Annotated in this window: 100 protein-coding genes (1 of these 100 running past the window's edge); 56 read left to right on the top strand and 44 right to left on the bottom strand. The window is 60.7% G+C overall.

Going from position 1 to position 111224, the window contains the following annotated elements:
- The 4 genes in view from ACELLULO517_RS14395 to mdcA are tightly spaced (at most 9 nt apart) and all read right to left on the bottom strand, a layout consistent with a single transcriptional unit that may run on beyond the window.
- A protein-coding gene (locus tag ACELLULO517_RS14395; protein ID WP_227308103.1) for a biotin-independent malonate decarboxylase subunit gamma crosses the window boundary here: on the bottom strand, positions 1–289 show its 5' portion. Its footprint begins 428 nt before the window's first position; the window shows 289 of its 717 coding nt (coding positions 1–289); its start codon is at positions 287–289; its stop codon lies beyond the left edge, outside the window.
- The gene (locus ACELLULO517_RS14400) at positions 276–1178 is read right to left on the bottom strand and encodes a biotin-independent malonate decarboxylase subunit beta (protein ID WP_227308104.1); all 903 of its coding nucleotides are present in this window, start codon (positions 1176–1178) and stop codon (positions 276–278) included. The genes ACELLULO517_RS14395 and ACELLULO517_RS14400 overlap by 14 nt, the downstream gene beginning before the upstream one ends.
- Positions 1175–1489 (bottom strand): malonate decarboxylase acyl carrier protein, encoded by a 315-nt coding sequence (gene mdcC / locus ACELLULO517_RS14405; protein WP_227308105.1) that lies wholly within the window; start codon positions 1487–1489, stop codon positions 1175–1177. Before mdcC ends, ACELLULO517_RS14400 begins: the two co-directional genes overlap by 4 nt.
- 9 nt (positions 1490–1498) lie before the next feature.
- Positions 1499–3145: a malonate decarboxylase subunit alpha gene (gene mdcA / locus ACELLULO517_RS14410; protein ID WP_227308106.1), complete on the bottom strand. Its 1647-nt coding sequence runs from the start codon at positions 3143–3145 to the stop codon at positions 1499–1501.
- A gap of 128 nt (positions 3146–3273) precedes the next feature.
- Here mdcA and ACELLULO517_RS14415 point away from each other — a divergent pair, with 128 nt between their 5' ends.
- Both ACELLULO517_RS14415 and ACELLULO517_RS14420 read left to right on the top strand, forming a co-directional pair.
- Complete coding sequence (locus tag ACELLULO517_RS14415) at positions 3274–3960, top strand: GntR family transcriptional regulator (RefSeq protein ID WP_227308107.1); 687 nt, start codon at positions 3274–3276, stop codon at positions 3958–3960.
- Positions 3961–4223: 263 nt separating this feature from the next.
- Positions 4224–5435: an ROK family transcriptional regulator gene (locus tag ACELLULO517_RS14420; protein ID WP_227308108.1), complete on the top strand. Its 1212-nt coding sequence runs from the start codon at positions 4224–4226 to the stop codon at positions 5433–5435.
- Here ACELLULO517_RS14420 and ACELLULO517_RS14425 read toward each other — a convergent pair.
- From ACELLULO517_RS14425 to ACELLULO517_RS14455, 7 genes are all read right to left on the bottom strand, one after another.
- Entirely contained in the window at positions 5419–6156 is a 738-nt protein-coding gene (locus ACELLULO517_RS14425) for an ATP-binding cassette domain-containing protein (protein WP_227308109.1), read from the bottom strand. The two genes, ACELLULO517_RS14420 and ACELLULO517_RS14425, sit on opposite strands and share 17 nt — an antisense overlap.
- Before the next feature lie 12 nt (positions 6157–6168).
- A complete protein-coding gene (locus tag ACELLULO517_RS14430; protein WP_227308110.1) occupies positions 6169–7365 on the bottom strand; it encodes an alanine racemase in 1197 nt (398 codons plus the stop codon).
- Between the two features lie 10 nt (positions 7366–7375).
- The gene (locus ACELLULO517_RS14435; protein WP_227308111.1) at positions 7376–8359 is read right to left on the bottom strand and encodes an ABC transporter permease; all 984 of its coding nucleotides are present in this window, start codon (positions 8357–8359) and stop codon (positions 7376–7378) included.
- Between the two features lie 10 nt (positions 8360–8369).
- Positions 8370–9446, bottom strand: a complete 1077-nt coding sequence (locus tag ACELLULO517_RS14440) for a substrate-binding domain-containing protein (RefSeq protein ID WP_227308112.1) — start codon at positions 9444–9446, stop codon at positions 8370–8372.
- A gap of 34 nt (positions 9447–9480) precedes the next feature.
- Positions 9481–10728, bottom strand: coding sequence for a M20 family metallopeptidase (locus ACELLULO517_RS14445; RefSeq protein WP_227308113.1), 1248 nt, complete (start codon positions 10726–10728; stop codon positions 9481–9483).
- A gap of 69 nt (positions 10729–10797) precedes the next feature.
- On the bottom strand, positions 10798–12213 hold the full coding sequence (locus ACELLULO517_RS14450; protein WP_227308114.1) for an APC family permease: 1416 nt from the start codon (positions 12211–12213) through the stop codon (positions 10798–10800).
- Positions 12214–12464: 251 nt separating this feature from the next.
- Positions 12465–13379 carry a helix-turn-helix transcriptional regulator gene (locus ACELLULO517_RS14455; protein ID WP_227308115.1) on the bottom strand — a complete coding sequence of 305 codons (915 nt, stop codon included), beginning with the start codon at positions 13377–13379 and terminating at the stop codon, positions 12465–12467.
- A gap of 113 nt (positions 13380–13492) precedes the next feature.
- Between ACELLULO517_RS14455 and melA the strand changes: the two genes are divergently transcribed.
- The 4 genes from melA (at position 13493) to ACELLULO517_RS14475 (ending at position 18193) form a co-directional block, all read left to right on the top strand.
- On the top strand, positions 13493–14989 hold the full coding sequence (gene melA / locus ACELLULO517_RS14460) for an alpha-glucosidase/alpha-galactosidase (RefSeq protein WP_227308116.1): 1497 nt from the start codon (positions 13493–13495) through the stop codon (positions 14987–14989).
- Between the two features lie 94 nt (positions 14990–15083).
- Complete coding sequence (locus tag ACELLULO517_RS14465; RefSeq protein ID WP_227308117.1) at positions 15084–16352, top strand: ABC transporter substrate-binding protein; 1269 nt, start codon at positions 15084–15086, stop codon at positions 16350–16352.
- A gap of 7 nt (positions 16353–16359) precedes the next feature.
- Positions 16360–17346, top strand: a complete 987-nt coding sequence (locus ACELLULO517_RS14470; RefSeq protein ID WP_227308118.1) for a carbohydrate ABC transporter permease — start codon at positions 16360–16362, stop codon at positions 17344–17346.
- A 1-nt stretch (position 17347) separates the two neighbouring features.
- Positions 17348–18193, top strand: a complete 846-nt coding sequence (locus ACELLULO517_RS14475; RefSeq protein WP_227308119.1) for a carbohydrate ABC transporter permease — start codon at positions 17348–17350, stop codon at positions 18191–18193.
- Positions 18194–18238: 45 nt separating this feature from the next.
- On the opposite strand, the gene ACELLULO517_RS14480 is transcribed toward ACELLULO517_RS14475, so the two are convergent.
- On the bottom strand, positions 18239–19300 hold the full coding sequence (locus ACELLULO517_RS14480; RefSeq protein WP_227308120.1) for a LacI family DNA-binding transcriptional regulator: 1062 nt from the start codon (positions 19298–19300) through the stop codon (positions 18239–18241).
- Between the two features lie 129 nt (positions 19301–19429).
- Between ACELLULO517_RS14480 and ACELLULO517_RS14485 the strand changes: the two genes are divergently transcribed.
- The 7 genes from ACELLULO517_RS14485 (at position 19430) to ACELLULO517_RS14515 (ending at position 26717) form a co-directional block, all read left to right on the top strand.
- On the top strand, positions 19430–20452 hold the full coding sequence (locus ACELLULO517_RS14485) for a Gfo/Idh/MocA family protein (RefSeq protein WP_227308121.1): 1023 nt from the start codon (positions 19430–19432) through the stop codon (positions 20450–20452).
- 17 nt (positions 20453–20469) lie between these two features.
- Positions 20470–21357, top strand: coding sequence for a sugar phosphate isomerase/epimerase family protein (locus ACELLULO517_RS14490; protein WP_227308122.1), 888 nt, complete (start codon positions 20470–20472; stop codon positions 21355–21357).
- Positions 21358–21414: 57 nt separating this feature from the next.
- Positions 21415–22641 carry an ABC transporter substrate-binding protein gene (locus ACELLULO517_RS14495; RefSeq protein ID WP_227308123.1) on the top strand — a complete coding sequence of 409 codons (1227 nt, stop codon included), beginning with the start codon at positions 21415–21417 and terminating at the stop codon, positions 22639–22641.
- Positions 22642–22651: 10 nt separating this feature from the next.
- On the top strand, positions 22652–23554 hold the full coding sequence (locus ACELLULO517_RS14500) for a carbohydrate ABC transporter permease (RefSeq protein WP_227308124.1): 903 nt from the start codon (positions 22652–22654) through the stop codon (positions 23552–23554).
- A gap of 5 nt (positions 23555–23559) precedes the next feature.
- The gene (locus ACELLULO517_RS14505) at positions 23560–24372 is read left to right on the top strand and encodes a carbohydrate ABC transporter permease (protein WP_227308125.1); all 813 of its coding nucleotides are present in this window, start codon (positions 23560–23562) and stop codon (positions 24370–24372) included.
- A gap of 84 nt (positions 24373–24456) precedes the next feature.
- Entirely contained in the window at positions 24457–25515 is a 1059-nt protein-coding gene (locus tag ACELLULO517_RS14510) for a sugar phosphate isomerase/epimerase family protein (protein ID WP_456304391.1), read from the top strand.
- A gap of 29 nt (positions 25516–25544) precedes the next feature.
- Positions 25545–26717: a Gfo/Idh/MocA family protein gene (locus tag ACELLULO517_RS14515; protein ID WP_227308126.1), complete on the top strand. Its 1173-nt coding sequence runs from the start codon at positions 25545–25547 to the stop codon at positions 26715–26717.
- 111 nt (positions 26718–26828) lie between these two features.
- Here the strand turns inward: ACELLULO517_RS14515 and ACELLULO517_RS14520 are convergent, their stop codons facing one another.
- From ACELLULO517_RS14520 to ACELLULO517_RS14530, 3 genes are read right to left on the bottom strand one after another with little or no spacing between them, the layout of a single operon-like run.
- Positions 26829–27476, bottom strand: coding sequence for a ThuA domain-containing protein (locus ACELLULO517_RS14520; RefSeq protein ID WP_227308127.1), 648 nt, complete (start codon positions 27474–27476; stop codon positions 26829–26831).
- A gap of 14 nt (positions 27477–27490) precedes the next feature.
- Positions 27491–28576: a Gfo/Idh/MocA family protein gene (locus tag ACELLULO517_RS14525; RefSeq protein WP_227308128.1), complete on the bottom strand. Its 1086-nt coding sequence runs from the start codon at positions 28574–28576 to the stop codon at positions 27491–27493.
- A 32-nt stretch (positions 28577–28608) separates the two neighbouring features.
- Positions 28609–29826: an ROK family transcriptional regulator gene (locus ACELLULO517_RS14530; protein WP_227308129.1), complete on the bottom strand. Its 1218-nt coding sequence runs from the start codon at positions 29824–29826 to the stop codon at positions 28609–28611.
- Between the two features lie 168 nt (positions 29827–29994).
- Between ACELLULO517_RS14530 and ACELLULO517_RS14535 the strand changes: the two genes are divergently transcribed.
- From ACELLULO517_RS14535 to ACELLULO517_RS14545, 3 genes are read left to right on the top strand one after another with little or no spacing between them, the layout of a single operon-like run.
- A complete protein-coding gene (locus ACELLULO517_RS14535; protein WP_227308130.1) occupies positions 29995–31260 on the top strand; it encodes an extracellular solute-binding protein in 1266 nt (421 codons plus the stop codon).
- Positions 31261–31285: 25 nt separating this feature from the next.
- Positions 31286–32176, top strand: a complete 891-nt coding sequence (locus tag ACELLULO517_RS14540) for a carbohydrate ABC transporter permease (protein ID WP_227308131.1) — start codon at positions 31286–31288, stop codon at positions 32174–32176.
- Entirely contained in the window at positions 32169–33080 is a 912-nt protein-coding gene (locus ACELLULO517_RS14545; protein WP_227308132.1) for a carbohydrate ABC transporter permease, read from the top strand. The genes ACELLULO517_RS14540 and ACELLULO517_RS14545 overlap by 8 nt, the downstream gene beginning before the upstream one ends.
- 97 nt (positions 33081–33177) lie before the next feature.
- On the opposite strand, the gene ACELLULO517_RS14550 is transcribed toward ACELLULO517_RS14545, so the two are convergent.
- On the bottom strand, positions 33178–34203 hold the full coding sequence (locus tag ACELLULO517_RS14550; protein WP_227308133.1) for an FUSC family protein: 1026 nt from the start codon (positions 34201–34203) through the stop codon (positions 33178–33180).
- A gap of 381 nt (positions 34204–34584) precedes the next feature.
- On the opposite strand from ACELLULO517_RS14550, the gene ACELLULO517_RS14555 reads away from it, so the two are divergent.
- From ACELLULO517_RS14555 to ACELLULO517_RS14565, 3 genes are all read left to right on the top strand, one after another.
- Positions 34585–37755 carry an efflux RND transporter permease subunit gene (locus tag ACELLULO517_RS14555; RefSeq protein ID WP_227308134.1) on the top strand — a complete coding sequence of 1057 codons (3171 nt, stop codon included), beginning with the start codon at positions 34585–34587 and terminating at the stop codon, positions 37753–37755.
- Between the two features lie 22 nt (positions 37756–37777).
- A complete protein-coding gene (locus ACELLULO517_RS14560) occupies positions 37778–38998 on the top strand; it encodes an efflux RND transporter periplasmic adaptor subunit (RefSeq protein WP_227308135.1) in 1221 nt (406 codons plus the stop codon).
- Between the two features lie 160 nt (positions 38999–39158).
- Positions 39159–40154 (top strand): aldo/keto reductase, encoded by a 996-nt coding sequence (locus ACELLULO517_RS14565; RefSeq protein ID WP_227308136.1) that lies wholly within the window; start codon positions 39159–39161, stop codon positions 40152–40154.
- A 146-nt stretch (positions 40155–40300) separates the two neighbouring features.
- Here ACELLULO517_RS14565 and ACELLULO517_RS14570 read toward each other — a convergent pair whose 3' ends face one another.
- The 5 genes from ACELLULO517_RS14570 to ACELLULO517_RS14590 all read right to left on the bottom strand — a co-directional run bounded on the left by ACELLULO517_RS14570 (position 40301) and on the right by ACELLULO517_RS14590 (position 46128).
- The gene (locus ACELLULO517_RS14570) at positions 40301–40918 is read right to left on the bottom strand and encodes a DUF938 domain-containing protein (protein WP_227308137.1); all 618 of its coding nucleotides are present in this window, start codon (positions 40916–40918) and stop codon (positions 40301–40303) included.
- A gap of 88 nt (positions 40919–41006) precedes the next feature.
- Positions 41007–41786 (bottom strand): helix-turn-helix transcriptional regulator, encoded by a 780-nt coding sequence (locus tag ACELLULO517_RS14575; protein WP_227308138.1) that lies wholly within the window; start codon positions 41784–41786, stop codon positions 41007–41009.
- A gap of 205 nt (positions 41787–41991) precedes the next feature.
- On the bottom strand, positions 41992–44187 hold the full coding sequence (locus ACELLULO517_RS14580; protein WP_227308139.1) for an SRPBCC family protein: 2196 nt from the start codon (positions 44185–44187) through the stop codon (positions 41992–41994).
- Positions 44184–45392 carry an MFS transporter gene (locus ACELLULO517_RS14585; RefSeq protein ID WP_227308140.1) on the bottom strand — a complete coding sequence of 403 codons (1209 nt, stop codon included), beginning with the start codon at positions 45390–45392 and terminating at the stop codon, positions 44184–44186. Before ACELLULO517_RS14585 ends, ACELLULO517_RS14580 begins: the two co-directional genes overlap by 4 nt.
- A 274-nt stretch (positions 45393–45666) precedes the next feature.
- Positions 45667–46128 (bottom strand): YybH family protein, encoded by a 462-nt coding sequence (locus ACELLULO517_RS14590; protein ID WP_227308141.1) that lies wholly within the window; start codon positions 46126–46128, stop codon positions 45667–45669.
- A 76-nt stretch (positions 46129–46204) separates the two neighbouring features.
- Between ACELLULO517_RS14590 and ACELLULO517_RS14595 the strand changes: the two genes are divergently transcribed.
- On the top strand, positions 46205–46621 hold the full coding sequence (locus ACELLULO517_RS14595; RefSeq protein WP_227308142.1) for a lytic transglycosylase domain-containing protein: 417 nt from the start codon (positions 46205–46207) through the stop codon (positions 46619–46621).
- Positions 46622–46940: 319 nt separating this feature from the next.
- On the opposite strand, the gene ACELLULO517_RS14600 is transcribed toward ACELLULO517_RS14595, so the two are convergent.
- A complete protein-coding gene (locus tag ACELLULO517_RS14600) occupies positions 46941–47732 on the bottom strand; it encodes a DsbA family protein (protein WP_319796427.1) in 792 nt (263 codons plus the stop codon).
- 336 nt (positions 47733–48068) lie between these two features.
- Here ACELLULO517_RS14600 and ACELLULO517_RS14605 point away from each other — a divergent pair, with 336 nt between their 5' ends.
- The 14 genes from ACELLULO517_RS14605 to ACELLULO517_RS14670 all read left to right on the top strand — a co-directional run bounded on the left by ACELLULO517_RS14605 (position 48069) and on the right by ACELLULO517_RS14670 (position 66099).
- The gene (locus ACELLULO517_RS14605) at positions 48069–52721 is read left to right on the top strand and encodes a G8 domain-containing protein (protein ID WP_227308143.1); all 4653 of its coding nucleotides are present in this window, start codon (positions 48069–48071) and stop codon (positions 52719–52721) included.
- A 31-nt stretch (positions 52722–52752) separates the two neighbouring features.
- Positions 52753–54438, top strand: coding sequence for a type II secretion system ATPase GspE (gspE, locus tag ACELLULO517_RS14610; RefSeq protein ID WP_227308144.1), 1686 nt, complete (start codon positions 52753–52755; stop codon positions 54436–54438).
- A gap of 3 nt (positions 54439–54441) precedes the next feature.
- Positions 54442–55653: a type II secretion system F family protein gene (locus ACELLULO517_RS14615; RefSeq protein WP_227308145.1), complete on the top strand. Its 1212-nt coding sequence runs from the start codon at positions 54442–54444 to the stop codon at positions 55651–55653.
- 1 nt (position 55654) lies between these two features.
- On the top strand, positions 55655–56095 hold the full coding sequence (locus tag ACELLULO517_RS14620; protein ID WP_227308146.1) for a GspH/FimT family pseudopilin: 441 nt from the start codon (positions 55655–55657) through the stop codon (positions 56093–56095).
- A complete protein-coding gene (locus tag ACELLULO517_RS14625) occupies positions 56088–56489 on the top strand; it encodes a PulJ/GspJ family protein (protein WP_227308147.1) in 402 nt (133 codons plus the stop codon). The genes ACELLULO517_RS14620 and ACELLULO517_RS14625 overlap by 8 nt, the downstream gene beginning before the upstream one ends.
- Positions 56486–57133, top strand: a complete 648-nt coding sequence (locus tag ACELLULO517_RS14630) for a prepilin-type N-terminal cleavage/methylation domain-containing protein (protein ID WP_227308148.1) — start codon at positions 56486–56488, stop codon at positions 57131–57133. The genes ACELLULO517_RS14625 and ACELLULO517_RS14630 overlap by 4 nt, the downstream gene beginning before the upstream one ends.
- Entirely contained in the window at positions 57133–58179 is a 1047-nt protein-coding gene (locus ACELLULO517_RS14635; RefSeq protein ID WP_227308149.1) for a PilN domain-containing protein, read from the top strand. Before ACELLULO517_RS14630 ends, ACELLULO517_RS14635 begins: the two co-directional genes overlap by 1 nt.
- A 32-nt stretch (positions 58180–58211) precedes the next feature.
- A complete protein-coding gene (gene gspM / locus ACELLULO517_RS14640) occupies positions 58212–58748 on the top strand; it encodes a type II secretion system protein GspM (protein WP_227308150.1) in 537 nt (178 codons plus the stop codon).
- A complete protein-coding gene (locus tag ACELLULO517_RS14645) occupies positions 58745–59275 on the top strand; it encodes a hypothetical protein (RefSeq protein WP_227308151.1) in 531 nt (176 codons plus the stop codon). The genes gspM and ACELLULO517_RS14645 overlap by 4 nt, the downstream gene beginning before the upstream one ends.
- Positions 59272–61491, top strand: coding sequence for a type II secretion system secretin GspD (gene gspD, locus ACELLULO517_RS14650; RefSeq protein ID WP_227308152.1), 2220 nt, complete (start codon positions 59272–59274; stop codon positions 61489–61491). Before ACELLULO517_RS14645 ends, gspD begins: the two co-directional genes overlap by 4 nt.
- Before the next feature lie 5 nt (positions 61492–61496).
- Positions 61497–62306 (top strand): type II secretion system minor pseudopilin, encoded by an 810-nt coding sequence (locus tag ACELLULO517_RS14655; RefSeq protein ID WP_227308153.1) that lies wholly within the window; start codon positions 61497–61499, stop codon positions 62304–62306.
- Between the two features lie 2 nt (positions 62307–62308).
- Positions 62309–62773, top strand: a complete 465-nt coding sequence (gspG, locus tag ACELLULO517_RS14660; RefSeq protein WP_406566269.1) for a type II secretion system major pseudopilin GspG — start codon at positions 62309–62311, stop codon at positions 62771–62773.
- Positions 62770–63519, top strand: coding sequence for a prepilin peptidase (locus ACELLULO517_RS14665; RefSeq protein ID WP_227308154.1), 750 nt, complete (start codon positions 62770–62772; stop codon positions 63517–63519). Before gspG ends, ACELLULO517_RS14665 begins: the two co-directional genes overlap by 4 nt.
- 921 nt (positions 63520–64440) lie before the next feature.
- Positions 64441–66099, top strand: coding sequence for a Hint domain-containing protein (locus ACELLULO517_RS14670; RefSeq protein ID WP_227308155.1), 1659 nt, complete (start codon positions 64441–64443; stop codon positions 66097–66099).
- A 264-nt stretch (positions 66100–66363) separates the two neighbouring features.
- On the opposite strand, the gene ACELLULO517_RS14675 is transcribed toward ACELLULO517_RS14670, so the two are convergent.
- From ACELLULO517_RS14675 to ACELLULO517_RS14725, 11 genes are all read right to left on the bottom strand, one after another.
- Positions 66364–67671: an ISNCY family transposase gene (locus tag ACELLULO517_RS14675; RefSeq protein WP_406566270.1), complete on the bottom strand. Its 1308-nt coding sequence runs from the start codon at positions 67669–67671 to the stop codon at positions 66364–66366.
- Positions 67672–67966: 295 nt separating this feature from the next.
- A complete protein-coding gene (locus tag ACELLULO517_RS14680; protein ID WP_227308156.1) occupies positions 67967–68788 on the bottom strand; it encodes an SDR family NAD(P)-dependent oxidoreductase in 822 nt (273 codons plus the stop codon).
- Positions 68781–69764, bottom strand: a complete 984-nt coding sequence (locus tag ACELLULO517_RS14685) for a zinc-dependent alcohol dehydrogenase (protein ID WP_227308157.1) — start codon at positions 69762–69764, stop codon at positions 68781–68783. The genes ACELLULO517_RS14680 and ACELLULO517_RS14685 overlap by 8 nt, the downstream gene beginning before the upstream one ends.
- Positions 69761–70783: a Gfo/Idh/MocA family protein gene (locus ACELLULO517_RS14690; protein ID WP_227308158.1), complete on the bottom strand. Its 1023-nt coding sequence runs from the start codon at positions 70781–70783 to the stop codon at positions 69761–69763. The genes ACELLULO517_RS14685 and ACELLULO517_RS14690 overlap by 4 nt, the downstream gene beginning before the upstream one ends.
- A 39-nt stretch (positions 70784–70822) precedes the next feature.
- Complete coding sequence (gene pcaF, locus ACELLULO517_RS14695; protein ID WP_227308159.1) at positions 70823–72028, bottom strand: 3-oxoadipyl-CoA thiolase; 1206 nt, start codon at positions 72026–72028, stop codon at positions 70823–70825.
- On the bottom strand, positions 72021–72680 hold the full coding sequence (locus ACELLULO517_RS14700; RefSeq protein WP_227308160.1) for a 3-oxoacid CoA-transferase subunit B: 660 nt from the start codon (positions 72678–72680) through the stop codon (positions 72021–72023). Before ACELLULO517_RS14700 ends, pcaF begins: the two co-directional genes overlap by 8 nt.
- Positions 72677–73360, bottom strand: a complete 684-nt coding sequence (locus ACELLULO517_RS14705; protein ID WP_227308161.1) for a 3-oxoacid CoA-transferase subunit A — start codon at positions 73358–73360, stop codon at positions 72677–72679. Before ACELLULO517_RS14705 ends, ACELLULO517_RS14700 begins: the two co-directional genes overlap by 4 nt.
- 22 nt (positions 73361–73382) lie before the next feature.
- Complete coding sequence (locus ACELLULO517_RS14710; RefSeq protein WP_227308162.1) at positions 73383–75050, bottom strand: extracellular solute-binding protein; 1668 nt, start codon at positions 75048–75050, stop codon at positions 73383–73385.
- Between the two features lie 29 nt (positions 75051–75079).
- A complete protein-coding gene (locus ACELLULO517_RS14715; RefSeq protein WP_227308163.1) occupies positions 75080–75961 on the bottom strand; it encodes an NAD(P)-dependent oxidoreductase in 882 nt (293 codons plus the stop codon).
- 8 nt (positions 75962–75969) lie between these two features.
- On the bottom strand, positions 75970–76896 hold the full coding sequence (locus ACELLULO517_RS14720) for an intradiol ring-cleavage dioxygenase (protein ID WP_227308164.1): 927 nt from the start codon (positions 76894–76896) through the stop codon (positions 75970–75972).
- A complete protein-coding gene (locus ACELLULO517_RS14725; RefSeq protein ID WP_227308165.1) occupies positions 76896–77936 on the bottom strand; it encodes a maleylacetate reductase in 1041 nt (346 codons plus the stop codon). The genes ACELLULO517_RS14720 and ACELLULO517_RS14725 overlap by 1 nt, the downstream gene beginning before the upstream one ends.
- A 279-nt stretch (positions 77937–78215) precedes the next feature.
- Between ACELLULO517_RS14725 and ACELLULO517_RS14730 the strand changes: the two genes are divergently transcribed.
- The 8 genes from ACELLULO517_RS14730 to ACELLULO517_RS14765 are packed head-to-tail and all read left to right on the top strand — an operon-like array spanning position 78216 to position 85839.
- A complete protein-coding gene (locus ACELLULO517_RS14730; RefSeq protein ID WP_227308166.1) occupies positions 78216–79373 on the top strand; it encodes an ABC transporter substrate-binding protein in 1158 nt (385 codons plus the stop codon).
- Positions 79374–79380: 7 nt separating this feature from the next.
- A complete protein-coding gene (locus ACELLULO517_RS14735; RefSeq protein ID WP_227308167.1) occupies positions 79381–80877 on the top strand; it encodes a sugar ABC transporter ATP-binding protein in 1497 nt (498 codons plus the stop codon).
- 11 nt (positions 80878–80888) lie between these two features.
- Positions 80889–81863: an ABC transporter permease gene (locus tag ACELLULO517_RS14740; protein ID WP_227308168.1), complete on the top strand. Its 975-nt coding sequence runs from the start codon at positions 80889–80891 to the stop codon at positions 81861–81863.
- A complete protein-coding gene (locus ACELLULO517_RS14745; protein ID WP_227308169.1) occupies positions 81863–82846 on the top strand; it encodes an ABC transporter permease in 984 nt (327 codons plus the stop codon). The genes ACELLULO517_RS14740 and ACELLULO517_RS14745 overlap by 1 nt, the downstream gene beginning before the upstream one ends.
- Before the next feature lie 32 nt (positions 82847–82878).
- Positions 82879–83652 (top strand): SDR family NAD(P)-dependent oxidoreductase, encoded by a 774-nt coding sequence (locus ACELLULO517_RS14750; RefSeq protein WP_227308170.1) that lies wholly within the window; start codon positions 82879–82881, stop codon positions 83650–83652.
- Positions 83653–83666: 14 nt separating this feature from the next.
- Positions 83667–83960: a YciI family protein gene (locus tag ACELLULO517_RS14755; protein ID WP_227308171.1), complete on the top strand. Its 294-nt coding sequence runs from the start codon at positions 83667–83669 to the stop codon at positions 83958–83960.
- A gap of 18 nt (positions 83961–83978) precedes the next feature.
- Entirely contained in the window at positions 83979–84746 is a 768-nt protein-coding gene (locus tag ACELLULO517_RS14760) for an SDR family NAD(P)-dependent oxidoreductase (RefSeq protein ID WP_227308172.1), read from the top strand.
- A 25-nt stretch (positions 84747–84771) separates the two neighbouring features.
- Positions 84772–85839 carry an alcohol dehydrogenase catalytic domain-containing protein gene (locus tag ACELLULO517_RS14765; RefSeq protein WP_227308173.1) on the top strand — a complete coding sequence of 356 codons (1068 nt, stop codon included), beginning with the start codon at positions 84772–84774 and terminating at the stop codon, positions 85837–85839.
- Positions 85840–85884: 45 nt separating this feature from the next.
- On the opposite strand, the gene ACELLULO517_RS14770 is transcribed toward ACELLULO517_RS14765, so the two are convergent.
- From ACELLULO517_RS14770 to ACELLULO517_RS14780, 3 genes are read right to left on the bottom strand one after another with little or no spacing between them, the layout of a single operon-like run.
- A complete protein-coding gene (locus tag ACELLULO517_RS14770) occupies positions 85885–86607 on the bottom strand; it encodes a GntR family transcriptional regulator (RefSeq protein ID WP_227308204.1) in 723 nt (240 codons plus the stop codon).
- A 47-nt stretch (positions 86608–86654) separates the two neighbouring features.
- Positions 86655–87512 (bottom strand): dioxygenase family protein, encoded by an 858-nt coding sequence (locus tag ACELLULO517_RS14775; protein WP_227308174.1) that lies wholly within the window; start codon positions 87510–87512, stop codon positions 86655–86657.
- A 13-nt stretch (positions 87513–87525) separates the two neighbouring features.
- Complete coding sequence (locus ACELLULO517_RS14780; RefSeq protein WP_227308175.1) at positions 87526–88419, bottom strand: fumarylacetoacetate hydrolase family protein; 894 nt, start codon at positions 88417–88419, stop codon at positions 87526–87528.
- Positions 88420–88700: 281 nt separating this feature from the next.
- Between ACELLULO517_RS14780 and ACELLULO517_RS14785 the strand changes: the two genes are divergently transcribed.
- Genes ACELLULO517_RS14785 through ACELLULO517_RS14810 form a run of 6 tightly spaced genes read left to right on the top strand, consistent with a single transcriptional unit; the run spans position 88701 to position 94504 of the window.
- A complete protein-coding gene (locus ACELLULO517_RS14785; RefSeq protein ID WP_227308176.1) occupies positions 88701–89468 on the top strand; it encodes an SDR family NAD(P)-dependent oxidoreductase in 768 nt (255 codons plus the stop codon).
- Positions 89469–89524: 56 nt separating this feature from the next.
- Positions 89525–90637, top strand: coding sequence for a sugar ABC transporter substrate-binding protein (locus ACELLULO517_RS14790; protein WP_227308177.1), 1113 nt, complete (start codon positions 89525–89527; stop codon positions 90635–90637).
- Between the two features lie 29 nt (positions 90638–90666).
- Positions 90667–91692, top strand: coding sequence for an ABC transporter permease (locus ACELLULO517_RS14795; RefSeq protein WP_227308178.1), 1026 nt, complete (start codon positions 90667–90669; stop codon positions 91690–91692).
- A complete protein-coding gene (locus ACELLULO517_RS14800; RefSeq protein ID WP_227308179.1) occupies positions 91692–93209 on the top strand; it encodes a sugar ABC transporter ATP-binding protein in 1518 nt (505 codons plus the stop codon). The genes ACELLULO517_RS14795 and ACELLULO517_RS14800 overlap by 1 nt, the downstream gene beginning before the upstream one ends.
- Before the next feature lie 2 nt (positions 93210–93211).
- Positions 93212–94204 (top strand): ABC transporter permease, encoded by a 993-nt coding sequence (locus tag ACELLULO517_RS14805; RefSeq protein ID WP_227308180.1) that lies wholly within the window; start codon positions 93212–93214, stop codon positions 94202–94204.
- A gap of 15 nt (positions 94205–94219) precedes the next feature.
- The gene (locus ACELLULO517_RS14810; RefSeq protein WP_227308181.1) at positions 94220–94504 is read left to right on the top strand and encodes a YciI family protein; all 285 of its coding nucleotides are present in this window, start codon (positions 94220–94222) and stop codon (positions 94502–94504) included.
- Positions 94505–94550: 46 nt separating this feature from the next.
- Here ACELLULO517_RS14810 and ACELLULO517_RS14815 read toward each other — a convergent pair whose 3' ends face one another.
- Positions 94551–94934: a hypothetical protein gene (locus tag ACELLULO517_RS14815; RefSeq protein WP_227308182.1), complete on the bottom strand. Its 384-nt coding sequence runs from the start codon at positions 94932–94934 to the stop codon at positions 94551–94553.
- A 241-nt stretch (positions 94935–95175) separates the two neighbouring features.
- Between ACELLULO517_RS14815 and ACELLULO517_RS14820 the strand changes: the two genes are divergently transcribed.
- A complete protein-coding gene (locus ACELLULO517_RS14820; RefSeq protein ID WP_227308183.1) occupies positions 95176–95472 on the top strand; it encodes a putative quinol monooxygenase in 297 nt (98 codons plus the stop codon).
- Positions 95473–95481: 9 nt separating this feature from the next.
- Here ACELLULO517_RS14820 and ACELLULO517_RS14825 read toward each other — a convergent pair whose 3' ends face one another.
- From ACELLULO517_RS14825 to ACELLULO517_RS14855, 7 genes are all read right to left on the bottom strand, one after another.
- A complete protein-coding gene (locus tag ACELLULO517_RS14825) occupies positions 95482–96273 on the bottom strand; it encodes an SDR family NAD(P)-dependent oxidoreductase (protein ID WP_227308184.1) in 792 nt (263 codons plus the stop codon).
- Between the two features lie 215 nt (positions 96274–96488).
- Positions 96489–97433: a cyclase family protein gene (locus tag ACELLULO517_RS14830; protein WP_227308185.1), complete on the bottom strand. Its 945-nt coding sequence runs from the start codon at positions 97431–97433 to the stop codon at positions 96489–96491.
- Entirely contained in the window at positions 97430–98413 is a 984-nt protein-coding gene (locus ACELLULO517_RS14835) for an ABC transporter permease (protein WP_227308186.1), read from the bottom strand. The genes ACELLULO517_RS14830 and ACELLULO517_RS14835 overlap by 4 nt, the downstream gene beginning before the upstream one ends.
- Positions 98410–99384 carry an ABC transporter permease gene (locus ACELLULO517_RS14840; RefSeq protein WP_319796428.1) on the bottom strand — a complete coding sequence of 325 codons (975 nt, stop codon included), beginning with the start codon at positions 99382–99384 and terminating at the stop codon, positions 98410–98412. The genes ACELLULO517_RS14835 and ACELLULO517_RS14840 overlap by 4 nt, the downstream gene beginning before the upstream one ends.
- Positions 99385–99387: 3 nt before the next feature.
- On the bottom strand, positions 99388–100872 hold the full coding sequence (locus tag ACELLULO517_RS14845) for a sugar ABC transporter ATP-binding protein (RefSeq protein WP_227308187.1): 1485 nt from the start codon (positions 100870–100872) through the stop codon (positions 99388–99390).
- A gap of 155 nt (positions 100873–101027) precedes the next feature.
- Positions 101028–102086, bottom strand: a complete 1059-nt coding sequence (locus tag ACELLULO517_RS14850) for a sugar ABC transporter substrate-binding protein (RefSeq protein WP_227308188.1) — start codon at positions 102084–102086, stop codon at positions 101028–101030.
- A gap of 143 nt (positions 102087–102229) precedes the next feature.
- Positions 102230–102880, bottom strand: coding sequence for a TetR family transcriptional regulator (locus ACELLULO517_RS14855; RefSeq protein WP_227308189.1), 651 nt, complete (start codon positions 102878–102880; stop codon positions 102230–102232).
- Between ACELLULO517_RS14855 and ACELLULO517_RS14860 the strand changes: the two genes are divergently transcribed.
- From ACELLULO517_RS14860 to ACELLULO517_RS14890, 7 genes are all read left to right on the top strand, one after another.
- The gene (locus ACELLULO517_RS14860) at positions 102864–103943 is read left to right on the top strand and encodes a shikimate dehydrogenase (RefSeq protein ID WP_227308190.1); all 1080 of its coding nucleotides are present in this window, start codon (positions 102864–102866) and stop codon (positions 103941–103943) included. The two genes, ACELLULO517_RS14855 and ACELLULO517_RS14860, sit on opposite strands and share 17 nt — an antisense overlap.
- A 40-nt stretch (positions 103944–103983) precedes the next feature.
- Positions 103984–105861, top strand: coding sequence for a bifunctional sugar phosphate isomerase/epimerase/4-hydroxyphenylpyruvate dioxygenase family protein (locus tag ACELLULO517_RS14865; protein ID WP_227308191.1), 1878 nt, complete (start codon positions 103984–103986; stop codon positions 105859–105861).
- A gap of 87 nt (positions 105862–105948) precedes the next feature.
- Entirely contained in the window at positions 105949–106665 is a 717-nt protein-coding gene (pcaH, locus tag ACELLULO517_RS14870; protein WP_227308192.1) for a protocatechuate 3,4-dioxygenase subunit beta, read from the top strand.
- Positions 106655–107359, top strand: coding sequence for a protocatechuate 3,4-dioxygenase subunit alpha (pcaG, locus tag ACELLULO517_RS14875; RefSeq protein WP_227308193.1), 705 nt, complete (start codon positions 106655–106657; stop codon positions 107357–107359). Before pcaH ends, pcaG begins: the two co-directional genes overlap by 11 nt.
- A gap of 38 nt (positions 107360–107397) precedes the next feature.
- Positions 107398–108501 (top strand): lyase family protein, encoded by a 1104-nt coding sequence (locus ACELLULO517_RS14880; protein ID WP_227308194.1) that lies wholly within the window; start codon positions 107398–107400, stop codon positions 108499–108501.
- Between the two features lie 2 nt (positions 108502–108503).
- On the top strand, positions 108504–109703 hold the full coding sequence (pcaDC, locus tag ACELLULO517_RS14885; protein ID WP_227308195.1) for a bifunctional 3-oxoadipate enol-lactonase/4-carboxymuconolactone decarboxylase PcaDC: 1200 nt from the start codon (positions 108504–108506) through the stop codon (positions 109701–109703).
- 68 nt (positions 109704–109771) lie between these two features.
- A complete protein-coding gene (locus ACELLULO517_RS14890; RefSeq protein ID WP_227308196.1) occupies positions 109772–111091 on the top strand; it encodes an MFS transporter in 1320 nt (439 codons plus the stop codon).
- The last annotated feature ends 133 nt before the right edge of the window (positions 111092–111224 follow it).

Here is a 111224-nt window from a genome sequence, read left to right on the forward strand (position 1 = left end):
GGGCCAGATATTCGCTGAGCCCCATCAACTCGTCATGCCGGCTCATCCTCTGGCTGGCGGAATCGACCAGGACGAGGATAGGGCGCGGGGACGCTTGGCCGAGAAGGCCAAGCACTCGGCCGGCAAGCGTCAGGGCGTCTTCCACGCCGAGCATGGCACCGTCGGCGATGCCGACAACATCTACGACCTCCATGCCGCCAATGGCCCCTTCGCCGAACAGCATCGAACCTTGGCGTTGAACGGAATGGCCGGCGGGAAAGAGACCCGCGAGGATGTCATCGAGCGTCATCGGACGTCTCCCTTCTATCGCGGGCGATGTCGAGAAAAGCCTCCACCGCGAGGCCGGGCAATGCCTCTGGCTGGGCCATGCCGAGCGCTTTCCAGACGTCATACCCGTCCTGCGCCTTGCCGAAGCGAGCGAGCCGGGTGGTCAGACGGTGTTGCTCGGCCTCCAGCACGGTGCGCGTGAGGGGCTTTCCGGCCGCCAGCGCCGCGACGGTCGCCGCACGAAATCCGGTTGCGTCATCGTCCACGAAATCATCCGCGCCGCCGATCAGGTAACGGTGCTTGCCGCCCATGGTGCGCCAGACGAAAGCGCGGTCGCGACTGTCGAATTCCTCGATCCCACGATTGGTCTCGATCACTTCCGGCCCACTGACGCTGATCCGTCCTTGTTCCGAGACGATGAGGTGCGAACAGCAGCCAGCGATGATCCCGCCGCCGCCATAGCAGCCGGCGCGCCCGCCGATGAGGCCGATGACGGAACATCCGGCCGTACGGGCCTCGACGATCGCGCGGATGATTTCGCTGATCGCGAGTTCGCCTGCATTCGCCTCCTGCAGACGGACGCCACCCGTGTCGAACAGAATGACGACATCCTGACCGAGTTTCCGCGCTGCTCGGAGAAGGCCGGTCAGTTTGGCGCCATGCACTTCGCCGAAGGCGCCGCCCATGAAGCGGCCTTCCTGGGCAGCAACAAGAACGGATTTACCGCTGAGTTTGGCACGGCCGACGATGATACCGTCATCGAACTGCCGGGGCAGATCGAACAGGCCGAGATGCGGCGAGGCTTCACGCGCTTCAGGCCCCAGAAACTCTTCGAAACTGCCGTCATCGACCAGCGCCGCCAAGCGCTGCCGGGCCGTCGCTTCGAACCAGCTCACAGCAAGGTTGCTCATGCTTCGGGCTCCTCGATCATGCGCAGCCCCTGGGCGAGGCGCAGCGCCACCATGTCCGGTCTGGCGCCACCATCATTGATGGAGATGCGCAGGCCACCGGCCCCGCGCGCCACAAAATCGCCGATCACGGCTTCCCACACAGCGCGGAAGCCATGGGCGGCCGTCGCGATGTCTATCGCACAAATGTCGGTATCCGCTGTCCGCTCGACCAGGACTTCAAGATTGCCCGAGGCGACGACGCCGACGATCGCCTGCCGTCTTGCCCCTGCCGCCGGACGTGGAGTTTTGAGGGTAAAGGAGAGTTCTTCCATCGGTGCCTCCTACCAGTTCCGGAAACGGCTGGGCGGCTTGTACAGGCCACCTGACGCCAGCATGAGATCCTTGATCGAGCGGGCTGCGAGCAGGCTGCGATCTGCATCCAAGGGATTGATCCCCAGATCCTCGGGGCGCTGGATGATCTTCCGCTCCCGCAGACGCTCAACCATCTTGCGGTCCCTTTGCCGCCCGATATCGGTATAGCCGGCGACCCCGCGGATGGCCTGCTCACGCTCATCCGTGCTGCGGCACAGCAGCAGATTGGCGATGCCTTCCTCGGTGACGATATGGGTCACGTCATCGCCGTAGACCATGACGGGGGCGAGATCGAGGTTGAGCTTTTGTGCCAGGGCCAAGGCGTCCAGCTGTTCGACGAAGAGCGGGACATTCTTGTCGCCGAACGTCTCGCCAATCTGCACCACCAGCTTGCGGCCGCGTCGGAGTGGCGCGGGGGAGGTGATATCGGCTTCCGCGCCGGCTTTCAGCCAGGGTTCGCTCGGGTGGCGGCGGCCATGCGGATCAGACCCCATATTCGGTGCGCCGCCAAAGCCGGCGATGCGGCTGGTGGTGACGGTCGAACTATGGCCCGCGAGGTCGATCTGCAGGGTCGAGCCGATGAACATGTCGCAGGCATAAAGCCCCGCCGTCTGGCAGAAGGCGCGGTTGGAACGGAGCGAACCGTCGGGCCCAGTAAAGAAGACATCCGAGCGCGCTGCCACATAGTCCTCCATGCCGACTTCCGAGCCGAAGGAATGGACCTGCTCGACCCAGCCGGCCTCGATCGCCGGGATGAGCGTCGGATGCGGATTGAGCGCGAAATGGGAGCAGATCCTGCCCCGCAGGCCGAGCGCCTCGCCATAGGTCGGCAATAGCAGTTCGATCGCCGCCGTGCTGAAGCCGATGCCGTGGTTCAAACGCTTGATGCCGTAGGGTGCATAAAGACCCTTGATGGCAAGCATGGCGGTCAGGATCTGCGTCTCCGTCACGGCCGCCGGGTCGCGGGTGAACAAAGGCTCGACATAGAAAGGCTTTTTGGCGTCGACCACGAAATGGACAAGGTCGCCGGGGATATCGACGCGCGGCACGCGATCGACGATCTCACCCACCTGGGCGATGACAAGCCCGTCCTTGAAGCTCGTCGCTTCCACAACCGTCGGCGTGTCTTCCGTATTGGGTCCCGTATAGAGATTGCCCTCGCGATCGGCAGAGACGGCGGCGATGAGCGCGACATTGGGCGTCAGGTCGATGAAATAGCGCGCGAAAAGCTCAAGATAGGTATGGACCGCGCCGAGCTCGATCTGCCCGCCGAACAGCATCCGCGCGATGCGCGCGGATTGCGGGCCGGAATAGGAAAAATCGAGGCGTCGCGCGATCCCCCTATCAAAAAGGTCAAGATGCTCCGGCAAGACGACGCCCGACTGGACCATATGAAGGTCATTTATCCGCGCGGGTGCGGCATTCGCCAAAGCCCTGGCCAGAAGGTCGGCCTGTTTCTGGTTATCGCCTTCGATGCAGACGCGGTCGCCCGGACGGATAACGGCTTCCAGGAATTCGGTCAGACGTTCGGCTGGGATCATCTTCCCGTCCGCGACCGTCTGACCGGCGGCAATCCGAGCCGCGCGAGCGGTCTTTTGGTCGTTCCAGTTTTTCATGGCCATTCGCTTTGTATGCATAATTGGCTTTCCATGAGCTATATGTATACATGAGCGACTGAAATGTCGATTGTGTCGTGCATTGCTGTCTTTGTATGGGTGCGATGCATGCAAGTGCGGAGGTCGGGATGGTCGATGCGATAGAGGATGGGGCGTCAGAGGATACAGAAGGCGAACCGCTTCTGCTCTCCGAGCGGATACGCAATGCGTTGACGGACGAGATCGCGGCAGGCGAGTTGTTGCCGGGTGCCGCGCTTGACGAGCAACAGCTCGCGAACCGCTTCGGCGCCTCGCGCACGCCCGTGCGAGAGGCTTTGCGGCAATTGGCGGTCTCCGGCCTTGTCGACATCCGTCCCCGCCGGGGCGTGGTGGTGGCCCGCATGACACCGGAGCGCGTGATGGAGATGTTCGAGACTGTGGCGGAGATTGAAGCGCTCTGCGTGCGCCTGGCCACTTATCGCATGACGCCTGCGGAGCGGGGGCGACTGCTCGAACTGCATGACGAGGCGTCTCGCGCGGCAGAGGCCGGGGATGTGGATGCCTATGACGGCATCAACGCAGCTTTTCATGAGGCTTTGTATAACGCGACGCATAATGAATTTCTGGCGGAGCAAGCGATCGGCCTGCGCGGCCGGCTGAATGGGTTCCGGCGGACGCAGCTTCGGCACAAAGACCGGCTCGACCGTTCGATTGCCGAGCATGGCGCGATCCTCGCGGCTATTGCAGAAGGCGACGGGGATACCGCTTCCCGACGGATGCGCGCCCATATGCTGAATGCCGCGATCGCATTGCGGCGTTACCTGGAAGATCGCTGATCGATTACTCTGCCAATGCCCGTAGCGATGAAGCCAAGCGATCTCGTCAAACGGCGCATCGCGCTTCCTGCTCTTTCGATGGTGTAACGCTCTAGCCGAACAAACTGGCTGAATGGATGGTCGTCCCCCAGGACGATGGTGTCATTGACCGGAGTTCGGGCAGGTCCGGCTCCCAAAATTAGGTCGTTATTCGCGATTGGTCCGATGGGGGATAGGTTGTCAGATGCGAAGATGCTAATTTGTTCGTCAAGTTGAGGAACAAAATGACATTCGATAATCCATCCCTTCCGGCGGCACCGATCAACCGCCGCATCTCCCTCCGCACCGTCATGGACGCGCTGCTCCACCAAGGACCGATATCGCGGGCGGATATCGCCAAAGTGACGGGATTATCGAAGCAGACCTCGTCCGAAGTGGTCCGCATGCTGGAGGAGGGGGGCTGGATCCAGAGCATCGGCAATACCAAAGGGGCGGTCGGGCGCAGCGCGGTACTGTACGAATTGCGGCGTGACCGCGGGATGGTCGTGGGCGTCGATCTGGGCAGCAACAAGCTCCATGCGGCCCTCGTTAATCTGGCCGGCGATGTGGTGGCGGAGGAGCTTGCCGTGACGGACGCGCAAGGCGGCATGCAGGTATTGCAGCAGGTGGCCGAACTCGTCACCAAACTCGCCAACCGTTCGAAGCCTGCCGATGCCACGCTTCTGACCGTGGCCGTCGGCTGCCCCGGGGCGCTTGATCCCACCTCAGGGTCTATCCGCTTTGCACCCAATATTCCCGGCCTCGATAAGATCGATGCTCTGGGCACGCTCAAGAAAGCGCTGAATTGCCCGTCTCTCACGATTGAAAACGACGTCAATCTCGGCGTGCTGGGGGAGCAGTGGTATGGGGCCGCCGCAGGATCTGACGACCTTGTCTATGCCGCGCTTGGCGTCGGTGTCGGGCTGGGCCTGCTGGTGAACGGCAAGCTTGCGCGGGGCGCGCATGGAGCGGCCGGTGAGATCGCTTTCCTGCCGATCGGTCCCGATCCCTTTTCGCCGGGAAGTCTGTCCACCGGTACCTTGGAGCAGGAGATCGGATCACCGGGCATTTTGCGACGTCATGCGGCCGCCGGCGGTGAGGAGAAGTCTGTCCGGGACATCTTCGATGCAGCACTTCAAGGATCGTCCATTGCCAAGGCGACGATCGATGAGACGGGGCGACTGCTGGCACTTGGCCTTGCCGCCGTCACGGCACTTCTAGATCCCGCCGTCATCGTACTCGGCGGAAGCATCGGCGTTCGCCCGGAATTGCTGGAGCCGGTGCGTCGCTATCTTGCGGCCTGCACGCCACTGCCGCCGCCGGTCGAACCCAGCCGGTTGGGCACGCGCGCTACCTTGATGGGCGCGGCGGCATCCGCGCTTCACCGGGCGCATAATGAGCTATTCGGCGCGCTGGACCTTGGCGTGGCGTTGAGCCTGCCTAGGCCAAGCCTGTGATCATGGAGACGATTTCGTTTCGGGTGACCTCGTCGGTCCGACGAATGCCGATCTGCTCCCCATGGCGCAAAACGCAAATGCGATCGGCAAGACGAAAGACCTGATCGAGATTGTGGCTGACGAGCAGGATAGAACGCCGTCGGGCGCGAAGGCCCGCGATGATGGACTCGACTCTCATTGTTTCCGCGACGCCCAGCGCGGCGGTCGGTTCGTCCATCAATACGAGGTTTGACGCCCATCGCGTGGCGCGCGCGATGGCGATGCCTTGCCGCTGACCGCCGGACAGGTCGCGAATAACGGTGCCGGCGGAGGGAATGCGGACATCAAGGTCCTTCATCAGGGCCTCGGTCTCCGCGATCATCCGCCGACGGTCCAATCGTCGTAGCGGCCCCCGCGTCAATTCACGGCCCAGGAACAGGTTCATGTAAACGGTCTGGCTGTCAGCCAAAGCGAGATCCTGATAGACGACCTGGATGCCGTGATGCTGGCTTTCCGCAGGGTCCCGGAAGGAAACGGCTTTCCCCTCTATCACCATGCGGCCCGTGGTCATTGGCTGGACGCCGGAAATGATTTTGACCAGGGTCGATTTGCCGGCGCCGTTGTCGCCCACCAGCGCCACGATCTCCCCCGGCATGATATCCAGCGAGAACTCCTGAATAGCGGTGATCCCGCCGAACATCTTATGGACCGACTGCAGGCTCAGCACGGGCTCGCTGGACATCCTGGCCTCCTCTCAGCCTGGCCAGTCTATGGGGCGGCCGAAAGCATCATGGATTGTGCCGACGCTCGGATTGCCGGATGAAAGGCCGGCAATGCCCACGACATAAGCGCGGGTGACGAAGGCCTGCGGGCGAAATCCGAAGACGACGCTGTCGCCGATCTGCGGTGCCCTTGGCCCTTCGACATCGATCATGCCGTAATAATCGATGGCGCTTGGCGGTGGAATCTCGACGCCATGCAGGGTCTCGGGACCTGATGCGGGCTCACGCGCGACCACGACGTTCATGGCATAATCAGGGAAAACCGGATCGACATAAAGGCCGCCGCCGAAGCAATAGGCGCGGCCGGCATGGATGTGCGAAACCTCGCTGAGATAGGCGACTGCCGGGCGTTCGGGCAAATCATGGAGAGCGTGCAGCGGCGTCGTTCCGGTCAGACCATGGCCGGGCTCGCATTGCGTGGCGCCGTGATCGGCCAGACGCTGCAGGAAGATGGCGGAGTTTGTTCCCGGCGCATTGACCTCGATATCCCGTCTTCCGGACTTGGCGAGGGCTTCGACCGCGCGCGCCAGCGTGCCAAGGTTATGGGTTGTGTCGGCATCGCCCAGTTCCGGGGAGAACAGCAGGGCAGGGAATGTGGTGATGCCGGCGAAGCGCGCGCCAGGCAGGGCGTCAAGCGCATTCGCGACGTCGACCACCGTCTCGGCCGGAAATCCGCCCTCATGGCCATTGTAGAACCGATCTCCTGGCGCAAACAGACGGGCGAGCAATGCCTGTTCACGTCCAGCCGCCTGGTTTGCGGCGGCCGCTTCCGCCGCCTTCTCCCGATTGAAGACCGTCCAATAATCCGGCCGCATCGCGGCGCCGGCGGCGGCCTCCGCCCGGGGCACCTGAACGAGATGCCCGAGATGCCCGAGGCTCAGGCCAGCCCGAACACAGGCGCGAGCGCATTCCATATCGACGGCGACCGCGTGGGTTATACCGCCGGCAAGGACCGACCGGCAGAAATCGCCGTTGCGACCCATCTGCTTCGTCATCGCGAAGATCTTGAGGCCCGCGCGGTCGGCTGCCGCCTTGATGATGGACGCGTTCTCCGCCACGGCATCGAGATCGATGACATAGCTATTGGCGGGGATTTGCCCGGCCTGATGGAAGGCGATCGCCTGTTCGATGAGAGCCGGATTGCGGCGGCGGAGGACATCAAGAAACATGGATTTTCCTCTAGCTTCGCTTTTCGCGCAGCGTTGTAGCGACGGCGACGAGAATGATAAGGCCACGGACCATCATCTGTTCCGCAACCGTCAGGCCCATCAGGATAAGCCCGTTGTTGAGCATGCCCATCAGCAGCGATCCGATCAGCGCGCCCACGACACTGCCAGTGCCGCCGTTCAATCTTGTGCCGCCGACAATGACGGCCGCGATGACCGTCAGGAGGTCGGAATCGCCGAGCGTATAGCGGGCGCCGTATAGCCGGCCGGCATAGAGCAAGCCCGCGAGCGCGGCACCCATCGCGCTGATGACGAGAACGCCAAGGCGCAGGCGGTCGACGCCGATACCGGCGGCGCGTGCCGCGCGATGATTGTCGCCGGTTGCCAGAACATGCGCGCCGAACTTGCTCTCACGGAAGACAAAATGCCCGGTGATGGTTGCCGCTATCGTCCAGATCACCAGGGACGGAACGCCGAACAGGCTTCCCGCGCCGAACATGCCTGTAAAGGTCGGGTCGGTCACCGGAATGGAGCGAAGATTGGTCAGCCATCGCCCCACGCCGGCCAGCAGCCCCATGGATGCCAGGGTCACCAGAAAGGACGGGAGCCTGAGATAGGCGACAAGCGCACCGTTCATCAAACCGATCGCCGCGCCGGCCGCCAGACCGGCGACGACGCCCAGTTCCCAGACATGGTTCTGCATGGTGACAGCCGCGACGAGCGCCGAAATCGCGACGACCGAGCCGATGGAGAGGTCGATCTCACCAGCCGTGAGGGCAAAGACCATGCCGACCGCCATGACGGTGATGGGCGCGGTCTCCTGCACGATATTGACGAGGTTGGACCGCGTCAGGAAACCGTCACCCTGCAATGCCAGGGCAAAAAACGCGAAGATGGCCAGAAATCCGACATAGACGATGTAGCGGCTGGTATCGAGCCTGGCCAATCTGCCGAGCATGACCCTGGGGCCTTTCTGTTGCGTCACGTCTGACGTCACGACCGCGATCCTATTTAAGCGCGTCGATGACCGATTTCGGTGCCTCGCGATGCAGCGACGCCTCGTAGCCGGCCAGCAGATTGGCTTTGGTGATGGTCATGGCCGGCGCGACAATAAAGCCGGGGCAAGGCTTGCCGAGCAGGCCATAGGCCGCGGCGGTTGCCATGGTACGCCCGAGTTCATAGGTCGCGTCGGCGACGATCGCAGCCACATTGCCGTTCTGGGCCATGTCGAGCGCGATGGGTTCGGACAGATCCAGCGTCACGATCTTTGTATGCTTGTTTCCAGCGGCACGCAGAGCGGCCAGAACACCCTCCGCAGGCTCGGCCCAGGTGACATAGATACCGTCGAGACCGGGCGTCTTCGTCAGCATGGCATTGGCGATGTCTTCGGCATTGGCCGGATCGGAAATGCCCTGCTGCTCGTTGATGGTGATATTCTTGTATTGATCCTCGATGGTGGATTTGAAGGCCTGATCGCGCTGGTTGGTGACGTAATATTGGGCATCATGGAAAATATAGCCGACCTTGCCCTTGTCGCCGATTGCGCTGGCAAGCGCATCGGCCGCGCGACTGCCCATGGCATGCAGGTCGTCGGTCACGATCGCGACGTAATCCTTGCCGGCCTTGTAGCCGTTGGGAACATTGGACAGAAAGACCAGCTTCGTGCCGTCCGCCAGGGCCGGACGGAAGGCCGCGGCCGAGCCGACGGGATCGAGCGGCAGCGACAGGATGACGCTCGGCCGCCGTGCGGTGATCGTCTGCACGTCATCCATCTGCTTCGCCGAGTCAAAGCCTGCATCCGTCGTCGCTATGACCTTGATGCCGAGCTTGGCGAATGTATCGGTCGCACCGGCGGTAACGCCGTTGGTGAAATCGGACGTGGTGTGCCAAACGAAAGCGGCCGTGTAATGACCAGCCTTAAGCTTCGCGATCTCAACCGGCGTGAGAGACAGGGCGCTTGACGGTGTGGCGCTTTCGCCATGCGGTCCGACAGTCGCGGGGGCAGCGGCATAGACCTCAGTCGTGTAAGCAAGACCGAGGAGAATGGCGGCGGTCGCGAGAAGTTTTGAACTCAGTCTTGTCATCCTATCGCTCCTGTTGATTGGTCCAGCCCCTGCGTCAGGCTGTCGTCTGGCCGTAGCTCGCCAAAAAAATCGCGAGGGCCAAAATGCCGTCTGCATAGGCGCCCAGGCTCACACGCTCTTCCAATGTATGGCAATGGACGAAATCGCCCGGCGAGAAATAGACGACAGGCGCGCCGCGCGCGGACAGGAACGGGCCTTCCGACCAGCCGGCGCAGGGGCCGATGCGCCCAGCCGCTGGTACCACGCTGCGGATGGCATCGATCAGCATGCCAATCGCAGGCACAGCCGCGTCCGTGACAAGCGGCGTGCCGCCGATACTGCTGTCGCGTCCCGCTGGATAGCCGAAGGTGACCGTGATGAGATCGTCCGTGATCGCGTTTCGCACGACAGTTTCAAGCCGCTGCCGCTCCACCTCCGCGTCCTCGCCCGGGATCAGCTTGCGGATGAGACTGATGCGACAATCGCCGGGCACGGCAATATAGCCGCCGGCATTGACGCCGGTGACGACCAGGAAGCCGGGCCCGATCATCGGATCCGACCCTGCGGCGCGGATCTCATCCGATAGCTGCCATAGCGCCGTCAGGATGGCATTGCCGGCCTTCAGCGCGTCGACGCCTTGCTCAGGCAAGCCGAAATAGGCTGACTTGCCATTGACCGTTATGTCGCAGATGAAAAACCCCATATGGGCGGTATAGACATCGAGGCTCGACGGTTCGCCGTAGATGGCGAGGTCGGGTATCGGCCATAGGCCGGTATCATAGACCGGCATCAGCGCCTTCATGCCCGCACTGACGCCGGACCCTGGCTCCCCACTCTCCTCATCGCCGACGAAGGCCAGTTGCAGGTTGCAGCTTGGCGCGATGCCCGCGCGGTTGAGAAGGTCGATGGCCGAGAGTGCGGTCGCAATCCCGATCTTCATATCCGCCGTTCCGCGTCCCCAGATCTCCCCATCAACCTCGGTAGCCGCAAAGGCGTTCGCGCGATCGGTTCCAGCCCATCGCTCCTGCCACCCGCGGACATGCACGGTATCCGTGTGACCCACGAGGAGTACCGTGGGCCGGTCCGACGCGATCGAGCGCCTTGCGCGCACATTGAAGCGACCTGTGGCGAAGGCCCATCGCGTGACCTCATCCAGTCCCAGGGTCTGAAGGTCGACTTCCAGCAGCGCCGCGATGTCATCCTCTTGCCCGGTGACGCTCGGGCAATGCACAAGCCGCTTCAGCCGGTCGATGGCGGCATCCGGATCAAGGGCCGCCTTGAGGCGATCTCTCAACATGGTCATCGAACACTCTCCAGCGGGCGGAAGCGACGACACAGGCGCCGCTTCCTTGGTAGGCGAGGATGGGCCGAACTACTCGAAAGCGCGACCCATCCCGGTCATGACGGATTTACGGAATCGCGCCAGCCAGAGTGAATAGAGGACACCGAAGACGATCCATATGCCGACGACATAAGGTACGGCCGTCATGGGGGCGGTGCCACCACCGACCGGAAGGGTCGACATCAGCACGCCCTTCAGCGGCAATAGAAGCAGGAGGGTCGCGATCAGGGGCACAAGCGCATGCTTGATCCAGCTGAATTCCGCGCCGCGGCGGCGATAGAAGGCAAACAGGCTGGCGCAGATCACGATATAGACGAGCACGATCGCAAGCCCCAGCACGGTACCCGCCCAGCCATAGACAGTCATCGGATCCCAGGTGAAGCCGAGAATCAGGGTGAGGGCGAGGGAGAGCGCCATATAAAGAACGGCGGCTTTCGCGGGCACCTGGCGCCCTGAAACCTCCCCAAGCACCGGTGGCAGAACGCGCTCGCGGCCCATGGCGTAAAGGATGCGGATGACGGAGTTGAAACCGGCCAGAAGATTGGCGAAGATCGAGTTCAGCACCACGAGCTGGACGACAATGCCGGCGCCGTGACCCCAAAAGGCGTGAAACAACGGGTCCCAGGGATTGCCGCCTTTGTTGATGGCTCCCAGCACGTCTTTTACATGCGACGGCCCGTAGCCGGTGACGGCCGCCAAGGCGGACACAAGGTAGAAGATACCGATACCGCCCACGCACAGCATCAGCGCGCGAGGGATATTATGCTTGGGGTCGCGGGTTTCTTCACCCATGGTCGCGGCACTTTCGAAGCCGACGAACATCAGGATGAACCACAGCACTGCGGTGCCGATGCCATTCAGGCTGCCGGATGCTGGTGCGCTGGCCGGATTGAACGTCGTCAGGGCAATGCCTTGCCCGCCGCCATGAATAAGAACGGTCAGAAAAAACAGCATCATCACGACAATTTCGACGAGCAGCATGACGATCGCGACTTTGACCGAGACCCCGATACCGCGACAAGCGAGAAACAGGATGAGCGCTGCCACGATCACGGAATAGACAGCCCAGGACAAGCTGATGCCAGTTATCTGGGCCAAGAACTGCGCCAGAAAATAGCCGATTGCGGCCAGCAGCATCGGCGCCAGCATCGCATAGCCGCCGACCAGCAGCCAGCCCGTGACAAATCCGACCTTGGGACCCAGGCCGCGCACGGCAAAGGTATAGGCAAATCCGGCGGTCGGAATTTGCTTTGCGAATTGCGCGATGACGAAGGCGATAAAGAAAGTGGCAACCATGGCCAGGATCAGGGCAAAGCCGATGGCATTGCCGGCATTCTGGATGCCAAGCCCGGTATTGAAATAGACCGAGGTGGCCGGCCCCATGAAAGCGCAGGTCGCGGCAATGGCCCCGAACAGGCTGATAGCATTTTTGCGCAACTCAGCCAAGGAACACCCCCATTAAGTTCGTCACCCTGACGAATTAACAGTGATTTGAATTCCAAACGCAAGACTTAATCATCGCGCCTGCCTGGTCTCACCTGGGATGCCGCACGAAGCCAGACATCAAGGAGCGGCCCCTTTGCGCGAACCGGGGAGCCTTCCTCCAAGGCGTAAGCCTCCGCAGCTTGAAGAGCAGACCCACCGCTTGCGAGGAAACAGCAGGACGGGCAGGGAGCCTATCAAACTTGCAAGCACAGCTAGTCCTGACGGTTCGGATGAAGGACAGGACGCGCGGCATCATCGCTTCGCGAGGCGGCAGCCCGAAACTCCGTCGGGCTTGTTTCGAAGTGTTTACGAAACGCCTTGGCAAAATAATTCGGATCCGCATATCCGCAGGCTGAGGAAATATCCTTCACACTCAGACTGGCATTCGCGAGAAGGCGGCTCGCCAGGCGCATCCGCTCCCGACAGATGAATTCCGCCGGGGCCAGTCCCGTTTCCGCTGCGAACAAACGCGAGAAATGCGCGCGGCTATACCCGGCAACGGCAGCCAAGTCGCTCACATTCAAGGGCTGGTCAAGATTTGTGCGCACATGCCGACAAACACGTTCGACATCATCGCTGTTCGCTTCGGCGCGGATCGCGTGATGACGACCGAGCACGTCATCGACCAAGCACATCAGCACCGCGTAAGCGATGGCGGATAGGGAGCCGACAGCATCCCGATCAGCCGCCCGGTCGCCAAGTTCCAGACAGAAGCCTGCCAGACGATCGATGGTGGCGTGATCGAGGGTCAGCACCGGGCCGGCGGCGCTTTGAATAGCGTAGAGCAGCCGCAATGCCTCCTGGCCGGTCAGCCCGATCCAGAAGAAGGACCAGGTTTCCCCGGCCTCAAGCCAATATCTGTGCGTGTGCGGGATGGTGACCAGCATGGTCTGGCCGGGCGCGACGCGATGGAATTGGCGCCCGAAGCGCAATCGCCCGCAGCCGCTGATCGTATGTTGTAATACGGCGAAAGGGAGCGGCCCGCGTTTCCGCCCGTCGAAACTATAGCCCGGCCCCACGGCCTCTTCGAGGCCGACGGTCGTCGGCATCACATGCAGCCGGCCGCGCCGCCGTGGTGCCGAGACGGTGGTCCGGAAGGCGCCTCGCTCGATGAGTGCGTTCAGCACAATTTTACCCCTCGAAGCACAGCTTTCTTCCTGCGGAACGGGCATGATGTGTGTCAAGTTTGTCTTGCTGACAAGGCGCCCGAAGAGGCTGGCCGAACAAAGAGGGAGGGCTCATGAGCCAAGCATTCAAAATCGCCATCGTCGGCGCCGGCAGCGTGGGCTTCACGCGCACCTTGGTGCGAGACATTCTGAGCGTTCCGGAACTCCAGGAGGTGGAATTCGCGCTGACGGATCTCAACGCTCACAATCTCGATATGATCAAGCAAATCCTGGACCGTATCGTCGCGGTCAGCGGTCTTCCCGCCCGCATTACCGCGACGACCGAGCGCGCGCGGGCGCTGGAGGGAGCACGCTATGTCATCTGTTGTGTCCGCCAAGGCGGGTTGGAGGCGTTCAAAGACGATATCGGTATTCCACTGAAATACGGCGTCGACCAATGCGTGGGTGATACCATCTGCGCGGGCGGTATTATGTATGGCCAGCGTACCATTCCGGCCATTCTGGATTTCTGCAGGGACATCAAGGCCGAAGCTGAAACCGGCGCGCGCCTGCTCAATTATGCTAACCCCATGGCGATGAATACCTGGGCGGCGATCGAGCATGGCGGTGTCGATACCATCGGCCTATGCCACGGTGTCCAGCACGGTTGGCGGCAGATCGCCGAAGTATTGGGTGCGGACAAGCCCGAGGATGTCGAATACATCTGCACGGGGATCAATCATCAAACCTGGTACACGGATATCCGGTTCAAGGGCCGACCGATCGGGCGGGAGGAATTGCTGGCCGGTTTCGAAAGGCACCCTGTCTATTCGCAGCAGGAAAAGCTGCGTATCGATGTGCTGCGCCGCTTCGGCGTCTACTCCACGGAGTCGAACGGTCATCTGTCGGAATACTTGCCCTGGTATCGCAAGCGTCCCGAAGAAACCCGCAAATGGATTGACCTCTCGCAATGGATTCACGGCGAGACAGGCGGCTATCTCCGCATCTGCACGGAGGGTCGTAATTGGTTCGAGGAGGAATTTCCCCGCTATCTTCAGGAAGCCGAGATCGCGGTCGATCCGCAGCGGCGGACGGACGAGCATGCGAGCTATATTATCGAGGCGCTGGAGACCGGGCGCGTCTATCGGGGCCATTTCAACGTTCCGAACAAGGGGCTGGTCGTCAACCTGCCGGCGGATGCCATTGTCGAAACGCCCGGTTTCGTCGACCGTTTCGGGCTCAACATGGTCGCCGGGCTCAAACTGCCCGATGCCTGCGCCGTGCCCTGCATAGCGTCCATCAACGTGCAGCGCCTTGCGGTCAAGGCCGCCGTGACCGGTGATATCGAGACGCTGAAGCTCGCCATGCTGAATGACCCGCTGGTCGGTGCCGTTTGCACGCCTGAGGAGGTCTGGCAGATGACCGATGAGATGGTCGTGGCGCAGGCCCGTTGGCTGCCGCAATATGCGGCGGCAGTGCCGGACGCGAAGCGGCGCTTGTCCGGGGCGCTTATCCCGACGCGGGACTGGGACGGTGCGGCCCGATTGCCGACACGCTCCGTCGCGCAGATGCGCATCGACCGCGCTCAGAAAGCGGAAGGTATGACGCCGGACAAGCAGATCGTGGCGTAAACGGCAAGGCGCTCGGCAGGGCGCCTCCGCGCTGGCCGATGAGGAGGCGTTAGACCTCCGGGCCTCGACCATAAATGGGGAAAAGGAAACCTTCGTGAAAGCTCGCCGATATCGGTGCCATCTGGCCGCGGCTTTTCTGTTCATCGCTGGCGGTTTTGCCAGTGTGCCGGCGCATGCCGCGCCCGTGACGCTCAACTTCTGGGCGGCCTGGGACCCCACCAAAAGCGACGGTATCGACGGGATGAAGCAGATCGCTTTGTTCGAACAATCGCATCCGGACATCAAGGTTAATGTCCAGGTCATCGCTTTCGATGCGCTGCACGACAAGCTTATCACATCCGTGGTGGGCGGCGACGCGCCGGATATATCCTGGGGCCTGGTTGAATGGCTGGGTGAGCTGAACCGGATGGGCGCTCTGCCTGATCTGTCGGCGCAGATGAGCGCCGCGCCTGAGGGTAAGGCGCTCTACCCCAATGCCCTGGCGGCGCTCACGATCGACGGCAAGCTTCGCGCCGTGCCGAATTACATCGGGCTTCGCGCTCTGCTCGTCCATACCGATATGCTCAAGAAGGCGGGGATCGCGGCGCCACCCAAGACCTGGGCGGAACTGCTGGCCGATGCACCGAAAATCAAGGCCGCGACAGGCAAGCCGGCTTTTGGCATCGCGGGCACCGGCGTGCGCACGCCACAGGAACTCGTCATGTTCCTGGCGCAGAACGGCGTGAAGATCGCGGTGCCGACCAAGGACGGCAAGTTCCGCAATGACTGGGCTGACAATCCGGCGGAGATAAAGCGCGCGGCAGAGGTCTTTGCCTTCTATCAAAGCCTGGCGACGACAGGCGCCATCGACCCTGCGGCGGCGGGTTGGGGCTATGATGAGGAAGACAGCGAATTCGCCCAGGGGCGCTATGCCATGGTCGTCGACGGTTCCTGGATGTCCGAGCGGGTCGCGCAGAATCCGAAGGAAATGGCGGATTTGGACATTGTCCCGCCGCCCTACAATACGACACCCGCGACCTTCTTCGAGGTCAATCCCTTCTACATTTTCAAAGGTCCACATGAAGCGGCTGCCTGGCAGCTCGCCCAGTTCATGATCGGCCGCGAATATCAGGGCGCAGTGGACCGTGACCGCTCGCCGCGCATGGATGTCACCGGCGACGGCATCTGGGGCAAAAGCTTCACGGTGCTGACGCCGATCGGCGTCGTCTTCCCGCCGGTGCCCCTCGGCAGCATCACGCAGAGCATGGAGGATTCGGTCGGCCGTGTGTTGCTGAAACACCAGAAGCCGGATGTCGTAGCGGCCTGGCTGGGGCATGCGGTCAATAAGGCCCTGCGCCAGTCCGGCCAGCTGGGCAGCCCATAGGCGCAACATGGGAGCGGTTCAATCAATCGCCCGCGGCCAAGGCATCGCGCAGCGCGCCAAGACGGCTTTGGCGAAAACGCCAAGGCGTCGGCGGCGCCTGCCGCTGATCGCCTGGGTTTTCCTCGTCCCTGTCGCCCTGTTGCTGCTGGCGCTGGTTGCCTATCCCCTGCTGAATGTCGTTTGGGAAAGCGTTCACTACGTCAATCTCACTAACCCGACTGCGACAGGCTTCTCGGGCTTCGACAATTTCGAGACAGTCTTCGAGGATGACAATCTGCTGCCGGCGCTGTGGAATACTGTTCTCTGGACAGTATTCTCGGTGGGTGGGGAATATGTGCTGGGGCTCGCCTCCGCATTGGCCTTAGTAGGCCCCATCCGTGGCGGCGCCATATTCCGCGCCTGCATCATCATTCCCTGGCTGATCCCGATCGTGGTAGCGGGACTTGATTGGAGCTGGATACTCGCACCCGACTATGGTGTGCTCAACCTCTGGCTCGTCCATATCGGTCTGCTCGCTCATCCGGTGGATTGGCTGGGGCAGTTGAATACGGCCCTGCCGACCGTCACGCTCGCCAATGTCTGGCGCACCTTTCCCTTCTATACGATCAGCTTCCTGGCCGCTTTGCAGGCTGTGCCGCCCGAGTTGCATGAGGCGGCGGCCCTGGACGGTGCGCCGGCCTGGAAGCGCTTCTGGCACATTTCCCTGCCGCATCTTCGACCCGTCACCCTCACGCTGGTGACCCTGCATGTGATCTGGACGGCGGTGAATTTCGACTTCATCTGGGTGATGACGGAAGGCGGTCCGCTCAACGCTTCGACCACGCTGCCGATCCTCATCTACCGCTATGCCTTGCAGAATTTCGATGTCGGTGCTGCCTGCGCCCTCGCGGGTATGATGATGTCCGCCATGGCGACGATGTTCTTTCTGTATCGCTACGGGTTTATGGGCCTTGTCCGCGCGCGGGTGCGGCGCCTGAACGCAGGAGACGCATGACATGGCAATGGTCGGCGCACAGGACCGGTTCACGCTGACGGCACGCTACGGCGTCCTCATCGCCTTTTCGGCTTTTTGCCTCTTTCCCTTTCTGTGGATGCTGGACACGGCTTTCAAGCCGATAGACGAGGTGCTGAGCACGACACCGTCCTTCCTGATCCGGCATCCGACCCTCGTCAATTTCGCAACCGTGCTGTTGCACAGTCCTTTCCTGATCTATCTACGCAACAGCATCATCGTCTCGGGTTTCTCGACCCTCGTCACCATGGTGAGTTCGACCTTCTGCGCCTATGTGCTCAGCCGTTGGCCGCGGCAGAGCCCGGTGCGGGTGGTGGCGGGTGCCCTGCTGGCCTCGCAGATGATTCCGGGCGTTCTGCTTCTGGTGCCGCTTTACATGACGATGCGGGATTTGGGTCTGCTCAGCACCTATCTCTCGCTCATTATCGTCTATTGCACCTTCATGGTGCCGCTGGCGGTCTTCATGCTGCGCAGCTTCTTCGACGCCTTGCCGGTGGAGTTGGAGGAGGCGGCCGAACTTGACGGTTGTTCCCGCCCGGCCTTTCTGATCCGCATTTTGCTGCCACTTTCGGTGCCGGGGCTGCTGGCGACAGGTTTGTTCGGTTTCGTCACCGCCTGGAATGAGTTCATGTTCGGATATGTCCTCATCAACGATGACGCCCATCGCACGTTGACTCCTGGCATCATGCTGTTTCGGGGGGCGCATTCGACGGATTGGGGATCTTTGATGGCGGCCTCGGTCCTTACCATACTGCCCGTCGCGGTGAGCTTTCTGTATCTGCAGCGCTTTCTGTCGGGCGGGCTTTCGGTCGGTGCCGTGAAGGGGTGATTCCCGATCATCGTGGGACGCCCATCCGGAGAGCGGCGTGGTCGTTTAGTCAATCCGGTCGCTTTGCCGCTCGACCAGGACAATTGGCCAGAGTTCACCGGCGGGATTTGCCTTGCTGTCCAGGCGAGCGAGAAGAATTTCCGCCAGGCGCCGGCCGAGGGCCACGGTATCCAGGCTGAAACAGGTCAAGGCCGGAACCAGGAATTCCGTCATGGGCGTGTCATGCACCCCGCCGATGACGGCGACATCCTGGCCGCAGCTTAGGCCAAGCTCAGCCAGGCGCCGGTAAATCCCGACCGCCATGCTGCTGTCGATGGCAAGCATCGCGGTCGGGCGAGGAATGACATCCAGTAGCCGGGTGGCGGCAGCATAGCCGCCGGCGGGCGTGACATGGCCTTCTGCCACCAGGGCGCGCTCGAAAGGCAGGCCGGCGGCTTTCAGCGCACGGCGATAGCCCGCAAGGAAGAAGCGCTTCTGCATAAGGCTGTCGGCCGGTATGGCGATGGCAATCCGGCGATGCCCGGCAGCGATGAAGCGCGCGGTGGCAAACTCTCCCGCTTGTTCGAAATCAAGATCGATCCAGGGATGCGGGCCGCCCGAGCGGCTGCGGCCGAGGGCCACGAAGGGGATGCCGACCTCCGCCAGATAGTCCAGTCGCGGGTCCATCGTCCGCGTCCAGGGCAGGATCAGCGCATCGACCTGGCGCTGCTGGATGATGCGGCGCAACCGCGCGAGCGGGTCCGCCGTCGCGCCCGGCTGATCGGGCATGATGACCAGATCATAGCCTCGCGCGCTCAATACCTGCTGGGTGCCGCCGAACAGCGACAGGAAGAAGGGTTCGCCGTACGCCGCACGCCCTTCCGGGATTTCCCAAAGTAGGCCGATATTATGCGTGGCCCCTTTGCGCAGGCTACGGCCGGATTGCTGGGGCACATAGCCGAGTTCGCTGGCCGCGGCGATGACGCGCTTGCGCGTCTCGGGATTGACGTCCGGCTTGTCGTTCAGCGCGCGGGAGACAGTGCCGATAGAAATGCCGAGCCTCGCCGCGAGATCACGAATCCCTGAGGCTCCGGCCTGGGCGTGAGGGATGAGGCTTGGCTTCTTCATGCTGGACACCGCGCAACCTTAGCTTTGTCTTGACTTGCTCACCACTCCGATCATAACGTCGTAAACGTTTACGGACTAGTCTCCGCCCAAGGGCAGAAGAGACGGACGCAAAGGCGAGGGGACGATAGGATGAGTCTGCGTGCGGTTTTGACCGGATGCGGCGCCATGAGCGCGGGATGGATTGACGCTGCCAAACAGATACCTGGCCTGTCGATCGCAGGCTTCGTTGATCTTGATCCGCGGCGTGCGCAGGCTGCGGCGGCCAGTTGGGGCGGCAATGCGCAGACCGGCGCGGATGCGGTCGCGATGATCGACGCGCTGCGCCCGGATATCCTGTTCGACGTAGCGGTGCCGATGGCGCGCCATACGCTCGTCGCGCAGGCGCTAAGCCGCGGTTGCCATGTTTTGACCGAGAAACCGATGGCGGAGACCATGGCGCAGGCGGCCGATCTGCTGGCCAGGGCCAAGGCAGCGGGCCGCATTCATGCCGTGATCCAGAACCGCCGCTATATCGCGCCGATCCGGCGCATTCGGCGGCTTCTCGCGTCCGGCGTGCTGGGCCGTGTCACCAGCCTGCATTGCGACTTTTTTCTCGGGCCGCATTTCGGCGGCTTTCGGGAGGACATGCGTCATGTCCTTCTGCTTGATATGGCAATTCACACTTTCGACGCCGCGCGCTGCCTCTCTGGTCAGGATGCGGAAGCGGTCTATTGCCGCGAATGGAATCCCCCCGGCTCCTGGTTTGCGCACGAGTCTTCGGCAGCCGCTATCTTCGAACTCACCGATGGTGCCGTCTTCACCTATCGCGGCTCCTGGGTCGCGCAGGGTCTCGGCACGAGTTGGGAAAGCGCCTGGCGCATTGTGGGTGAGCGCGGCAGTCTGGTCTGGGATGGGCATGACGATATTCGGGCCGAGATCGTGGGGCCGCCACGCAGCCATCTGTTCGACACCGCGCAATCGGTTGAAATTCCACCACGGGATGCCGAAGACCGTATCGACGGCCATCTCGGCGTGATGCGCGATTTCGTTGCTGCGATTGAGGGCGGCTTACAGCCTGAAACGCGGGGCGAGGACAATATCAAAAGTTTCGCCATGGTCATGGCCGCGATCCGCAGTGCGGAAAGCGGCATGCGCGTGGCGGTTGACGTCTGACGGAAAGGGACCGGGCAATGGACCTGCGCATCGGCACGATGGTGAAGTGCAATCAGGGGGATGTCGGCGCTTATCTGCGTCAGATCCTGCCACATGGTTTTGAGAGCATCGAGCCTTTCTTCTGGCAGAGCCTGGGCGGCGCCGATTTGCCGCGTCTGGCCGGCGAAATCCAGGAGGCGATCGGCGATCGCGATGTCACTATCTCGACCCTCGGCATGTTCGGCAATCCGCTGGAAGACGGGGCACTTGACCGTGCGACGCTGGACGGGTGGAAAGCGCTCATCGACAATGCTCATCTTTTCGGTGCCAAGACGATAGCGGGCTTTACCGGTCGCGTGCGCGGCCGCCCGATCGAGGAGAGCCTGCCGCGGTACAAGGAGGTGTGGGGAGGGCTTGCGCGCCGCGCGGCGGATCGCGGGCTGCGCATCGCTTTCGAGAATTGCGCCATGGACGGCAATTGGGCCTCCGGCGACTGGAATATTGCGCATAATCCGGATGCCTGGGAGTTGATGTTCAATACCTTGCCGGATGAGAATATCGGCCTGGAATGGGAACCCTGCCATCAGATGGTCTATCTCATCGACCCGCTGCCGCAGATTCGCAAATGGGCGCCGCGTATCTTCCATGTCCATGGCAAGGACGCCACCATTCGTTGGCAGGTCATCCGAGAACATGGAATATTTGGAAAACATCCCTTCGTCTTCATGCGCACGCCGGGCTTTGGCGATTCCAACTGGACGGATGTGATTTCGGAACTTCGGCTTGCGGGCTATCGTGGATCGATCGATATCGAGGGCTGGCACGACCCGGTCTATCGCGATGCGCTGGAGATGACAGGGCAGGTGGCAGCCCTTCACCATTTGCAGCTATGCCGTGGCGGCACCATCATTCCCAACCCCGCCTGACGTCAAGCGCCCGCAAAGAGGCGCCCGAACGCAATAACAATTGAGAGGAGGAAGCCCATGTCTCGCCTGAAATGCCTCAGCGCTGGTCTTGTCTGCGCGGTCGCCTTGGGTCTCACTGGTGCCCCCCGCGCGGACGCCGCGCATATCACGCTCAATGTCTGGACCATCGATCTGGAGAGCCAGTATATGTTCCCGCTGGCAAAGCAATTCGAGGCGCTGCATCCGGATATCACCGTGCATGTCAAGCATGTGCAGTTTCAGGACATCAATAACGATCTCGCTCGCGCCTCGATTACCGGTGACGTTCCCGATATCAGCTATATCGACAATCCCTATATCGATCTGTTCGGCTCACGGGGATTGCTGCTCGATCTGGCACCGATGATCGCGCAGTCGAAGATGATCGATCTTTCGAAATTCTACCCCGGACCGCTCGCTGCCGTGAAATATGGCGACAAGATCTACGGCATTCCGCGCGGCGCCAATACTTTGGCACTCTACTACAATGCCGACAAGTTCAAGGCGGCGGGGCTGGATCCCAACAAGCCGCCGCGGACCTGGGCCGAGCTTTACGCCGATGCCAAGACGCTGACCGATCCTGCCAAGCATGTCTATGGTCTCGCTTTCTCGGCAGTCGCGTCGGAGGAAGGGACCTTCCAATTCCTGCCTTGGATTCAAATGGCAGGCGGCGACTATAACCGATTGAATACGCCGAATGACGTGGAAGCGCTGCAATTCTGGCAGAAGCTGATCGACGAGAAGCTTGCTTCCCCGGATACGCTGGTGCGCAGTCAATATGATTCGACCGCCACCTTCAATGCCGGCGACGCCGCCATGGCGATTTCCGGACCCTGGGAATTGCCGCGCATGGCAAAGGACGCGAAGTTTGACTACCGCGTGGCGCTGCTGCCCACCATGACGGCCGGCAGTGCGCATGTCTCGGCCCTCGGCGAAGGGGATAACGTCATCCTTGCGAAATCGCAGCACCCGAAAGAGGCGTTCGAGCTGCTGGAATTCCTCAATAGCAAGATGCCGAGCGTCTGGAACGATTGGGGCTTTCTGCCGGTGGAGCAGGTGACGGTCGATCATCCGAACTGGCCGGCGGATTATGCGCTGTTCCTGCAGGCCTTGCAGACGGCGCGCGTGCGTGGGCCAAGCCCGCATTGGGCCGACATCTCGCAGGCGATCCAGACGGCGGTCCAGGCCGCGCTCACCCATCAGGCGACGGCGGCCCAGGCATTGGCGACCGCGCAGCAATCGGTCGATGCGACGGTCAACCAATAGGCGGGCTGTCATGACCCGGATGATCGCACGCTTCAGGGATGGTTCGAGTTTTGACCTGACGCTGGTCGCGCTGGCACTCGCCTATCTCTTCGTCTTCGCGGCGCTGCCGATGCTCTATACCGTCGTCATGTCGGTGCAGAAGATCGATATGTTCACGTTGGGCACGCTGGCGCGGCCCTTCGTTGGACTGCGCAATTATGCCCATGTGCTCGCCATGCCGGTGGCCTGGCGCGTGGCCACGAATACGGCGATCTTCGTCGTCCTCTCGGTTGTCCTTCAGCTCGTCATTGGCCTCGTGCTTGCCATCTATTTCCGTCAGGATTTCCCTGGGGCTTCGACGCTGCGCGGCCTTTTTCTCGCGGGATGGGTGATGCCGGCGCTGGTCGTCGGCGCCATCTGGCGCTGGCTGCTGGCGGGGGATTTTGGTGTCGTCAATTTCCTGCTGGGCTCACTCGGCCTCATCAAAGGGCATATCTTCTGGATCTCCGATCCGCATGTCGCGCTCTATTCGCTCATCATCGCCAATGTCTGGCTGGGCATTCCGTTCAACATGCTGCTGCTGTCCGTCGGGCTCGCGGCCATTCCGGCGGATGTCTATGAGGCGGCGTCCTTGGACGGCGCCAGTGCGATCCAGCGCTTCCTGTTTGTGACCCTGCCGATGATGCGGGCAACGCTCGGCGCCGTCCTCTCGCTCAGCATTATCTTCACCATGCAGCAATACGATCTCGTCGCGGCACTGACCCAGGGGGGACCGTCCAATGCCTCGAATGTCGCGCAATACTGGTCCTGGCAGCTGTCTTTCGAGACCTATGACATCGCGGGCGGCAGCGTCGTCGCCGTCGTCATGATCCTGGTCGTGATCCTGGTCGCCATCCTTTATGTCCGTTCGACAAGGCTGGAGCAGCAGGCGTGAGCAGGATGAAACGGTCGCTTCTGCTTGGCATCGGTCTGGTGATCACCGGACTCTATCTGTTTCCGCTCTATTGGATGTATGTGAGCGCCCTGAAATCGAGCCAGGATCTGTTTGCCTATCCGCCGCACTTCCTGCCGCATCATATCGTGTGGACTGTCGGTCAGGTTTTCGTCCAGCACGAAATGGCGACCTATCTCACCAATTCCTTCCTCATCGCCGGCGGTGTCACCGTCATCTGCGTCGTGCTGGGCACCGGCTGCGCGCGGGTCTTGGCGCGATACCGCAACCGCTGGGTGGATGTCGCACTCTTTGCCGTCCTGATGACGCAGGTGCTGCCGTCCTCCCTGATGGTGATGCCGCTTTTCGTGGGTTTCAGCGAGGCCGGGCTTCTGCGGACGCCGCGGCTGGCCGTTATTCTGGCGCAAGTCGCCAAGGTGCTGCCCTTCTATATCGTGCTGACACGCGCGAGCCTCAGCCAGATTCCGGCGGAGCTGGAGCTAGCCGCCATGGTGGACGGTGCGTCCCGCATCGGTGCTTTCTTTCGTATCATCCTGCCGCTTGCCCGCAACGGCATTCTGGTGACGGGAATACTCGTGTTCCTGCAAAGCTTCGGCGAATATGTCTATGCGCGCTCGATGATTTCGCAGGATGACTTGCAGACGGCGACCGTGGGCCTATCAGCCTTCCTTGGCCCGAATACCAGCGATTGGAACGGCATGATGACCTATTCGGCGATCTACGTCACACCGATCCTCATCGTCTTTGTGCTGTTGCAGCGCAGAATCGTCAGCGGGCTGACGGCCGGTGCGCTGAAATGATCTCGCATATCAGGATGACGGTGCTAGTCTGGAATGGGTTCAAAAATTGACCGGCAGCCAGCTGGCGGAATGAGGAGCAAACGTATGACGCTGCGCACGATCAAGGGACCGGCGATTTTCCTTGCCCAATTCGCGAGTGATACAGCCCCCTATCATTCTCTGAAGGACATCGCGCATTGGGCTGCGGATCTCGGCTATAAGGGCGTGCAGATCCCGTCCTGGGACGCGAGGCTGTTTGATCTTGCGCGCGCCGCCGACAGCAAGACCTATTGTGATGAGGTGAAGGGCATTCTGGCGCAATCCGGCGTCGAACTTACGGAACTGTCGACACATCTGCAGGGCCAGCTGGTTGCGGTTCACCCTGCCTATGATCATGCTTTTGACGGTTTCGCGCCGGTGGCGCTGCACGGCAATCCGACAGCACGGCAGGCCTGGGCCGTGGATCAGCTGAAGCTCGCCGCCCGCGCGTCTCGCAATCTTGGTCTCACCGCCCATGCCACCTTTTCAGGCGGGTTGGCCTGGCCCTTTCTCTATCCCTGGCCGCAGCGTCCAGCCGGCCTAATCGAGACCGCCTTCGATGAACTCGCCCGCCGTTGGCATCCGATTCTCGATGCCTTCGACGAGGCCGGGGTCGATCTTTGCTACGAAATCCATCCCGGCGAGGATCTGCATGACGGCGTGACCTATGAGATGTTTCTGGAACGCGTCGGCAATCATCCGCGTGCCAATCTGCTGTATGATCCCAGCCATTTCGTGCTGCAGCAGCTCGATTATCTCGATTACATCGATATCTATCACGAGCGTATCCGCATGTTTCACGTCAAGGATGCGGAGTTCAACCCGACCGGTCGCCAGGGCGTTTATTCCGGTTTCCAGCCCTGGGTGCAGCGGGCCGGGCGATTCCGTTCGCTCGGCGACGGGCAGGTCGATTTCGGGGGAATCTTCTCCAAACTCTCGCAATACGGGTTCGATGGCTGGGCCGTGCTGGAATGGGAATGCTGCATCAAGGACAGCGAACAAGGGGCGGCGGAAGGCGCACCTTTCATCGCGAACCATATCATCCAAGTGGCTTCGCGCGCCTTCGATGATTTCGCGGCGAGCGGTGTGGATCAAGCGATGAATTATCGCATCCTCGGCCTCTGACCATCCCGCCCCATTCAAGGAAACAGATCATGCCGGATTCCAATCCCGCATCGCATAAGCGCATTCGCCTTGGTATGGTGGGCGGCGGCCAGGGCGCCTTTATCGGCGCCGTTCACCGCATGGCGGCGCGTCTCGACGACCAGTTCACCCTGGTCGCCGGCGCCTTGTCCTCCGACCCTGCGCGCACCGCGCTCTCCGCCGCCGAACTCGGCATCGCCCCCGATCGCGCTTATGCTAATTTCGAGGCCATGGCGGCAGCGGAGGCAGCCCGGCCGGACGGGATCGAAGCGGTTGCGATCGTCACCCCGAACCATCTTCACGTGGCGCCGGCCATGGCCTTCCTGAAGGCGGGCATCCATGTCATCTGCGACAAGCCGCTGGCTTTGAACCTGGAGGAAGCGCAGTCGCTCGCCGCGGTTGCACGCACCAGCAAGAAGCTTTTCATCCTCACGCATAATTATACCGGCCATCCCATGGTGCGGCAGGCGCGGTCCATGGTCGCGCAGGGCCTGTTGGGCGATATCCGTGTCGTCAATGCGGAATATGTGCAGGACTGGCTGACCCAGAATATCGAAGCCTCGGGCCAGAAGCAGGCGGATTGGCGGACCGATCCGGCGCGGTCCGGCGCCGGCGGCGCGGTGGGCGATATCGGCACCCATGCCTTCAACCTGCTGTGCTTTGTCACTGGTTTGCAGCCGCAATCGCTCTGCGCGGAACTCAGCCGTTTCGTCCCCGGGCGTCGGCTGGATGACGATGTGCAGATCCTGCTGCGGTTCGAGGGCGGCGCGCGGGGCATGCTATGGGCGAGCCAGGTCGCCCCCGGCAATGAGAATGCGCTGCGTCTGCGGGTCTATGGCAGCAAGGGCGGGCTGGAATGGTCGCAGGAGGAGCCGAACCATCTGTGGTTCACGCCCTTTGGGGAGCCCAAGCGTCTGCTGACCCGTGCCGGCGCCGGGGCTGGGCCAGACGCCGCGCGGGTCTCTCGCATCCCTGCCGGCCACCCGGAAGGCTATCTTGAGGCTTTCGCGACGATCTATGCGGAAGCGGCAAAGGCTATCCGCGCGGCGGAGCGTGGAGAAGCCAAGCCCGACGACGTTCTGTATCCGACCATCGAGGACGGGCTTGCGGGCATGCGGTTCATCACGGCTGCGGTTGCGTCATCCGCAGCCGGCGGCGTCTGGCAGCCTTTCCCCGAGGTTTGACCTCTCCTTAGAGCAGATCACAGTCAGATGGAATCATCTGCCTGTGTGAAGATGCTCGCAAAAACAATAATCTACAGCGGTATCTGCGAGCGCAAGCGAGCAGGAAACGCTCTAGTCGCGCGCGGCCCATAGCATGCCGCGCCGCAGGATTTCGCGCATCTCCGGATGCGTGAATTCTGCTGCCACATGGCCGAGCGCGGAATAGAACACACGCCCCGCGCCGTGCCGGCGCTTCCAAACGACCGGCATGACCGTGCCATCGATCCAGGATGCGTGATCACCGGTGAAGCGGGTGGTGGCAAGCACTTCGTTCGATGGATCGACATGCATGTAATACTGCTCCGAGCGATAGGCGAAGCTTGATGGCAGGCCTTGCATGATCGGGTCCTCGGGCTTCGTGATCTCGACCGTATAATCGATGATATTGCCGGGATGGGCGACCCATTGGCCACCGACCATGAACTGGTATTCGACCGCCTCACGGAAGGCATCGGCCATGCCGCCATGAAAACCGGCGAGGCCGGCGCCGCCCTGTACGGCGCGCGTCAGATTGTCCAATTCCTCCTTCTCGATTTTCGACATGGTGAAGATCGGCACGATGAGGGAGAGTTCCGCGATGGACGGGTCGGCGAAAGCCTCCGTCGTATTCTCAAGATAGGTCTTGAAGCCGGCCTCCTGCAGCAGATCCGCGACAACGGCAGCGCATTGCTCGGGCTCGTGCCCGGCCCAGCCGCCCCAGACGATCAAGGCTTCCCGCATTGTCTTTTTCCTTGTCAAATACCGTGGGTCGGCATGGGCGCCGGCCGTTCGACCGTGCTGGCGATGGTGACGAATTGCCCGCTGGCGGAGGAGCGCTCGAACGCTTCCATCACCTCCAGCACGTGATAGGCCATGGCACCGCTGGCGCGGTGCGGCCGGTCTTCCAGAATGGCTTGGGCCATGTCGGCGACGCCGAGGATGCGGTAATTGCCATCGCCATAGGCGTGACGGGTCTCGACCGCCGTCCAATCGCCGCCGGTACTGGCCAGTTCGATCTCACCGCCGAAATGGTTCGGATCAGGGATGATCATGCTCCCCTCGGTGCCGTAAAGTTCCAGCGGCAGATGCTTATGCTTCGGCACGTCGAAGCTCATGGCGATGGAGATGACGGCGCCCGAGACGAAATGCAGCGTGCCGGCGACATGGGTTGGGACTTCAACCGCAATAGACTGTCCGGCCAGCGGTTCGCTGGTAATTACGCGGCTGTCGCGCATCATGGTGGTAACGCCTGCGACACGGGCGACCGGGCCCAAAAGATTGACCAGGCTTGTGATGTAATAGGGGCCCATGTCGAGCATCGGGCCGCCGCCGGACTGGTAATAGAAGGCCGGCGCCGGGTGCCAGCGCTCGTGCCCTGGGCATAGGAAGAAGGCCGTGCCGCCCACCGGCCGGCCGATCGCACCTTCATCCAGCAGGGCGCGGCAGGTTTGCTGGCCGCCGCCCAGAAAGGTATCCGGCGCACAGCCCAGCCGCCGACCTGCGTTTTCTGCCGCGTCAAGCAGGCGCTTCGCTTCTTCAGTTGTCACACCGAGCGGTTTCTCCGAATAGACATGCTTGCCCGCGGCCAGCACGCGCAGTCCGACGTCGACATGCACAAGGGGAATGGTGAGATTGATGACGATGTCGATGCTAGGATCAGCCAGCATCGCCTCGACCGTCATTGCGGGGACATCGAATTCCGCGCTGCGCGCTTCTGCCGCCGCGCTATTCACATCGGCGAGGCCGCGTAAGGCCAGCACCGGAAAATTGCCGGCGGCCTTGAGATAGGCTGCGCTGATCGTGCCGCAGCCTATAATTCCGATACCGAGTTGCTTCGTCATTTTTTTCTTTTGTCCTCCCTTAAGCGCCGCTGTCAGCCTGTGCGCGCGGGTCCCGTCGTGTTCCAAGGTGCGCCGTAGAGCTCACGCAAGGTGAGCGCCGCCGCGCCGCGTGCCCAGGAATCCTCGCTCCAACGATGGACGACGAGGTCCGGAACCGGCGCGTAGCTGACCGGCAGATGGGCGCGGAAGCGTTCGCTCAGGCTTTCCAGCAGAACGTCGCCGCTGCTGACGGCTTCTCCCGCCAGCACCACCATGCGTGGCGCGAACAGCAGCACGAGATTGGCGATGGCGAAGCCGAGTGCGGCACCGGCTTCCCGCAAAATTCCGATGATCTTCGGGTCCCCGGCATCCGCCGCAGCGCGCAAGGTCGCGATGCCGCGCCCCGCGCGAAAGGCCGCGCGCTGCTGCGGCCCGTCCAGAATCGCTTCCGCGCGGCGCAGAATGGCGGCGGCGGAGGCGATATCCCGCAGGCAGGCCGGCGTTTCGGAATTCAGTTGCAGGCTATCCAGATCCGGCCCCAGGCCATTGGCGCCGCGATACAGCTCCCCGCGCACCATGACACCAAGGCCGAGCGTATGTTCAATGCTGACGACCAGGAAATCCTCCAGCCCGCGCGCTTCCCCGAACCAGCTTTCGGCCATGGTGATGAGGTTGATGTCGCTTTCGATGACGGTCGCGATGCCGAGGCGTTCTTGAAGATGACCGGCCAGCGGAAGGTTGGATTCCGAAAAAATCGGGCTGGACTGGCAGATGCCGGTTGCGCGGTCCACCCGGCCGGGCAGGCCGACGCAGAGGCCAGCGATTTTCTCGATCGGCAGGCCGGCATCAGCGATGCAGCGCTGCACGCCGTCTTCGATAAGATCTGCAATGACCGAGACCGGCTGGCGGCTGATGCGGATGGGCAAGGTCAGGCTCGCCAAGGTCTCAGCGCAGAAATCGGTGGTCGCGACCGTGATATGGTCGGGGGTGAGCTTGGCGCCGACGACATAAGCGGCATGGGGGTTCAGCTCCAGCAGCACCCGCGGGCGGCCACGGGCCATATCGGTCATTGGCTCGCGCAGGGTGCCGAGCGCGCGGGGGACTACCAGCCCGTCGTCGAGCAATGCGGCGGTAATGGCGGAAACGGTGGTCGGACTAAGCTGGGTGAGGTCTGAAATCTCGACCCGCGCGATAGGGCCCGCGCGGCGGATGGCATCCATCACATGGAAGCGGTTGATGGCCCGCATCAGTTCGGGATCGGCGGTTTTCATCGTGGTCCGGATTAAGTCCCGCGAATGGCTTAGCTGTCAACGTGCCATTTCGTGATTTGATCGAGGCGTTTACGCATTGCACTTGACAGTTTTGCGGAAGGCGGGTCAGAATTAATACGCGTCACAAAAAAATAGCGCGATCATCGCGCAGATTGCCGGGGAAATGTCATGCTCAAGGCTATGATCGGCGTAGTTTCGCTTGGTGTAAGCTTGCTCGCGTCCACGGCCATCGTGCAGGCCAAGACCGTCATCACCGTTCTGCATGAGGAGACCAATCCGGCGACGGTCGGCCTTTGGACGCATATCGCTGCCAACTATGAAAAAGCCCATCCCGATGTCGTCGTGCAATTCCAGTATCTGGAAAACGAGGCCTATAAGGCCAAGCTGCCGACCATGCTGCAAAGCAGCGACCGGCCGGATATCATCTGGAGCTGGGCGGGCGGCGTGATGCACGCCCAGATCGATGCCGGCTATCTGCGCCCGCTCGGTGCGGCCGCACTGGCCGTTCTGCCGAAGATGGTGCCGGCGGATGCCGCGGCCTATGACGTCGACGGCAAATATTACGGCCTGCCGATTCTGACCGATGACGTCTGCTTTTTCTATAACAAGCAGCTCTTTGCCAAGGCCGGGGTCGATGCCAGCCAGATCAAGACCTGGGACGATCTTCTGGCGGCCGTCAAAAAAATAAAGGCGGCCGGGATCACCCCGATTGCGGTCGGTGCGGGCGAGAAATGGCCGATGCATTTCTATTGGGCCTATCTCGCCATGCGTGAAGGCGGCGGCGATATCATCGCGCAGGCGCAGGCCGGCAAGAACGGTGCATTCGCAGGTCCCGCTTTTGTCGCGGCCGGGGAGCGCCTGCAGGAATTGGCCAAGCTGCAGCCCTTCCAGGCCGGCTATGTCGGCACGCTTGCACTGCAGGCGGACGGTATGTTCGGTGACGGCAAGGCGGCCATGGAGCTCATGGGCAATTGGCTGCTGGGAACCCAGGCCGGCAACGCGGCAGACGGAAAAGGCTTGGCGCTGTCCGATATCGGCGTTTTCGGCTTCCCGACGATCCCGAATACGCCCGGCCGAGCGAGTGACGAACTCGGCGGCGTCAACGGCTGGCTGGTGACGAAAAGCGCGCCACCCGCGGCTGACGATTTTCTGGCCTTCTTCTATCAGCCGAAATACCAGCAGGAGGCGGCGGCTTCCGGTATCTATATCCCGGCGCTGGCCGGCACCAGTTCCGCCATTTCCAACCCCCTGGTGCAGCAGATCGCCGGTTGGCTGGACAAAGCCAGCACCCTGCAGATTTTCTTTGATCAGGCGCTTGGGCCATCGGTCGGTCGTGTCGTCAACGACGCTTCGGTCGCGGTCGCGGCAGGGCAGATGACGCCCAAGGCGGCAGCGCAGTCCGTGCAGCAGGCATGGGACGACGAACAGCAATAGGGCAGAACGGCGAGGGGAGGCAGCGATGGCGAGCATAGTACAAGGCATGCGCCGGGATAATGGCGCGCTCCTCACGGTTCTGCTGTTTGTGCCGCCGGCTGTGCTGCTGTTCACGATCTTCGTTATCCTGCCATTGGGACAGGCAGCCTGGTTCAGCCTCTTCAAATGGAACGGCCTCGGCTGGCCGCATGATTTCATCGGCCTGCAGAATTACGGACGACTTCTGCAGTCATCGAACTTCCGCACCGCCTTTTGCAACAATCTGCTGATCATCGTCTTTTCCATCGCCATCCAACTGCCGCTCGGCCTCGGCATGGCCTTGCTGCTGGCCCGTCGCGCCTGGGGTTCGGTCGCCTTCCGACTGATCTTTTTCCTGCCCTATGTCCTGGCCGATGTCGCGGCCGGCCTTATCTTTCGCTTCATTTTCGATGGCAATTATGGGCCGATTTCATCGCTCATCCAAGCCATGGGCGGGCAGCCGCTATTCATGCTGGCAGACCCGAATCTTGCCTTCACGGCCATCATCATCGTCGTCGTGTGGAAATATTTCGGCTTTCACATGATGCTTTATATCGCGGGCCTCCAGGGGATCGATCGTCAGCTATACGAAGCGGCCGAGATTGACGGCGCCAATGCCCGCCAGCGCTTCGTCTCCATTACCCTGCCGCAGCTGGCACCGATGCTGAAACTCTCGGTCTTCTTCTCCGTCATCGGTGCGTTGCAGCTATTCGACATGATCATCCCGCTGACGGGCGGTGGGCCTTTCGAAAAGACCAATACCATGGTCACGTTCATGTACAGCTTCGGCATCACGCGCATGCGGGTAGGCTATGGCTCGGCCGTCGGCGTTATTCTGTTTCTTGTCTGCGTGATTTTTGCCTTGTTCTATCAGCGGATTTTGATGCGAGATGAGTGATTTGTCTCTCAGCCGGACGCGTGCAAACCGGATGGCGGATCGTGACGCCGATCGCGCAGGGGCGCAAACCTCCCGCCGCGCGGGACAACGCCGATTTGCCATCTGGCGCGCGGCGATCCTGATCATTATGGCCGGCATCGTGTTGATGCCGCTTGGCGCCACGCTGCTCGGTGGTTTCAAGACCGTCGGGGAATTGCGTACCAATCCGCTCGGCCTGCCGCGAGTCTGGCTCTGGCATAATTATTGGGACATTCTGGCGAGCCTGCGTTACTGGCGCGTGCTGGGCAATTCGCTGCTCATTGCGAGCCTGACGGTGGTGCTTACCCTGGCACTTGCCGCGACGGCCGCTTTCGCCTTCGCCCATCTGCGTTTCTTCGGGCGCAAATTCCTCTTCAACTATCTGGTGCTGGGGCTGATGTTCCCGGCCGCTGCCGCCATTCTGCCCTTGTTCATCCGGGTGCGGCAGCTGGGGCTGGTGGACACGCCCTGGGGCGTCATTCTGCCGCAGGTCGCCTTCGGCCTCGCCATGGCCGTGCTGCTGCTGCGCAACGCCTTCCGCCAATTGCCGACGGAGCTGCTGGACGCAGCGCTGGTCGACGGTTGCAGCTATATCCGCTACTTCACGCATATCACGCTGCCGCTGTCCCGGCCGATCCTGTCGACCGTCGGCGTCATCGCCTTCGTCGGCAGCTGGAACAATTACCTCGTCCCGCTCATCATGCTCGACAGTAATTCTCTCTTCCCTTGGCCGCTTGGGCTGATGGATTACCAGGGTGAGTATTCGACCGCCTGGCAACTGGTGCTGGCCTTCATCACCCTGACCATCCTGCCCGCGATCCTCATGTTCCTGCTGGCGCAGCGATATATCGTGGAGGGGCTGACGGCCGGCGCGGTGAAGGGCTAGGTTGAACACCTCATCATATCATTGATTTTGCTGTTCTGTTTTGATTGTCTGTGCGTGTCGGTGGAGGCGCGCATGAGTGGCGGTGATCGATGAGGCCTCACTCTGCTTTCGGTTTGCCTTGGATTGTCTGTATGACGGCGTGCATAAGGACCGAAATCAGCATACCCAGAAGGCCGCCCAGAACGACATTGAACGCCCGGCTGGCCGCCAAGACATCCCCCTGGCCCAGCACCATCAGTGCCAGGGCAACGCAGGCACAACGCAGCCCGAAGGCGAGGACATAGCGGCGAATTGCTACCAGCGTCAGCAATGCCGCCAGTGCGGCCAGCCCATAGGTCAGGCCGTCATGCGGGAGGATGAAGCTGGCGCCGATACCGAGCGGTACCCCCACCAAAGCTCCTGTCAGTCGCTCCCGCAACTTGCGCCGATCACTGGCCGTTGTCCCGGTGATGACGCTGGCTGCCGACCAGATCACCCATTCTCCATATTGCAGATGCTGCCATTCCACGACGCCGGCCGTCACGGCAACGGCCACAAATGTAGCGGCCATGGGTTCAAGGACGCGCTGACGTTCGCCGTGATCGCTCCGACGAAACAGGCGCCAGAACCCATGGCTATGGCCGGTGAGCGCGCCGGTGCTTTGCCGATAGCGGATGATCGATAGAATCAGCCCAGGGACAACGGCGGCCGCCAGATAGGGCAGAAAGTGAAGACCGCGCAATGCCAGAACGCCGGGTGCCGAACCGTCTCTGAGATCCGAAGCGAGATAAAGGATGGGAATGAAGGTCCAGCTTCCGAGAGACCGAAACGTCGCTCCGTAGGAGCGTAACATGACGCTGGCCCCGCCCAGGCTCGCCGCACCGAGGACAAATAATGGTGGAACGGCGAAAGAGATGAGCAAAAGGATAATGCCCGCCGCCACGACAGCAGCGTGCAAAATGACCCCGAGCGGAGCAAGACCGACTTTTTCAACAACTATATAGATCGCCATACCGACGATCATCGCCCGCCACCATTGAAGATTACCCGAGAGGCCGGCGGCGAGCATGAGCGGCGACAAAACGATGAGCGTTATGACCAGCGTTTGCCAGTCAATCTCCCGCTGCAGGCGCCAAAACAGCATTCTTGCCTTGATAACCCAAACACCTGATCCCATCGCCATTCCCAGTAGGGGCTCTGCTTCTTAGTCCGCGCGGCCGCCTTCGACGCAGAAACGCGCGTGCATTATCACGTTAACGCGCGGTATGCCTCTCTCACGTGTCCGGCCTGCGCCTCCGGGACATTCTGGCACTGAAGCGACGCAAAGCCCGCGGCGGAATGGTGCATGACATGGCCTTTGCCAGTTTCCTGCCGATGGATGCTATCTGCGTGACGTATAGTAACAAAAATCCCGTTTCGATTGTCCGGATTTCCCAGTAAAACGCCAGGAAGAGAGCGACTGGGAGGTGACACATCTTAGCCGAATGCTCGGTTAGGTGCCGCGGCCCGATAAAAGGGTTCAATCTTGATCGCCATTGTTCGCCTAGCGCTCAGAAAACCCTACACGTTTATTGTGATGGCGATCCTCATCATGATCTTCGGCGTCATGTCCGCGCTGCGGACACCGGTGGATATCTTTCCGAATATAAACATTCCCGTCGTCAGTGCCGTTTGGAGCTATACGGGATTGTCGCCGGACGGAATGGCCGGCAGGGTGGTGTCGATTTACGAGCGTTCCCTGACGACCACCGTCAACGATATCCAGCATATCGAGAGTCAGTCCCTGGCCGGCTACGGCATCGTGAAAGTCTTCTTTCAGCCGAATGTGAACATCAATACGGCGCTGGCTCAAGTAACGGCCATTTCACAGACCGTTCTCAAGCAAATGCCGGCGGGTATTACGCCACCTATTATTCTAAGCTATAACGCGTCCAGCGTGCCGATTATTCAGCTCGCCTTGTCAAGCAACCGCTATTCGCAGACCAGGCTTAATGATCTTGCGATGAACTTCATTCGTCCGCAGATCACCACGGTGCAAGGCTCGGCCATTCCGGCCCCCTACGGTGGCGCATCGCGGCAGTTGCAGATCGACCTCAATCAGCAGGCACTGCAATCCTACGGGATTTCGGCCGCCGATGTCGTGAATGCGCTGACGACGCAGAATTTGATCACACCTGCCGGCACAGAGAAGATCGGGAAGTTTGAATATACGGTCTCGCTCAACGACTCCCCCTTGCGCATGGCGTCATTCAGCGATCTTCCCATTAAAGTAGTGCATGACACGGTAATCTATATGCGTGATGTCGGCACCGTCCATGACGGCAGCCCGCCGCAGACCAATCGTGTGGAGCTGGACGGCAAGCCCGGCGTGCTGATGACCGTGCTGAAAAATGGCTCCGTCTCCACGCTGGCGATCATCGCAGGGATTAAGAAACTATTGCCCCAGGTGTCGCAGCTTCTGCCCCCAGGGGTCGATATGCGTGCCGTGGGGGACCAGTCCGTTTTCGTCAAGGATTCGGTCACCGCGGTCATAAGGGAAGGCGTCATTGCCGCAGGACTGACGGCGATCATGATACTGCTGTTTCTCGGCAGTTGGCGTTCGACCCTGATCATCACGATTTCCATTCCTCTCGCCATTCTCAGTTCCATCACCATTCTTTCGCTGCTCGGCGAGACGATCAATGTCATGACCCTCGGCGGACTAGCCCTGGCCGTCGGCATTCTCGTCGATGATGCAACGGTGACGATCGAGAACATCAATTTCCATCTTGAGCAGGGCAAGAAGATCGAGCCGGCCATCATGGACGGCGCCCAGCAGATCGTCCTGCCCGCGACCGTATCCTTGCTGTGCATCACGATCGCCTTCACGCCGATGTTCGGTCTGGGTGGCGTCGCCGGCTATCTTTTTCGCCCGCTGGCCGAAGCCGTCGTCTTTGCGATGATGAGCTCCTACGTCTTGTCGCGGACATTGGTGCCGACCATGGCCAATTTCCTGCTTCGTGGCACATCGACCCTGCCGCATGGGAGCAAAGGGGCTGCCAGTCGCAATCCGTTCTCCTTATTCCAGCAGAAGTTCGAGCAGGGTTTCGAATTTGTGCGCAGCCTCTACCGTGGTCTGCTCACTCTGGCACTCCAGGCGCGGTTACCGGTGATCGGCGGGTTCTTTGCCATTGTCGTGCTATCCGCAGGGCTTGTGCCTTATCTCGGCCAGAACTTCTTTCCGGATATCGATTCCGGCGAGATCAAGTTGCATGTCAGGGCGCAGACCGGCACACGCATCGAAGCCGTTACGCGCCTGATCGAGCAAGTGACGCGGACGATCCGGGTTTTGGTCCCGCCGGATCAGATTGGGAGCATCGTCAACAATATCGGTTTGCCGATCAGCGGCATTAATCTCTCCTACGGCAATTCCGGCACGGTGAGCGTGGCGGATGCCGATATGCTGATCACGTTGAAGGGGCAGCACCGGCCGACGGACGAGATCGTGAAAATGCTGCGCGAAAAGTTGCCGGCAGCCTATCCCGGCACGGTCTTTTCCTTCCTGCCGGCCGATATCGTCACGCAAATCCTCAATTTTGGTCTGCCGGCGCCAATCGATGTTCAGATTGTCGGCAGTAATCTGACGGCGAGCCGAGCCTATGCCGATGATATTCTGGCAAGGCTCAGGCGAATACCCGGTGTTGCCGATGCAAGGATTCAGCAGGCCTTTCAAACACCGACGCTTAACGTCAACCTGAACCGGACCTTTGCCAGCATGGTCGGTGTAACGGAAGGCAATGCTGCCACCAGCATGCTGGACACGCTCGGCGGCAGCACGCAGACGACGCCGATCTATTGGCTTAACCCGGCGACCGGCGTGTCCTATCCGGTTGCGGTGCAGACCCCGCAATACGCCATGAGTTCGTTGGGCGATCTCGATAACCTGCCGCTGCGCGCCGCCGGGTCCACGCAGTTGCTCGGCGGGCTGGCGACGATACAGCCGGGGCCGAGCGATGCGATTGTGACCCATTACAACACGCGACCGGTGATCGATATCTACGCAACCCCGCAAGGGCGCGATCTGGGTGCCATCGCTGCGGATATTCGCAAAGTCCTGGCCGAAACGTCGCATGATCTGCCGCGTGCGACCTCGGTCTCTCTCATCGGGCAGGTCAGCACCATGGCCAGCGCCTATGCTCAGCTTTATTATGGGCTCGGCTTCGCAATCGTCCTGATCTATTTGCTGATCGTCGTGACCTTCCAATCCTGGCTCGATCCCTTCGTCATTGTTCTGGCCTTGCCGTTCGCGCTGGCCGGGATCGTCTGGATGCTGTTCATCACCAATACCACGCTCTCGGTTCCGGCGCTGACCGGTGCCATTATGTGTATGGGCGTCGCGACCGCGAACAGTATTCTGGTCATTAGTTTCGCCCGCGAGCGGTTGGCAGCCGGACGGAATTCTCTTCAGGCGGTGATGGAGGCCGGCAGCACCCGGTTTCGCCCGGTGGTGATGACGGCGCTGGCCATGATCATCGGCATGGCGCCGATGGCGATCGAGCCGGGTCAGAACGCGCCGCTCGGCCGGGCGGTCATCGGTGGTCTGATCTTCGCCACTTGTGCCACTCTTTTCTTTGTTCCGCTTGTCTTTTCCTTAGTCCATGCACGCGACCATCTGAAAGCCCCGGCGGGCGCGATGGCTGCGGCACACCTGTCCTGATGTCGCCGAGAACGGAGTTCTCATGTCCATAGAACCATCCCGAGACCCGGACGACGGCGGCGCCACGAACAGGCAGCCGGATCATCACGCCGTCGCCGAGCCGCCGATACGCGCTATTCGTCCCTGGTGGGTCGGTGTCACCGGTCTTGTCCTGGCCATGGGCGCCGTTCTTCTGGTCGTGCGGGGCATTTCGGCGCGCGCCCATACAGAGAATGCTTTGAGCATCTGGACCAATGCGCAAGCGGTGCCGACAGTCGCCCTGGTTGAGCCGACGGTCGACGAACAGGCACGTCAGATTACGCTGCCGGGCACGATTCAGGCATTTTACGCGGCACCGATCTATCCGCGTGTCACGGGCTATGTGAAATCCTGGAGCACGGATATTGGTGCTCATGTCAGCAAAGGCCAGGTACTGGCGACGATCGACACGCCTGACCTCGATCAGCAGCTCATCCAGGCGCAAGCCAATCTTGCGAGCGCGGTTGCGGGTGAGCAACTGGCAGCGGTCACGGCGAACCGCTGGTCTCAGCTTCTGAAATCCCAGACGGTGTCGGTGCAGGATCAGAACGAGAAGATATCCGACGCGATCGCGAAGCAGGCGGCCGTGCAGGCGGCCCAGGCCAATGTCGGGCAATTGGAGGCGTTTCAGCGTTACAAGAATATTGTAGCCCCGTTCGACGGGATCGTGACGGCGCGTCACGTCGATATCGGCGATCTCGTTTCCGCGGGCAGCGCCGGCTCCGCTCTATTTCAGGTTTCGGACGTTCATAAAGTGCGCATCTACGTTCAGGTTCCGCAGGCTTTCGCCGGCAAAATGCAGCCTGGGCTCAACGCAACGCTCAATCTGCCGCAATATCCTGATGAGATCTTCGACGCCAAGCTGGCGACGACGGCCAATGCATTCGATGAGGCATCGCGGACGGTGCAAGTTGAGCTGCAAGCCGATAATGCGAATGACAAGCTTTGGCCGGGGACCTTTGCCGAGGTCTCATTCTCCGTCCCGGCTGCCGCGCATGTTTTGCATGTTCCCGCAACGGCACTCGTGCTGGATGCCAATGGTGTCCGTGTCGCCTTGCTCGGCAGTGGTGACAAGGTCAAATTCCAGACCGTGACCCTGGGGCGTGACCTCGGGGATCAGGCCGAAGTGTTGAGCGGGCTCTCACTGGCCGACAAACTCATCGACAGCCCGCCGGAATGGTTGAGTGCGGGCGATACGGTGAAAGTCGCAAGCCAGGCACGATAATCCAGGGATCTGATGACCTGCCTGCTGACAAGTGGTTGCGCTGTCGCAGAAAATTGAACCGGACAGGCTCAGGTTGATCGTAAATTTGCCTTGGCCCGATCGCCCCGGCCAAGGGAATGAGTGCTAACCTTGATTTGGCTGGCAGCATCGGGAGGATGGCATGCGTTACAAAAAATTCGGTGGGACGGGTCTGCAAGTCTCGGAACTTTGTCTTGGAACCATGACATTTGGCCTGCAATGCGATGAAACGCAAAGCCGGGCGATATTGAATGCAGCTTCCGAAGGCGGCATCGATTTCCTGGATCTGGCGAACGTCTATCCCCTTGGTGGCGGAAAAGCGATGGCCGGCCGCACGGAGGAGATCGTCGGATCCTGGTTGGATGGCAGGCGCCAGGATTTCATCATCGCCACGAAATGTGCCGGCGAAATGGGGGCTAAGCCTTGGCAACGCGGAATGTCTCGAAAGAGCATCCTGGACGCGATTGACGCGTCTCTGCGACGTCTGCGCACTGATTACATCGACCTTTATCAATTACATCGCTTTGATCCCTTGACCCCTTTGGACGAAACGCTCGAAGCGCTGGACAGCGTGGTGCGTGCAGGGAAGGCGCGCTATGTTGGCGTATCAAACTGGCAGGCCATTCGGGTCGCGCGCGCGCTCGGCCGCTCCGAAGTAAAAAACCTCGTGTCGATCGATTCCGTCCAACCGCGGTATAATTTGCTGTTTCGTGCCTTCGAGCGTGATCTGCTGCCTCTATGCGAGGAGGAGGACGTGGCTGTCATCCCATACAATCCGCTTGCGGGTGGATTATTGACCGGCAAACACAATCCCGGCGAAGCCCCGCCGGAGGGTGGCCGTTTCAAGCTGGGGGAAGCAGGCTCACGTTACCAGGACCGTTATTGGCATGAACGATCCTTCGAAACGGTTGAGCGGTTGCGCGTGGTCGCGCGTGAGGCAGGCTTGACATTGGCGACAATGGCCATGCGTTGGGTGATGTCCAATCCCGCCGTTACGGCACCGATCATCGGTGCAAGTCGGCCCGAACAGTTGGCTGATAGTTTCGCCGCCGCCGAGCAAGGTCCTTTGGAAGCAGACCTTAAAGCGAAGCTCGACGAGATGACATTTGAATGGCGCGCCGTCGAAGCCGAAAGATAAACGGCCAGGTTGTAAACTCAAAATTTCTCAACGCGATGGGGATGGATTTCCCCTTCGCTCACTCAAACAGGCGCAACGAAAAGCTTAGCTGGAGCTCCGCTCGAACTTGGCGCTATCGCGGCATCCGAAGCCGGATTTTGCGCCGGTTATGCTTTCTCGAAGAAGAGTGCAAGATTATTCGCGGGCATCACGAGGCGCTCTGAGAGTTTGAAACCTTGAAGCACCGCGAGTGCGACGACATTGCCCAGATCCCGCAGACCCCAGGCTGGATTACGTGCTTTGAGGTCTTGGTGAAATGCCAAGTTGCTCGGCGCAGTTTCGACCTCAGTCTCAAGGTAGGGGCCGTATAAAAAAAGCAGACCACCGGGCGGCAATAGCCGGCTGGCTCCAACCATCAGTCCTTGCGCCGCTGACCATGGCGCTATGTGGATCATGTTGATGGAGATGACGACATCCGTCCGTTCAAGCGGCCATTCATCGGGGGAAGCGGCATCGAGATATAATGGCGCATGCAAGTTCGGCAGAGCGGTGTGGTCGCGCCACGCGGCTATGCTGACAAGGGCGTTCGGGTCGGCATCGGTCGGCTGCCATTCAAGATGAGGGAATGCGGCAGCGTTGAATGCCGCATGCTCTCCCGTGCCGGCGGCGATTTCAAGCACGGAGCCGGATTTTGGCAGTCTTGTCCTGAGAGCCGCCAAAATCGGCTCTCGGTTGCGCGCGACAGAAGGCGAAAATCGGGCTTCTGGAGGAAGTTGGTCTGACATCCAGACACAATACAAGGCCGATGGGTTATTATACAATCCGCGTGGAGTTGCCCTGGCTAAAAACCGCCGGAAAGATCCGCGATGAGATCTAGCTACTGCAGCTCAACCACAACGCCATCAGACCGGCACGACTGTGAACGCCAAATTTACGAAAAATGCCGACGATATATTGGTGGACGGTAGCAGCCGACAGGAGCAACTGGCGGGCGATGTCTTTTTCGGATGCGCTGGTCAATAGCAATTGCATGACCTTGCGTTCGGCAGGGGTCAAGGGCGAAGACGCCACCACCAGGCCGTAGCTCAGCATCATGTGGCGATGAAACCATTTGATCCCGCGCAGCGCGTAGGAAAGCTTGGCGATCTGTTCATCCGTGAAGGTTGTCTGCGCATAAAGGCCGACATGCGACTCACAATCCTTGTTCAAAGGAAATGCGACGAAAAGAGCATCGACGGTACCGACAGAGGCATAATAGCGCTGATAAAAAGCGGATTCGAACCAGCTCGCGGGCAGTTCTCGCCGGAAGGAATAGGATCTGAAGGCGCCGACGCGCTGCATTGGCAGAAGGAAGGACGGGTCGATCTCGCGCTTGTCCCAGACCTCCAGGATATCCTTGAAATGTCCTTCGTCCGGATGCGGCGGAATGGCATGAAGGGCCTGCACCGCGCCGACGCGCCAGCCTTGCAATGGGTCGGTGTCATGGGCGCCCTCCAGCCGGACCGCACCCGCCCAGGTTGCATTCCAGGCACCAACCGTTTCGCACAGAAATGAAAGGAGATGCAGGACGGCCTGAGTGGAATGGTCGGCGCCAAACCCGCTGAGGTCATCCCAGACGCGATGTATGGCCTCTTCGCTAGTGGCTGTCATCATGGAGGGCTAAGCCTCGGAGGAGAGTCCTAACTCTCGACAGCGGTGAAATCTGTCAAGGGCTATGTTCGTCTCGGGGCAGGCTAAGCCGGACAGGGATCGTTGCCGCAGTTCCCTATCCGCCCCTCCAGGACCAAAGACGGCGGCCGGGGCCAAGAAGAAGCCTTGCACCGATGCCTTCGCCGGCCCGAACGCCTGCTATCCTTGGTCAGAGATCAAGGACTATTCCCTTGGCCTGATCGGCCGCGGGGACGGAACAACAGAGGAGTACGGCGCCGTCCTCTGCCTCGGCCACAGTATCCTCCTCCTGCACGACGCGGCCTTCTCGGAGTTGCGTGGAGCAGGTACCGCAAATGCCTGAACGGCAGCTAAAGGCCGGGGCAAGACCGAGCGTCTCTGCGAATTCCAGCAGCGTTCCCTGCGCCGGAGACCATTCGCCGGAGATGCCGGATCGGGCAAAGGTCACTGTGACAGGGGCGGTCTGAGTGCTGTCCGGCAGCAATGTCGGTTTCAGCTTGAGAGCGCCGCCGAAGGATTCGTATCGGATGCTGGCGGGTGAGGCCCCGGAAGCGGTCAGCCCGTCATAGAGCGACTGCATGAAACCAGTGGGGCCGCAGAGATAGATATCGGCCTCACTGATCGGGAGCAGCTCCGCGAGCCGGGCGGCTGTCATACGGCCCTCACTGTCATGGGTTTCGCCCAGGCGGTCCTCCGCCGCTGCTGCACCGTAGATGATATGCACGGAGAGCCAGGAATGCTTGGCCGCCAGCGCGCGCACATGCGCGCCGAAGGCATGGGCCTTGCCATGATGCGCGCCATGGATGAAATGCACGCGCCTTGCGCCGCCGACCCGTTCCGCTTCGATGACCAACTGGTTCAGCATGGCAATCATCGGCGTAATGCCGACGCCCGCGGAAACCAGGGCGACCGGCCGCTCGTTGCCGGCCGCGAGCGTAAACTTGCCGCGCGGTGTCATCGCTTCCACCTGGAAACCTGGGTCGGCCTTGTCGTGCAGATAGGCCGAAACCGATTTCTCCCCCTCGCATCGTTTGATCGACAGGCGGAACTGGCTGCCGTCTGTCACATCCGAGATCGTGTAGGTACGCAAGATTGGGCGCGATTGCCCTGGCAGGGTCAAGCGGATCGGCAGGAACTGACCAGGGACCGCGGCCACCGGGCCAGCGTCGCTGCGGCGCAGGTAGAAGGAGGTGATGGTGTCGCTCTCGCGCTCCACTTTGAACACCTCATAGCGGTGATAGGTGTTGGGTGTTGCGACGGCAGCGACGGGCGCCGGATTTGCGATCAGCGCCTGCACGACGAGGCGCTGGAAGTGGAGGGGGAGTGCCTCTGCATGCGGCAGGAAGCGCGCCTTCTCAGGCAGACCTGACCGCAGCCCGTACTGCACGGAATCCGTCAGGTCATCATCTTCACGCGCGACCTGCTGGTTGAATTCGATGAGGTCCTTGGCGAAGTCCTCGGCAACACCCGGCGCGAAATATTGCTCGGAAGCCCCATTCGTGCTGTTCGGCCCATTGGGCATCCAGACATCCACCGACATGTTCGGGAAGCCGGGATTGATATTGATGGTGAGGTTCGGCCAGAGCAGGTGATACTGCGCCTGTCCCACGTCGCCGCGCGCGTCGTAGGTTTTGATCTGGCTTTTCGCTTCGAGGGCAGAATCGCGCACATAGCCGATCTGGCTGGAAAACCACTCATCATGGGTGAGCGCGTAATTTTCGGGTTTCACGTCAATGGCCGCGCTGAACCCCGGATGCGCGATCGCGCAATGATAGCATTCGAGGTAGTTTTCCAGCAGCGTCTTCCAGTTGGACTGCGAGACCCATTCCGTGCGGCTATAGAGTTCGAGCTTGTCGAGGTCGATACCGCTCTGCGCGATGAGATCGAGTACGCGACCGTGATAGACATGGGCCGGTTTCGCATCGCGGTCGAGATTGACGAAGACGAAGGGCCCGATGGCCTCTGCCCGGATCGGCAATAGCGGATAGTCTTCGAGCCGGAAATCCGGCTCATCATCCGAGCGCGGCGCGCCCTTGAGATTGCCATGCAGGTCATAGACCCAGGCATGGTAGCCGCACTGGATCTTGCTTGTATTGCCACGTCCTTTGAGGACCTGATGCCGACGGTGACGGCAGACATTGACGACGCCTGCAAGTCCGTCCGCGTTGCGGATAACCGCGACAGGAACAAGCCCCACCATGCCCGTGATATAGTCACCATTATTCGCCAAGGCGCTCGCCGGCCCGATATATTGCCAGGTCCGTCGGAATATGTCGGTGATTTCGCGCTCTGTGACGGCCGGGTCAGTATACCACGCGGTGGGAAGGCCGTCGCCGTGCTCCACGGCCGACAGCAACGCCTGATAGTTCTCCGCTTGAATGGTCATCGTAAATCCCTAACATCCGGTTTTTGTGCGGGGGTTCCTGGGCCTGTGCGCAGGACGAGCGGAATCAAGAGCAGAAGGATGAGGCCGGCGCAGAGCATGATTTGGCTGAAGCTGACGGAGGACGCGGGGAGCACGACCAGTGTGGAGGCGCCCATCATGCCGATGCTGTAGGCGATGTTGTAAACAGCGTAGACAGCGCCGTAGCAGGCAAGGCCGCGCCGCTCGACCGCATAGCCGAGTTCGGCGGCGGTGGGATTAAGCAGGAAGGCAAGGGCTATGCTCACGAGGCAAAGAACAAGCCCGATCATCGGCAAGGACAGCGACACGCCGAGCAGCGGCAGCGTGACGGCCATGCCAAGCAAGCCGCCGATGATGGTGGGCTTGAGGCCAAAACGCGCGGTGGAGAAGCTCACCAAAGGCGCAAATAGCCCGTAGACGATCGAGGCGACCGTAAACAGCAGCCCGACCACGGCAGGACCTGGGCCGCTGGTGCGTTGCAGATGGTGCGGCAGCAGCGGTTCCAAAATGCCCCAGCCGGCGGCGGCGGCGGCAACCGCGATGGCCGAAACCACCACGCTGCGATCCATCAGCAGGTCGAGCGTGGATAGACCGGACGAGAGAGGCGGCACCTTGCTTGGCAGCAGAAGAAAGCGCCCAACAGCGTCGATCAGCACCAGCATGCCGAGCACCAGGAAGGTCGATTTATAGCCGCCGATTTCATAGAGCGCGCCGGATAGGACAGGGCCAAGGACGGTTCCCGCGGTACTCGCCATGAATGCGATTCCGAGCATGCGGACGCGATCGCTCTGGTAATGCGAGGCGAGGAGGGCGAAACCCGCGGTCCAGGTTGCTGCCGCCGCCACGCCTTGCAGCACGCGCCCAAGCAGCATAGTGGCAAAATCAGGCCCCGCGCCGAGGAGCAGCACGGCCAGGATACCGAAGCCCGATCCCAGCAGCATAGGAAATCGGTAGCCGCGTCGATCCCCCAATATGCCGAACAGCGGGGTGCTGACCAGCAACCCGAAGGCATAGGCGCCGTAGAGGACGCCGAGTTGCCTATCCCCCGCTTGGCCGGCGGGTGAATAAGCGCCGAGTGCGACGATCGCGCCGTAAACAAGGTAATCGACCAAAGCAGCGAAGGCGACCGAACTCAGCGCCGCATACCGGCTGACGCGCAAGCGGCCGAGACATGCCGAGCTTTCCAACAATTATGTACCTGCTCTGGGTGCTTTTAACTGAGACGTTTGGATGGCAAAACCATAAAGCCGAGGCGTCATGCGAGGCGGTGCAATCTCGCCGAAGGCATGCTGACGCTTGGCCTTATTCTGACGCGCAAGAATTTACAGATATCGCGGAAAGCCTGAGATGGCCAAGCCTACTAAACAGGAGGGGTAGGGGGGCATGAGACCAAGAGCAGACAGTATAGTTGAAATATTTTTGTTAGGATTTGTAAAATTCACAGAATTCCACTTTGCACGCTTATTCGCTTTCATAGGCGAGGTATCGCATGATCTTCCAATGACCGTCGGACTGGCGTTGGAAGATATCCATCCCAGGCTCCTCATGCGTCGTGACGTCTTTATTGGATAGAGTGACCGTCGAAATCCAAGTCAACCTCACGGCAGCCATGGAGCCGGAGACAATGATTTCCTTGATATGCAGACCATATTGAAAGGTCTTTGTATTGTCGGCCAAGGCGCGATGAAGCCGGGCACAGAGCAAGGGATAGCTCTGCTCAGGCAAGCCCCGAAAATCATAGCGGAGATCGGTCGAGAAAAGATCGCAGATATGGGCAGATCGGCGCGCATTGAAATCAACACGCCAATGCTCCAGCGCCGTGCGGATGGCGGAGGCAGAGTCCGGCTGAGCATAGGCGGCGCCGTCCAAGCCGATGCCGAAACAGGCGATGGTTGCGCCGACAAGAATGCGTTTGGGGAGCATGCTGGCTCGTTTTGGTTTTGCTATGACGTCCATCGCTTTATGTGCCATATCGACAGATAGATAATTGGGTTGCGCGATGTCTCTTCCTTATTTCGCCTGCATGCTGGCCGTGGCTCAGCTGCAGCACCTTCCACCGCGCGTTCTGCCCTCGATCCAGGCGGTCGAAGGAGGCGCGGTCGGCACGGTAAGCCACAATCGGGATGGTTCGGAAGATCTGGGCGTCATGCAGATCAATACCCGCTGGCTGCCGGTTCTTGCCGTCCGCTTTGGTGCCGACGAAGAGGCGGTGCGTAGCGCGCTGATTCGCAAGCCCTGCCTGAATATTCTGGTCGCGAGCGCCATTCTGCGCGCCTATCTTCGCGAAACGAACGGCAATATTCTGCAAGCCGTCGGCGATTATCATTCCCATACGCCTTTGCTGAACCACAGCTATCAGGCCGAGGTGATCGACAAGGCTCAGGCGCTTTTCGCCCAGGCGGCGGCTCATCCTTGACCGACGCGGCTTCACTGTCCGCAGGCAACCAGGAGGCCAGCTGTGCCGAAGCTTGGATCGGCATCAAGCGCGGCCGGGCTTGGGTAAGGCCTGCGCCAAGGCTTGCCGTCCCAATCATAGAGTGTGTAACCCCGGAACCCACAGAGTTTCCCGGCCGAGCGATAGCAGGCCACCGCCCCGTCAAGAGCTAGATTACACGTGATATGGCTGACTTCCTGACCGGTCGGCAGAAAGTTCGTCTGCCGTTGCGTGCAGGCTGTCAGAGCAAGGATCAAGCTGAGGCTGAGGCCAAATCCGGCCCGGTCCAGCCTGGCATCCGTCATTGCTTGGCGCTTTTCCGCGCCGCATCGGCGGCGGCCTGCACATCGGTCAAAGAGGAGCCGACAACAAGCTGATCCCCCACAACGAAGCCCGGGGTTCCTTGGATACCGAGCTTTTGCGCCAATTGTTCGTTATCGGCAAGGCGCTGCGCGATTGCCGGATCATTCATGTCTTTTTGTAACTTTGTCCAATTCAGACCGAGCTCATCACTGATCCGATGCACCATCGCACTGTCGATATTGGGTGGGCTTGCCATCAGCGCGGCGCGGAACGGCATATAGGCACCCTGCCGTTCTGCGGCGAGCGCGGCTTGAGAGCCGATGACGCTCGGCGGCCCCAGGATCGGGAGATCCTTATAGACGATCCGCAGATCGGGATCGTGCTGTTGCCAGAGACTCAGCATCGGGTCGACCTGGCGGCAATAGGGGCAGCGCGGGTCGTAAAATTCTATAACTGTAACATTCGCCTTAGCCGGACCCACGCTCGGGTCCATTGCATTATAAATCTGCGGCCGGTTGGCCGCGATCGCCTGTCGATTGGTGACCTCCTGCTGGTGCTGCTGATCGGCTTTCCAGGCGCTGATCGCGTCTTGCAGGATCGTTGGATCTTTCACCATGGCGTCCCGAACGATTTGAACAATTTCAGACCGTTGCTCTGTCGAAAAGCTATCCGCGAAGGCTGTCGCGCCCAGACTTGCCGTGCAGAGCATCACGCATAATGGAAAACCAAGCGCTCGGCTTATCTTTCGGTCAAGCCGCCAATATCGGTTTTGCTTTGTAAACACTGGCATCGCCCTCCCCTTCGTCCTGTGACGGCGGCGTACTTATTTCACCCGCAAAGCAGAGGGCGGTCAATTCCCTTCACTCCGAAAATGACCCCTACTAATTAGTAGGCATGACCGCCTGGCCGGATTTGCGATATGCACATTCTGCAAGGCGTTAAGCGACCTGCTACTCGAACGACTGCCAAATGTGCCGCGCCATAGGTTTCGCTGCCGTCCGCGCGCCCGAAAGCATGCGATCGACCATTTCGCGTTTGATTCCGTTTTAAAAATGATATTGTCATCCGGTGTCGTTGGCGCCGCATGCGGGAGAGGATCGTGATGAAGCTGACGAGGTCCTGGGGCTTGTTCACCGGGCAGGCTCCGCGCAACCGAGGGTTGTATGGCCTCGCTCTTCCTTTCGCGATCTGTCTCGGGTGGCTGAGCATGCCGGCTCCAGCAAGGGCGGATGATGCGTCTACCGTCTCGCCCCCGCCCATCCGGTGTAGCGACGTGCTTGCGCCGCAAGCTCTTGCGATATCGGACCCGAAGGTGGAGAGCGGCCGGATAGCCTTGGATGCGCAACCTGACCTGCTGGTTGAGAGCGACTGCGTGGTCAAGCCGGGGAGCTATTATTTCGGCCATGTCAATATCATCAAGGGCGGCAGTCTGATCTTTAAAGAAAATGACGTGCCTGGGCCGAACAACCAGATCACCTTTTGGGCCAGGTCGATCCTCATCGAAAATCAGGGCGCCATGAAGGCAGGCGTAGACGGAGACAAGCCTTTTGGCGAGAGGGGCGGAAAACTCGATATCGTTCTCTATGGTCCGGATCAGGTCTTCCAGGACGGCAAGATAATACCAGCCCAAGGCGCGGTTTGCGCTTCGGCGATGTCGGGACCGAACGGCGCGCCCTGCGGCATTCCCCAGGACACCTGGATTTCCAACGGTGACGATCCGGTCAGCCTGCCCGGTGGCGCCAAGAAAGACTACTTCTACCGATATGGTCCGCTGATGTTCGACGGTGCCAAGACCAGTACGGGCGCACAAGGGTATTTTGGTTCCAAGACGCTCGGCCTCTCCTATGGCGGGACCCTGCAACTCAAGGGTGCGGAAGGAACCGATCTTGGCAAAGCCATCTTCATGCAACCGGCGGACTACCCGGACCCGGCCCAGAACAAGGACAATTACAAGCTTAATTCCGGCACCAGCTGGGCCCGCCTGAACGGAGACGTGAAAGCCGGCGATAATGAGCTGAAACTCGACAGGCGCGTGCAAAATGACTGGCAGGTCGGGGATGAGATTGTCCTCAGCACCACGGATTATGTCCCGGATCATTCCGAGGATCTGATCATTACGGGCTTCAAGGATGATCATACGATCACCGTCCGGCAGGCGCCGGATGAGACGTCGTCCTGCCGGAAACCGTCGGGCGAATTGACGCCGGCCGAGCAAGAAACCTGCACGACGACGGGGCCGCTGCACTGGGGCCATAACGGCACGCAATTCGATATCGCGACCCTGCTCGGCGCACAGGGAAAGAGCATGACAGGGGGCATGGACCCCGCCTTGCAGCAATCTGCCGAGACCAGGGCTGCGGTCGCGCTGCTGAGCCGGAGCATCGTGATTGAATCGGGTGGCGATCGCGCGGGCGAAACTTTCGCGGACGCAACTAATGGTAGTGATGTCAAGCATGTTCCGAAAAACCCCAACTACGCGATGGGGGCGATCACAACCTTCCGTCAGGGTTTCGAATCGCTGGGGATTGACGGTGTCGAATTCCGTAACCTGGGCGTGGGCGGGCGTATGGACCATTACGCCGTGCATTTCCATGAGGCACGCAATGTGCCGCCGGACACCTATATCCGTGACTCCTCCGTCAATGATTCCATGACGCGGTGGTTCGTTCTGCACGATACCAATGGCGTCGAACTGTCACGCAATGTCGGCTGGAAGTCGATCGGGCATGGATTTTATCTTGAGGACGGGACCGAGGCCGATAACGATCTTTATTCGAATATAGGAATCTTTGCGCGGGCCGGCGTTGTGAGCAGTGACAATCCGCGCAACATTCCAGGAATCCTCTCGCAGAAGAGCATGGAGCCGTCCGTCCGCTACCGGTCCGATGCCGTGAACCCTTCCATCTTCTGGATCACCAATGGCTGGAACGAGCTGGCGGGCAATATGGCCGTGGGCGCGGGAACCTGTGGGACCTGCTTCTGGTATGTCCCGTCCATCAATAGCGATCGTATGGATGTTCCTTCCACCGGGGCTTCCATGCTGACGAATCAGAAGTGGGAGGGTTACTCCGCTGAGCAGGAGCCCTATCCCATCGGTCGGGCGGGGGCCGGAAGCACGCCGGTCAAGCTATTCTATAAGAATTACTGCTCCACGGCGATGGCGGCGCTGAATTTTACCAGCGATGCCTCGCCCTGCGATGCGATGTCCAACCCGTTAGCCGGCACACCTGAGGCCGGGAAGATTGCGCCTATCGTCAATCCTCTGGCAGCGTCGGGGGTAGTGGATGCCGCCAACATGGCTGCCGCGATGTACTATCCGAATATCCTTCCCGGCCTTGTACGTATTCCTACGATCTGCGACCCCAATAAGCCTGGCTCCTGCGCGACGGTCGATCGGTGCTCTAACACCGACCCCAAAACCTGCGGCATCACCGTCGCCGATCATTTCACCACGTCTTTCAATTGGCCGCAGACGAATTTCGCGGCTGTCTGGATGCGCGGGGCATGGAACATCTTCGACAATAGCTTCATCAGCGATGTGCAGAATGGCGGCCTAACCCTCGTCTCCGGCGGCGATTATTCGCGGTCCTCGGTGCCCCTGGGATATTGGGCCCTGGCCAGTCATTCGGTGTTCGCGGGCTTTACGCAGCCGCAGGATGGCGGTGCTTTTGACGGGCCGCATGAATACGCTCTGGAGCAAGGGCCGTGCGCGGCGCTGAACTGCGACCGTCGCTACGGGAATGTAAGGATCGCCCAAAACCAGGGTATTGCCTTCGCGCTGAGCGATTGGGCGACCAATCAACGCCTGTTCAGCATTTATGATGGCCCTGCCTATGAGGACGCCAATGCTTTCCTGAATGTCAAATCTGTAGGCTGCGACAATGCGGAAACCTGCATGTATTGGGGCAAGCCCGGCGTAAGGCGGCTTGACGCGAGCGCCAGCGGTATCGACGACGCGGGCTATCTCCCGAATGCCGCGATCGGCTGGAAACAACCGAACGGCTTCTATTATCCGCCAGCTTTTGGATCGCGGAACCTGTTTTTCGACAATGTGGATATCCGCCACTTCGTGACGACGCCGATCACCAAGCGTGGCACTTATCTGACGGATGCGGCCGAAGCACAGAAGCAATTGGTTGGGTCAGGCATCGTTCCAACCAATGCTTTCACGAACTATACGGATGTCGATCGTCAGACGGTTCTGAATGACGAGGATGGGTCCTTGACCGGTTTCGTGAAAACCGTCTCGGTGAACGATGATTTCTCGTCGATCGAGACCGTCGGAGGGAAAAGCGTGCTCAACAAGCCGCTCGGCGGGTTCTTCGGTGCTCCGATACAGGCGGAGGAGTGTGAGTCGAGCACAGGGGTCAATCCGGACAATGCCTGCGCCAACCAGGTGCCTCAAACGCCGCCCAGTACGCGCACCAGCCCTTATGAATACGTCACGACCGTCGTTTATCCGGAATGCGCAAAACAGGGCACCAAAGACGACGCCTGTGGGTCGATGACGGGTGACGATAACCGGAACCCGATCCCGGAGGAAAAGGAGGTAACCAGCCCGCGGCGGATGATCAACGAAAACCAGCGCGGCGGCGATTGGTCGAAGGACTGCGCTGGGCCGTTCTGTACCGGGGTTAAGCTCTATCGCCAGGATTTGACGACTGAGGAAGCGGCGCAGGCAGGCGTTGCCACCTATCCGCGCGAATGGCAGCAATGGGCGGATAATGGCTGCGACGATCAGGCGGCTATAGCGAAAGCGGTTCAGCTGATGGCACAAAGGACGGTGCTTCGGGCCGAGGGGAAAACGCTTCCTCCGGATGAGGCAGCAGCGGCTGAGCAGGCTGCCGAGGAATTGGAGAAGTGCAATTTTCCCTTCATCCGCATGGCGGGCGCGTCCGAGTGGCAGCGTAGTTCACTCACAGTCAATGGCGGTACCTATTATCTGGATACAACGACCAGTCAGAACGAGCAGCGCTCCACCAACGCCCTGGGTGCGCCGACCGATACCAACATCAATTATGTGGATTGTGCCTACCGCCAAGGGAATTTGAAGACGCTTAACTGTGAGCCGCGTAGCGTGAATGTCTTCAAAGGCGGCGAGACCTATGACGTCCTCTTTCTTTTCGTGACGCCGACGATAGAGCAAACGTATCAGATCTATGTTGGCGACGGCTTCAATAAAGACACCGATATCCATGGCGTGCAGGTGCCTGACTCTAATCAGCATTTCAAGATCGACCCGTGGAGCGCGATGCCGAAGTCCTGGATCGAAAATGCAAAGATGATCAGCAGTGATCCCAAGGAAGAGCCCGCGCGCAAGGATGTCCTGCAGATAACCGTGAATTTCTCGGAAGTCGAAGGTCTAAACCCGAAGGATTCAAAGGTGATCGATAGCGGAGAGACTTGCCAGCCTCACTCCTTCTGTGAACCGGACGGGACATCACCCAGCGGCTGTGGATGCAATATCAAGGCATTGGAGGAACAGCCTTGGCAGTCGCTGAGCCCGACGTTGAAAGCAAGCTGCCAGAATGCATGCGAAACATGGGCGGTGCATGATCTCGATTATCCGAAGAGCGGTATCCTTGGCTTCTCTTTCACGCTGCCCAAAACCTTCACGGCGGAAGATCAGTATCGGCGGCCACAGCCCGCGCCCGCTGCGATCGACGCTGCGCCGTGGAATGTAGAATTGACCTCGCCGAAAGATGAAGCGCTTGCCGGCGTCTGTTACCATGCGCCGAACCAGACTCCCGGCAAGGGAAGCTGCGGAGTGCCGAATTGACCCGTCCTAGACGTTTGCACAAGCGTCCATGATGGATAGTGGGCGAAACGCGATAGAGGCGGTGCTTGCCGCGAGAGGGCTGCTTTCCGAAGCAGCCCTTGAGCGTGTACGCCGCCTGGAAACGGAAAGCGGCGAAAGGATCGATCTGATCGCGTCCAAGCTCGGTCTGCTCTCCGACCGAGATCTGGCTTCCGCCTATGCCGAGGTTCTGGGCAAGCCTCTAGTCATGCCAGGCGATTTTCCCGCGGAACCCATAGCACCGGAGCGGGCGCGCCTCGCCTTTCTCAAACGCGCGCGTGTGCTGCCGATTGCCGAGACCGATACGGAACTCGTGCTGGCGATGGCTGATCCACTGGATGATGCCGCCGCGCAAGCGCTGGAATTCGCGTTCGGCAAATCCGTGGCGCGCGTGGCTGCCGTGCCGGGTGATATCGACGCGGCCCAGGACCGGCTCTACAGCGAAGGCCGCTCATCCCTCGGGCAGATTGCCGACGCTGCCGGAGGGCGCGAGGACGCCGACCGGGATTCGGACCTGGAACGGCTCAAGGATCTGGCGAGCGAGGCGCCGGTTATCCGACTGGTCAATGCGCTCATTACCAGCGCGGTCGAGATGCACGCCTCCGATATCCATCTTGAATCAATGGAAAGCGGCTTGCGTATCCGCTACCGGATCGATGGTGTGCTGCGCGAGATGGAAGCGCCGCCGGGACGGCTGCGCAGTGCCGTGATTTCGCGCATTAAAATCATGGCCAAACTCAATATTGCCGAGCGGCGACTGGCGCAGGACGGCCGCATCCGTCTGGCCGTACGCGGCAAGGAGATCGATTTTCGTGTCTCCACGACACCCGCGATCCACGGCGAAAGCGTCGTCCTGCGTATTCTGGATCGCGGATCCCTGGCTCTCGATTTTGAGATACTCGGCTTCGACGATGCCCAGCTTCCCGCTTTTCTTGCCTGCCTCTTTCGTCCCCATGGCATTGTGCTCGTCACCGGGCCGACCGGCAGCGGCAAGACCACCACGCTCTATGCCGCGCTCAGCAAGCTGAATGCCCCGACATCCAAGATCCTGACGGCAGAAGACCCGGTTGAGTATGTTCTGCATGGCGTGAACCAGGTGCAGGTGAAGGCCGAGATCGGGATGACCTTCGCGTCCGCGTTGCGCAGCTTTCTGCGCCAGGACCCCGATATCATGATGATCGGTGAAATCCGCGATCTTGAGACGGCGCGGATCGCCGTGCAGGCGGCTTTGACGGGGCATCTTGTGCTCTCGACAGTGCATACGAATGACGCGGCGAGTGCCATGACCCGTCTTCTCGATATGGGGATCGAGACTTATCTGCTGACATCGACCATCAACGGCGTGCTTGCGCAGAGACTTGTGCGCCGCCTTTGCCCTGCCTGCCGCGAAGCCTATACGCCGGATCCGCCTTTGCTTGCCGAGTTGCAGCTTGAGAGTGACGGCGAGGTGAAGCTCTATCGCCCCGTCGGCTGTCCCCAATGCAACGGAGTCGGGTTCAGCGGGCGTACCATGATCCTCGAACTGATGGTGATGAATGATGCGCTGCGCGCCCTGGTGCTGCGGCGGACAGAGGCGCGGGAGCTCCAGGCCCGCGCGATCGCGGACGGCATGCAGACGATGTATGCGCACGGCATGCGCAAGGCGCTCGTAGGGATTACCACCTACGAAGAGGTCCTGCGCGTGACGCGGGAGTTTTAGTCCGTGGCGGTCTTTCGCTACCGCGCCCTGTCGGCCGCCGGGGATATGGTAACAGGCGAAATCGAAGCGCCAAGCGAGGTGGCAGCCATTGCTCGCCTCAACGAGCGAACCTTGCTCCCCATCCAGGCGGTTGAAAAAGGGGCGTCTTCGCGCTTCACGCTGTCATTGACGCGGGGGGAGCGTCTTGCGCCCGCCGAACTGGCTTTGTTCATTCAGCAGCTTGCGCGCCTGCTGGCCGCCAGCCTGCCCTTGGACCGTGCTCTCGAAATTCTCACGACACTGGTCGAGGATGGGCCGTCGCGGCGGATCGTGGCGCGGCTGTTGGGCCGGGTGCGGGACGGGTCGAGCCTCGCGGAGGCGATGAGCGCGGAAAAAAACGTCTTTCCGCGACTGTGCATTTCCATGGTGCGCGCGGGCGAGGAGGGCGGGGCGGTCCGCGCCGTGCTGGAACGGGTGGCGGAATTTCTCGTCCGGTCCGAGGCGATCCGTCAGAAGGTCATCTCCGCCTTGGTCTATCCGGTCATCCTGACTGTCGTGGCGCTCGGCTCGGTTGCGCTGATCCTGACCCTCGTGATCCCGCAATTTGAGACGATGTTCACCGATGCCGGGGCAAAACTGCCGATGGCGACGCGGATCGTGCTTTTGGCGAGCAAGGGGCTGCGCGGCTATTGGCTTTGGCTCCTGCTCGGCTTGGTCCTGCTTGTGGGCGCGGCCCGTGGCCTTGGCAGCCTGGGGCAGATACAGCGCCTGCGTGACAGGCTGCTGCTTCGGCTGCCGCTGCTTGGCGGCATTTTGATCCGGTTCGAGGTCAGCAGGCTCTGCCGCAGCCTGGCCGTGCTGCTCGCGAATGGTGTGCCGGCCGCGCGTGCCCTGTCCCTGGCAGGGGCGACCGTCGGCAACCGCCTGATGGTGGAGGCTATCGAGACGCTGGCCACGCGCTTCAAGGAGGGCGCGGCGCTCGCCCCCTCGCTGGAGGCGACCGGGCGCTTTCCACCGCTCGCCGTGCAACTCATCCAGATCGGCGAGGAAACGGGTCGTCTGGCGGAGATGCTGCAACAGGTTGCCGATATCTACGACCAGGAGGTCGAGCGCGTATTGCAGCGAGGCATGGCGCTGCTGATCCCTGTCATTACCATCGTCATGGGCCTGCTGGTCGCGTTCATCATGGCGGCGGTGATGACCGCGATGGTCAGTATCTCTGAACTGGCCGGTTGACATGCGCGCAGCGGAAGCAGGTTTCACCCTCATCGAGATGCTGGTTGTGGTCAGCATTCTGGGCCTCTCCCTGATGGTCGTGCCGGCCATCACCGGCGGTATCGGCGGCAGCCGGCTTCGTGCCGCGTCGGACAGTATGATTGCGGTGCTGCGTGAGACGCGCGCCGAGGCGTTGCGCCGCGACGGGCCGGCCGACTTCGTTCTCAGCATGTCGGGCGAGAGCTATGCGACCTCCTGGCGGGCGAGCAAGCAGCAACTGCCTGGCGCTGTCACAAAGGTCGAGATCGTTCCGCCCGCCCTGGCGGATGCCAAGGGTCTCGTTCTCATCCGCTTCCAGCCTGACGGCCGCGCCACGCCGGCACAGATCATGCTGTTCAGCGGCGACCGTCGCGTTGTGATCGGCGTCGATTGGCTGACGGGACGGGTGCGGCAGGATGATTAGTCACCATTCCGCGCGGGATGCCGGCTTCACGCTGGTGGAACTTCTGGTGGCGCTGACCGTCGTCGGACTTGTCACGGGCTATGCGCTGCAAAGCCTGTCGGGTGCCCTGGCACAGCTTGCGAGCAGCCGGGATGTGACGGTTGCGACATCGGTCGCCCAGTCGGCTCTGGCACGCGTCGGCCAGGATATTCCTTTCGGCAAGGAGGTGGCAGGTGCGTCAGGCGCCTATGATTGGGTCGCGCAATCGCGGCGCTTCACGGCGATTTCCGTTCCGGTGGCGAGCGGTGTCGCAGCCTATACCGTTGTGGTGAAGGTCAGCTGGCGCGAGCGCGGCAGACAAAGACAAATTGAAATGGAAACAGTCGGACTTGCCTATCAGCGGTTGGGTTCATGACATCACGAACGCGCATGGCCGGTTTCACGCTTGTCGAAGTCATGGTCGGCCTCGCATTGCTGGCGATGCTGATGACCGTGATCCTTTCGGCCATACGGATTGGCACGGGCATATGGACCCGGGCTGAATTCCAGGCGGACGATCTCGATGCCATGACAGCGGTACAGAACCTGCTGCGACGGACGATAGAGTCCGCGCAACCCGCCTTCGCCTCATCCAAGCCGGCCGACCAGTCGATCCTGTTCGCGGGCGGCCCGGCGACCCTGCGTCTGGTCGCTCCGATGCCGGGAAGCAATAATCTGGGATCATGGACCTTGCTCACGCTGCACCTTGTTCAAGATGGCAAGGATAAGGCGCTGACCTTGAGTTGGGACGAAGCCGGGCGTTCCCATCAAGACTGGCTATTGGATCAGGTCACCGAACTCGATCTCAGCTATTTCGGCGCAGCCTTGGCGAGCACGGCGCCCCAGTGGTCCAAGCAATGGGCGAGGGCAGATAGGCTTCCGGCCCTCATCCGTCTTCATATCGTGCGCAGCCCTGCCTGGCCTGTCTGGCCCGATTTGATTGCCGCCACCCCGGTCAATGCCAATGCGACTTGCCTGAGCGATTCCGCGGGCAAGGACTGCCGGCGGATAACCCGATAATGCGGATCGAGACCCTCGCTTCATCCCAGGCGCTGTACCCGATCCGCCGCATCGTCTCCTGGTGGCTTGCCGAGCTTGCCGGCATGGTGCCGAAACGCTGGACCGAGCGTGGCGCCACTGGTCCGGTTCTTCTCCTGTCGCGCAAAGGCGTCATGCTGCTGCGGAACAAAGCCGAGCCGCTGGCTTTGCCAGAGGACGGCACAGACTGGGACAAGACGCGGGCTGTCCTGCGCAGAAGCCGGGGCAACTTGACCGTTCGGCTTGATTCCTCGCTTTTGCTGACAACGAGCACGGTGCTGCCTATCGCGGCAGAAGGGAACTTGCGGTCCATTCTGCAAAACCAGATCGACCGGCTGCTGCCGCTTCCCGCCGATGAGGTAGTGTTCGACTATACGGTTTTGGCCCGCAATCCGCAGGAAAAGACCATTACCGTGCGACTTCTCGTCACGACGCGCGCGACCATCGCCCGTGCCCTCGATTTCGCCAATCGCTTCGACATCACGCCAAGTCGGATCGTCACGATGGAGCCAAGGCCCGTGGTCTTTTGGCGCGCGGATCGCGCCGGGCTTGGGCGCGGCCGGCGGCGTTTGCTGCATGCGCTGGAAATTCTGGCCCTGCTCCTGCTGATCGCATCATACGGGTGTTATCTGCAAAAGCTGAGTGCCGTGAAAACAGCTCTGGGTGAGGATGTGGCGCGGACCGCGAAAGTGGCGCTGCGCGCGCGCACGTTTTCGAACGAGATCACGCAGACCGAAACGACGCTCGCGGTGCTGACCAGTCAAGACCAGAAGGCCAAGCCCTTGTCCCTGGTCGACGCATTGACGCGGCTTCTGCCTGACGCTGCCTGGGTCAATCAGCTCTCGATGCGTGGACCCCAGATTGAGATCATAGGCTATACCGATCGTGTCTCCACCCTTATCCAGAGCATCGCGAAACACCCCGGTTTTGACAAAACGCATCTGCGCGCCCCCATCACGCCGTCACCGGATGGCAAAGGAGAGCGTTTCGATCTTGGTTTCACACTTGGCGACGGGGCCAGTCAGTGATGGCCCCGCGCATGTCGAGCATGAGCGGGCGTATGCTCGCGCTGCTCATTCTGCTCTTGGCACTGACGCTGGCCTGGAAAGCTGTCGTGCAGCCGATCATTGATATGGCGACAAGCCGTCAGAAGGAGATTGAGGCAATGTCCGATCGCCTCACGCAACTTCGCGCCATCGTGGCACGCATTCCGGCCTTACGGGCCAATGCGGATGCGCTGAGGGAACGGCTTGAAGCAGAAGGGGGAGTCTGGACCGGCACCAACGAAACCGTCGTCGCCACCAGCATGCAAAGTAAGATTCGCGATGTCGTGACCGGGCGGGGCGGGAAGATCCGCAGTACCTCGGAACTGAATGGGACCGATGAAGCTGGTCTCAGGCTGGTGCTGGTGCATGTGGTGATCGATGGCACTCTGGACACCGTGGTCCAAACGCTTGCGTCCATCGCGACCTCGCGGCCGCCCATATTCGTGGAAAATATGACGATCACAGCACCCACGCATAGCGCGCCCACACAGGTGCCGATGCTGTCACTCGATCTTGATGTGCTTGGTTATATGAGAAAGTCCGCCCAATGAGCCAGGCGATACGAAGCAAAGCTCGGCCGGCCCCGTTTGCCCCGCTAGCCTTGCGGCTGCTGGCTGTGCTGCTCGCGGCGGTTGTACTCTCCCGAATCCTCGCTTTGGGGCAAGGCAGCCTGCAGCCCGACATAGCGCGAGCCCGCCCGCTGGCCTCGCCGTCCGCTGCTGCCACAGCGGACCCGACGCCGCCGGAAGCCACCGCCACGCATTATCCCGCCATCATCGAGAGGCCGCTTTTTTTTGCTTCGCGTAAGCCGTGGCAACCGCCGCAGGCACCAAAGCCCCCGCCCGTGGTGCGTCCTCCACCGAAGCTGACGGGTTACCTGGCTCTGGGCATTCTCGAAAGCGGCTCGGTTCGCGTGGCCCTGATCAAACCGAAGAGTGGGAAGACCATCATGGTCTATGAGGGGCAGACGCTGGATGGGTGGATCTTGAAGACGATTGCCGGGAACCAGCTGCATTTTGTGACGGAGAGCGCAAGCTTCGATATGACGTTACCAAAACCGTCAAGTAAAAAGCCATGAGTTCCGTTTCATTGGTACATCGTTATCGCTTGCCTGGCCTTCTCTGCCTCGGTTTCGCGATTGTTTCGCTCAATGGATGCAACCATCAATCGGTGGCGCCGCTGGCCGGAGCGTCCGCGCCCGCCATCGCAACCCAACCGCTCGGCCCGGCGCCGGCGGCGGGCAACGGGCCGATTTCGCTCAGCACAGACAGCGACTCCGCTCGCTTCGTGCGGCCGGAGGTGCAGATCGGTACTGGTCAGTTTATGAATCCAGGCAGTACCCAGCCGGCGCCCGTTACCTTCAGCGGTGCCGATGTGTCGCTGAACTTCGTCAATGCCGATGCCCGTGATGTCGTGCAAAGCGTCATCGGCGGCATTCTGAAACAGGCCTATACGGTCGATCCGGCGGTGAAGGGCACGGTCACGCTTGAAACACCGTCACCCATCCCACGCAGCAACGTCATCGGCGTGTTGACGAATGCATTGCAGGTGAGTGGCATTGGCCTTGTGCTGCGTGGTGATGTCTATGCCGCCGTGCCCATCGCCAATGCCGCCAAACAGGCGCCCCTGGGGGCGAGCGTGGGCTTCGTCTCGCGCATGGTTCAGTTGAACTATGTTTCGGCCACCGAAGTCGAACAGGCGCTGCAACCGCTCGTGCCGCCGAACGCCTCTTTGCGGGTAGCGCAGGGCAGCAACGTTCTTCTGGTGTCGGGAAATTCCATCGATGTCGACACATTGTGCGATGATATCGCCTCCTTCGATGTCGACTATCTTCGGGGCATGTCCTTCGCCCTGGTGCCGTTGCAGAACGGCATGGCAAGCGAGGTCGCGACCGACGTCAATAAACTGCTGGCGACCACGTCGCGCGGCATAGGCGACATGGTAAAGGTCGCGCCTATCGAGCGCATGAATGCCATTCTTGTGACGGCGATGCAGCCCGCCTATCTCCGCCAAGTCGAAAACTGGATAACCCGCTTCGACCAAGGGAACGGGGAGGGGACGCCGCAGCTATTTATCTATCGCGTACAAAACGGTCGTGCCACGGACCTGGCCCTCGTCCTGCGGCGTGCCTTGGGCATTCAGGACACAGCGGCTGGCGGCGCCACACAGAGCGGGGGAGATGGCGGCAGTTTTGATATTCAGACGAATGCGAGTGATTCGAATGCGGCGGCCGGGCTAAAAACCGTCCAGACCGCGCTCTCGGGGGCGCCATCCTCCAGCGCCGCGGCACCCGCGCAGGCGGATGTCTTGCTCGGGGGCGGGGGCGGCAGCGGCAGTGACGCCGGCGCGGGGGGCTGGTCAGGCAGCGATGTGCGCGTGACCGCCGATCCCACCAACAATGCCCTGATCATCATGGCCAAGTCCCAGGAATACGCGACAATCCGCGCGGCCCTGACACAGTTGGACGTGACACCGCTGCAAGTGCTGATCGAGGCGACGGTCGCGCAAGTCACGCTCTCCAACCAGCTCAGCATGGGACTGCAATATTATATCAAAAGCGGCAATTTCGGCGCGATTTTCGCGCCCAGCCAGGCGGGCGCGGCCTCGGCGACGACCTTAACCCCCTTCGGCGGTTTTGCCCTCAATGGCGCCGCCAATGTACTTTATGCGGCGGGCGGCACCAATATCGTTCTGCAGGCGCTGCAGAGTAAGACGACGGTTCGCGTGCTCTCTTCGCCGGATCTTCTGGTGCTGAACAATGAAACCGCCAAGCTGCAGGTGGGTGATCAGGTCCCGGTCGCCACCCAATCCTCCTCCAGCACGCTCACCGATACAGCGCAGACGGTGAATGCCATCGCCTACCGTGATACGGGCGTGATCCTGCAGGTGACGCCGCGCGTGAACGAAAGCGGGCTGGTGCAACTGGACCTGGAAGAGGAGGTCAGCGCGCCCACGGCGACGGCGACCAGTTCCAGCTACGATCAACTGAACTCCCCGTCGATCTCGACCCGCAAGGTTTCGAGCACGCTTGCCATCAACGACGGCCAGACGATCGTTCTGGCCGGCCTGATCCAACAGACGGATAGCCGTGGCCAATCCGGACTGCCCTGGCTGCAGGACATTCCCGTCCTTGGCTATCTGTTTGGTACAAAAACGAAAAGCCTCAACCGTAGTGAACTGATCGTTCTGATCACGCCTTACGTTATTCGTAACCAGAACGATGCGGACAGTGTGACAGCGGAATTGCGCAACAGCCTGCGGTTGACCGTGCCGGTTGCCGCGCAAGCAGAATAGATAAGGTGGGCCATCGCCCGCCTGCGCCGGCCATGCGCGCGTCAGGCCGTGAAAGCGGCATGGCGCTCGTCGTCGCGCTTTGGGGGACAGCAATCCTGGCCATCGTCACGATGAGCGTTCTGGACCTGACGCGTGCGAACAGCCGGATGGAGCATAGCGGTTCGGATGCCGCTCGTCTTGGGGATGTCGCAGACGCTGCCATCAACCTCGCCATTCTCTCGATGCTTGGGCCGTCGAAGACCCGCCCACCCGTTCTGGGCCTGCCCTTCACCATTACCTTCGGCGGGTCTCAGGCGCGCATGACTATTCAGGATGAGGCTGGCAAGCTTGACCTCAACTTCGTGAGCGTCGGCATTTTGGAACAGATGCTGGCAGCGTCGGGCCTGGATGCGGCGCAACAGGAAGCGGTGGCAACCCGGATCGTTGCGCGGCGCAAAGGTGCGGATGCTCAGCCGTTCCAGTCGGTCTCTGCGCTTCGCGATGTCCCGGGCATCACGCCCGCAGCCTATAACTGGCTTTCGTCGACTCTCACCGTCTATGCGCAGACACCCTATCTCGATCCGACCTATGCAAGCACGCAGGTCCTGCAGGTTTTCCGCACTCAAGATCCGAGTATTGAGGCCCGATTGCGGGACAGGACAGATGCCGCACGCGGCATGCCTGCCACCACGCCCTTACCCGGTGTTGTGCTGGGGCATGCCTATACGATTACCGCCGAAGTCGCGGGGCTGCGCGGCGCGCGTGCCTTTCGTCGCGCCGTCATTCGCCTCAGCGGTCAGTCAAGCGCTCCCCTCCTCGTTTATGAATGGAACTAGCCATGCTCCACAATCTTCTGGGCTATTGCCCACGCCTCCGGACGAGGCCGCCGCAAATGCGGCGGGCAGGGGAGGCCGGTTTTACGCTGCTCGAAATCCTGGTCGTGATCACGATCATTGGCCTGCTGATCGCGCTCGTGGCGCCGGCAGCACTCCGCCAGCTTTCAGGGGCCAAAAATTCGATCGCGAAACAGTCGATCGAGCGGATCGGGACGGTGCTGGATCTCTATCACCTTGATGTGGGGTCTTACCCGACAACTCAGGAAGGGCTGGAAGCCTTGTTGCACAAACCTGCCGGCGCTTCGCGCTGGAACGGGCCTTATCTCAAGGGTGATAAGGTGGCGCTCGACCCTTGGAATCATCCCTATGTTTATCTAAACCCATCCGAGCGCAAAGACCGGGAATATGACCTCTGCTCGGCCGGGCCGAAAGGGAACGCAACGGGATCGGAGATGGTCTGCAATTGACGGGTCTCGGCCTGCTGCCCAGCTGGGCTTGGGTGCTGTTCGCGGCACCCTTCGCTGGCAGTTTTCTGGGTCTTCTGGCCGCGAGACTGCCTGTCGGGCGGCCGGTTGTGCTGGCGCGATCGGCCTGCGATCATTGTGGAGCAATGCTGGGCGCGACGCAGCTTGTCCCGTTGGTCAGCTACGCTTTGCAGCGCGGACGGTGCCGGCACTGCCGCGGCGCGATCTCGGCTTGGCATATGATCATGGAACTCGGCTGCCTCGGTATCGCTGTCTGGGGTGCCATGCTGGTGAGTGGTCCGACGCTCTATGCCGCCTGCCTGCTGGGCTGGATGCTTCTGGCACTGGCCGTCTGCGACTGGCGCAGCTTCCTCCTGCCCGATGCTATGACGCTGCCGCTTCTGCTGCTTGGGCTGATCTCAACCGAATGGTTATCCCCTGCCGATCTGCTCGATCACGGCATTGCAGTGATCCTGGGTTATGGCATCTTTCGTGGGGTCTCGCTCGCCTATCGACGGTTTCGCGGTAAGGAGGGGTTGGGCCAAGGCGATGCCAAGCTGCTGGCAGCTGGCGGCGCTTGGGCGGGCCTTTCGGCTCTCCCCGCGATTATGCTCGTCAGTGCGCTTGGCGGCCTGGCCCTGGCTGCCGCGCTCAGGTTGACCGGCAAGAGCGTCCGGCATGATACGGTCCTACCCTTTGGCCCGGCACTGGCGCTCGGTATCTGGCTTGTCTGGCTCTATCACTTATAAGGCCGTTCAAAATCATGCTGTGAGGCCGAGGAACCAGGAGGCCCAAGTGAACCTCCGCTCGGCAACCCAACGATTTCTCCGAGATAGCGGGCTGCTGTCGATCGCTTCTCTGGCGATGCGATGCTTTGATATCGCGATGCGTGCGGATCACCGCCGCCCAATGCCTATGGGGGCCGCTCGTAGCGCGATGACAACCTCACATTGGCAACTCCGATGCGCAGGACTTTTATTTTCTGATGCAGAAATGTTTCGCAGGTATTGTTGATCCATCACGATTATGTCATGATGCAAAAAATGAAGTCTCGGTGGCCTGTACGCCATTGAGATCAAGCTGTCCTGGGAGAGAGTTCAAGCGCAGAAAGATTGTAAGGGTGGCTTTAGCAATGACTCTCTTTGCGAGAGTCGTTGATTGCCAAACATGTTGATCTCCACATATTAAGTTAATAAACGGGGCCGCAGCTGACGCCTCGCAGGTGACAGAAACAATAATGCAGTTCTCCACTGCGCAACAATAATCTTGCCCCAAGAACGGCCCCTAAGCTCACTCATCTGCAAACGGAAACGCAACGGTATTCTACCGCCTGAAATTCTGTTGAAGCACCGCGGTGCAAACAGAGTTCACGCGTGGGATTTTAACGATCGGATAACGCCAAGTATCCGAGAAGTGATTACGTCTTTTTACTTATATAACTTTCAGTCGGGCCTAGCCTGAACGCCCGCAATATTACTCTGTTCCTTCTTGTAATTTTAGAGAAACAGCGACGCCGCCTAGAGCAGATCACAGTCAGATGGAATCATCCGACTGTGAGAACATGCTCGCAAAAACAATAATCTAGAACGGTATCTGTGAGCGTAAGCGAGCAGGAAACGCTCTAGCGGGCCGCAATGCGCGGGTAACAGCGCAAATTTTGGAGACTTGAAATGGCAACACGTGTTTGGAGTGCGACTGCGGGCAGTACGAGTTGGTACACGCGCCTGGATTGGAGTGGAGAACAGGTGCCGGGTGCCGGTGATACTGTGATCATCGGCCCGACATCGACTGGCAATTACCCCATTCTCAAGTCGAGTACGAAGATCCAGGGAATCACCATCAACGCTGGCGGATCTCTGACGATCGTCGGAGGTCGCTTTTATACGGTGGCGCTGACCGTATCGGGCGACGGGGTGAAGGGCGCCGATGTCGTTAACGCGGGAACCATTAACCTTGAGGGCAAAAGTGCGACCATCCTCGCCGCCCTCATTGTCAACGGCCGAGGCGGAATCGCCAATAGCGGTACGATCACCGCGACGGTCGGCAGTTCCTTGGACGTCGGCGCCCATCATGCCATCGCCAATAGCGGGATCATCGACGTCAAATCTGGCAAGCTGACGGTCACCGGCCTGATCACCGACACCGGTGCGAGCCAGATCAACATCTCCAGCGGCGCCACACTCACGACCGCCGAGGCGATCACCAACACTGCCGGCACGATCACGCTTGCCGGCGGCTCGCTCTCCACCGGAACGGCGGCCCTGACCCTGACGAGCGGTAGTCTCACGGGCTATGGCTCTGTCACAACCGGAAACTTCACGGGCGCCGGCATCCTGAAGGCATCAGGCGGCCTTCTCACTGTCGACGGCACGATCGATGCCACAGGTTCGGCGACGGTCTTGGAGATTGCCAGCGGTTCCACGCTCGACCTCGCCGGCAATGTCGGTTACAGTGGCCATATCCTGCCGACCTTGACGTTCCTCTCCAGCGTCAACGCGATCTTTGAGGACACCACCGTCACGCAAAGTGACGTCAATCTCGGAACGATCTCGGGCTTCGCAGGCAGCGATGAGATTAAGCTGGAGGGTTCCCGTCGCGGCACTGACAGGATTGTCGTCAGCGGCGATACGCTTTCGATCAAAAGCGCTACCGGATCGCTGTTGCAGACATACACCTTCGCCAGCGGCACGGATATGAGCGCGATCAGGCTCACCACGGGCCGCGGCGTCGATACGATTACCATCTGCTTCATGGCGGGCACGCTTGTCGGCACGCCGGATGGCGCGGCGGCGATCGAAACATTGCGGCCCGGGGATCTGGTTCTGACCAGCGACGGAATCGCCAAGCCGGTTAATTGGATCGGCGTACAGACCATTTCGACGCGCTTCGCCGATCCGCTCCGCAACCTGCCGATCCGCGTCAAGGCCGGCGCGATCGCCGAAAACCTGCCCGCGCGCGATCTGCTGATCTCACCGGATCATGCTCTGCTCGTGAATGGCGTGCTGATCTGCGCCGGTGCGCTGGTAAACGGAAGCTCGATCGTCCGCGAGGCTGATGTGCCGCCGATCTTCGTCTATTACCATATCGAACTCGACGATCATTCCTTGATTCTTGCCGAGAATGTGCCGGCCGAAACCTTCGTGGATAATGTGGACCGTCGGAATTTCGACAATTGGGCGGAATTCGAGGCGCTTTATCCCGAGGGCAAAAATGTCCAGGAATTGCTCTATCCACGCGCCAACAGCCATCGTCAGGTTCCGGTCTCCATAAGAACTGCCCTTGCGGATCGTGCTTTGGCTATCGGCACGGCGGTCTCGGCCGTCGCCTGAACGGGGACATCCTAGACCTGTGCGTAAGGCGGCAGTAGCTGTTCGCAAAAGAATTTGAGGAGGAGGCCGTTCGCCCGTGGCGGACGAGCGGCTGGACCTGACGGGCGATGGAGGCTGTAGACGATTCCTGTCGGGGCAGGCCTCCCAAGTGCGACTTGGCTGATAGGCCACAAAATTCGCACTTCGAGATAGAATCCACCCCGCTAGCACGTAATGTCGGCGCAAGTTAGAAATGTCATCCTTTGTGCAAAATAGAGATGTCACTCAGGTGGCAGCGAAGCTCGGCGCTTCGAGGTTATTCCGATGCGTATAGCGGGCTGGATCGAGACGACGCTGATGGGCGGGCAGGGCGGCCTGACGCTCTTTGATGAGGGCCAGAGCCGGACCGAGCCGCTTGTTTTCAACGATCGGGGCTTGCTCGAGCGTGCGGATCTTGTCGAAGACGCGGAACGGCAGATCACTGCCGCGATACTGTAACGCAAACCGACCGTCCGGATAGTTGACGACCATAATGCGCTTGCGAGCCAAACGCCGGGCCTGCGGGGTTGGTTCCAAAATCAGCATCATGCGGTCGTAATGGACCGTCAGATTTGAGGTCACACTGCGCTCATCCCGTGTCGCAAAAATTTCCGCTAAATTGTCATCCAGGGCCAAAGGTCGGTGCAAATCCGCATCGCTCTTGGGCGGCTTGGCAAACCGACGATTATGATCCTCCATAAAGCCCGGTAGCCAAGCATTGGCGGCTTCGATCGTATCAATTCCGGCCAGCCTCAACTCCTTGACCAGCCGGTCCTGCAGGGTTCCGAATGCCCGCTCGATCCGGCCCTTAGCCTGTGGTGAGTTGGCACAGATAATATCGATATCCAATGCGTGCAGCGCCCGGCCGAATTGCGTCATTCCGTCGCCACCTACGGCGTCGCGCTTGTAAACCCGAAAAACACTGAACTTGTCCGAGTAAAAGGCAATCGGCTTGCCCCAGTTCTCCAGATAGCTCCTGGTCGCGCGGAAATAATCAAAGGTGGTTTCGGCTGCCACAAAACGCAGCGCCATCAGCCGGCTTGTCGCGTCGTCGATGAACGCAAGCAGCGTGCAACGCGGCCGACGCTCTTCGAACCAGGCATGATCCGAACCGTCAATTTGAACCAGCTCGCCCACGCACTCCCGACGATTGCGCGGTTGATGTACCGAGGGAAGGCGGCGCCGGCGATCAATCCACAAGCCGTCTTCTATCATCCAATGCCGCAAGGTCTCCCGCGAAATGCCGAAGCCGTGCAGTTCGCTGAGCTTCTCGGTGGCCAGCGTGGGACCAAAATCGGCGTAGCGCTCCTTCACCAGCGCCATCGCCAGATCGCGATAGCTCGGAGGCAGTCGTCGGTTGCTCGGACGCCCGCGACGGCGCGACACCAGGCTAGGCGCACCTTGCTCACGCAGGCTCTTCAGAAGCCGGAAGACTTGTCGACGGCTCAGTCCCGTCAGCTCGGCCGCGTCCTGAACCCGCAGACCGCCCGATTGCACGTCCAAGAGAACCTTAAGTCGCGAAAACTCCCGATCGCTCATCGATACCACCGCCATCACACAATCCTCCGGACCCTCAGAACCGGAACACAGTGACACTTCTATTTTGCAGAGGGTGACATCTGTATATTGCTCCTACACCGCTAGCACGTAAATCTCGCAGAATATTTGTTATGTTAAATTCAATGTTAGATCTAAGTCCTGGCGGCCGGCCGCCACTCGGCGGTCACGGCCAAGGCCGCCCCACTGATTTTGGGGTATCGGAACCAAGAATCACCGATCCATGGTTCCGATCATGTTCCGCGTCTTGTCCTGCGAAATGACAAGCACTCAGGTAAATTGATCACTGGCACTATACCAAAATCATCCCGCCGTCACACATGATGATCTGTCCCGTCATATAGTCGGAATCGGCCGAGGCAAGAAAGGCGCAGATACCCGCGAGGTCAGCCGGAACGGCTGGACGGCCGACCAGGATATTCGCAGAAAACGAATTGAGGAATTCGCCCTTCTCCTTGATCACGCCTTTATCGATCATATCCCGCTCCAACCCGTCCCATAGCGGGGTCACGACAACACCCGGTGCAATGCCGTTGACCGTGATCTTATGCGGTGCGAATTCACGCGCGGCGGCTTGGGTCAGCGAGATGACGGCAGCCTTGCTTGCGCAATAAGGCGCGAATTCTGCATAGCCCTGGCGCCCGGCAATGGAGGCCGTGTTGATGATCTTGCCGCCCTGCCGGCTTGCGATCATCTGGCGGCCGACCTCCTGCATGCCGATCAAGACACCAAGGGCATTCACGCGCATGATGCTGTTGAAATTGGCATCATCGATGTCCATGAACGGCACTGGCTTGTTGAAGCCGGCATTGTTGAACAGCACGTCGATTTTGCCATAGACACCGACGACCTTTTCGACCATCGCGCGGGTCGCAATACGGTCCGCGACATCGACTGCCACACCCAGGCCAGAAAACCCCTCTGCCCGCAGGCTTTCTGCTGCATGCTCCGCTTTGCCACCGTCAAGATCGGCGATGACGGCATGCGCGCCTTCGGCCGCCACGCGGCGAATAATCCCCTCCCCCAGACCGGAGGCACCGCCGGTGACGATGACGACCTGACCCGCCAAGCGACCTGCCACGATCCGCGCGTCTTTGGTTGCAAGATCAGTCATTGCTCAGGGTCACCTTGATGCATTTATCAGCCTGCGAGCCAAGGGCAAAAGCCTCGATGCTGCGGCTCAGTGGAAATTCATGCGTGCGGATAGGGGAAAGGTCGAGCTTGGTGCGCTCCAGAAAGCGGATTGCCGCCGGCCATACGCCGGGCGAACCAATGCAGCCTCTGACAGTAAGATTGCGCATCTGGATATTGCCCAGATGGGAACTGACCATTCGTCCGATATTGATTCCGACCATCGACAAGCGGCCTTCTTCCCGCACGAGGTCGAAGACCAGACCGAGAGACGCATCATGGCCGGAGGCTTCCACCACCAGATCGGCACCCTTCCCTTGTGTCAGCGCCATGACCTGGTCAATCGTGTTTCCGGCCAGCGGATCGATGACCTCGGCCGCCTCAAGCTTCAAAGCGGCGTCCCGTCGGCTTGCGATTGGATCGATGACGATGACGCGCGCACCCATGCCGATGGCAGCCGCCGCGGACACAAGACCGATAGTGCCGCCGCCGGAGACCACAACCGTCTCGCTCGCATTCGTGCCGCCGGAGCGTTGCACGGCATAGAAGCCACACGTAAAGGGCTCGATCAGTGACGCAGTCCCGTCATCGATCGTGTCGGGCAATTTGTGCAGCCATTCCGGCCGAACCACGAAATATTCCCGGTCTGCTCCATTCAGGGAGAAGCCGAAATGGTGAATCCGATCCGGCAAACGCACAACGCATTCACCCACCACGCGCTCACCGCGATGGAAACCCTGCACGTTGCGGCCAGTCTCGACAATCTCTCCGCACCATTCGTGGCCGGGCGTCACCGGATAGCTGATCGGAATGATGTAGCGGCCCGCGAGCAACTCGTAATCAGAATGGCAGATCCCGACCTTGAGAAGGCGCACGAGAATTTCATTCTCGGTGATTTTAGGCACCGGCACATCTTGCAGAACAGGTGCGTCCGGCGTTTCGAAGACGAGCGCTTTCATGCCGCTTCTCTCCCCTCGCCTTGCACCGCTTCCAACCTTTGGCTTCGCGCGCCGCGCACGATCGCTTCAAGGAGTGCGATATTCGCGACCATCTCGGCGCCCGTAATGGGATAGGCAGCCTCACCGCGCACGGCGCGCGCAAAGGCCTCAAAATTCGTGACTACCGGCTCCGCAGGCTTCACCTCTTCGACCGTGATGGGCTGATCCTTCATGCCGGTGGTGACAACCCATCCGTCCGGCGCTTCGACATGGGCGCGGTCCCGCACATCGATCCAACCTTCCGTGCCGAAGACAGCGAAACGCGAGAAGAAGGGCGTGGCAAGTGTCGCGCTGATATAGGCGGTGCCGCCGCCGGCGAAGCGGACATAGGCGCTCATCGTGTCGCCGGAGGGCAAGTCAGACGCCCGCTGTTCGCAGGTCACCAGAACATCGCGCGCCGGGCCCATCAGCTTCACGGCGAGGTCCGTCAGATGAATGCCGGTTGCGGTCATGCCACCCGCCGGCGCTTGATCCGGCTTCAACCGCCAGTTTGCCCGATCGAGCTTGAGGAATTTGTCATGGCTGAAATTGGCCTCGATCTGCAGCAGGCGGCCGAGCGAACCGTTTTCAGCGGCCGTCAGGATCGCGGCGATCGGGGGCTCAAACCGCCGCTCATGGCCCATGCCCAGAACAAGCCCGGCCTGCTGGCAGCGCGCGACGGCCTGCTCGGCCCCGGCGCGTGTCAGTGCCAGGGGCTTTTCGCAAAAGACGTGCTTTCCGGCCGCGACGGTTTGCGCGATCTGCTGCTCGTGAAAGCTATGCGGTGTCACTAGCAGCACGGCTTCGATGGCCGGATCGGCCAATGCATCTTCGAGAGCTGCCGATACTGGGATTTTGTAGCGATCGGCAAATTGGGTTGCGATGTCCTGATTAACTTCGACCGCGCGCGCGATGCGAATACGAGGATTGCCTTCGAGCGTCGCCGCGATCTTGCTGCCCCACCAACCGAGCCCGACAAGGGCCACTTTTACCGGTTCCATCTGTTTCACTCCCATTGTCTTTTTTGCCGCGCGGTGTCTTCAGACCGCTTCCAGCATCAGCGCTATGCCTTGTCCGACGCCAATGCACATCGTCACCAAGGCGAAGCGCCCGCCACGCTGCTCCAGCGCATTGACCGCTGTCATGGCCAGCCTGGCGCCAGACGCCCCCAAGGGATGGCCGATAGCGATGGCACCGCCATGCGGGTTGACGTGCTCGGCATCCGCTGGCAGGCCCAACCGCCGCAGCACGGCAATGGCCTGGGACGCGAAGGCCTCGTTCAGTTCGATGACATCGACATCGCGAATGGACAGGCCGAGGCGCGCAAGCAGCTTTTCACTGGCGGGTGCCGGCCCCATGCCCATGATGCGCGGCTCAACGCCCGCTGTCGCCATGCCGAGAATCCGCGCGCGCGGCCTTAACCCATGGCGAGCGGCCGCCGCTTCACTGGCGACGATCAGCGCGGCCGCGCCATCATTCACGCCGGAAGCATTGCCGGCGGTGACCGTGCCACCTGTCTTGCGGAAGGGCGTCGGCAGTTTCGCCAAAGCATCCAAGCTTGTCTCCGGTCTTGGATGTTCGTCGACCGAGACCACGGTTTCGCTCTTCTTGCCGCGCATGGTGACAGGCACAATTTCCCGTGCAAAGAAGCCCTCAGCCTGCGCCTTTGCGGCGCGCTGCTGACTGCGCAGTGCAAACTGGTCCTGCTCCGCACGCGACACGCCAAACTGTTCCGCCACATTCTCGCCGGTCTCCGGCATGGCGTCTGTGCCGTAGAGCGCCTGAAGGGCCGGATTGATGAAGCGCCAGCCGATCGTCGTATCCTCAAGGGCTGCCTGTCGCGAGAAGGCCTGCGCCTGCTTGCCCATGACGAAGGGCGCCCTTGTCATGCTCTCCACGCCACCAGCCAGCGCGAACTCTCCCTCCCCAGCCCGGATCATGCGCGCGGCCGTGCCGAGCGCGTCCAGGCCCGAGCCACAGAGGCGATTGACGGTGCTCCCCGGAACCCCAGGCCCGAAGCCCGCCAGCAGCAGCGCCATGCGGGCGACGTTACGATTATCCTCACCGGCCTGGTTGGCACAGCCCATGGAGCAGTCGTCCAGCGCATCCCAATCGACGGAGCCGTGTCGCGTGTGTAGCGTCGCCAGGACATGCGCCAGCATATCGTCGGGACGCAGATCTTTCAGGGCGCCGCCGTAGCGGCCGAAGGGCGTGCGGGCAAAGTCACAGATAAAAGCTTCAGACATGAACGGTCTCCGCCGCCAGCAGAGAGGCGCCCGTCAGGCGTCTGAGGTCTTCGATGGAAATATCCTGGTGCTTGTCGCGAAGGACAAAACCTGCAGGCGTCACGTCGATCACCGCTAAATTGGTGCAGATCCGGCTGACGACGCCGAGCGCCGTCAGTGGATACCGACATTGCTCGACGAGTTTGGGGGCGCCGTCGCGCGTCGTATGCTCGGTCATAACCCAGACGCGCTTGGCGCCGGCCGCGAGGTCCATCGCGCCACCGACCGCCGGCGCCGCATCGGCCTCCGAGATCGCCCAATTCGCCAGGTCGCCGTTGCTGGCAACCTCGTAGGCGCCGAGGACGCACAGATCGATATGGCCGCCGCGGATCATCGCGAAACTGTCCGCGTGATGAAAAAAAGCCCCACCCTTGTGCAGCGTGACATGCTGTTTTCCGGCATTGATCAGCCAAGGATCTTCCTGCCCTTTCTCGGGGGCCGGCCCCATACCCAGCAGTCCGTTTTCGGAATGCAGCACCACTTCGCGGTCATCGGGGATCGCGTCGGCGATCAATGTCGGGATGCCGATGCCGAGATTGACATACCATCCTTCCGGAATCTCGGCAGCAACGCGCGCCGCCATTTCCCGTCTGGACCAACCAGCGGCGCTCATGCTGCAAGCTCCTTGGGTAGCGGCAATGTCAGGATGCGTTGGACGAAGATGCCCGGTGTCACGACCACTTCCGGATCGATGGCGCCGAGCTCGACGAAATAATGCGTCTGCGCGATCGTCAACTTCGCCGCCGTCGCCATGACCGCGTTGAAATTGCGGCCGCTCTTTTGATAGGTCAGATTGCCCCAACGATCGGCAAACCAGGCTTCGACCAGCGCAACGTCGCCGGGCAGCGCTTGTTCCAGCACATAGAACCGGCCGCCGATTTCCCGGACTTCCTTGTCCTTAGCGAGCTTCGTGCCATAGCCTGTGGGGGTGAAGAACGCCGGAATGCCGGCGCCGGCCGCGCGTAGCCTCTCGGCGAGCGTGCCCTGCGGCACAATTTCCAGCTCGATCTTGCCGGCTCGAAACAGATCCTCGAACACAACGGATCCCGCGCTGCGCGGGAAAGAGCAGATGATACGACGGACGCGCCCGGCCTCCATAAGCTTTGCAAGACCGACCCGCCCTGCTCCGGCATTATTGGCGACAACCGTCAGGTCACGTGCCCCTTGATCGATCAAAGATTCAATCAATAGATCAGGTTGTCCGACCGCACCGAAACCGCCGACTAAAATCGTCGCGCCGTCTTCAATGCCCGCGAGCGCCTCCTCGATAGTCGCGACTGATTTGTTGATCATGATGTGTGAACCACTGGAGGCATCAGGCAGCCCTCCTGCTTGATTTGTGACGAAAAATGCCGTCGATCCGCCGCTGAGCGGAAACGAGGGCTGCTCTGTCCGTTGTTTGCCCGGTCAGGGCATCATGCACTTCCTGGCCGATGATCGCTTCCATCGCGACATATTCGGGAATCGGCGGGCGCTGCCAGCTGTCGAGCAGATCGCGCCGCGCCACGCGCTCCACAAAGTTCACGATCGGTGAGCTTTGCATGACCTCAGGGTCAGAGATCACGCTGAAACGCGGACGCACCGGCAGTCCGCTTTTCAGATGATCCCGCACCGTATCGGGCGAGGTGATCCAGGCGATCGCATCGACCGCAAGGCGCATGCGCTCTTCCGGCAGATTGCTCGGAACTGCGAGCACAAAACCGCCGATCGGCGCTGTCACCTTGCCTTGGGGGCCGGCAGGATGCGGCAGGTATTCCACCTTGCGGCCGACTTTGGAGCGCGTGTCGTATTCAAAACGCGCGGCCCGCATGCTCCAGCAATAGGTCATCGCCGCGTGCCCGGTTAGAAAGGTATCGAGGCTTGCTTCCCAATCCAATTCCGTCACACCAGGCGGCGAAATCTCCACCAGCCTGTGCATATAGTCGAGGACGCGCAGCCCCGCTGTCATGTCGATGACCGGCCTTACGGGTTTGCTGGCTGTCTTGGCAGAGCGGTCCAACAAAAAGCTTCCGCAATCGCCGAGCAGGAACAGGAAACTCGCGGCGATCGGCATGCCTCGCGCCGCATTCCAGGTAATGCCATAGCGGCCATGGGCGGGCGCGTGCAGCGCCTTGCCGGCAGCCAGCACCTGTTCGAAGTTCGACGGAAACCCGATATTGGCTTCCTGAAAAAGATCCCGCCGCACCGCCAATGTCTCGATCGTACAATAGATCGGCATGCCGTATTGCGTGCCACGCCATTTGCCGGTTGCCCAGAAATCCGCATGAAATTCGGTCGGCTCCAACCCGGCATCCCGCACCACATTGCCGAGCGGGCGAATGAAACCCTTGGCCGCGAATTCCCCCATCCAGGGAATATTGATGGCAACGATATCATATTGCGAGACGGGCCTTTGGGCATTTTCCATCGCAAGTTGATAAAGCTGCGGCAGGCGCGCCAAGGTAAAGTCGCGACGGGAGCCAAAGCTTGTTCGCAGATCAGCCCACATATTCTGCAACGCGACGAAATAATTGTCCTCTGCCAGCAGAAAGCGAATGTCGAAGCGCTTGCTGTGCTGAGCGCCGGGTGACCCGCCGATAGGCGAAGCGCCGAAATAATAGTCCTCGCTCGCCTCCCCAGGGCCGCGACTACCCAGGGTTTGAGCGACCGCGCGCTTCACCTCAACCAGATAGGATTCGAACAGTTTCTTGAGCTTCGCACTTGGCTGCAGAGCGAATGATTTCCCTGTCTTCGTGCGCGGCACGCGGGTAATCAGCCCCGCGTCTATCAACTCCTCGACCTTGCGTAACGCCGTGGTGTAAGGCGCGTAACCGGCCTGGGCTAAAGCCGAGATGGTGACGATATCCCCACGGGTCACACTGCTCATGAGATGATGGACCAACTGCCAAACGAGTTCGCTGTCACCTTGTGGAAATGCTTTTGCCCAGGGCGAGCGTAGCTTCTGCAGAAAGTCCAGAATCCTCAGGAGTTCAAGGTCATTCATTGCAATTCCTAAGCCCTGTTTCCTGTTCCCTAGGCCAAGGGCAAGCCCGCCTGAGCCTCATATTGCTCAAGCAGCACAAAAAAGTCCTTCAAGCCACTCCCTTGAGCGCGCGCCACTTCATATTGTTGGCGGATCAGGCTGATCAGAAACACGGGCACCTGCTCGCTACTTGCGGCGTCCAGGACCAAGTCAAAATCCTTGATCATCTGTTCGACCGTAAAGGCCGGCGTGAAATCGCGCGATGTCAGCATGTCGCGCTTATAGGCGATCAGCGGCGATGCCACGGCGCTTTCGCAAATGACCTCCAGCATCTGCTCCGTCGTCAAATTGCCTTTCCGCCCGAAGGTGAGCGCCTCGGCAAGAAGGGCCGATGTGGCACCCACAAGCATATTGATGGCGAGCTTGAGATAGCGCGCCTCCTCCCCGGTGCCGAGATAGAAGCGGCGGATGGAAAACGTCTCCAGCAAGGGCTCCACAATGCGGTAAGCGGCTTCCGCGCCGGACGCGAGGACCGTGAGTTTGCCGGCCTCAGCCGTCGCGGTACTGCCGGACAAGGGCGACCGCAGATAGTGGATACCCGCTGCCGCCAAAGCGATGCCGACCTCAGCCGACACACGCGGCGATACCGTGCTGGTTTCAACCAGGATCGAATCCGGGGCCATTCTTCGCGCAAGCCCTTGATCACCCAAAACCAGCGAGCGCAGAACGCCATCATTCGGGATCGACAGAAACGTGATGGGCGCGGCTGCCGCGACCGCCTCAGGGCTCAGGGCGACCTCCGCGCCTGCCGCCGCGGCGATGGCCGTTGCCTCCGGCGATATATCATAGACATGGAGCTGATGCCCGGCCGCCCCGATATGGCGGCTCATCGGCGCACCCATCTTGCCGAGGCCGATCCAACCCACAGACATCCTATTCCTCATGTGGGGGCTCCGTTCAATCCGGCAACCGTCCTGGCGCCAGTCATAGGGTTCAACGCCTCCTTCTGGAGGCGAAAGTCGAGGGACAAGCATTGGCAGCCCTCGGGGAGACTATACAGCCGGCGTTCTTCCGTCGTGGGATCACGCAAAGGCGTTATCAGACTGTCTTTCACGCCGAAGACAGCATCGCTATCGAGGTAAGGATCACCATCGATAAAAATATGCGTCGTCAGCGTGTCATAGCCAGCGCAGCGCAGAATGAAATGAATATGGGCCGGGCGCATCGGATGCCGGCCCAGGGCTTTGAGCATATCGCCGACAGGCCCGTCGCTCGGGATCGGGTAGGAGGCCGGCACAATGCTGCGAAACCAGAAATCGCCATCGGAACCCGTGCTAAAAACGCCGCGCAGATTCATATCGGGCTGGCTATCATCCTGTGTATCATAGAAGCCGTCCTCGGATGTCTGCCAGACATCCAGCTCGACGTTTTCAAGGGGCAAGCCATGCTCATCGCTTACACGCCCAAGCACAAATAGCGGCTCACCCCGGCCATGATGCGCAATCATCGCACCCATCGGCAGATGCGGCGCGCCATCGACATAAAAAGGCCCAAGCACGGTCGAGGGTGTCACTTCATCGATCTTGCGGCTGTTGATGGCATCGACGAGCATGGAGACGCCCAAACAGTCCGAGAGGAGGATGAACTCCTGCCGCCGGTCGCTGCTGATCTGGCCCGTACGTGTCAGAAACTGAATAGCGGCCAGCCATTCCTCCGGCGTCAGCCGCAATTCCTTGACGATCGCGTGCAGATGCGGAACCAGGACGGACATGATCTCGCGCAGACGCTCATCCGTGCAACCGGCATTGCGCTCCAGCACCGCCTCAACCGACCGTTCTTCCGTAAAATGCTGGGTTTTACCGAGCATCACGCTTGCTCCTCCTGAGGCGGTTTCCCCGCGAAAGCATTCTGGAGAAGCCTGCGTAGCGCCGCTGTCTCCAACGGTCGTGGGTTAGGATAAGGGCGTGCCGCCGCTTGGGTAACGGCCTGCTCGATATCAGCTTCGCGCATGCCGATCTCTGCCAGGCTGAGCGGTGCGCCCAGGCGCCGGGACAGATCATACAGCCCTTGCGCGGCATTCTCTGCCCCCAGAGCCGATGCGATGCGCCGCATCGCCTCCGGCGCACCCGCGGCATTATATGCGACCGCATGGGGCAGCACGACGGTATGGGTCGGTGCATGAGGAAGATTGAAGGACCCACCGAGCACATGACAAAGCTTGTGATGCAGCGCCATGCCCACAGAACCGAGTGCGATGCCGCAAAGCCAGGCACCATAGAGCGCCTGATGGCGTGCATCCCGGTCATGAGGATCTGCCACGATGATCGGCAAAGCCTTCGCCAGCGCCTTGATCGCCTCCTCCGCCATCAGGGAGATGATCGGATTGCGCTCCTCCGCATAAAGCGCTTCGACCGCATGGGCGATGGCATTCATGCCACTTGTCGCGCTGATCGCTGGCGGCAGGCTGAGTGTCAAGGACACGTCGTAAATCGTCGTCTCCGGCAGCACTTTCGGCGTACGCAGCGTGATTTTCTCGCCGTTCTTCGTTTCGCCGAGGATCGGTGTCATTTCTGACCCGGCATAGGTCGTCGGCACGGCGATTTGCGGCAAGTCCGTGCGCAGAGCGATGGCTTTGCCGAGGCCGGTGGTCGATCCGCCACCGACGGAGACCACGCCGTCCACATTCAGGGACTGCACGACGGCCAGGGCCTGCTCGGTGATGTCGACCGGCGTATGCATGGTCGCCCGGTCGAAAAGTCCGACGGCAAGCGTACCGAGACGCGCCGCGATATCGGCGGCCTGGTCTTTTTGCTCCGGCGTCGACAGCACGAGGATTCTTCCCATGCCGAGGCGCTCTGCCTCTTCCGGCAATTGCGCCAAGGTGCCGTCGCCAAAGACGACGCGCATCGGCAGGCCATCAAATACAAATGGTTCTAGCACTTTGCCTCCCGTAATCGCGCGACGTCATATTATTTGTGCGGCGCATCATAGGACTGCACCGCGCGTCGGCTTCAGCCCAACTTAGGTTCGCCATCCTGCCAGGGCGAGATGTAAATTGTCCAATTTGAACAATTTCAATCTAGCCAAACTGCGTTTTGAGTTCCACCCTCTCGGAAACTGAGGCAGCGTTGTCTCGGCAAGATAAACAAAAATGGATTGCCATCATCGGCAACCAAGAGGGGAAACATGAGGAACGGATTCAAAGCCGCGCTTCTCGGCACGCTGGCTGCTGGCTTTCTCGCAGGCGTCGGTCATGCGCAAAGCCAACCCGCAACGCCCGCCGGATATCAAGGCGCGCCGCGCACGGAACTTTTCAATCCGGCGCTCACCACCTGCATTCGCGACACCTCGAAATACAAGAAGGCGCCTCCCTATACGATCGGCTTCTCCAATGCCGGTCTCGGTGACAGCTGGCGCGTCGTCGCATTGGATGAATTGAAGCAAGGTGCCGAAGACCACAAGGACGTCATCAAAAAGCTGATTATTACCGATGCTGGGCATGATGACGCCAAGCAAGTCTCGGACGTGCAGGATCTTGCGTCTCAAGGCGTTGATCTGATGATTGTCAGCGCGAATACTGAAAAGGCGCTTGACCCGATCGTCACGCGCGTGATGCGCCAGGGTATTCCGGTCATCATGCTCGACCGTCGCATCTCATCCGATCATTTCGTCACCTATATCAACGCCTCGGATCCCATGATGGGCCGCCTCTGGGCGCAGTGGATCGTCGAGAAGCTGCATGGCAAGGGCAATGTCGTGCTGCTCGGTGGTCAGGCCGGGTCAAGCCCGAGCGAAAACCGCATGAATCCGGCCAAGGAGATCTTCGCGCAATATCCCGGCATTCATATCCTCGACACGGTCTATTCGGACTGGAGCCCCGTGAAGGGTAAGCAGGTCATGCAGGCCGTCATCGCCAAATACGGTCACAAGATCGACGCGGTCTGGTCGGCCCATGGCCTGCAGGTGCCTGGCTCGATCGAGGCCTTCGTGGAGGCCGGCTTCAAGCCTGGTGAAATTCCGATGCACACCACGGCGGACGTCAACGGCCCGTTGCTTGAAGCCATCAAGTATAAAGTGCCGATGCTGGAGATCAGCGACCCGCCGTCACAGTATCGCACAGCGATCGACGTTGCCCTGAAAGTATTGAGCGGCGCGGCCGTTCCCTGCACCTATACCGTGAACTCTCAGATCTCGGTGACCCCTGGCGACGAGACGCCGTCGATCAAGAGCGATGTCCCGTTCGACAGCCTGGGCCTGCCGGATAAGCCGTCCAACTACCTCGTGACCAATGATCTCGGGCCGACCTACGATCCGACGACCGCGCATACTCAATATCCGCATTGAGGTCGCCATGCTTTCGGTCAGCGGCATCCGTAAAGCCTTCCCCGGCGTGCAAGCGCTCGCCGGGGTCAAGCTTGAGGTCAAGGCCGGGGAAATTCATGCCCTGGTTGGTGAAAATGGCGCCGGCAAGTCGACGCTGACCCGGATCATCGCGGGCGTGGAATCGCCCGACGAAGGCGAAATCCGCCTCGGTGAGGCGGTCGTCCAATGGCATGGACCGGCACAAGCCAAGGCAGCCGGCATCCATGTCATCTATCAGGAATTCGTGCTCTTCCCGCATCTGACGGTCGCCGAAAACATCTTTCTTGGCCGCATGCCGCGCAACCGTCTCGGTCTTCTTGACCACGCGCAGGCCGAACGGCGGTCGCGGGAGATTCTGGATCGGCTTGGCGTTTCGATCGACGTGCGTCAGCAAGTGCGCTTGCTGACGGTCGCCGACCAGCAGATGGTCGAGATCGCCAAGGCAATGATCGATACGCCGAAGGTGCTCATTCTTGACGAGCCAACGGCTGTCATCGCGGGCCGGGAGGTGGAACTGCTCTTCACGCGGTTGCGCCGGCTGCGCGAGGCTGGTGTCGCCATCATCTATATTTCGCATCGGCTGGACGAGATTTTCGCGCTATGCGACCGGCTGACCGTGATCAAGGACGGGCAATGGATCGCGACACAGCCGGTCGCCGGCATGACACGCGACACGCTGATTACAATGATGGTCGGCCGCGATCTCGCCCATCTTTTCCCGCCCCATGAACAGCCGCCGCCGGCCCAGCCGGACGTCGTGCTGCAAGCGCAGGACATTCATGTCGGCAGGCGCGTGCTCGGCTGCAGTCTGGAACTGCATGCCGGCATCATCACAGGTCTTGCCGGTATGGTTGGGTCAGGACGCTCGGAACTCGCGATGGCGATCTTCGGCGGCCTGCCGATGGAACGCGGCACCGTCACGATCGCCGGGCGGAGCTTCCGCACGATCACGCCAGGACAGGCAATCAGCCTTGGTATCGGCTTCGTGACCGAGGATCGTAAAGGCCAAGGCCTCGCCATGCTGCAGCCTATCGGGGCCAATATCAGCGCCGCAAGTCTGGAGACGGTCCGGCGCGGGGTGATGCGGGACGGCCGCCGCGAATGGCAAATCGCTGAGGAAGATATCGCAAGCTATCAAATTGCTTGCCGCGGTCCCGGCACGCTGGTCTCGACCATGTCCGGCGGCAACCAGCAGAAAGTGTTGATCGCTCGGTGGGCAAGGGCCTGTCACCGTGTGCTGATCCTGGATGAGCCGACACGCGGCGTCGATGTCGGCGCGCGTGCGGAGATTTATCGGATCATGCGTGGGCTCGCGGCCCGCGGCATTGCGATCCTGATGATCAGTTCCGAACTGCCGGAAGTCGTCGGCATGTCCGACCGCGTCTATGTCATGCGTGAGGGATCGATCACGGGCATCCTGGAAAAGGATGAGATCACCGAGGAAGCGGTCGTCGACCTCGCGACGCATGACCGGCAGGCTGCCTGAGGAGAAACGGCATGAGCATCACCGCCACTACGGCCCTGCCGCGCAACAGGGCGCGTCGCTTGCCTGAGCAAGTGCTGCGACTTGGCATCGTCGTTCTTTTGATCGTTGTCATCACGGTTCTGGGCTGTCTTGTCTCGGATCGCTTCGGCACGCTCAATAATTTTCTGAATGTCTATGAGCAATCGACGGATCTGGCACTCGTCGCGCTCGGGCAGACTTTGACGATTCTGACGGGCGGTATCGACCTGTCTGTCGGCTCCATGATCAGTCTGCTGTCGGTCCTGACCTCGGGCATCATCAACAGCAATGGCGATCTGGTGCTCCCCGTCTGCGCCGGCATCATTGTGCTCGGCATGGTCATCGGCCTCATCAATGGCATCGCCATCGTGATGCTCAGGGTGCATCCATTGATCGTCACGCTCGGCACCGGCGCCGTGCTGCAGGGTCTGGCCCTGCTATACACCATGGCGCCTGCGGGCGGGGTGCCGGACGGTTTCGACTTCCTGGCCTATGGCCGCATCGCGGATATATCGGTCGGCGCGACGATCGTGCTCCTCGTCTATCTGCTCGCCAGTTTCCTGATGCGGCGGACGGCCACGGGTCGCAATATCTACGCGATCGGCGATGACAGACACGCTGCCGTGCTGCTGGGCTTGCCCGTCAAACGGCTGACGATGCTCGTCTACACTTTGTCCGGTCTGCTTTGCGCGATGACAGCGATCTATCTGGTCGCGCGGTTCGGGTCCGGCCAGCCTTACGCGGGGGCGAACTACACGCTCGCCTCCGTGACCCCCGTCGTTGTCGGTGGCACCATGCTGAGCGGCGGCCGCGGCGGTGTCATCGGCACGCTGCTCGGCGCCTATCTCATCGCGCTGCTCAATGACTTCCTGAATTTCCTCCACGTATCGACCGAAATCCAGCTCGTCGTGCAGGGGCTGATCATCATGCTGGCCGTTTCGGCCTATCGCGAAGGGAAGAGAGGCTGATGAAAGTGGATGCTATTCCGCAGGTCCGCTCGCTCGTCACCAAGTCAGGTCGGGGCAGCAAACCAAGGCTGAGCGACTCTATCGCGCGCTACGCGATCTACATCTTTCTCGTTCTGCTGCTCATACTGTCCGGCATCGCGGCGCCGTCCTTTCTGAGCCAGCAGAATCTCTCCAACCTCGTGCTGCAAACCGTGCCGCTGGCGATCGTTGTTATCGGCCAGGCCATTGTCATCATGACCGGCGGGCTTGATCTGTCGGTCGCCTCCGTCATGGCGACAGCGGCGGTCGCCGGCACTTGCTTCGCGGGCGGCGTCGGCGCGGTCATCGAAATACTCGTCGTATCGCTGTTCATCGGTGGCGCCACCGGGCTCGTCAACGGTCTGCTGGTCGCCAAGCGACAGGTTTCCCCCTTCCTCGCAACGCTTGCCAGCATGATCGTTCTGCAGGGTCTGCGTTTCGCCTGGACGAAGGGCGCGCCGAGCGGCGGCCTGCCACCTATCCTGCGGGTCGTCGGTTCCGGCACCTGGCACGGCATTCCGGTCAATCTGGCCGTTCTGGCCGTCCTGGCTGTCGCTGCCTGCTTCATCGTCCATTTCACGCTGCTCGGCCGGCGGTTCATGATCACAGGCGGCAACCAGGTCACGGCAAGGCTTCTCGGCTATCCTGTCGATAGGATCATCATCGGCAGTTACGTCGCCTCCGGCCTGCTGGCCGCCATCGCCGGCGTCGTTCTGGGTGGCTATGCCGAAATCGTCGATAATCAGGTCGGTCGTGGTTTCGAACTCGACAGCATTGTCGCGGCGGTCATCGGCGGTGTCGCGCTCTCGGGCGGGCGTGGCACCATCCCGGGTGCCCTGGCGGGTGCGGCCGTGCTGATGCTGGCAGCCAATGCCGTGCTGCTGCTCGGCCTGCCGATCCAGTTCCAGATCGTGCTAAAAGGCGTCGTCATCGTTCTTGCCGCCGCCTGCTACGTGCGGCGCTGACGGCAGCCGTTCAGACCAAGAAAGGCAAGCTCATGTCGATCGATTCTCTCTATCGCCTGGATGGGCGCGTCGCCGTGGTGACTGGCGCTGAGCGTGGTATCGGCGCCACCATCGCGGAGCATCTTCTGTCCCTCGGTGCCACCGTCGTCCTCGCCGACCGGTCGCCGGGCGTGCGCGAAACCGCGCAGCGTCTGGACCCGGACGGCAAACGCACGTCCTGGCTGACACTGGACGTGACGGATTCTGGCTCCCTGGATGCGGCGGCGGAAACCGTGGTCAGCCGTCACGGTCAGGTCGATATCCTGGCCGCCAATGCCGGCATCAGCTATGAGGCCGCCGCCATCGACCATACCGATGAAATTTGGCGCCGTGCGCTTTCCGTCAATCTCGACGGCAGCTTCTATTCCGCCCGCGCCTTCGCGCGCCCCATGCTGCAACGCGGCAAGGGTGCCATTGTGCTGACATCCTCGATCGCCGGCGTGAAGGTCGTCAGGCCGGAACTGCATGTCGGTTACGATGTCGCCAAGGCCGGCGTCGCGCATATGACACGCGTGCTCGGCATCGAATGGGCGAAGCAAGGCTTGCGCGTCAATGCCGTGGGTCCCGGCTATACCGATACCGAAATGCTGGCGGATGTCGGGCGCACGCAGCCCGAAGTCATGAAGATCTGGCTGGAAGACATGCCGAACGGGCGGTTGCTGCGCAAGCAGGAGATCGCCTCCGCCGTCGCCTTCCTCGCCTCGGACGCCGCATCCGGCATCAACGGCCATGTTCTGATGGTCGATGCCGGCTATTCCATTTCCTGATAAGGAGAAAAGCCATGCATTTCACCATTCATTGCCTGGACAAAGCCGGTGCTGTGGAACAAAGGCTCGCGCATTACGATGCTCATAAAGCCTATCTATCCTCGGCACCGATCACCATGCTCGTGTCAGGTCCGCTTCTGGCGCCGGATCACGAGACGATGATCGGCAGTTTCTTTCTTGTCGAAGCGGATAGCCAGGCGCAGGTTGAAGCCTTCCATAACAACGACCCCTTCAAGAAGGCGGCGATCTGGGAAAAGGTTTCGATCCATCCTTTTCTGAAGCGCGTCGATAATCGCGCTGCGACATAACAAAATCGAGGGACGACAATGGGACGCCTAGACCAAAAAATCGCGATCATAACGGGCGGCGGCACCGGTATCGGGGAAGCCACCTGCCAGCGATTCGCTGAGGAAGGGGCCAAGGTTGCGGTCTTTGAAATCAGTGCCGAGAACGGTGGCAAGACAGCGGAAAAGCTGCGTAGTCTTGGTGCTGATGCCGATTTCTTTCAAGTCGACGTGCGCGATGCGGACAGTGTTTCAAGCGCTGTCGCGGCGGTCGCAGACAAATGGGGCCAGATCGACATCCTGGTGAATAATGCGGCCATCCCGGGCGCCAATAAATTCACTCATGATCTCAGCCTTGAGGAATTCGAGGCTGTCTTCGCCGTCAATGTGCGCGGCACCTTCCTGTGTTCCAAATACGTGCTGCCGCATATGATGCAGGCGAAGCGCGGCGCGATCGTGAATTTCTCCTCGATCTATGGTCTGATCGGCAATGACGATCTGCCGCCCTATCATGCGACCAAGGGCGCGGTGCTGCTGATGACCAAGACGGACGCCATCTGCTATGCGCCTTACGGCATCCGCGTCAATTGCGTGCACCCCGGCTCGACGAAGACGCCGCTTTTCATGAAGGCGGGCGAAACCTATCCAGGCGGTCTGCAGCATTATCTCGACATGATGAAGGCGAAGCATCCGCTGACATTGGGTGAGCCGGTCGATGTCGCGAATTGCGTGCTGTTCCTGGCCTCGGATGAAGCGCGTTTTGTGACGGGCGCCAGTCTGGCCTGTGACGGCGGCTATACGGCGCAATAACACCGCCGAACAAAGGATAAACTCCATGCGCGCTGTGCGCTTTTACTCCAAGCGCGACATCCGGGTTGAGGATGTCGCGCCACCGTCTGACAACCCCGGGCCGGACGAGGTTCTGGTCGCGCCCACCGTCTGTGGCATCTGCGGCACGGATCTGCATGAATATATCGCGGGACCCATCGTCACGCCGATAGAGCCGAATGTGCTGACCGGCGCCACCCTGCCGCAGATCCTGGGCCATGAGTTCTCGGCCCGCGTCGTGAAAACCGGCGACCGCGTCAGCCATGTGAAACCGGGCGACCTGGTTTCCATCCAGCCGCTGATGGCCCCGGCGGATGACTATTATGCGCGCCGCGGGCTTCTGCATCTCAGCGAGAAGCTCGGCGTTATCGGCCTGTCCCATGCCTGGGGCGGCATGGCGGAAATGGCGATGCTGCCCGCTGCCAATGTCGTTCCCGTACCCGCCGGGCTGACGGACGTGCAGGCCGCATTGATTGAACCCGCGGCGGTCGCGGTCTACGCCGTCGATCGCGGTCGCGTGCAGGCGGGCTCCACCGTGCTCGTATCGGGGGCCGGACCGATCGGCGCCTTGACCTTGTTGGCCGCGCGCGCCGCGGGTGCCAGCACGCTGTTCGTGTCGGAACCTAACCCCAACCGGCTGCGCAAGGCGCAGGAGATCGTACCCGGCGTCATCCCCATTGATCCACGCAGTCAGAACCTTGTCGAGATCGTCCGTGCCCATACGGAAGGTGGCATCGGTGTCGATACCGCCCTCGAATGCGTCGGGCACGAGGGGTCGCTGAATGCCTGCGTCGAGGCCGTGCGGCGTCAGGGTGTGGTAGTGCAGGCCGGGCTGCACGTCCGGTCGGCTTCCGTCAATCCGATGCTCTGGGCGCTGAAGGATATCTCGATCGAAGCGACATGGTGCTATCCGGTTCATGTCTGGCCGCGCATCGCCAGCATGATCGCGGCCGGGATTTTTCCGGTCGAGCGGGTGGTCACCAGTCAGATTGACGCGAGCGATGTGGTGGAAGGTGGTTTCGAAGCGCTTCTTGATCCCGCAGGCCAGCATCTGAAGATTCTGGTCAAGGCATAAGCGATAGGGGCGCCGGACCTGTCTAGGTCCGACGCCCCTATTACTTCAGGTTCTCAGGCCTATACCGCAGAGTTCGCTTGTCAGACGGTAATGATGCAGAAGCGCCTCAACCGCGCCATTGGCGTCACCGTTGATGGCTTTCGTTGCAATGTCATTATGCTCGGCGGATTCGTCACGCGGAACACTGCCGGCTTCGCGTGCGACCTGCCGATAGCGATAGGCCTGATCCGCCAATTGCTCGCAAAAACCGATCAGGATGTCCGAGCGGCAGGCCGAGATCAATGACCGGTGGAACGCCCGATGGCGCGTTTCCCATTCGGGATTAGGCGTGCCGTTTTCCGCCCGCCGCGGTACGCGCGACAGCCGATGCAGCGCGATGACAACGCCTTCCTCCCAGCCGGCTGTGCGATGGGTCATGCTTTCCCGAAAGGCGCGTTCTTCCAACCAGCAGCGCGTGCGGGTCAGTTCCTCCAGCTCCTCCAGCGTGATCGGCATGACAAAGAAGCCGCGCTGGTCGCGACGGTCCAGAAGCCCTTCGGCGGCGAGCCGGTTCAGCGCCTCGCGCACCGGCGACGCGCCGGCACCATATTGCGCGACAGCCCATTCCACACGCAGCTTGCTATCGGGCGGAAGCCGGCAATGCAGCAGATCGTCGCGCATTTGCGCATATACCGACGATGCCAGGGTCGTCTCTCGGGCTGCAGTGCCGTCTGTCAAACATTGCCTCTCTGAAAGCCGCCCAGGCGGTGGTTCGGTTAATCCTACCATTGGCGGACCCAGCCGGACAATCGCCCCCGCCAAGGCTGCCTCCTCCCTCAGGCCGCGTCAGACAAAGCCGCCGGCACCAGCCGGAAGGTCAGGTCGACCAGCTTCTGTCCCCGCTCCTCCTGCGGCGCCACGATCAGGGACTTGCGCACCCCGAAGACCGCATCGGTGCCAAGATAGGGATCGCCTTCGAAAAAGATCTCGGTGGTCAGCGCGCGATGCCCCGGCGCCAGGATCATGAAGTGGAAATGGGCAGGGCGCCAAGCGGTTCTGCCGCCCGCGTGCAACAGGTCACCGACTGGCCCGTCATCGGGCACCTTATAGGGACCCGGCATGACGGTGACGAAGCTGAAACCGGCCGCATCGTCGCAGCGCATTTTGCAGCGGAAGGCCTGATCCGGCAGAGCCTCATCCTGGGTGGCATAAAGGCCGTTTTCAGCCGTCTGCCACATGTCGATCATGGCGCCGCTGATCGGCTTGCCAGCCGCGTCCAACACCCGTCCGCGCACCAGAACGGGCTCGCCCTCGCCCCCTGGCCGAAGATCCGCGCCCACCGGCCTCTCCGGACTGTCGGACGCATAAAACGGGCCCAGAACGCTCCCTTCCGTGGCCCCTTCTGGTGCATCCGTCATATCGACGAACGAACTGAGACCGAGAACGTCGGACAGCAGCATGAATTCATCGCGCTTTTCATTGCTGATCTCGCCGCAGCGAAACAGAAAGCCGACGGCCTTGGCCCATTCCTCATGGGTCAGCCGATTTTCCCGCGCGAAACCGTGCAGATGGCTGACAAGGCTAGCCAGCAACTGCTTCTCGCGGGCGGTTTTCATAGTAAAAGAGGCTATGACCTTGTCCGTTACATTGCCGGGGTGAATGTCATAGGCGGGCGGGCGATCCATGCCGGTCATGATCCTGTCTCCCTCAAGCGGCGGCGCGCGAGGATTCCGGCCGCGATGCCGGCTCATCCTCAATGACGTTGTGTAGAAGGCCGACGCCCTCGATCTCGACCTCGACGGTATCACCGTGACGCATCCAGAGCGGGGGTTTGCGCGCATGCCCGACGCCGGAGGGCGTGCCCATGACAATGACGTCACCGGCTTCCAGCGTGACGCATTCGGACAGCATCGCCAATGTTTCCCCGACCGGGAAGATCATCTGCGCGGTATCTGCCTGCTGCACCACATTGCCGTTCAGCCTGCAGGCGATGGACAGGCCCACCGCGCCTCGCGGCAACTCATCGGCCGTGACCAGGGCCGGACCGAACGCACCCGTCTGCTGGAAGTTCTTGCCCATGGTCCATTGGATTGTTTTGCGCTGATAATCCCGCACCGAGGCATCGTTGAAGCAGGAATAACCATAGACTGCATCAAGCCCTTCCTCGACCGTGGCATGGCGGATGGAACGCCCCATGATGACGGCAAGTTCGGCCTCGTAATCCAATTGCTCGGAGACGATCGGCCGAATAATGGCGGCGCCATGCGCGGTCAGGCTCGTGCCGCAGCGCAAAAAGGTCGTGGGCCATTCCGGCCGCTGATAGCCGCCTTCCGCCGCATGTTCCTGATAGTTGAGACCCAGACAGATCATTTTTCCAGGTGACGCGATCAGCGGCAGATAGCGGATCGACGCTTCGTCGACACGGGGCGCATTGCTTTCGACAACCCGCATCGCGGCGATGCGCAATGCCTCTCCACCCCGGACAAACGCCCCGAGATCGTCGGGAAATATGCTGTCTGCCGCTGTGAGGTCGACAATGCCGGTCGCAGTCGCCACGCCGATCGCTGGCTTCCCCTGCTGCAGAAACGATATCAGACGCATAATCCCCCCCCGGTCTGCGAGACCTTGTTTTCCTGGGTTCTAGCACCGCCGCCACTCGGTCGCTACAAAAATCGATATTTTTACGTCTGAATATATTTTGACGATAAAAACGACATATGTCGTTTGATGTCTTTTATATGCGATAGGAAATAATTTTATCGATATTTCTATTTACAACCCGGCTTCGCTGGAACAATCTGCGGCGCAGCAGAGCATAAAGCCTGCTCAACCGGCTTGAAAAAGGCCGACATACGGGGGACGCGAGCTTGGACAATGCCAAGATGCTCGAAGAATTCTTCGGCCTGACCGGAAAGATCGCCGTCGTAACAGGTGGTGCCGGTGGATTGGGCAAGGCCGTCGCCGCAGCCTATCTGACGCTGGGTGCAAAAGTCGCCATCCTGGACCTCAAGGAAGCCGAACTTCACGCTGCCGCTAGCGAACTTTCAGAGCTTGGCTCGGTTTTGCCGGTCTCCGTCGATGTGACAAAAGCCGATGACGTCGAGCGTGCTATTGCCAAAGTCAGCGATCATTTCGGCAATGCCGATATTCTCGTCACGGCGGCCGGGATCGCGCGACGCAAATCGGCGACCGAGCTGCCGCCCGAGGAATTCGACCTTGTCATGGACGTCAATGTCAAAGGCACGCTTTATTGCGCGCAAGCCTTCGGCCGTCGCCTGATCGATGCCGGCAAGCCTGGCCGCATCATAACCATCGGCTCCGTGCGCGGCCTCGTCGGTCATCCGCTCGGCTATGTTGCTTATGGCGTCAGCAAGGGGGCGGTTCATCTGCTCACCCGCCAGCTCGCCACGGAATGGGCCAAGCATGGCATCAACGTCAATTGCATCGCGCCGAGCGTTCTGAAAACGCCCCTCGCCGATTTCATATTGAAGACGCCCGAGGTTCGCGACCTGTTCATGTCGCGCATTCCGTTCGGCCGCGCGGCGGAGCCGCAGGAGCTGAGCGGAACCGCTGTCTTCCTGGCTTCGGCCGCCGCCAGTTTCATCACTGGCCAAATCCTTTTCGTCGACGGCGGCAGCGTCGCTGGATAGCTGACCGACCGTCCGATTCCGCCAAATAAAAACAAAAAAACGGAGGAACGACGACTATGACCGACCAACTGCATCGGCTTTCGCGCAAATTTTGGCAGCGCAGCCTTTCCCTGGCAGCGATTCTGGGCCTTGCCCTACCGCTCAGCCAGATCGCTGTCGCCCCGGCCAAGGCCGCCCAGAAGGGCAGCCTGATCATTGGCATCGACGAAACCGCATCCGAATATTGGGCCGAATATACCCAAGGTGCGCAAGACATCGCGAATTCGCTCGGCGCCAAGCTGATCGTCGTGACCAGCAACTATCAGGGTTCGCAGCTTCTGGCCCAGCTCGGTGCGATCTTCGCGACCGGCTGCGACCAATGCGCGCTGGCAACCGACCCGTCCTCCAACGCCTTCGTCAAGGCGGTGGTGCACCGTTCGGCCATGGCGCAGGTGCCCATCGTGACCATCTGGAATAGGCCCGAGAATATTCACCCCTGGGATACGGACCCGAAATACTGGGTCGCCCATACGTCCTTCGATGGCGTCATGTCGGGCTATTATCAGGCGCAAGCGCTGTGCAAGGCGCTCGGCGGACATGGCCAGATCGCGGCGATCGAAGGCGTGCCGTCAACGCCGCCGGCCTATCAGCGGATCGCCGGGCTGAAAAAGGCTTTGGCGGAATGCCCCGGTGTGACCTTGCTGGATACCGAGGTCGGCGACTGGCAGGAAACCAAGGCCCAGAACATCACGCGGACCTGGATCGCGCGCTACGGCAGCAAACTCAACGGCATTTTCGCGTCCAATGATGCCATGGCGCGCGGCGCGGTCGCGGCCCTTCGCGAAAAGAACCTCAACGGCAAAATTCCCGTGACGGGCTCGGATGGGTCCAAGGTCGCGCTCGATATGGTGAAAAGCGGCGATATGCTGGTCACCGTCTGGAATGACCCGGTGCTGCAAGGTGCCGTTTCCATCGCCATCGCCCATGCCGCCGCAGTCGGCGATATTGATCCGGCAAAGCTCACCCATGCGCAGCGCGATTTCTATCTGAAGCAGGAAGTCGTCGATAAATCTAACGTCGATCATTTTCTTGATCTGAAGGCGCATGCGCCGAACTACACCTATGCGGAGCTGAAGGCTGACTTCTGGAAGGACTCGGCTGGGGAACTTCCGGTCGGCGCCAACAAGTAACGCAGGCGAATGATGCGGTCGGTCTGGTCATGAAGAATATGTCTCCAACGACGAGCGCGCGCATCTCCGCGCAGCAGTCCGACCGCAGCTTCGCGCTGCACGCACGCCGCTGGCTGCAGAACCTTGGCCCGCTTGGTGTTCTGATTGTCCTGCTTCTGGTTTTCGAGGCGGCGCGGCATAACTTCCTATCGGCCGGAAACCTGGCCGCGATCGCCGAAGCCTCCGCCGTGCCGGTGATCCTGACGACAGGGTTGAGCTTCGTCATTCTGCTCGGCGCCATCGATCTCTCCATGGAAGGGGTCATGGCGGCGAGCAGCATGACCTTGTCCCTGCTCTGCGCAAATGACGTGAACGGCAATCACTGGGGCATCTGGGGCATCGCCGCCGCCATCGGCGTCGGTCTGGCCTTCGGACTGGTCAATGGTTTGCTCAACACCATCCTGCGGATGCCGTCGCTGATCGTGACACTTGGCACCTGGTTCATCGGCCTCGGCATCGCGAGCATCCTGTTTCCGTCCCAGGTGCCCACCGTTCAGGATCATTGGGTTTTGAGCATCGCCTCGACCCATATCGCGGGGCTCAGCCTGATCGTCTTTGTGGCCATTATGCTACTCGTGCTGTTTCATCTGCTGCTGCATTACACGCATCTCGGCCGCATGATCTTCGCGGTGGGCGGCGCCGAAGCGACATTGGTGATGACGGGACTGCCGGTTCCGCTGTTCAAGCTGGCGGCCTTTATCATCTCCGGTCTGATGGCTGGCATAGCCGGTGTTCTGCTCTCCGCCCGTCTGGGCGACGGCAATGCCAATATCGGCGACGGCCTGCTGTTTCCGGCGGTCAGCGCTTGCGTGTTGGGCGGCACCTTGCTCAGCGGTGGTCGCGGCGGGGTGCTGCCATCCGCGATCGGTGCCGTGGTGCTGGAAGTGCTGAACAACGGCCTTATTCAGATCGGTGCCGGTCCCTATGTGCGCAACATCATCAGCGGCGCGGTCATCCTCATCGTCGTCGCCGTCAGCGGATTGCATCTCCGGCGTAAACTGCGGGTGGTCAAGTGATGCAGCTTCTGGAAACCCGCGGCGTCGGTAAGATTTTCGGTCGCGTGACCGCGCTGGAGCAGATGGACCTCGTGCTCAACCAGGGCGAGGTGCTGGGACTTGTGGGCCAAAACGGCTCCGGCAAATCGACCCTGCTCAAGATCATCGGCGGTCTGGTGCAGCCGAGCAGCGGGGAGATGCTGTTGCATGGCAAGCCAGTGCGACTGCGCAGCCAGTCCGACGCCACCATGCACGGCATCGGTATGGTGCATCAGGAACAATCCCTGGTGCCGAACCTGACCGTCGCCGAAAACATCTTCCTCGACAAGCCCAATCCCGCCAAGGCCCAGGGCCTTTACCGCTGGAAGCAATTGTATGAGGCGGCGGCCGCGCAACTCCGCAAGATCGAGGTCGATATCGATCCGCGCGCCATTGTCGAAGACCTGCGTTTCGCGCAACGGCAGCAGGTGGAGCTTGCCAAGGTCCTGGCGGTCGAGGATCTGGTCAGTCACCCGCCCATCATCCTGTTCGATGAGCCGACATCGGTTCTGACGCCCGAAGAGATCAGGCTTCTGTTCCGGCAGATCGACCGTCTGCGCCAATCGGCCGCCATCGTCTTCGTCTCGCACAGGTTGGATGAGATCCTTCATATCAGTGACCGCGCGGTTGTCATGACCGACGGCCGCAAGGTTGCAGACGAGCCGGTCAGCGCGCTTAACCGTGAAAGCCTCTATCGCCTCATGGTCGGGCGGCAGCGCGCCATACGCGCCCCGCGTGGCATCCAAAGCGATGAGGCAGACCCATCCAAGGCAAGGCTGCAGGTGTCCGGCCTGAGCGCGGGCCAGCAGGTGCGGCCAGCCACGCTCTCGGTCGCGCCGGGCGAGATTCTCGGCCTGCTGGGTGTGCAGAGTTCGGGTGCGGAGGAATTCTGCCGTGCGCTGTTCGGTGCGGAAGATAATGTCCAAGGCAAGATCAAGCTGAACGGCGCCCAGATCAGCGTGCCATCCCCGGCGGCCGCCGTGCAGGCGGGCATCGGCTATCTGCCCGCCAATCGCCATGTCGAAGGCATGCTGAAGGGCCGCACGCTTGTGGAAAACATGGCCCTGACCTTCGGGCTGGATTACGGGCATCGTGGAATTCTCGTCAATCGCCGGGCGGAACGGCAGGTGGCAACGGAGTGGATCGGTCGTCTGAAGGTCAAGACGCGGTCGGCCGATGCGCGCATCGACGATCTGAGCGGCGGCAATCAGCAGAAGGTCGTGCTCGGCAAATGGCTGCTGTCCCGCCGCCTGCAATTGCTGCTGCTCGATCATCCGACGCGGGGGCTCGATCCTGGTGCGCGGGATGATCTGTTCGCGGTCATCCGCGCCGAAGCGGCCAAGGGCCTGTCCGTCATCTTCATCGCGGACACGATCGGTGAAGTGCTGGACTTGTCGGATCGGGTCATCGTCATGCGCGACGGTACGATGAGCGCCGAATACAACCTCAACCGAGGGGACGCGCCGAGCGAGGAAGACCTCGTTCGGGCGATGGTGTGACCATGTCTCATGTCCAGCCTGCCACTGATCCGTTGGTCCCCGCGAAACCCGGCTTCGCGGAGCGGCGGGCGGCTCTGCGGCGCGGCGTGCCGCTCGCCGTTCTTATCCTTCTCGTCGGCGTCAGTGCCATCATCGCACCGGGAACATTGTCACCCGCCGCGCTCAATGGCTTCATCTCGGACGCAGCACCGCTGATGATCCTTGTCATCGGCAGCACGATCCCCATCCTGACCGGCAGTATTGACCTGTCCGTCGCCGGCATCGCCTCCATCACCGGCGTAATGCTGGTCGTGCTGGCGCCAATCTTCGGCCCTTGGACCTGCCTGGTGGTCGTGCTTCTCGCGCTTCTTTTTGGCGCGCTGCAGGGCTGGCTGCATGCCTGGCTGCAGATACCCTCCTTCATCACCACGCTCGGCACGCTCAGCATGCTATCCGGCCTGTCGCTTTTGCTTTCGAACGCGACGGCGCAACCGCTGCCGGACAGCGATCCCTTCATCAATCTTCTCGGCGATACCAGCTTCGATATACCCAATACGGGCTTTGCCACTTTGGTGCTGGTCGCCGTCCTGGCGCTGGTGATGCGTTATACAAGGATCGGGCGTGACCTTTTCGCGCTCGGCGCGGGTGAGCGGGCAGCCCTGATGTCAGGGGTTCGCAACGTGCGCCTGCGCAGCTTCGCCTTTGCTATCTCCGCCGGGTGCGCAGCGCTGGCGGGGCTGGCTCTCGTCTCCGTGACCCAGTTCAGCTCTCCGACACTGGCCGGCAATCTGCTTCTGCTCTCGATCGTCGGCGTCGTTCTGGGCGGAACCGCCATATCGGGCGGGGTCGGCGGTCTTTGGGCCGGTGTCATTGGCGGTCTTATCACCGCCTGGCTGCGGGTCGCGACGGTGCTGATCGGGGTGAAACCGACCGGGCAATATATCGTTTTCGGCGTCATGGCGCTGATCGCCGTCTTCCTCACGACCGATCGCACCAAGATCGGCATCATCAAATAACAAGGATCATCCGGAATGCTGTTTGCCATTCATTGTCTGGACAAGCCGGACGGGCTGGAAAAGCGCCTCGCCCATCACGCGGCGCATCGCGCCTATCTTCAGGAGGGCCATGCGCATCTTGTCGTGGCGGGGCCGCTTGTCTCAGATGACGGGGAGACGATGATCGGCAGTCTTTTCCTGGTCGAAGTGCCGTCACGCGCCGCTGCCGAAGCGTTCAATGCCCAGGACCCCTTCGTCAAGGAAGGCATCTGGGGACAGGTCATCATCCGCCGATTCGACAAGAAGACTGACAACCGCTGAGATCGGCGCCCCTGTTAAGGGCGCCGCAGCCTGCCTGGGTTTAACTCTACATGATCGCCTGAATCAACGGCGCTTCGCTGAAAACGATCGCCGGCCGTTGCATTGAAAAAAGGCCGAGCGATTCCGTCCAGGCTTCGCGTGAGATGCGGGCGAGTTCCCAATGCGCAGGCCTAGCCAAACTATCCAGCGGCAGGCTTGTGCTCGGTGCGAGGCGATAAAGACAGGTATGACCGGAGGCCGACATTGCCGTTGGAAGCGAGGATGGCAATAACTGGCCATGGACCAGAATGACCGCGCCAGGCGCGGCGCAATTTTCCAGCGTCAAACTCTCAAGAAAACTGACCAGATAGGGAAGCTGAGCGGCCCCGGCGGTCCAGGCTAATGCGACACGATTGGCCCGGAACGGCGAATGGGCGGTGGAAACACCCAAAGGCTGGCGGAGCGTCGTGTAACTATGGGGCGCAACCGGTTGCCGTCGCTCAAGAAAATCTTCAATCTCGAACCCAATAAGGCCTAGCTGGTTTGAGCGATCATTTAAGCGAATGGAATCCACAGAGCCGAGTACCATCCCCTCCCCCTTTTTATAATTTTAAAAGCTTCCGAGCTTTTCTTTCCTTGATATTACCGCATAAGTTTCCGTCAAAACAGAGCTAAGATAGGAGCCAGGGGATATGACCCAACCGATTGATATCGTTGCAGTCCTCACCATAAAGGCCGGACACGAGGCTGAGATCTTTGAGTCGGCGGTTCGCTGCACTGCAGCAAGCCGCAAAGAAGAAGGCTGCCTGCTCTACAAGCCCTACCGCTCGCAGGAAACCTCCCCCCAGCTCATTTTTGTGGAGCGCTGGAAGGACAAGGCAGCCATCGCATTTCATGAAAGCACCGAGCACTTCAAAGCCTTCATCGCGTCTATGGATGGCAAGCTGACGAAAGCGCCCGAGATTCTTCTGCTCGATGAGCTTGGATAAGCTGGCGGCTCAGCCAAGACCGGTGACAATGCCTCCGTCGCACCGGAGGGAAGCGCCCGTTGTCGAGCCTGCCATTTCGCTACAGACAAAGGCGATCATGGCCCCTATTTCATCCGTCGATGAAAAGCGGCGATTGAGCGATGTCGGACGCGCGCGATCGAAGAACTCTTTCTCGATCTCTTCGACCGCGCGCCCTGTCCGCTTCGCCTCGTCGACGATCATGGCCACCATGCCTTCTGTATTTGTCGGACCTGGTAGAACGCTGTTGACCGTCACACCGCTCCCACCCAGTTCGACAGCCAGCCCTCGGGCAACAGCGATCTGCGCGGTTTTGGAAACGCCATAGTGGATCATGTCGACCGGTGTCAGCAGGCCACTCTCGCTTGAAATAAAGACGATACGGCCCCAAGCGCGACTGCGCATGCCTTCGCCGTAAAGTCGAGCCAACCTGACACCCGATAAAACATTGACCTCAAACAATCGGCGCCAATCATCGTCCGAGATTTGAAAATAGGATTTTCGTTCGTATATTCCAACATTATTGACAAGAATGTCCAAGTGTGGGACGGCAGCAGCAATTGCGGCAGCGCCCTCAGCCGTGCTGACATCTGCAGCGATGCCGGTCACAGATACGGCTGGGGCCAGTAATTGAACCTCAGCCACGGCTTGATCGACGGCAGCCTGTGTACGGCCATTGATGATCATATCGGCGCCCGCACGCGCAATGGCTTTAGCCGCAGCCAATCCGATCCCGGTCGTGGACCCGGTCACCAACGCTAAACGACCTGCATTAATTTGCATCTGCGAATTCCTTTCACGCATCGAGACCTGCCAGACCGGTCTACCGAACTCCCGAAACCGTCACATAATTTTTGACGATCGGCTCAGCCATACACCGTTCCATCGTCATCATGACCTTAGCCGCAATCGCAATATAAAAGCGGAATGCCAAGCAGAAGTCTCGCCAGATCAAACACCAATCTGGCCAGCATGAAAACCGTAAGAACGGCAGGGCATCACAAGATCGCGAAAGGCATGCCCGGAGATCCCGTGGCGCCGACGATCGACAGGGGCGAAAATACATAGACGAATTCCGAGACGCTTCTCTCGGCCAAAGCATCAAGCGCCATGCCTTCATGAAGGTATATCCCATGGCGCATGATGAGGTGCTGATGGCAAGGCAGCACATAGTCCGGATCAGCCGGGGGCATGACCTCTATGGCGAAATTATCGGCACCGATCACGCTGGGTTGAAACGCGGACAAGTATTGCGCCGCGGGCAATCCGATCCCGGGCGAACTATCGTACCATGTCACGGCCTCGGTATAGAAACGCGACCCGTGCCCGGTTCTTATGAGGACGACATCGCCTGGCCTTAACCAGCCTTCGGTCGGCAGTCCCTGTCGCCGAAGGCAGAATATCAGATCATCGGTTGTGATCTCTGTCCCACGCGGCAAAGGCTCCCCTTTCAACCCCTGAATATCGAGGAGGACCGCCCGCGCGACGAAGATCGGTGCATGCTCAATACCAAGCCGCTTCAGGCCCGTCTCCGACCACACATCCGCAAGCCGGTTGCCGTTATAGAGAAGCGTTTCGCAATGCCCGCAACCGCCGGCCGCCTGATGCCCCAGGTGGCCGAGCGCATCCATATGCGTCCCCATCTGGCCGATTTCGGTGCAAACGAAATCGTCATTCCAGATCGTTCGGCTTTTGGCGCCGACCGGGCCACCCGTGCCGCTCGACTGCCCTTGCAACCTGAGCGAGAACGAGCGCCCCGGGGAAAACGGCATATCGGGTGTATAGGGGAAGCCGAGAGGAATCGTTTCCCCAGAGCGTGCAAGTGTGAGCGCTTCAAGGACCTTTGCCGGACTAAGCAGATTGCCGTTGCCGCGCTGATCCTCTGCCCCCCATCGCGAGGGAAACCAATCCTCGCCAAGCGCCGGATTGTCATCCGCACTCATGACATCCCCCCACGCAGACCGCCGACGCCCGCGAAGCTGCGGCGCCGCCGCAGAAACGCATAGCCACCCTCGGCCAGTATCAAGGAAATGAGGAGCACCCCACTCGCCAGGCTTTGGGCCCAGAATGGCGCGCCAAGGCTGGCAATACCGCTCACGAGAAAGCGCAGCGTAAAAAGGCCGATCATAATGCCGACGACACTCCCACGACCTCCTCGGAGCGCGACACCGCCAATCAGGCAGACCGTCACGGCATCCAGCAAGACGGCATCGTAACCCAAGGGCGTCGCGCTGTCGGATTGCAACGACATCACGGCGCCCGCCAGGCCGGCAAGCCCCGCTGACATCGCGAAGGCCAGGACGAGCGGGCGACGAACCGAGACGCCGGCGGCGCGGGCTTCCGTGCGGCCACCACCAATGGCGTAGATTTCGCGCCCCCAGGACGTAAAGGTCGTCAGGCCAAAGATCAGCAAGGCGACGACGATCAGCAAACCGCCCAAAGGTGACAGGAACAGCCAATGCGCACTGAGGAAGTCCGTCGCGTCCAGATCGGCGATTGGAATATTGACCGTCTGCTCGCCGGCCAGCAGCAGAGCGAAGCCACGAAAGGCAATCAAAGTTCCGACCGTAAAGATCAACGAATTAATTCTCAGCCTTGCGATGAACCAGCCCTGAGCCGCGCCGACCAAAGCGGCGAGAGCCGTTGAGGCCACAAGAGCCGGTAAAACGCCGAATGTTTCGAGTTTTATCGATAGAACGCCGGCCAAGGCCGCCATCGACCCGACGGACAGGTCCATCTCCCCTGCAACCATGGTCAATCCGACACCGAGCGCGATAACGCCCGTCAGAAAGGCGCCGTCGAGCAGGGACGCAATGCCCGCAACATGATAGTAACTGGGTTCGCGCGTCGCGAAACCCGCGTAAACGACAAGCATGAGCGCGAAGCGCGCCGCGAATTCGCGCATCCTGTCCTGCCGGATCATCGATGCTTTCTTCCCAGAACATGAAAGGTTCCCGTGGCCGCGACCACGACCAATCCGACGATCGCAATGCGAAGACCCGCCGAAAATCCGTTCAGAAGCATGAGATTCTCAAGAAGCGAGATAAGGATGGCCCCTAAAGCCGCTTGAAGCGGCGACCCCTCGCCGCCCCGCAGCGCAATGCCGCCCACCAGAACAGCCGCGATATAGTCAAAGTCATAACCACTGAACAGATTAGCCCTTGCCTCCGAGAACTGACAGACCGTGAACAAGGCAACGACCGCCACCATCAGGGACATGATCACGAGGGCCGTGCAGATGACACCATCGACGCCGATGCCGCTGGCATGTGCCGCGTCTCGGCTGGCACCGGTCAAAATCACTCTCCGTCCCAGACTTGTGCGACGGATGAGGAACCAGGCGAAAACCGTCAGGATCAGGAAAGCCCAACTCTGCGTCGGCACGCCCAAAGGCCGTCCTGTGCCAATCCAAATGGCCGCAGCGCCATTGATCCGCAGCACACCATTGCTGCTCAAGATCGATGCCAGGCCACGAAACGCAGCACCAAAGGCCAGTGTCGCGATGATGGGATTGCCTGTGATCACCACGGCGACGCCTTGAAGGCCACCGGCCGCTATGGCCACCACAATTACGGCAACGACCCCGGCCGCCAAGCCCAGACTGGCTGTCACGATCGCAAAAATAACGGCGAGGAATGCCCCGAGAGAGGCCGCCGAGAGAGCAAAGAGATTCCCCGACAGCGTAATCACGCTCATGCCCACCGCGACGATGCCTGTCATGGACGCCGCGCGGACAATCACCAGGGCGTTGCCGAAGGTCAGGAATGATGGAGTGGCAGCGCCTGCTATAATAAACAGGGCAAGAACGCCTATCATGACGATGAACGCGGGCCATTGTCCTGCGTCACGCGACAAGTGCTGCCGCAGGCTCACTGATAAACTGGGCGGAATCATCACCTAGGCCGCCAGGTCCGGATGGGTGATCGCACGGGTCATGCTTTCCACCGTCATGGTCGAAGCCGGTGCGAGGTCGATGAGGCGTCCTCGAAAAAATGTGCCGACACGATCCGCAAGACCATGTACCTCATGCGTGTCCGACGACGAAAACAGCACAGACAATCCGGCATCCGTTTGGCGTCGCAAATGGCGATAGATTTCGGCGCGTGCGCCGACATCGACGCCGCGCGTCGGTTCCTCCACCATCAAAATCGAGGGATCAAGACCGATCCATTTACCAAGCGCGACCTTTTGTTGATTGCCGCCGCTGAGATTGCCCGCCAACCGGCCGAGCTTGTTCACATCGATATCGAATTGCTGGGCAATGCCGCGTGCTCGCACCGCTTCTCGGGTGCGGTCAATGACCCCCAGGCGCGAAATCCCATCGATCGTCGGCGCCGTGAGGTTTTCGAACAGATTGCGGGCCGCGAAAATCCCATCTCTCTTGCGGTCATCGGAGCAGAACGCGATCTGAGCGGCGATACTCGCATGGGCGGAGGACGGCGTAAACGGTTTGCCGTGGAGTGATATCGACCCTTGCTGGATTGGCAAAAGCCCCGCCATCATCTTCAAAATCGCATTCGCGCCACTGCCGATCTGGCCGGCAAAGCCGATCATCTCGCCCTTGCGCAAGGTCAGGCTGATCGGCGCGGTCAAGCCTGGGCAAAGACAGTCCTTGATGACAAGCAATTCATCCCCGCCCCCTCCGCGCCGCTCCGGAAACATCTGATCCAATCGCCGGCCAAGCATCATCTCGATCAGTTGATCGACGGTCACGCTGCTGGTTGCGACGGCTGGAAAACTGCGCCCGTTGCGGATGATGGTTGCACGTCCGGCCAATTCAAAAACCTCACCCAGGCGATGCGTGACATAGACGACCGCGCATCCTTCCGCCGCCAGCGCCCGCACAGCGGCTTTGACCCGATCGATTTCGGTCTCGGACAAGGTCGCTGTCGGCTCATCCAGGATGGCAATGCGCGTCTTGCGCGATAATAGCCGCGCAATTTCGATCAACTGGCGCTCGGCCACAGAAAAGCTCTCAGCCGGCCGCAAAGCGTCAATATAGCCAAGACCGACCCGCTCCAGATAAGGACGCGCGAGCCGGGCAAGCCGGCTTTGGCTGCGGAAAACGCCGATAGTCGTATCACCCAGAAGCACATTTTCGGCGACGCTCAGGCAACCGATCACGCTCAGTTCCTGCGCGACGTAAGAAATGCCCATTGCTTTCGCTTGGCCGGGAGACGCGATCGCGCGCACCGCGCCATTGACCTCAATGCTGCCGGCGTCCGGATGTTCAAGTCCGGAGAGGATTTTGACGAGCGTGCTTTTGCCGGCGCCATTCTCGCCCAGCAAAGCCATAACTTCCCCGGCAGCGACCTCCAGATCGACATGCTCCAAAGCAAGCGTTGCACCGTAGCGCTTGGCGATGTTTTGCATCCGGAGCATTCAGCCGTCTCCCAACAAAGCCAGTGCCTGTGCGGCAACCATCGCAGGAAAAGTCTCGAATCCTTCTGGTCCGATCAGGCATTGGCCGTCAAACGAGCATAACGCTATCCGCGAGCATTGCCATCTGGATCGGCCTGCAGGGACAAGCTGGCGCATCAGAAATTGCACAGCTCCTTGGCGGGACGCCCCCATAGCTTTGCCTGATCATAGGCTGCCTGAGAATTGCCGACCGGTGGATTGGGCAGGAAATTGTATTTATGGGGAGAGCCACTGTCGGACGGCGGCGTATTGGGATCAGCCGGCAGCGAAACCGATCCAGGCAGAACCACGTCAGTCTTGATGTATTTCACGAGTGTTTGCACGGCCAGCCAACCTTCGAAATAGCCAGACTGAATGGCGGTTCCAATCAGATCTCCGTTCACCACGTGGCTGGAATCACCGTGGCAGGTGCCCCCGATGATGAAAATATTCTTGCCTGGAATGAGCCCGTTCTCTCGCGCCGCCTGAGCCGTCGCACCGGCCATGGAATCATTCTCGGTATAGACCCAGGTGATCTTGCTCTTTTCTGCGGGAATGATCTGCGATGCGACTTTATAGCCGGAATCTTCCAGAAAGCCGTCGGCAGGGGTCACTGATATAACGGTGAGCTTTCCCTTGATGGCATTCTCGAACCCGGTAACCCGATCATCGCCTGCGGAAACCCCGGCGGGAAACCGGATGATGGCACCGGCGTCGCACTTGGTCGCGCTATGCGCGCAAGCGGCAAGCAACATTTCCCCGGCGGTCTTGCCGCTGAGATCATCGCTCGCACCGGCATAAGCCGTGAAGAATTTCTCCGTTCCTTTCAGCGGTAGCTGATTGGTAACGACAACCGGAACCCCGGTTCGCGACAAGGCGCGCATCGCCCCTACGCCGGCGGCATTGTCGAACGGGTACCAGACATATCCTGCAACTTTTTCGCCGGAAGCAAGTTGCTGCTGCACCTGAGCGTTCTGCTCAGCCTGGTTGAAATTATTCTCAAGAAATTTGACAGCATATCCGGACTCCGCGGCTTTCGCCTTGGCGCCCCTCTCCATCTGCCCGATATAAGGATTGGTGCTGGAGGGAAGAAAGTAAACGATCTCGCCTTTATCCTCGGCAAAGGCACGGCTATCCGTCCAATGAAATGCCGCTATTGCTGCGATTCCGGCGACTACTAATAACCCATGCCTCATTTTACTCTCCCCAGTTCGTTATTATTGGCCGCAATTGAGTTGCGCGCTTTTATCGGGTGGTCGAGTTATTGGGTCACGAAAATACTATCTAGTTCGTACATGTCAAGATCATCTCCTCCTCTCCCGTCACAAGGGCGTTGGGCTCAGTCGGTGCTTCGCAAATAGCTCAGGACCGCGTCCTTGATCATTGTGCGATGACGCTTGCGGATAGCCGGGTCGGTCGGATCAAGGTCAAAAATGGTTTTGAACGTATATTGATTTGAGACCCGAAAAAAACAGAAGGAACTCAGAAGCATATGAATATCGACGGGCTGCACGCGGCGGCGAAACACACCTTTTCGAAAGCCCTCCTCAAGAATGCGCCCCAGGGTCTCGATGACCGGAACATTGAGCGTCGCAATCGAGGATGAACGCGCCATATGCTCTGCACGGTGGATATTCTCGATCGCTACAAGGCGGATGAAATCGGGATGCGATTCATCATAGTCAAACGTGGTGTCAATCAAGGTCATCAGGGCCTGTTCGGGCGCAAGTTTCCCTAAGGCCAGCTTGTCTTCGACGGCGCGTATCGATTGATAGGCGCGTTCAAGGACCGCCAGATAAAGACCTTCCTTGCTTTCAAAATAATAATAGATCATCCGCTTGGACGTCTTGGTGAGCTCGGCAATCGCGTCCACGCGCGCGCCGGCAAGTCCAAGGTCCGAGAACTCTTTTGCCGCAACAGCCAGAATATCCTCCTTCGTTTGGTCGGGGTCATTCCGGCGGGGCGAGCGGAGCTTGGTTGTTACACTCATCACTTCCATCAGTTTCAGGTGTTGGCACTTTAAAGCCGTATCGACCGCGCGCGCTCCTGTCCAGACGTTGCCGCGCTTTCCCCCTCAGGGTCGTCCGCGCATCGAGAGGTCTTTTCAAGACGCGTTTTCGGTATTATGTACGCACTGGTTAGTTTACAAAACCGACAAAATCGGTGCGCTAGCTGCTGAGGGAAAGACAATGGCAACGATCAGGGCTGGCCTCATCGGCGCAGAGATCCAAGGCTCCCGCTCGCCCGCCATGCACATGCATGAGGGTAGGGAAACTGGCCTTTCGTATAGCTACGAGCTGATCGATACGGCGAAACGCGGCCTGGGTCCGGAGGACCTGCCCGATCTGCTGGACGATGCCGAGAGGCGGGGTTTCAGCGGACTGAACATAACCCATCCCTTCAAGCAAAGGGTTCTGCCACTCCTCACTGCGTTGAGCGATGACGCGCGCGCGATCGGTGCGGTGAACACGGTCGTTTTCAGCAAGGGTCAAAGGATCGGTCACAATACTGATTGGTGGGGATTCCTGGAAGCATTCAAGCTTGGGCTTCCGAACGCGGACTACACCTCTGTCGTGCAGCTTGGTGCGGGCGGCGCGGGAGCCGCGACGGCCTTCGGCATGCTGCGCCTGGGAACAAGACGTCTGACGATCTTCGACACGAATGAAAGCCGCGCGACAGCGCTTGCCTCCGACATGCAAAAGCTCTTTCCCGACAGCATGGTAGAGCCGGGTCTTGATCTATCAGCGACGCTTGCATTGGCACAAGGGATCGTGCACGCAACGCCGACAGGCATGGTGGAGCATCCCGGCCTTCCACTGCCGGCGGCTTTCCTGGACCCCAGACTATGGATCGCGGAAGTCGTCTATTTTCCGCTGAAGACAGCCCTCCTCCAGGAGGCAAGCTCGCGCGGCTGCAGAACCTTGAACGGTGGCGGGATGGCTGTTTTTCAAGCGGCCGAAGCCTTTAGATTATTTACAGGCCGCAAGCCTGACGCAAACCGCATGCTGTCGCATTTTCGGTCGATGACAGAGGAAGATCAGGTGAGAGACTAAGTCGCCGCAAATCCCTAACGCGGCAAGGAGGAGGCCACCGGTGAAGACATCAATCGCAACCGTATCCTTAAGCGGTGACTTACCCGAAAAGCTTGACGCGATCGCGCGCGCCCAGTTCACAGGCGTTGAGATCTTTGAAAATGACTTCCTGACATTTGACCACTCTCCGGCGACGGTGGGGCGCATGGTCCGGGATAAGGGACTCACCGTCACGCTCTTTCAGCCTTTCCGAGACTTCGAGGGCATGCCGGAGCCCCTCCGCAGCCGCGGCTTGGATCGCGCGGAACGAAAATTCGACCTCATGCAAGAACTCGGAGCGGATCTGCTGTTGATCTGCTCAAATGTCTCTCCTCACGCTTTGGGTGGCGTGTCTCGGGCGGCCGACGACCTTCGCGAACTGGGGGAGCGCGCGGCCAAACGCGGTCTGCGCATCGGTTTCGAAGCTCTTGCCTGGGGTCGCTTCGTCAATGATCACCGCGATGCCTGGGAAATCGTTCGCCGGGCTGACCATCCTGCCGTCGGGCTTATTCTCGACAGTTTTCATACCCTGGCGCGTGGTATCGACGTCGCCTCTATCCGTTCGATTCCGTCCGACCGTATCTTCCTCGTCCAACTGGCGGATGCGCCGAAGCTTGAGCTGGACCTGCTGTCCTGGAGCAGGCATTTCCGCAATATGCCCGGCCAGGGCGACCTTCCCGTCACGGCTTTCATGGATGCGATCTGGGCCACCGGCTATGACGGCGTCGTCTCGCTGGAGATATTCAACGACCAGTTCCGTGCCGGTTCGGCCCGCGCCGTCGCGGTCGATGGAAAACGGTCGCTGGTCTATCTGGCCGATCAGCTGGGCCAATTGGATGCTGCGGATAGCATTCCACCAAGGGCGATCTGCCGTGGCGTGGAATTTATCGAATTCGCGCTGAATGAAGCAACCATCGAAGAATTCCGCAATCTCATTGGCGCGCTTGGTTTCCATCTTGCTGGCCGCCATCGCTCGAAACAGGTCGAGCTTTGGTGCCAGGGCGATGTCAATCTTGTCCTGAATTACGAACGTGAGGGTTTTGCACATACATTCTATCTGACGCATGGTCCGTCCGTTTGTGCTTGGTGCCTCAAAGTCGCGGACGCCGACGCTGCCGAGCGCCGGGCAAGCGGCCTTCTCGCCCTTCCGTTTCGCCAGGCCGTCGGCCTGGGTGAGCTTGAAATGCCCGCCGTGCGCGGCGTCGGCGGCAGCCTGGTCTATTTTGTCGATGACAATTCAGGTCTAACGCGATGGCGTGACATCGATTTTGAGGCTGCAAACAAGGAAGATCATTCCCCGGTGCAGGTTGGGATCACGAACGTCGATCACCTTTCCCAGTCGATGGAATATGATGAGATGCTGTCCTGGCTTCTCTATTACGGCTCTATACTCGATTTGAATAAGACGGACGGCCAGGACGTCGCCGATCCCGGTGGTCTGGTGCGCAGCCAGGTTATACAGAACGACGAAAGAAGCCTGCGAATCGTCCTGAACGGGTCGCAAAGCCGGCGCACGCTGTCCGGTCGCTTTCTCAATGAATTTCTCGGGTCAGGCACGCAGCATATCGCGCTCGCGACGAAGGACATTTTCGCGACCGTCGCAGCGCTCCAAAGCCGTGGCTTTTCGCCTCTTCCGATCCCCGCCAATTACTATGATGATCTGATCGCGCGGTTTGGCTTGGATGATGATCTTATCGCGCGTCTCCGCCAGGCGAATATTCTCTATGACCGTGACACTACGGGCGGCGAGTATTTTCAATGCTACACAAAAGTCTTCGCAGAGCGGTTCTTTTTTGAGATCGTCGAGCGGCGCGGCTATGACGGTTACGGCGCTGCCAATGCACCCTTTCGTCTTGCATCCCAAAGCAGACTCTCCCACCGTCCTGAAGGGGTTGCCTGACCAGGCGCAATGCCGATCGGCTAAGTGGAATGACACATAAAAAAGCTGGGGACAAACCTCCAGATCGTTCGAGGAACAAGCAAATCCATGTCTTTGATTGTACCATTTCGGGACCCTGACGCCGGCACGCCGCCCTCGCGCGTTGAAGACTACCGGTCGACCCTGTTGCGCAGTCCTCACCACCGGCCGCTCGCGGTCCCACAGACCTTGAGCGAAGTGACGGGACCGGCTGATTGCTGGGACCGGCTCATGGGCCCTGCCCTGTCCGATCTCACGACCCAGCATGCGGGCCCCCCGATTGGGCAGCGGATTATCGTCTCGGGTCGGGTTATCGACGACAGCGGGCGGCCTGTCCCGAATACTGTGATGGAGATCTGGCAAACGAATGCGGCCGGACGATATGTCCATATCCGCGATCAATGGGACGCGCCGCTCGATCCCAACTTCACCGGAGCCGGTCGGGTGATAACGGATGCCGAAGGGCGCTACCGTTTCATTACCGTGCGGCCAGGCGCCTATCCCTGGGGCAACCACCAGAACGCATGGCGCCCGGCGCATATCCATCTTTCACTGCTCGGGCCGGCCTTTGCAACAAGGCTCGTGACGCAGCTCTACTTTCCGGATGATCCCCTGATCGAAATCGACCCGATCGCGAACGCGGTGCCGATGCCTTACCGCCAGCGCCTCGTCTGCAGGTTCGACATCGCGACGACAGAGCCCCATTGGGCGCTCGGTTACCTCTTCGACATCGTTCTCAAAGGACAAGACCAGACCCCGTTCGAGGATGATGACCATGACCATTGAGCGGCCTGACCGCGCGCACCGCAATCCGGCACCACGACAGGATAATCTCGATCCGGCCTTGTTCGGCCAGACCCCTTCGCAAACGGTCGGGCCTTTCTTTCACTATGGATTGCCCTGGAAGGGTGGCGCGGATCTTGTCGGAAACTCGGATATGGGAGCGCGGACGGATCTTTTTCCGCCGGAACACTACAAGCTGAACCTGAACCCGCAGCACGCGCTGCCTTTGGGAGAGGTTATCGAAATTGCCGGCAGGGTGCTGGATGGTGAGGGCGCACCGGTGCCTGACGCGATGATCGAAATCTGGCAGGCCAATGCGGCTGGTCGATACGCAAGCCTCGTTGACGACCGGACAGACCTGCCGCTGGATCCAAACTTCATCGGCTTCGGCCGGTCCGCCACGGATGCTGGCGGGGTCTGGCGCTTCAAGACGATCCGCCCTGGCCCTGTTCCGGGCCCGGGGAACAGTCCGCAAGCGTCCCATATCGCGATCTCCGTTCTGGGACGCGGGCTGCTGAAGCGTTTGGCGACGCGGCTCTATTTCGCGGATGGGCAGGGCAATGATCTTGACCCGATCTTGAACCTGGTCCCCGCCGAACGACGGCACACGCTCATTGCCACGCGTCAAGATGACGGCGTCTGGTGGCTCGACATCGTGCTGCAAGGGCCGGGTGAAACCGTGTTCTTCGACCTGTGAGCCATCATCTAAGCAATCGGCCGGCGACCACGCCCCGCATGCGGATGATCTTCGCTGACGCGGCGGTCATTTCTCATGCCCTGGCGTTCGAGGCGGCCCTCGCTCAGGCTGAAGCCGCCGAAGGGCTGATCGCCCGTGAAGCCGCCGAGCAGATTGCCGCGACCTGCCGCTCCATCGAGATCGATGCCGCCCTGCTGGCGGACGAGGTTGCCCATACCGGGACCCTCGCTATTCCCCTCCTCCGCCATCTACGCGCAGCCTTGCCCCCGGAAGCCGCCGCGGCCTTGCATAAGGGAGCGACCAGCCAGGATCTGGCTGATACCGTCCTCATGCTGCAGACCAAGGCGGCGGCCTACGATCTGCGACATGATCTCCAACGGATAGTCCGGTCCTTGGCGATATTGGCAAAGCGTCATGCCGGTCTGCCGGCCATCGGGCGTACACTTCTGCAAAACGCTCTGCCAATCGGCTTCGGCTTGCGTCTCGCGCAGATCGCACTCGGCTTACATGAGGCGGTGCAGGTCTTTGACGCGGCGGTCGCAAGCGGCGCCCGCATACAATTCGGCGGCGCCGCGGGGACGCGGGCGGGTCTGGCCGGCCGCGGCGTGGCCGTTGCGGCCCACTTAGCCTCGACGCTTAAGCTTGCGCCAAGCGCGCCCTGGCACAACCGCCGCATCGCCATCGCGTCGATCGCTGCGGCACTTGGGATGGTCATCGGTGCGCTCGGCAAATTCGCCCGTGACATCGCCCTGCTGTCGCAGGACGCCGTTGGAGAGGCCAGAGAGCCGCTTGTCGAAGGGCGCGGTGGCTCCTCCGCCATGGCCCATAAACGCAACCCGACAGGCTGTCAGGTGGCCCTGTCGGCAGCCTTGCGCGCCCCCGGGCTCGTCGCCGGTATTCTCGCGGGATTGCCGCAAGAGGAGGAACGCGGGCTTGGCGGTTGGCAGGCAGAGGGGCCCGCGCTGGCCGATCTATTCCTGCTGGCCGCCGGCAGCGCCGCGGCGATGGCGGTCGTGGCGGACGGCCTCGACATCGACGAAGCATCGATCGCACGCAACCTGAGCGTCGCCGGGATCGGCGAGGATATCGGCGAAAGCCTCGCGATCGTTGCTGCCCTTCTCGCCCAGATTCAGGAGGTGTGACGATGCCGTTCACGCAACGCGATGGCACCCGCATCTACTGGAAGCTTGAGGGCCAGAAGGATCATCCTCCCTTAGTCCTGTTGAATTCCATTGGCACAGATATGAGCCTGTGGGAGCCGACGCTCGCGCTTCTGCGACCGCATTTCCGCCTATTGCGTATTGATATGCGCGGCCATGGCGCGTCTGACGCGCCTGGTGGCGATTACCGTCTCGCTCAACTCGCAGATGACGTGGCCGCCGTCATGAGTGATGCCGGTATCGCGCGGGCCGCCATCGCGGGTGTGTCCCTGGGGGGCATGGTCGCCATGGAAATTGCCCTCGCCCACCCCGAACGGGTCAGCGCTCTGGTCCTGATCTGCACCTCCGCGCGGATGGATAGGGCTGCTTGGCAATCGCGTATCGATACCTTGCGCCAGGACGGGACAGGGGCAATTGCGACAATGGCCGTCAGCCGCTTCCTAACCCCGCGCTTCGCGGACCGCCACCCGGAGATCGCTGAAAGTCTGCGGCAAAGCATCACCGCGCAATCAGACGATGGCTATGCCGGTTGTGCCGCCGCTATTCGCGACATGGCCCTGATAGAGAGGATCGTGAGCATCGCCGTTCCGGTGCTGGTTGTCACCGGGAACTCGGATATCGCGACGCCCTTGACAGGACATGGCGACGTGCTCCTCGCCTGCATACCGAGATCGCACCATATCGCGCTGGAATCGGCGCATCTGCCACCCATAGAGGCGCCGGGTGCTCTTGCAGCATCGATGCGCCGCTTCCTGGCCCCTCGTCCGGATCACGACGCCGCGGCCGACGCCTTATTTGACGCAGGCCTCGCCAATCGCCGTCGCATTCTCGGCAATGCCTGGGTCGACAAGTCCCTGGCTGCCCGTACCCCCTTCAATGCCGATTTCCAGGCCATGATCACGCGTATCGCCTGGCACGAAATATGGGGTCGTCCGGGCCTGGAAGACCGAACGCGCCGTCTCCTTGTGCTCGCATTCACCGCCAGCCTCGGCCGGTGGGAGGAATTCGAACTTCATGTCCGGGCAGGACTGTCTCAAGGCGGATTTACGCAAGACGAGCTGAAAGAATTGCTCATGCAAGCCGCAATCTATGCCGGCGTTCCGGTCGCCAATACCGGCTTCGCAAAAGCCGGTCGGATCATAGCCGAACTTGAAGATGGCTCCGGCACTGATAGACCAGACTAGAAAATAAGGCCCCACTTGGCCGGGCAAGGCTTTCCAACGATAAGAAACTATACCCCGAGGAGGCAATCTTGACTGAACGATCAACCAGGCTCAATGCCAGCGCGACGGGCGTTGCCTCCTCGGCAGCACCCACCAATGCACGAACCGCAATCCTGGCTTTGATATCGATTGCCGTCGTGATCAATTATCTTGACCGCGCGATCATCGGCATCGCCGCGCCCGCTTTCAAGCTGGAGTTCGGGCTGAGCTCGGCCTTACTGGGCGTCGTCTTTTCCGCCTTTTCCTGGACCTATTTCCTGTCGCAGGTCCCGTCCGGGATCCTTCTGGATCGCTTCGGGCCAAGGATGATCTACTCGCTGTCCCTGACCTTCTGGTCTATCATCACCTTGCTGCAGGCATTTGTCGGCGGTGTCGGCTCACTCATCGGGCTGCGCCTGGGGCTTGGCATTGCGGAAGCACCCTGCTTCCCGGCCAATAGCAATGTTGTCGGCATGTGGTTTCCGCGTTCGGAACGTGCCCGCGCCATCAGCGTCTACACCGCCGCCGAATATGTCGGACTTGGCTTTCTGAGCCCCGTTCTGTTCTGGATCATGGCGCATTTCGGCTGGCGCTCCCTCTTTGGCATTTCTGGTGCCATCGGACTGGCCTATGCCTTTGTCTTTTGGTCGCGCTATTCAGATCCGAGCACGAGCAAATCTGTCAACGGCGCCGAGCTTGACCTCATCGAACAAGGCGATGGGATCACGACCAAGCTTGAGCCCGTCAAATTCGAGTGGCGACATATCCGGGCGCTGTTTCGTCACCGCCAGGTCTGGGGTCTCTGCATCGGGCAATTCTCCGTCTACTCGACCATCACATTCTTTCTGACATGGTTTCCGACCTATCTGGTGACGGCGCGGCATATGGCCTGGATCAAAGTCGGTTTCTTCTCGACCTTGCCTTATATAGCGGGATTTTTCGGTGTTCTGGTTGCTGGCTGGTGGTCGGATCGCATGATCAAATCCGGCATCAGCCTCAATCTTTCCCGCAAAGCGCCGGTCGTTGTCGGCTTGCTTGTCTCGGCGATCATTATCGCGGCCAATTACGTCAACAACGATCAAGCGGTCATCGCGATCCTGTCGGTCACCTTCTTTGCTGCCGCCATGGCCAATGCCGGTTGGGCCGTCGTGTCAGAAGTCGCGCCCCGTGGTTTCCTTGGCCTTCTTGGCGGTCTCTACAGTGCCGCCGCAAACCTGGCCGGCATTGTAACGCCCCTTGTTATCGGCATCATCGTACAAAAGACTGGGTCTTTCGTCGGAGCGCTTGTTTTCGTCGGCGTGGTCGCGGCGCTGGGCGCGCTGTCCTGGATCTTCGTCATCGGTGACATTCGAAGGGTCGAGATATCTTAGAGTCCGTCAGGTTTAGTTGGAAACGCCACTAAATCTGTCGTGCGCGGGCCTGGCCGGCCGCACCCCGACCCGCGCATCTACCCGGCGGAGCAAGCAATCGGCCGGCTGGGCGCCGCGGCGGGTAGGTCCGGGG

Source organism: Acidisoma cellulosilyticum, from assembly GCF_020621385.1.
Taxonomy (GTDB): domain Bacteria; phylum Pseudomonadota; class Alphaproteobacteria; order Acetobacterales; family Acetobacteraceae; genus Acidisoma; species Acidisoma cellulosilyticum.

Bases quoted from the DNA above. Each gene is read 5' to 3' on its own strand.
- ACELLULO517_RS14400 (WP_227308104.1), bottom strand. From the start codon at position 1,178: ATGAGCAACCTTGCTGTGAGCTGGTTCGAAGCGACGGCCCGGCAGCGC.
- mdcC (WP_227308105.1), bottom strand. From the start codon at position 1,489: ATGGAAGAACTCTCCTTTACCCTCAAAACTCCACGTCCGGCGGCAGGG.
- mdcA (WP_227308106.1), bottom strand. From the start codon at position 3,145: ATGAAAAACTGGAACGACCAAAAGACCGCTCGCGCGGCTCGGATTGCC.
- ACELLULO517_RS14415 (WP_227308107.1), top strand. From the start codon at position 3,274: ATGGTCGATGCGATAGAGGATGGGGCGTCAGAGGATACAGAAGGCGAA.
- ACELLULO517_RS14420 (WP_227308108.1), top strand. From the start codon at position 4,224: ATGACATTCGATAATCCATCCCTTCCGGCGGCACCGATCAACCGCCGC.
- ACELLULO517_RS14425 (WP_227308109.1), bottom strand. From the start codon at position 6,156: ATGTCCAGCGAGCCCGTGCTGAGCCTGCAGTCGGTCCATAAGATGTTC.
- ACELLULO517_RS14430 (WP_227308110.1), bottom strand. From the start codon at position 7,365: ATGTTTCTTGATGTCCTCCGCCGCCGCAATCCGGCTCTCATCGAACAG.
- ACELLULO517_RS14440 (WP_227308112.1), bottom strand. From the start codon at position 9,446: ATGACAAGACTGAGTTCAAAACTTCTCGCGACCGCCGCCATTCTCCTC.
- ACELLULO517_RS14445 (WP_227308113.1), bottom strand. From the start codon at position 10,728: ATGACCATGTTGAGAGATCGCCTCAAGGCGGCCCTTGATCCGGATGCC.
- melA (WP_227308116.1), top strand. From the start codon at position 13,493: ATGAGCCAAGCATTCAAAATCGCCATCGTCGGCGCCGGCAGCGTGGGC.
- ACELLULO517_RS14470 (WP_227308118.1), top strand. From the start codon at position 16,360: ATGGGAGCGGTTCAATCAATCGCCCGCGGCCAAGGCATCGCGCAGCGC.
- ACELLULO517_RS14475 (WP_227308119.1), top strand. From the start codon at position 17,348: ATGGCAATGGTCGGCGCACAGGACCGGTTCACGCTGACGGCACGCTAC.
- ACELLULO517_RS14480 (WP_227308120.1), bottom strand. From the start codon at position 19,300: ATGAAGAAGCCAAGCCTCATCCCTCACGCCCAGGCCGGAGCCTCAGGG.
- ACELLULO517_RS14485 (WP_227308121.1), top strand. From the start codon at position 19,430: ATGAGTCTGCGTGCGGTTTTGACCGGATGCGGCGCCATGAGCGCGGGA.
- ACELLULO517_RS14490 (WP_227308122.1), top strand. From the start codon at position 20,470: ATGGACCTGCGCATCGGCACGATGGTGAAGTGCAATCAGGGGGATGTC.
- ACELLULO517_RS14495 (WP_227308123.1), top strand. From the start codon at position 21,415: ATGTCTCGCCTGAAATGCCTCAGCGCTGGTCTTGTCTGCGCGGTCGCC.
- ACELLULO517_RS14500 (WP_227308124.1), top strand. From the start codon at position 22,652: ATGACCCGGATGATCGCACGCTTCAGGGATGGTTCGAGTTTTGACCTG.
- ACELLULO517_RS14505 (WP_227308125.1), top strand. From the start codon at position 23,560: ATGAAACGGTCGCTTCTGCTTGGCATCGGTCTGGTGATCACCGGACTC.
- ACELLULO517_RS14510 (WP_456304391.1), top strand. From the start codon at position 24,457: ATGACGCTGCGCACGATCAAGGGACCGGCGATTTTCCTTGCCCAATTC.
- ACELLULO517_RS14515 (WP_227308126.1), top strand. From the start codon at position 25,545: ATGCCGGATTCCAATCCCGCATCGCATAAGCGCATTCGCCTTGGTATG.
- ACELLULO517_RS14520 (WP_227308127.1), bottom strand. From the start codon at position 27,476: ATGCGGGAAGCCTTGATCGTCTGGGGCGGCTGGGCCGGGCACGAGCCC.
- ACELLULO517_RS14525 (WP_227308128.1), bottom strand. From the start codon at position 28,576: ATGACGAAGCAACTCGGTATCGGAATTATAGGCTGCGGCACGATCAGC.
- ACELLULO517_RS14530 (WP_227308129.1), bottom strand. From the start codon at position 29,826: ATGAAAACCGCCGATCCCGAACTGATGCGGGCCATCAACCGCTTCCAT.
- ACELLULO517_RS14535 (WP_227308130.1), top strand. From the start codon at position 29,995: ATGCTCAAGGCTATGATCGGCGTAGTTTCGCTTGGTGTAAGCTTGCTC.
- ACELLULO517_RS14540 (WP_227308131.1), top strand. From the start codon at position 31,286: ATGGCGAGCATAGTACAAGGCATGCGCCGGGATAATGGCGCGCTCCTC.
- ACELLULO517_RS14545 (WP_227308132.1), top strand. From the start codon at position 32,169: ATGAGTGATTTGTCTCTCAGCCGGACGCGTGCAAACCGGATGGCGGAT.
- ACELLULO517_RS14550 (WP_227308133.1), bottom strand. From the start codon at position 34,203: ATGCTGTTTTGGCGCCTGCAGCGGGAGATTGACTGGCAAACGCTGGTC.
- ACELLULO517_RS14560 (WP_227308135.1), top strand. From the start codon at position 37,778: ATGTCCATAGAACCATCCCGAGACCCGGACGACGGCGGCGCCACGAAC.
- ACELLULO517_RS14565 (WP_227308136.1), top strand. From the start codon at position 39,159: ATGCGTTACAAAAAATTCGGTGGGACGGGTCTGCAAGTCTCGGAACTT.
- ACELLULO517_RS14570 (WP_227308137.1), bottom strand. From the start codon at position 40,918: ATGTCAGACCAACTTCCTCCAGAAGCCCGATTTTCGCCTTCTGTCGCG.
- ACELLULO517_RS14575 (WP_227308138.1), bottom strand. From the start codon at position 41,786: ATGATGACAGCCACTAGCGAAGAGGCCATACATCGCGTCTGGGATGAC.
- ACELLULO517_RS14580 (WP_227308139.1), bottom strand. From the start codon at position 44,187: ATGACCATTCAAGCGGAGAACTATCAGGCGTTGCTGTCGGCCGTGGAG.
- ACELLULO517_RS14590 (WP_227308141.1), bottom strand. From the start codon at position 46,128: ATGCTCCCCAAACGCATTCTTGTCGGCGCAACCATCGCCTGTTTCGGC.
- ACELLULO517_RS14595 (WP_227308142.1), top strand. From the start codon at position 46,205: ATGTCTCTTCCTTATTTCGCCTGCATGCTGGCCGTGGCTCAGCTGCAG.
- ACELLULO517_RS14600 (WP_319796427.1), bottom strand. From the start codon at position 47,732: ATGCCAGTGTTTACAAAGCAAAACCGATATTGGCGGCTTGACCGAAAG.
- gspE (WP_227308144.1), top strand. From the start codon at position 52,753: ATGGATAGTGGGCGAAACGCGATAGAGGCGGTGCTTGCCGCGAGAGGG.
- ACELLULO517_RS14620 (WP_227308146.1), top strand. From the start codon at position 55,655: ATGCGCGCAGCGGAAGCAGGTTTCACCCTCATCGAGATGCTGGTTGTG.
- ACELLULO517_RS14625 (WP_227308147.1), top strand. From the start codon at position 56,088: ATGATTAGTCACCATTCCGCGCGGGATGCCGGCTTCACGCTGGTGGAA.
- ACELLULO517_RS14630 (WP_227308148.1), top strand. From the start codon at position 56,486: ATGACATCACGAACGCGCATGGCCGGTTTCACGCTTGTCGAAGTCATG.
- ACELLULO517_RS14635 (WP_227308149.1), top strand. From the start codon at position 57,133: ATGCGGATCGAGACCCTCGCTTCATCCCAGGCGCTGTACCCGATCCGC.
- gspM (WP_227308150.1), top strand. From the start codon at position 58,212: ATGCTCGCGCTGCTCATTCTGCTCTTGGCACTGACGCTGGCCTGGAAA.
- ACELLULO517_RS14645 (WP_227308151.1), top strand. From the start codon at position 58,745: ATGAGCCAGGCGATACGAAGCAAAGCTCGGCCGGCCCCGTTTGCCCCG.
- gspD (WP_227308152.1), top strand. From the start codon at position 59,272: ATGAGTTCCGTTTCATTGGTACATCGTTATCGCTTGCCTGGCCTTCTC.
- gspG (WP_406566269.1), top strand. From the start codon at position 62,309: ATGCTCCACAATCTTCTGGGCTATTGCCCACGCCTCCGGACGAGGCCG.
- ACELLULO517_RS14670 (WP_227308155.1), top strand. From the start codon at position 64,441: ATGGCAACACGTGTTTGGAGTGCGACTGCGGGCAGTACGAGTTGGTAC.
- ACELLULO517_RS14675 (WP_406566270.1), bottom strand. From the start codon at position 67,671: ATGGCGGTGGTATCGATGAGCGATCGGGAGTTTTCGCGACTTAAGGTT.
- ACELLULO517_RS14680 (WP_227308156.1), bottom strand. From the start codon at position 68,788: ATGACTGATCTTGCAACCAAAGACGCGCGGATCGTGGCAGGTCGCTTG.
- ACELLULO517_RS14685 (WP_227308157.1), bottom strand. From the start codon at position 69,764: ATGAAAGCGCTCGTCTTCGAAACGCCGGACGCACCTGTTCTGCAAGAT.
- ACELLULO517_RS14690 (WP_227308158.1), bottom strand. From the start codon at position 70,783: ATGGAACCGGTAAAAGTGGCCCTTGTCGGGCTCGGTTGGTGGGGCAGC.
- pcaF (WP_227308159.1), bottom strand. From the start codon at position 72,028: ATGTCTGAAGCTTTTATCTGTGACTTTGCCCGCACGCCCTTCGGCCGC.
- ACELLULO517_RS14700 (WP_227308160.1), bottom strand. From the start codon at position 72,680: ATGAGCGCCGCTGGTTGGTCCAGACGGGAAATGGCGGCGCGCGTTGCT.
- ACELLULO517_RS14705 (WP_227308161.1), bottom strand. From the start codon at position 73,360: ATGATCAACAAATCAGTCGCGACTATCGAGGAGGCGCTCGCGGGCATT.
- ACELLULO517_RS14710 (WP_227308162.1), bottom strand. From the start codon at position 75,050: ATGAATGACCTTGAACTCCTGAGGATTCTGGACTTTCTGCAGAAGCTA.
- ACELLULO517_RS14715 (WP_227308163.1), bottom strand. From the start codon at position 75,961: ATGTCTGTGGGTTGGATCGGCCTCGGCAAGATGGGTGCGCCGATGAGC.
- ACELLULO517_RS14720 (WP_227308164.1), bottom strand. From the start codon at position 76,896: ATGCTCGGTAAAACCCAGCATTTTACGGAAGAACGGTCGGTTGAGGCG.
- ACELLULO517_RS14725 (WP_227308165.1), bottom strand. From the start codon at position 77,936: ATGCGCGTCGTCTTTGGCGACGGCACCTTGGCGCAATTGCCGGAAGAG.
- ACELLULO517_RS14730 (WP_227308166.1), top strand. From the start codon at position 78,216: ATGAGGAACGGATTCAAAGCCGCGCTTCTCGGCACGCTGGCTGCTGGC.
- ACELLULO517_RS14735 (WP_227308167.1), top strand. From the start codon at position 79,381: ATGCTTTCGGTCAGCGGCATCCGTAAAGCCTTCCCCGGCGTGCAAGCG.
- ACELLULO517_RS14740 (WP_227308168.1), top strand. From the start codon at position 80,889: ATGAGCATCACCGCCACTACGGCCCTGCCGCGCAACAGGGCGCGTCGC.
- ACELLULO517_RS14745 (WP_227308169.1), top strand. From the start codon at position 81,863: ATGAAAGTGGATGCTATTCCGCAGGTCCGCTCGCTCGTCACCAAGTCA.
- ACELLULO517_RS14750 (WP_227308170.1), top strand. From the start codon at position 82,879: ATGTCGATCGATTCTCTCTATCGCCTGGATGGGCGCGTCGCCGTGGTG.
- ACELLULO517_RS14755 (WP_227308171.1), top strand. From the start codon at position 83,667: ATGCATTTCACCATTCATTGCCTGGACAAAGCCGGTGCTGTGGAACAA.
- ACELLULO517_RS14760 (WP_227308172.1), top strand. From the start codon at position 83,979: ATGGGACGCCTAGACCAAAAAATCGCGATCATAACGGGCGGCGGCACC.
- ACELLULO517_RS14765 (WP_227308173.1), top strand. From the start codon at position 84,772: ATGCGCGCTGTGCGCTTTTACTCCAAGCGCGACATCCGGGTTGAGGAT.
- ACELLULO517_RS14770 (WP_227308204.1), bottom strand. From the start codon at position 86,607: ATGGTAGGATTAACCGAACCACCGCCTGGGCGGCTTTCAGAGAGGCAA.
- ACELLULO517_RS14775 (WP_227308174.1), bottom strand. From the start codon at position 87,512: ATGACCGGCATGGATCGCCCGCCCGCCTATGACATTCACCCCGGCAAT.
- ACELLULO517_RS14780 (WP_227308175.1), bottom strand. From the start codon at position 88,419: ATGCGTCTGATATCGTTTCTGCAGCAGGGGAAGCCAGCGATCGGCGTG.
- ACELLULO517_RS14785 (WP_227308176.1), top strand. From the start codon at position 88,701: ATGCTCGAAGAATTCTTCGGCCTGACCGGAAAGATCGCCGTCGTAACA.
- ACELLULO517_RS14790 (WP_227308177.1), top strand. From the start codon at position 89,525: ATGACCGACCAACTGCATCGGCTTTCGCGCAAATTTTGGCAGCGCAGC.
- ACELLULO517_RS14795 (WP_227308178.1), top strand. From the start codon at position 90,667: ATGAAGAATATGTCTCCAACGACGAGCGCGCGCATCTCCGCGCAGCAG.
- ACELLULO517_RS14800 (WP_227308179.1), top strand. From the start codon at position 91,692: ATGCAGCTTCTGGAAACCCGCGGCGTCGGTAAGATTTTCGGTCGCGTG.
- ACELLULO517_RS14805 (WP_227308180.1), top strand. From the start codon at position 93,212: ATGTCTCATGTCCAGCCTGCCACTGATCCGTTGGTCCCCGCGAAACCC.
- ACELLULO517_RS14810 (WP_227308181.1), top strand. From the start codon at position 94,220: ATGCTGTTTGCCATTCATTGTCTGGACAAGCCGGACGGGCTGGAAAAG.
- ACELLULO517_RS14820 (WP_227308183.1), top strand. From the start codon at position 95,176: ATGACCCAACCGATTGATATCGTTGCAGTCCTCACCATAAAGGCCGGA.
- ACELLULO517_RS14825 (WP_227308184.1), bottom strand. From the start codon at position 96,273: ATGCAAATTAATGCAGGTCGTTTAGCGTTGGTGACCGGGTCCACGACC.
- ACELLULO517_RS14830 (WP_227308185.1), bottom strand. From the start codon at position 97,433: ATGAGTGCGGATGACAATCCGGCGCTTGGCGAGGATTGGTTTCCCTCG.
- ACELLULO517_RS14835 (WP_227308186.1), bottom strand. From the start codon at position 98,413: ATGATCCGGCAGGACAGGATGCGCGAATTCGCGGCGCGCTTCGCGCTC.
- ACELLULO517_RS14840 (WP_319796428.1), bottom strand. From the start codon at position 99,384: ATGATTCCGCCCAGTTTATCAGTGAGCCTGCGGCAGCACTTGTCGCGT.
- ACELLULO517_RS14845 (WP_227308187.1), bottom strand. From the start codon at position 100,872: ATGCTCCGGATGCAAAACATCGCCAAGCGCTACGGTGCAACGCTTGCT.
- ACELLULO517_RS14850 (WP_227308188.1), bottom strand. From the start codon at position 102,086: ATGAGGCATGGGTTATTAGTAGTCGCCGGAATCGCAGCAATAGCGGCA.
- ACELLULO517_RS14855 (WP_227308189.1), bottom strand. From the start codon at position 102,880: ATGAGTGTAACAACCAAGCTCCGCTCGCCCCGCCGGAATGACCCCGAC.
- pcaH (WP_227308192.1), top strand. From the start codon at position 105,949: ATGTCTTTGATTGTACCATTTCGGGACCCTGACGCCGGCACGCCGCCC.
- pcaG (WP_227308193.1), top strand. From the start codon at position 106,655: ATGACCATTGAGCGGCCTGACCGCGCGCACCGCAATCCGGCACCACGA.
- ACELLULO517_RS14880 (WP_227308194.1), top strand. From the start codon at position 107,398: ATGCGGATGATCTTCGCTGACGCGGCGGTCATTTCTCATGCCCTGGCG.
- pcaDC (WP_227308195.1), top strand. From the start codon at position 108,504: ATGCCGTTCACGCAACGCGATGGCACCCGCATCTACTGGAAGCTTGAG.